Origin of the sequence: Streptococcus sp. FDAARGOS_522, assembly GCF_003812445.1 — a bacterium.
In the GTDB taxonomy this organism is placed as follows: Bacteria; Bacillota; Bacilli; order Lactobacillales; family Streptococcaceae; genus Streptococcus; species Streptococcus agalactiae.
On sequence record NZ_CP033808.1, the window covers coordinates 1,856,200 to 1,971,542 of the forward strand.

Annotated in this window: 116 protein-coding genes and 5 pseudogenes (2 of these 121 only partly in view); 94 read left to right on the forward strand and 27 right to left on the reverse strand. The window is 35.1% G+C overall.

Annotation, left to right across the window (positions count from 1 at the left end; genetic code table 11):
- The 37 genes and pseudogenes from EGX70_RS09690 to EGX70_RS09880 all read left to right on the forward strand — a co-directional run.
- Window positions 1–559 carry the 3' end of a phosphoketolase gene (locus EGX70_RS09690; RefSeq protein ID WP_001288414.1) on the forward strand. Its footprint begins 1,820 nt before the window's first position, so only the last 559 of its 2,379 coding nucleotides appear in the window; its start codon lies beyond the left edge, outside the window; the stop codon is at window positions 557–559.
- A gap of 375 nt (window positions 560–934) precedes the next feature.
- Window positions 935–2,158, forward strand: coding sequence for a glycine betaine/L-proline ABC transporter ATP-binding protein (locus EGX70_RS09700; protein WP_000181804.1), 1,224 nt, complete (start codon window positions 935–937; stop codon window positions 2,156–2,158).
- An 18-nt stretch (window positions 2,159–2,176) separates the two neighbouring features.
- Window positions 2,177–3,904, forward strand: coding sequence for an ABC transporter permease/substrate binding protein (locus EGX70_RS09705; RefSeq protein ID WP_000429358.1), 1,728 nt, complete (start codon window positions 2,177–2,179; stop codon window positions 3,902–3,904).
- A gap of 245 nt (window positions 3,905–4,149) precedes the next feature.
- Window positions 4,150–5,505 (forward strand): YjiH family protein, encoded by a 1,356-nt coding sequence (locus EGX70_RS09710; protein ID WP_000712231.1) that lies wholly within the window; start codon window positions 4,150–4,152, stop codon window positions 5,503–5,505.
- 183 nt (window positions 5,506–5,688) lie between these two features.
- Window positions 5,689–5,823 carry a 50S ribosomal protein L34 gene (gene rpmH, locus EGX70_RS09715; RefSeq protein ID WP_000831903.1) on the forward strand — a complete coding sequence of 45 codons (135 nt, stop codon included), beginning with the start codon at window positions 5,689–5,691 and terminating at the stop codon, window positions 5,821–5,823.
- A gap of 355 nt (window positions 5,824–6,178) precedes the next feature.
- Window positions 6,179–6,853, forward strand: coding sequence for a two-component system response regulator DltR (gene dltR / locus EGX70_RS09720; protein WP_001238600.1), 675 nt, complete (start codon window positions 6,179–6,181; stop codon window positions 6,851–6,853).
- A pseudogene (gene dltS, locus EGX70_RS09725) lies at window positions 6,853–8,039 on the forward strand (two-component system sensor histidine kinase DltS). Before dltR ends, dltS begins: the two are co-directional and overlap by 1 nt.
- A 10-nt stretch (window positions 8,040–8,049) precedes the next feature.
- Entirely contained in the window at window positions 8,050–8,172 is a 123-nt protein-coding gene (locus EGX70_RS09730; RefSeq protein WP_000806141.1) for a teichoic acid D-Ala incorporation-associated protein DltX, read from the forward strand.
- Between the two features lie 12 nt (window positions 8,173–8,184).
- Window positions 8,185–9,720: pseudogene (dltA, locus tag EGX70_RS09735) on the forward strand (D-alanine--poly(phosphoribitol) ligase subunit DltA).
- Window positions 9,717–10,982 carry a D-alanyl-lipoteichoic acid biosynthesis protein DltB gene (gene dltB / locus EGX70_RS09740; protein WP_000613595.1) on the forward strand — a complete coding sequence of 422 codons (1,266 nt, stop codon included), beginning with the start codon at window positions 9,717–9,719 and terminating at the stop codon, window positions 10,980–10,982. The pseudogene dltA and the gene dltB overlap by 4 nt, the downstream one beginning before the upstream one ends.
- Window positions 10,983–10,996: 14 nt before the next feature.
- Entirely contained in the window at window positions 10,997–11,236 is a 240-nt protein-coding gene (dltC, locus tag EGX70_RS09745; protein WP_000351975.1) for a D-alanine--poly(phosphoribitol) ligase subunit DltC, read from the forward strand.
- Window positions 11,229–12,491, forward strand: a pseudogene (dltD, locus tag EGX70_RS09750) (D-alanyl-lipoteichoic acid biosynthesis protein DltD). The gene dltC and the pseudogene dltD overlap by 8 nt, the downstream one beginning before the upstream one ends.
- A 174-nt stretch (window positions 12,492–12,665) precedes the next feature.
- Window positions 12,666–13,058: a DUF1310 domain-containing protein gene (locus EGX70_RS09755; protein WP_000835881.1), complete on the forward strand. Its 393-nt coding sequence runs from the start codon at window positions 12,666–12,668 to the stop codon at window positions 13,056–13,058.
- Complete coding sequence (locus EGX70_RS09760) at window positions 13,058–14,350, forward strand: Mbeg1-like protein (RefSeq protein ID WP_000416817.1); 1,293 nt, start codon at window positions 13,058–13,060, stop codon at window positions 14,348–14,350. The genes EGX70_RS09755 and EGX70_RS09760 overlap by 1 nt, the downstream gene beginning before the upstream one ends.
- Window positions 14,341–14,733 (forward strand): hypothetical protein, encoded by a 393-nt coding sequence (locus EGX70_RS09765; protein ID WP_001173857.1) that lies wholly within the window; start codon window positions 14,341–14,343, stop codon window positions 14,731–14,733. Before EGX70_RS09760 ends, EGX70_RS09765 begins: the two co-directional genes overlap by 10 nt.
- Before the next feature lie 9 nt (window positions 14,734–14,742).
- On the forward strand, window positions 14,743–15,024 hold the full coding sequence (locus tag EGX70_RS09770; RefSeq protein WP_000055646.1) for a hypothetical protein: 282 nt from the start codon (window positions 14,743–14,745) through the stop codon (window positions 15,022–15,024).
- Window positions 15,025–15,205: 181 nt separating this feature from the next.
- The gene (locus tag EGX70_RS09775) at window positions 15,206–15,988 is read left to right on the forward strand and encodes a TatD family hydrolase (RefSeq protein ID WP_000590333.1); all 783 of its coding nucleotides are present in this window, start codon (window positions 15,206–15,208) and stop codon (window positions 15,986–15,988) included.
- The gene (gene rnmV / locus EGX70_RS09780; protein WP_000717749.1) at window positions 15,975–16,541 is read left to right on the forward strand and encodes a ribonuclease M5; all 567 of its coding nucleotides are present in this window, start codon (window positions 15,975–15,977) and stop codon (window positions 16,539–16,541) included. Before EGX70_RS09775 ends, rnmV begins: the two co-directional genes overlap by 14 nt.
- Window positions 16,542–16,544: 3 nt before the next feature.
- Window positions 16,545–16,994 (forward strand): HIT family protein, encoded by a 450-nt coding sequence (locus EGX70_RS09785; protein ID WP_000280757.1) that lies wholly within the window; start codon window positions 16,545–16,547, stop codon window positions 16,992–16,994.
- Window positions 16,995–17,021: 27 nt separating this feature from the next.
- Window positions 17,022–17,894 (forward strand): 16S rRNA (adenine(1518)-N(6)/adenine(1519)-N(6))-dimethyltransferase RsmA, encoded by an 873-nt coding sequence (rsmA, locus tag EGX70_RS09790; protein ID WP_001216825.1) that lies wholly within the window; start codon window positions 17,022–17,024, stop codon window positions 17,892–17,894.
- Window positions 17,895–17,897: 3 nt separating this feature from the next.
- Window positions 17,898–18,749: a putative RNA methyltransferase gene (locus EGX70_RS09795; protein WP_123948105.1), complete on the forward strand. Its 852-nt coding sequence runs from the start codon at window positions 17,898–17,900 to the stop codon at window positions 18,747–18,749.
- A 155-nt stretch (window positions 18,750–18,904) separates the two neighbouring features.
- Window positions 18,905–19,777: a ribosome small subunit-dependent GTPase A gene (gene rsgA, locus EGX70_RS09800; protein WP_001162033.1), complete on the forward strand. Its 873-nt coding sequence runs from the start codon at window positions 18,905–18,907 to the stop codon at window positions 19,775–19,777.
- Between the two features lie 6 nt (window positions 19,778–19,783).
- Window positions 19,784–20,446: a ribulose-phosphate 3-epimerase gene (rpe, locus tag EGX70_RS09805; RefSeq protein ID WP_000106178.1), complete on the forward strand. Its 663-nt coding sequence runs from the start codon at window positions 19,784–19,786 to the stop codon at window positions 20,444–20,446.
- On the forward strand, window positions 20,439–21,071 hold the full coding sequence (locus EGX70_RS09810) for a thiamine diphosphokinase (RefSeq protein WP_000160925.1): 633 nt from the start codon (window positions 20,439–20,441) through the stop codon (window positions 21,069–21,071). The genes rpe and EGX70_RS09810 overlap by 8 nt, the downstream gene beginning before the upstream one ends.
- 1 nt (window position 21,072) lies before the next feature.
- Complete coding sequence (rmuC, locus tag EGX70_RS09815) at window positions 21,073–22,347, forward strand: DNA recombination protein RmuC (RefSeq protein WP_000960180.1); 1,275 nt, start codon at window positions 21,073–21,075, stop codon at window positions 22,345–22,347.
- Complete coding sequence (locus EGX70_RS09820; protein ID WP_000700691.1) at window positions 22,337–23,278, forward strand: 3'-5' exoribonuclease YhaM family protein; 942 nt, start codon at window positions 22,337–22,339, stop codon at window positions 23,276–23,278. The genes rmuC and EGX70_RS09820 overlap by 11 nt, the downstream gene beginning before the upstream one ends.
- 96 nt (window positions 23,279–23,374) lie before the next feature.
- The gene (purR, locus tag EGX70_RS09825; protein ID WP_000776878.1) at window positions 23,375–24,187 is read left to right on the forward strand and encodes a pur operon repressor; all 813 of its coding nucleotides are present in this window, start codon (window positions 23,375–23,377) and stop codon (window positions 24,185–24,187) included.
- Window positions 24,188–24,405: 218 nt separating this feature from the next.
- Complete coding sequence (rpsL, locus tag EGX70_RS09835; protein WP_001142328.1) at window positions 24,406–24,819, forward strand: 30S ribosomal protein S12; 414 nt, start codon at window positions 24,406–24,408, stop codon at window positions 24,817–24,819.
- 21 nt (window positions 24,820–24,840) lie between these two features.
- Complete coding sequence (rpsG, locus tag EGX70_RS09840; RefSeq protein WP_000087842.1) at window positions 24,841–25,311, forward strand: 30S ribosomal protein S7; 471 nt, start codon at window positions 24,841–24,843, stop codon at window positions 25,309–25,311.
- A 154-nt stretch (window positions 25,312–25,465) separates the two neighbouring features.
- Complete coding sequence (gene fusA, locus EGX70_RS09845; RefSeq protein ID WP_000090323.1) at window positions 25,466–27,544, forward strand: elongation factor G; 2,079 nt, start codon at window positions 25,466–25,468, stop codon at window positions 27,542–27,544.
- Window positions 27,545–27,748: 204 nt separating this feature from the next.
- Window positions 27,749–28,759 (forward strand): type I glyceraldehyde-3-phosphate dehydrogenase, encoded by a 1,011-nt coding sequence (gene gap, locus EGX70_RS09850; RefSeq protein WP_000260656.1) that lies wholly within the window; start codon window positions 27,749–27,751, stop codon window positions 28,757–28,759.
- 208 nt (window positions 28,760–28,967) lie between these two features.
- Window positions 28,968–29,837, forward strand: a pseudogene (locus tag EGX70_RS09855) (5'-nucleotidase, lipoprotein e(P4) family).
- A gap of 134 nt (window positions 29,838–29,971) precedes the next feature.
- Window positions 29,972–31,168, forward strand: coding sequence for a phosphoglycerate kinase (gene pgk / locus EGX70_RS09860; protein WP_001096753.1), 1,197 nt, complete (start codon window positions 29,972–29,974; stop codon window positions 31,166–31,168).
- 262 nt (window positions 31,169–31,430) lie between these two features.
- Complete coding sequence (locus tag EGX70_RS09865; RefSeq protein ID WP_000854121.1) at window positions 31,431–31,970, forward strand: aromatic acid exporter family protein; 540 nt, start codon at window positions 31,431–31,433, stop codon at window positions 31,968–31,970.
- Window positions 31,971–32,049: 79 nt separating this feature from the next.
- On the forward strand, window positions 32,050–32,421 hold the full coding sequence (locus EGX70_RS09870; protein WP_000664338.1) for a MerR family transcriptional regulator: 372 nt from the start codon (window positions 32,050–32,052) through the stop codon (window positions 32,419–32,421).
- A 33-nt stretch (window positions 32,422–32,454) separates the two neighbouring features.
- Window positions 32,455–33,801 carry a type I glutamate--ammonia ligase gene (gene glnA / locus EGX70_RS09875; protein WP_000156225.1) on the forward strand — a complete coding sequence of 449 codons (1,347 nt, stop codon included), beginning with the start codon at window positions 32,455–32,457 and terminating at the stop codon, window positions 33,799–33,801.
- 147 nt (window positions 33,802–33,948) lie between these two features.
- On the forward strand, window positions 33,949–34,458 hold the full coding sequence (locus tag EGX70_RS09880) for a CHAP domain-containing protein (RefSeq protein WP_000392202.1): 510 nt from the start codon (window positions 33,949–33,951) through the stop codon (window positions 34,456–34,458).
- A gap of 161 nt (window positions 34,459–34,619) precedes the next feature.
- On the opposite strand, the gene EGX70_RS09885 is transcribed toward EGX70_RS09880, so the two are convergent.
- Both EGX70_RS09885 and EGX70_RS09890 read right to left on the reverse strand, forming a co-directional pair.
- Window positions 34,620–36,299 (reverse strand): ribonuclease J, encoded by a 1,680-nt coding sequence (locus EGX70_RS09885; RefSeq protein WP_000065497.1) that lies wholly within the window; start codon window positions 36,297–36,299, stop codon window positions 34,620–34,622.
- A 53-nt stretch (window positions 36,300–36,352) separates the two neighbouring features.
- Window positions 36,353–36,583, reverse strand: coding sequence for a DNA-dependent RNA polymerase subunit epsilon (locus EGX70_RS09890; protein ID WP_000639569.1), 231 nt, complete (start codon window positions 36,581–36,583; stop codon window positions 36,353–36,355).
- Between the two features lie 178 nt (window positions 36,584–36,761).
- On the opposite strand from EGX70_RS09890, the gene tsaB reads away from it, so the two are divergent.
- The 4 genes from tsaB (at window position 36,762) to EGX70_RS09910 (ending at window position 40,093) form a co-directional block, all read left to right on the forward strand.
- Entirely contained in the window at window positions 36,762–37,454 is a 693-nt protein-coding gene (gene tsaB, locus EGX70_RS09895; protein WP_000978606.1) for a tRNA (adenosine(37)-N6)-threonylcarbamoyltransferase complex dimerization subunit type 1 TsaB, read from the forward strand.
- A gap of 1 nt (window position 37,455) precedes the next feature.
- On the forward strand, window positions 37,456–37,863 hold the full coding sequence (gene rimI, locus EGX70_RS09900; RefSeq protein WP_000445943.1) for a ribosomal protein S18-alanine N-acetyltransferase: 408 nt from the start codon (window positions 37,456–37,458) through the stop codon (window positions 37,861–37,863).
- A 75-nt stretch (window positions 37,864–37,938) separates the two neighbouring features.
- Window positions 37,939–38,949, forward strand: coding sequence for a tRNA (adenosine(37)-N6)-threonylcarbamoyltransferase complex transferase subunit TsaD (gene tsaD, locus EGX70_RS09905; protein ID WP_000655088.1), 1,011 nt, complete (start codon window positions 37,939–37,941; stop codon window positions 38,947–38,949).
- A gap of 118 nt (window positions 38,950–39,067) precedes the next feature.
- On the forward strand, window positions 39,068–40,093 hold the full coding sequence (locus EGX70_RS09910) for a low specificity L-threonine aldolase (RefSeq protein WP_000902192.1): 1,026 nt from the start codon (window positions 39,068–39,070) through the stop codon (window positions 40,091–40,093).
- Between the two features lie 360 nt (window positions 40,094–40,453).
- Here the strand turns inward: EGX70_RS09910 and rpsN are convergent, their stop codons facing one another.
- Entirely contained in the window at window positions 40,454–40,723 is a 270-nt protein-coding gene (rpsN, locus tag EGX70_RS09920) for a 30S ribosomal protein S14 (protein ID WP_001085659.1), read from the reverse strand.
- A 158-nt stretch (window positions 40,724–40,881) separates the two neighbouring features.
- Here rpsN and EGX70_RS09925 point away from each other — a divergent pair, with 158 nt between their 5' ends.
- Window positions 40,882–41,664 carry a DUF4931 domain-containing protein gene (locus EGX70_RS09925; RefSeq protein WP_000338252.1) on the forward strand — a complete coding sequence of 261 codons (783 nt, stop codon included), beginning with the start codon at window positions 40,882–40,884 and terminating at the stop codon, window positions 41,662–41,664.
- 42 nt (window positions 41,665–41,706) lie between these two features.
- Here EGX70_RS09925 and EGX70_RS09930 read toward each other — a convergent pair whose 3' ends face one another.
- A complete protein-coding gene (locus tag EGX70_RS09930; protein ID WP_000683566.1) occupies window positions 41,707–42,879 on the reverse strand; it encodes an NAD(P)/FAD-dependent oxidoreductase in 1,173 nt (390 codons plus the stop codon).
- Between the two features lie 134 nt (window positions 42,880–43,013).
- Between EGX70_RS09930 and EGX70_RS09935 the strand changes: the two genes are divergently transcribed.
- The 3 genes from EGX70_RS09935 (at window position 43,014) to EGX70_RS09945 (ending at window position 45,033) form a co-directional block, all read left to right on the forward strand.
- Complete coding sequence (locus EGX70_RS09935) at window positions 43,014–43,550, forward strand: DUF536 domain-containing protein (RefSeq protein WP_000215421.1); 537 nt, start codon at window positions 43,014–43,016, stop codon at window positions 43,548–43,550.
- 43 nt (window positions 43,551–43,593) lie between these two features.
- A complete protein-coding gene (locus EGX70_RS09940) occupies window positions 43,594–44,181 on the forward strand; it encodes a 3'-5' exonuclease (protein ID WP_123948107.1) in 588 nt (195 codons plus the stop codon).
- Between the two features lie 126 nt (window positions 44,182–44,307).
- Window positions 44,308–45,033: a MerR family transcriptional regulator gene (locus EGX70_RS09945; protein ID WP_001292011.1), complete on the forward strand. Its 726-nt coding sequence runs from the start codon at window positions 44,308–44,310 to the stop codon at window positions 45,031–45,033.
- Window positions 45,034–45,102: 69 nt separating this feature from the next.
- Here the strand turns inward: EGX70_RS09945 and EGX70_RS09950 are convergent, their stop codons facing one another.
- Both EGX70_RS09950 and EGX70_RS09955 read right to left on the reverse strand, forming a co-directional pair.
- Window positions 45,103–46,293, reverse strand: coding sequence for a cyclopropane-fatty-acyl-phospholipid synthase family protein (locus EGX70_RS09950; protein WP_000244914.1), 1,191 nt, complete (start codon window positions 46,291–46,293; stop codon window positions 45,103–45,105).
- 160 nt (window positions 46,294–46,453) lie between these two features.
- The gene (locus tag EGX70_RS09955; RefSeq protein ID WP_029140717.1) at window positions 46,454–46,753 is read right to left on the reverse strand and encodes a YbaB/EbfC family nucleoid-associated protein; all 300 of its coding nucleotides are present in this window, start codon (window positions 46,751–46,753) and stop codon (window positions 46,454–46,456) included.
- Between the two features lie 929 nt (window positions 46,754–47,682).
- On the opposite strand from EGX70_RS09955, the gene EGX70_RS09960 reads away from it, so the two are divergent.
- The 3 genes from EGX70_RS09960 to EGX70_RS09970 are packed head-to-tail and all read left to right on the forward strand — an operon-like array spanning window position 47,683 to window position 49,466.
- Window positions 47,683–48,093: a GNAT family N-acetyltransferase gene (locus tag EGX70_RS09960; protein ID WP_001868374.1), complete on the forward strand. Its 411-nt coding sequence runs from the start codon at window positions 47,683–47,685 to the stop codon at window positions 48,091–48,093.
- Between the two features lie 9 nt (window positions 48,094–48,102).
- Window positions 48,103–48,894 (forward strand): PhzF family phenazine biosynthesis protein, encoded by a 792-nt coding sequence (locus tag EGX70_RS09965; protein WP_123948109.1) that lies wholly within the window; start codon window positions 48,103–48,105, stop codon window positions 48,892–48,894.
- A gap of 41 nt (window positions 48,895–48,935) precedes the next feature.
- Entirely contained in the window at window positions 48,936–49,466 is a 531-nt protein-coding gene (locus tag EGX70_RS09970) for a GrpB family protein (RefSeq protein WP_001231482.1), read from the forward strand.
- Window positions 49,467–49,998: 532 nt separating this feature from the next.
- Here the strand turns inward: EGX70_RS09970 and EGX70_RS09980 are convergent.
- The 4 genes from EGX70_RS09980 to EGX70_RS09995 are packed head-to-tail and all read right to left on the reverse strand — an operon-like array spanning window position 49,999 to window position 51,560.
- A complete protein-coding gene (locus EGX70_RS09980; RefSeq protein ID WP_001868358.1) occupies window positions 49,999–50,736 on the reverse strand; it encodes an aldo/keto reductase in 738 nt (245 codons plus the stop codon).
- 5 nt (window positions 50,737–50,741) lie between these two features.
- Window positions 50,742–51,092, reverse strand: a complete 351-nt coding sequence (locus EGX70_RS09985) for a hypothetical protein (protein ID WP_000398765.1) — start codon at window positions 51,090–51,092, stop codon at window positions 50,742–50,744.
- A gap of 15 nt (window positions 51,093–51,107) precedes the next feature.
- Window positions 51,108–51,419 carry an SDR family NAD(P)-dependent oxidoreductase gene (locus tag EGX70_RS11325; RefSeq protein WP_079254340.1) on the reverse strand — a complete coding sequence of 104 codons (312 nt, stop codon included), beginning with the start codon at window positions 51,417–51,419 and terminating at the stop codon, window positions 51,108–51,110.
- Window positions 51,420–51,458: 39 nt separating this feature from the next.
- Window positions 51,459–51,560: a hypothetical protein gene (locus EGX70_RS09995; RefSeq protein ID WP_001873390.1), complete on the reverse strand. Its 102-nt coding sequence runs from the start codon at window positions 51,558–51,560 to the stop codon at window positions 51,459–51,461.
- A 119-nt stretch (window positions 51,561–51,679) separates the two neighbouring features.
- Between EGX70_RS09995 and EGX70_RS10000 the strand changes: the two genes are divergently transcribed.
- The 11 genes from EGX70_RS10000 (at window position 51,680) to EGX70_RS10050 (ending at window position 61,692) form a co-directional block, all read left to right on the forward strand.
- Window positions 51,680–51,853 (forward strand): LysR family transcriptional regulator, encoded by a 174-nt coding sequence (locus EGX70_RS10000; RefSeq protein ID WP_001873391.1) that lies wholly within the window; start codon window positions 51,680–51,682, stop codon window positions 51,851–51,853.
- Between the two features lie 10 nt (window positions 51,854–51,863).
- Entirely contained in the window at window positions 51,864–52,163 is a 300-nt protein-coding gene (locus EGX70_RS10005; RefSeq protein ID WP_000039812.1) for a hypothetical protein, read from the forward strand.
- Window positions 52,164–52,195: 32 nt separating this feature from the next.
- A complete protein-coding gene (locus tag EGX70_RS10010) occupies window positions 52,196–52,423 on the forward strand; it encodes a hypothetical protein (protein ID WP_001868369.1) in 228 nt (75 codons plus the stop codon).
- 210 nt (window positions 52,424–52,633) lie between these two features.
- Window positions 52,634–54,523: a transcription antiterminator gene (locus EGX70_RS10015; RefSeq protein WP_000958181.1), complete on the forward strand. Its 1,890-nt coding sequence runs from the start codon at window positions 52,634–52,636 to the stop codon at window positions 54,521–54,523.
- A gap of 13 nt (window positions 54,524–54,536) precedes the next feature.
- On the forward strand, window positions 54,537–54,848 hold the full coding sequence (locus EGX70_RS10020; protein ID WP_000706302.1) for a PTS fructose transporter subunit IIB: 312 nt from the start codon (window positions 54,537–54,539) through the stop codon (window positions 54,846–54,848).
- Window positions 54,849–54,861: 13 nt separating this feature from the next.
- Window positions 54,862–55,311: a PTS sugar transporter subunit IIA gene (locus EGX70_RS10025; RefSeq protein ID WP_000388079.1), complete on the forward strand. Its 450-nt coding sequence runs from the start codon at window positions 54,862–54,864 to the stop codon at window positions 55,309–55,311.
- A 12-nt stretch (window positions 55,312–55,323) separates the two neighbouring features.
- Entirely contained in the window at window positions 55,324–56,427 is a 1,104-nt protein-coding gene (locus EGX70_RS10030; protein ID WP_000654240.1) for a PTS fructose transporter subunit IIC, read from the forward strand.
- Between the two features lie 11 nt (window positions 56,428–56,438).
- Complete coding sequence (alsE, locus tag EGX70_RS10035; RefSeq protein WP_001174252.1) at window positions 56,439–57,128, forward strand: D-allulose 6-phosphate 3-epimerase; 690 nt, start codon at window positions 56,439–56,441, stop codon at window positions 57,126–57,128.
- Window positions 57,129–57,145: 17 nt separating this feature from the next.
- On the forward strand, window positions 57,146–57,790 hold the full coding sequence (gene fsa / locus EGX70_RS10040) for a fructose-6-phosphate aldolase (RefSeq protein ID WP_000667769.1): 645 nt from the start codon (window positions 57,146–57,148) through the stop codon (window positions 57,788–57,790).
- 48 nt (window positions 57,791–57,838) lie between these two features.
- Window positions 57,839–59,824 (forward strand): transketolase, encoded by a 1,986-nt coding sequence (gene tkt / locus EGX70_RS10045; RefSeq protein ID WP_000141743.1) that lies wholly within the window; start codon window positions 57,839–57,841, stop codon window positions 59,822–59,824.
- A gap of 95 nt (window positions 59,825–59,919) precedes the next feature.
- Window positions 59,920–61,692, forward strand: a complete 1,773-nt coding sequence (locus EGX70_RS10050; protein ID WP_000247895.1) for a DUF4365 domain-containing protein — start codon at window positions 59,920–59,922, stop codon at window positions 61,690–61,692.
- Between the two features lie 623 nt (window positions 61,693–62,315).
- On the opposite strand, the gene EGX70_RS10055 is transcribed toward EGX70_RS10050, so the two are convergent.
- Together EGX70_RS10055 and EGX70_RS10060 are read right to left on the reverse strand one after the other, a co-directional pair.
- A complete protein-coding gene (locus EGX70_RS10055) occupies window positions 62,316–63,896 on the reverse strand; it encodes a type I restriction-modification system subunit M (protein WP_000818330.1) in 1,581 nt (526 codons plus the stop codon).
- 12 nt (window positions 63,897–63,908) lie between these two features.
- Window positions 63,909–64,043, reverse strand: a pseudogene (locus EGX70_RS10060) (restriction endonuclease subunit S); the annotation flags it as partial.
- 240 nt (window positions 64,044–64,283) lie between these two features.
- Here EGX70_RS10060 and EGX70_RS10065 point away from each other — a divergent pair.
- The 7 genes from EGX70_RS10065 to cydC all read left to right on the forward strand — a co-directional run bounded on the left by EGX70_RS10065 (window position 64,284) and on the right by cydC (window position 73,457).
- Window positions 64,284–64,919, forward strand: coding sequence for a hypothetical protein (locus tag EGX70_RS10065; RefSeq protein WP_042357792.1), 636 nt, complete (start codon window positions 64,284–64,286; stop codon window positions 64,917–64,919).
- Window positions 64,920–65,327: 408 nt separating this feature from the next.
- A complete protein-coding gene (locus EGX70_RS10070; protein WP_000174552.1) occupies window positions 65,328–66,227 on the forward strand; it encodes a prenyltransferase in 900 nt (299 codons plus the stop codon).
- A 12-nt stretch (window positions 66,228–66,239) separates the two neighbouring features.
- Window positions 66,240–67,448: an NAD(P)/FAD-dependent oxidoreductase gene (locus EGX70_RS10075; RefSeq protein ID WP_123948113.1), complete on the forward strand. Its 1,209-nt coding sequence runs from the start codon at window positions 66,240–66,242 to the stop codon at window positions 67,446–67,448.
- 102 nt (window positions 67,449–67,550) lie between these two features.
- The gene (locus tag EGX70_RS10080) at window positions 67,551–68,978 is read left to right on the forward strand and encodes a cytochrome ubiquinol oxidase subunit I (protein WP_000151500.1); all 1,428 of its coding nucleotides are present in this window, start codon (window positions 67,551–67,553) and stop codon (window positions 68,976–68,978) included.
- Entirely contained in the window at window positions 68,979–69,998 is a 1,020-nt protein-coding gene (gene cydB / locus EGX70_RS10085; RefSeq protein WP_001275291.1) for a cytochrome d ubiquinol oxidase subunit II, read from the forward strand.
- A complete protein-coding gene (cydD, locus tag EGX70_RS10090) occupies window positions 69,998–71,716 on the forward strand; it encodes a thiol reductant ABC exporter subunit CydD (protein ID WP_000884534.1) in 1,719 nt (572 codons plus the stop codon). The genes cydB and cydD overlap by 1 nt, the downstream gene beginning before the upstream one ends.
- Window positions 71,709–73,457: a thiol reductant ABC exporter subunit CydC gene (gene cydC, locus EGX70_RS10095; RefSeq protein WP_123948115.1), complete on the forward strand. Its 1,749-nt coding sequence runs from the start codon at window positions 71,709–71,711 to the stop codon at window positions 73,455–73,457. Before cydD ends, cydC begins: the two co-directional genes overlap by 8 nt.
- A gap of 84 nt (window positions 73,458–73,541) precedes the next feature.
- Here the strand turns inward: cydC and EGX70_RS10100 are convergent, their stop codons facing one another.
- From EGX70_RS10100 to EGX70_RS10115, 4 genes are read right to left on the reverse strand one after another with little or no spacing between them, the layout of a single operon-like run.
- The gene (locus EGX70_RS10100) at window positions 73,542–74,522 is read right to left on the reverse strand and encodes a polyprenyl synthetase family protein (RefSeq protein ID WP_000100670.1); all 981 of its coding nucleotides are present in this window, start codon (window positions 74,520–74,522) and stop codon (window positions 73,542–73,544) included.
- A gap of 45 nt (window positions 74,523–74,567) precedes the next feature.
- Window positions 74,568–74,927 (reverse strand): hypothetical protein, encoded by a 360-nt coding sequence (locus EGX70_RS10105; protein WP_000771941.1) that lies wholly within the window; start codon window positions 74,925–74,927, stop codon window positions 74,568–74,570.
- Window positions 74,928–74,930: 3 nt separating this feature from the next.
- Window positions 74,931–77,216: a Xaa-Pro dipeptidyl-peptidase gene (locus tag EGX70_RS10110; RefSeq protein WP_001270180.1), complete on the reverse strand. Its 2,286-nt coding sequence runs from the start codon at window positions 77,214–77,216 to the stop codon at window positions 74,931–74,933.
- A 23-nt stretch (window positions 77,217–77,239) separates the two neighbouring features.
- Complete coding sequence (locus EGX70_RS10115) at window positions 77,240–77,899, reverse strand: Crp/Fnr family transcriptional regulator (RefSeq protein ID WP_001016380.1); 660 nt, start codon at window positions 77,897–77,899, stop codon at window positions 77,240–77,242.
- A 155-nt stretch (window positions 77,900–78,054) separates the two neighbouring features.
- On the opposite strand from EGX70_RS10115, the gene EGX70_RS10120 reads away from it, so the two are divergent.
- The 3 genes from EGX70_RS10120 to gla all read left to right on the forward strand — a co-directional run bounded on the left by EGX70_RS10120 (window position 78,055) and on the right by gla (window position 80,744).
- Window positions 78,055–79,257, forward strand: a complete 1,203-nt coding sequence (locus EGX70_RS10120; protein ID WP_000389617.1) for an MFS transporter — start codon at window positions 78,055–78,057, stop codon at window positions 79,255–79,257.
- Between the two features lie 17 nt (window positions 79,258–79,274).
- Window positions 79,275–79,727, forward strand: a complete 453-nt coding sequence (locus EGX70_RS10125; protein WP_000192462.1) for a universal stress protein — start codon at window positions 79,275–79,277, stop codon at window positions 79,725–79,727.
- A 168-nt stretch (window positions 79,728–79,895) separates the two neighbouring features.
- Window positions 79,896–80,744 carry an aquaglyceroporin Gla gene (gla, locus tag EGX70_RS10130; protein ID WP_000570241.1) on the forward strand — a complete coding sequence of 283 codons (849 nt, stop codon included), beginning with the start codon at window positions 79,896–79,898 and terminating at the stop codon, window positions 80,742–80,744.
- A gap of 77 nt (window positions 80,745–80,821) precedes the next feature.
- Here gla and EGX70_RS10135 read toward each other — a convergent pair whose 3' ends face one another.
- Window positions 80,822–81,718: a sulfite exporter TauE/SafE family protein gene (locus EGX70_RS10135; protein ID WP_001006192.1), complete on the reverse strand. Its 897-nt coding sequence runs from the start codon at window positions 81,716–81,718 to the stop codon at window positions 80,822–80,824.
- Between the two features lie 124 nt (window positions 81,719–81,842).
- Between EGX70_RS10135 and EGX70_RS10140 the strand changes: the two genes are divergently transcribed.
- Together EGX70_RS10140 and EGX70_RS10145 are read left to right on the forward strand one after the other, a co-directional pair.
- A complete protein-coding gene (locus EGX70_RS10140) occupies window positions 81,843–82,598 on the forward strand; it encodes a CppA family protein (protein ID WP_000171848.1) in 756 nt (251 codons plus the stop codon).
- Window positions 82,595–83,524 carry a serine hydrolase domain-containing protein gene (locus tag EGX70_RS10145; protein ID WP_000598170.1) on the forward strand — a complete coding sequence of 310 codons (930 nt, stop codon included), beginning with the start codon at window positions 82,595–82,597 and terminating at the stop codon, window positions 83,522–83,524. The genes EGX70_RS10140 and EGX70_RS10145 overlap by 4 nt, the downstream gene beginning before the upstream one ends.
- A 34-nt stretch (window positions 83,525–83,558) precedes the next feature.
- Here EGX70_RS10145 and EGX70_RS10150 read toward each other — a convergent pair whose 3' ends face one another.
- Window positions 83,559–83,933, reverse strand: a complete 375-nt coding sequence (locus EGX70_RS10150; protein ID WP_000931882.1) for a pyridoxamine 5'-phosphate oxidase family protein — start codon at window positions 83,931–83,933, stop codon at window positions 83,559–83,561.
- 99 nt (window positions 83,934–84,032) lie between these two features.
- Window positions 84,033–86,345 carry a formate C-acetyltransferase gene (gene pflB, locus EGX70_RS10155; protein WP_000246708.1) on the reverse strand — a complete coding sequence of 771 codons (2,313 nt, stop codon included), beginning with the start codon at window positions 86,343–86,345 and terminating at the stop codon, window positions 84,033–84,035.
- 184 nt (window positions 86,346–86,529) lie between these two features.
- Between pflB and dinB the strand changes: the two genes are divergently transcribed.
- Window positions 86,530–87,624, forward strand: coding sequence for a DNA polymerase IV (dinB, locus tag EGX70_RS10160; protein WP_000904556.1), 1,095 nt, complete (start codon window positions 86,530–86,532; stop codon window positions 87,622–87,624).
- Window positions 87,625–87,694: 70 nt separating this feature from the next.
- On the opposite strand, the gene EGX70_RS10165 is transcribed toward dinB, so the two are convergent.
- The 4 genes from EGX70_RS10165 to rnhC form a co-directional block, all read right to left on the reverse strand.
- The gene (locus EGX70_RS10165) at window positions 87,695–88,177 is read right to left on the reverse strand and encodes a hypothetical protein (protein ID WP_000255475.1); all 483 of its coding nucleotides are present in this window, start codon (window positions 88,175–88,177) and stop codon (window positions 87,695–87,697) included.
- Window positions 88,178–88,289: 112 nt separating this feature from the next.
- A complete protein-coding gene (locus tag EGX70_RS10170; RefSeq protein WP_000451603.1) occupies window positions 88,290–90,710 on the reverse strand; it encodes an ATP-dependent RecD-like DNA helicase in 2,421 nt (806 codons plus the stop codon).
- Between the two features lie 128 nt (window positions 90,711–90,838).
- On the reverse strand, window positions 90,839–91,432 hold the full coding sequence (gene lepB, locus EGX70_RS10175) for a signal peptidase I (RefSeq protein ID WP_123948117.1): 594 nt from the start codon (window positions 91,430–91,432) through the stop codon (window positions 90,839–90,841).
- Between the two features lie 15 nt (window positions 91,433–91,447).
- Window positions 91,448–92,341 (reverse strand): ribonuclease HIII, encoded by an 894-nt coding sequence (gene rnhC, locus EGX70_RS10180; RefSeq protein WP_001092532.1) that lies wholly within the window; start codon window positions 92,339–92,341, stop codon window positions 91,448–91,450.
- Between the two features lie 110 nt (window positions 92,342–92,451).
- Here rnhC and zapA point away from each other — a divergent pair, with 110 nt between their 5' ends.
- The 5 genes from zapA to trxA all read left to right on the forward strand — a co-directional run bounded on the left by zapA (window position 92,452) and on the right by trxA (window position 96,631).
- Window positions 92,452–92,763, forward strand: coding sequence for a cell division protein ZapA (zapA, locus tag EGX70_RS10185; protein WP_000448289.1), 312 nt, complete (start codon window positions 92,452–92,454; stop codon window positions 92,761–92,763).
- Window positions 92,764–92,765: 2 nt separating this feature from the next.
- Window positions 92,766–93,308, forward strand: a complete 543-nt coding sequence (locus EGX70_RS10190; protein ID WP_000949954.1) for a CvpA family protein — start codon at window positions 92,766–92,768, stop codon at window positions 93,306–93,308.
- 84 nt (window positions 93,309–93,392) lie between these two features.
- Window positions 93,393–95,732 carry an endonuclease MutS2 gene (locus tag EGX70_RS10195; protein WP_001060325.1) on the forward strand — a complete coding sequence of 780 codons (2,340 nt, stop codon included), beginning with the start codon at window positions 93,393–93,395 and terminating at the stop codon, window positions 95,730–95,732.
- Between the two features lie 3 nt (window positions 95,733–95,735).
- Entirely contained in the window at window positions 95,736–96,236 is a 501-nt protein-coding gene (locus EGX70_RS10200) for a phosphatase PAP2 family protein (protein ID WP_000446806.1), read from the forward strand.
- Window positions 96,237–96,316: 80 nt separating this feature from the next.
- Complete coding sequence (trxA, locus tag EGX70_RS10205) at window positions 96,317–96,631, forward strand: thioredoxin (RefSeq protein WP_001162959.1); 315 nt, start codon at window positions 96,317–96,319, stop codon at window positions 96,629–96,631.
- 45 nt (window positions 96,632–96,676) lie between these two features.
- Here the strand turns inward: trxA and EGX70_RS10210 are convergent, their stop codons facing one another.
- Complete coding sequence (locus EGX70_RS10210) at window positions 96,677–97,270, reverse strand: helix-turn-helix domain-containing protein (protein ID WP_000402392.1); 594 nt, start codon at window positions 97,268–97,270, stop codon at window positions 96,677–96,679.
- 176 nt (window positions 97,271–97,446) lie between these two features.
- On the reverse strand, window positions 97,447–98,601 hold the full coding sequence (gene mutY, locus EGX70_RS10215; protein ID WP_016480119.1) for an A/G-specific adenine glycosylase: 1,155 nt from the start codon (window positions 98,599–98,601) through the stop codon (window positions 97,447–97,449).
- A 1,062-nt stretch (window positions 98,602–99,663) separates the two neighbouring features.
- Between mutY and rpsF the strand changes: the two genes are divergently transcribed.
- The 17 genes from rpsF (at window position 99,664) to nusB (ending at window position 114,279) form a co-directional block, all read left to right on the forward strand.
- Window positions 99,664–99,951 (forward strand): 30S ribosomal protein S6, encoded by a 288-nt coding sequence (rpsF, locus tag EGX70_RS10220; RefSeq protein WP_001151773.1) that lies wholly within the window; start codon window positions 99,664–99,666, stop codon window positions 99,949–99,951.
- Between the two features lie 11 nt (window positions 99,952–99,962).
- Window positions 99,963–100,454 (forward strand): single-stranded DNA-binding protein, encoded by a 492-nt coding sequence (locus EGX70_RS10225; protein WP_000609586.1) that lies wholly within the window; start codon window positions 99,963–99,965, stop codon window positions 100,452–100,454.
- Between the two features lie 44 nt (window positions 100,455–100,498).
- Window positions 100,499–100,738, forward strand: coding sequence for a 30S ribosomal protein S18 (gene rpsR, locus EGX70_RS10230; protein WP_000068665.1), 240 nt, complete (start codon window positions 100,499–100,501; stop codon window positions 100,736–100,738).
- Between the two features lie 169 nt (window positions 100,739–100,907).
- The gene (locus tag EGX70_RS10235; RefSeq protein ID WP_000812124.1) at window positions 100,908–101,852 is read left to right on the forward strand and encodes a magnesium transporter CorA family protein; all 945 of its coding nucleotides are present in this window, start codon (window positions 100,908–100,910) and stop codon (window positions 101,850–101,852) included.
- 24 nt (window positions 101,853–101,876) lie between these two features.
- Window positions 101,877–102,548 (forward strand): DUF1129 domain-containing protein, encoded by a 672-nt coding sequence (locus tag EGX70_RS10240; RefSeq protein WP_000174844.1) that lies wholly within the window; start codon window positions 101,877–101,879, stop codon window positions 102,546–102,548.
- Between the two features lie 130 nt (window positions 102,549–102,678).
- Window positions 102,679–105,507, forward strand: coding sequence for an excinuclease ABC subunit UvrA (gene uvrA / locus EGX70_RS10245; RefSeq protein WP_001152955.1), 2,829 nt, complete (start codon window positions 102,679–102,681; stop codon window positions 105,505–105,507).
- A 335-nt stretch (window positions 105,508–105,842) separates the two neighbouring features.
- On the forward strand, window positions 105,843–107,342 hold the full coding sequence (locus tag EGX70_RS10255) for an MDR family MFS transporter (RefSeq protein WP_000208365.1): 1,500 nt from the start codon (window positions 105,843–105,845) through the stop codon (window positions 107,340–107,342).
- 1 nt (window position 107,343) lies between these two features.
- Window positions 107,344–108,060, forward strand: coding sequence for a DUF4811 domain-containing protein (locus tag EGX70_RS10260; RefSeq protein ID WP_000584715.1), 717 nt, complete (start codon window positions 107,344–107,346; stop codon window positions 108,058–108,060).
- Window positions 108,061–108,159: 99 nt separating this feature from the next.
- Window positions 108,160–109,227 (forward strand): Xaa-Pro peptidase family protein, encoded by a 1,068-nt coding sequence (locus tag EGX70_RS10265; RefSeq protein WP_000505341.1) that lies wholly within the window; start codon window positions 108,160–108,162, stop codon window positions 109,225–109,227.
- Window positions 109,228–109,238: 11 nt separating this feature from the next.
- Window positions 109,239–109,691 (forward strand): deaminase, encoded by a 453-nt coding sequence (locus EGX70_RS10270; protein ID WP_001081097.1) that lies wholly within the window; start codon window positions 109,239–109,241, stop codon window positions 109,689–109,691.
- Window positions 109,692–110,291: 600 nt separating this feature from the next.
- The gene (locus tag EGX70_RS10285; protein ID WP_000927730.1) at window positions 110,292–110,732 is read left to right on the forward strand and encodes a hypothetical protein; all 441 of its coding nucleotides are present in this window, start codon (window positions 110,292–110,294) and stop codon (window positions 110,730–110,732) included.
- A gap of 12 nt (window positions 110,733–110,744) precedes the next feature.
- Window positions 110,745–110,915 carry a hypothetical protein gene (locus EGX70_RS10290; RefSeq protein ID WP_001033640.1) on the forward strand — a complete coding sequence of 57 codons (171 nt, stop codon included), beginning with the start codon at window positions 110,745–110,747 and terminating at the stop codon, window positions 110,913–110,915.
- Between the two features lie 12 nt (window positions 110,916–110,927).
- The gene (locus EGX70_RS10295) at window positions 110,928–111,158 is read left to right on the forward strand and encodes a hypothetical protein (RefSeq protein WP_000511717.1); all 231 of its coding nucleotides are present in this window, start codon (window positions 110,928–110,930) and stop codon (window positions 111,156–111,158) included.
- Window positions 111,159–111,644: 486 nt separating this feature from the next.
- A complete protein-coding gene (locus tag EGX70_RS10305) occupies window positions 111,645–111,887 on the forward strand; it encodes a DUF4176 domain-containing protein (protein ID WP_223297784.1) in 243 nt (80 codons plus the stop codon).
- Between the two features lie 926 nt (window positions 111,888–112,813).
- Entirely contained in the window at window positions 112,814–113,374 is a 561-nt protein-coding gene (gene efp / locus EGX70_RS10320) for an elongation factor P (RefSeq protein ID WP_000568635.1), read from the forward strand.
- Window positions 113,375–113,462: 88 nt separating this feature from the next.
- The gene (locus EGX70_RS10325) at window positions 113,463–113,852 is read left to right on the forward strand and encodes an Asp23/Gls24 family envelope stress response protein (RefSeq protein ID WP_000206139.1); all 390 of its coding nucleotides are present in this window, start codon (window positions 113,463–113,465) and stop codon (window positions 113,850–113,852) included.
- Window positions 113,845–114,279: a transcription antitermination factor NusB gene (gene nusB, locus EGX70_RS10330; protein ID WP_000204940.1), complete on the forward strand. Its 435-nt coding sequence runs from the start codon at window positions 113,845–113,847 to the stop codon at window positions 114,277–114,279. Before EGX70_RS10325 ends, nusB begins: the two co-directional genes overlap by 8 nt.
- 83 nt (window positions 114,280–114,362) lie before the next feature.
- Here nusB and EGX70_RS10335 read toward each other — a convergent pair whose 3' ends face one another.
- Together EGX70_RS10335 and EGX70_RS10340 are read right to left on the reverse strand one after the other, a co-directional pair.
- Window positions 114,363–115,325, reverse strand: coding sequence for a LacI family DNA-binding transcriptional regulator (locus EGX70_RS10335; protein ID WP_000225972.1), 963 nt, complete (start codon window positions 115,323–115,325; stop codon window positions 114,363–114,365).
- Window position 115,326: 1 nt separating this feature from the next.
- Window positions 115,327–115,343: the 3' end of a sucrose-6-phosphate hydrolase gene (locus tag EGX70_RS10340; RefSeq protein ID WP_001053056.1), read on the reverse strand. It continues 1,423 nt past the right edge of the window; 17 of the gene's 1,440 nt are visible here — the last part of the coding sequence; the start codon falls outside the window, past its right edge; the stop codon is at window positions 115,327–115,329.

Genomic DNA, 115,343 nt, shown 5'->3' on the forward strand with positions numbered 1-115,343 from the left:
AGGATATAAGGTGATTGACTGGGCTTCAAATGTGTCGCTTAATCAAGAGCCAGATGTTGTCTTTGCTGCGGCGGGAACAGAACCTAACTTAGAAGCTTTGGCAGCAATTAGCATTCTTCATAAGGCTTTCCCAGAACTTAAGATTAGATTTGTTAATGTATTAGACATCCTAAAACTTCGTCATCCTTCACAAGATGCTCGCGGTTTATCAGATGAAGAGTTTAACAAAGTCTTTACCACAGATAAACCTGTTATTTTTGCTTTCCATGGTTATGAAGATATGATTCGAGATATTTTCTTTAGTCGTCACAATCATAATTTGCATACGCATGGTTACCGTGAAAATGGTGACATCACAACGCCATTTGATATGCGCGTGATGTCAGAATTGGACCGATTCCATCTGGCACAGGATGCAGCTCTTGCTTCTTTAGGACATGAAGCGCAAGCCTTCAGTGATGAAATGAATCAAATGGTTGCTTATCACAAAGACTATATTCGTGAACACGGAGACGATATCCCAGAAGTACAAAATTGGAAATGGGAAAATATCAAGTAGTCACTTTTTCAGGCCTATACTTACAAACAAAAACACTTTTAGATTTTTTCTAAGGGTGTTTTGTTATTTTATAGAAGAATGACCGCTTTTTCAAAAGCGTTGAGTGGTCACTTTTAAAGTTGTAATATTAATAGTAATAAGTCTTTAAATAATTCAATAATGTCATAACAATAATGGTGTGGGCTAATTAAAATATCTCTAAGCAAAGGTGTTGACATAAAGAGACCATACATGATATTATAGTTATGTTCTGTTTCGGCAGTTTATTTTTTTGAGTAAAAAAGTGACTACCCTTTTACGATAACTTAACGTCACTTTATAGATAAGACACATAACCTTAAAAATAAGATACGAAATTTTTAGTAGGAGATAAGAATGACAAATATTTTAGAAGTGAAGAATTTAACCAAAATTTTTGGGAAAAAGCAAAAAGCTGCTCTTGAAATGGTTAAGCAAGGAAAAAGTAAGACAGAAATTCTTGAAAAAACAGGAGCGACTGTAGGTGTCTATGATGCGAGTTTTGAAATAAAAGAAGGCGAAATTTTCGTTATCATGGGACTTTCTGGTTCAGGAAAATCAACTTTAGTTCGGATGTTAAACCGTTTGATTGACCCATCATCAGGAAATATCTATTTAGATGGTAAAGATATTGCAAAGATGAATGTAGAAGATTTACGTAACATTCGTCGTCACGATATCAACATGGTTTTCCAAAATTTTGGTCTTTTCCCACATCGTACAATTTTAGAAAATACAGAGTTTGGGTTAGAGATGCGTGGTGTTTCTAAGGAAGAACGTACAACGTTAGCTGAAAAAGCTTTGGACAATGCAGGTCTATTACCGTTTAAAGATCAATACCCCAGTCAATTATCAGGAGGAATGCAACAGCGTGTTGGTTTAGCACGTGCCCTTGCTAACAGCCCTAAAATCCTTCTGATGGATGAGGCCTTCTCAGCTTTAGACCCATTAATTCGTCGTGAAATGCAAGATGAGCTTCTTGATCTTCAAGACACGAATAAACAAACTATTATTTTTATCAGCCATGATTTGAATGAAGCGTTACGTATTGGTGATCGTATTGCTCTTATGAAAGATGGAGAAATTATGCAGATTGGTACAGGAGAAGAGATTTTGACTAATCCGGCTAATGATTTTGTTCGTGAGTTTGTTGAAGACGTTGATCGCTCAAAAGTGTTAACTGCTCAAAATATTATGATAAAACCTTTAACAACTGTTTTAGAAATTGATGGCCCACAAGTTGCTTTAACAAGAATGCATCGTGAGGAAGTCTCAATGTTAATGGCAACGAATCGTCGTCGCCAACTTCTGGGATCCCTAACCGCAGATGCTGCAATTGAAGCTCGTAAGAAAGGTTTGCCGCTTTCTGAAGTGATTGATAAAGATGTTGTAACGGTCTCAAAAGATACAGTTATTACAGACATCATGCCTTTAATTTATGATTCATCTGCTCCGATAGCCGTTACTGATGATAATGATAGACTCCTAGGGGTTATCATTAGAGGACGTGTGATCGAAGCACTTGCTAACGTTCAAGATGAAACAGTAGTAGAATCGCCAAAAGAAACGGTAGAAGCTTAATAGAGAGGACAAATCATTTTGGAAAATTTATTACAACATAAGTTACCGGTCGCACCATTTGTAGAGTCAGCGACCAATTGGATTACGAAAACTTTTTCTGGTTTATTTGACTTTATCCAGACAATCGGTAATGCATTGATGGATTGGATGACAAAAACATTACTATTCATTAATCCTTTACTTTTTATTGTACTAATTACAGCTGCTGTATTTTTCTTAGCTAAGAAAAAATGGCAATTACCGACATTTACTTTCATTGGTTTGCTATTTATCTATAACCAAGGGCTGTGGGAGCAGTTGATTAACACTTTTAACTTGGTTTTAGTAGCAAGTTTAATTTCTATTATTATTGGTGTACCACTAGGTATTTGGATGGCAAAAAGTGATAAAGTTAAACAAGTTGTTAATCCAATTCTTGACTTTATGCAAACTATGCCAGCATTCGTTTACCTTATTCCTGCAGTAGCCTTCTTTGGTATCGGTATGGTACCAGGTGTCTTTGCCTCTGTTGTATTTGCTTTGCCTCCAACAGTGCGCTTTACTAACTTGGCTATTCGTGAAATCCCACTTGAGTTAATAGAAGCATCTGATTCATTTGGTTCAACAGCTAAGCAAAAATTATTCAAAGTTGAACTACCACTTGCTAAGAACACTATTATGGCAGGAATCAATCAAACTATGATGTTGGCTCTTTCTATGGTGGTTACAGGATCTATGATCGGTGCACCTGGACTTGGTCGTGAAGTGTTATCGGCGCTTCAACATGCTGACATTGGTACAGGGTTTGTTAGTGGTCTATCGCTAGTTATTTTAGCAATCGTGTTAGACCGTGTTAGTCAATTCTTTAATTCTAAACCGGGTGAGAAGCAAGCTAAAACATCAAAAGTTAAAAAATGGGTAGGTTTAGGGGCCCTGGCTCTCTTCATTCTAGCAGCTCTTGGTCGCATTGTTGTCAATATGACTTCAGGAAATGAAGCCAAAGGTCAAAAAGTGAAAATAGCTTATGTCCAATGGGATTCAGAAGTTGCTTCAACCAACGTTATTGCTGAAGTTTTAAAATCTAAAGGATATGATGTTGAATTGACACCACTTGATAATGCAGTCATGTGGCAAACAGTTGCCAATGGGAATGCTGATTTTACAACAAGCGCTTGGTTACCAAAGACCCACGGGCAATATTTTAATAAATACAAAAATAGTTTAGATGACTTAGGTCCTCACGTTGAGAACGTCAAAATAGGTTTAGTTGTTCCTAAATACATGAACGTAAATAGTATTGAAGAATTATCAAATCAAGCAGATAAACAAATTACAGGTATCGAACCAGGTGCAGGTATTATGAAGTCTGCTAAACAATCCCTTAAAGATTATCCAAATCTTTCAAGTTGGAAGTTGTTATCAGCATCAACAGGAGCTATGACAACAACCTTAGGGAAGGCTATCAAAAACAAAGATCAAGTGGTCATTACAGGTTGGTCACCTCACTGGATGTTTGCTAAGTATGATTTAAAATACCTTAAAGATCCTAAGAAATCATTTGGTGGTGAAGAACATATCAATACAATAGCACGCAAGAATTTGAAAAAAGATATGCCAAAAGTATATAAAATTATCGATAAGTTCAAGTGGACTAAAGAAGATATGGAATCTATCATGTTAGATATGGATAAAGGTATGGAGCCTGCTAAAGCAGCTCAAAAATGGATTAAAAACCACAAAAAAGAAGTTTCAGAGTGGACTAAATAGTATAGAAAAGAAACACGTCTCTTTAGAGCGTGTTTTTTAATGTGACTTAAGTCGTTTCAGTTATTTAATATAAGTTTTATATTATTTTAATACATCAAAAGTGAGAGAATGAAAGAAATGGCAGGTTATAAAGTATTACTAAGTAAAATTTTCTTTAATTCAAGGTTGTTTTTTTTATTATAAAATTTTACAATGGAAGTTATGAGTATATTTAGAAACAATTCCATATTATCCAGGAGGATTGTATGAAAAAAGAAAGTATATCTATTAAAGATATCTTGTGGTTTATTATTCCGTCGTTATTTGGAGTATTATTATTAATGACTCCATTTAAATATAATGGTATGACAACAGTAGCTGTCTCTGTAATATCTAAGACAATTAATCAATGGATTAACGCTGTTTTTCCTATACATTATATTATTTTACTAATCATTTTTATTTCATGTGTGTTAGCACTTTGTTATCGTCTGTTTAGACCTAGCTTTATTGAAAAAAATGACTTGTTAAAAGAAATTTCTGACATTACCATTTTCTGGCTGATTATTCGTTTGATCGGTTTGGCACTTGGTCTGATGACGGTTTTACATATTGGTCCTGAAATGGTATGGGGGAAAGAGACAGGCGGCCTTATCCTTTTTGATTTGATTGGTGGTTTGTTTACCATTTTCCTTGCTGCGGGTTTTATTCTTCCATTTTTGACAGAATTTGGTCTACTGGAGTTTGTTGGTGTCTTCTTAACCCCCATTATGCGTCCATTCTTTCAGCTACCTGGTCGGTCAGCAGTTAATTGTGTAGCCTCATTTGTAGGTGATGGCACTATTGGAATTGCTTTGACCGATAAGCAGTATGTTGAGGGTTATTATACCAGTAGAGAAGCTGCAACGATTTCCACTACTTTTTCAGCAGTATCAATCACTTTTTGTCTTGTTGTTTTGCAGAATGTTGGCTTAACTGATTATTTTGGCCATTTTTATCTAACAGTCATCATTAGCAGTGTTGTCTGTGCATTCATTATCCCTTATATCCCTCCCTTATCTCGTCAATCAAATAGTTACTACACTAAACCAAAGAAAGAAACATCTGAGGTAATTCCGGATGGTTATAACAAGATAGAGTGGGGACTTAAGCTTGCCATCGATAAATCAAAAGCAAATGGAAACATGAAGACTTTTGTCAATAATGCCTCTAAGACAGTACTTAGTTTATGGTTTGGCGTTATGCCAACAATTATGACTGTCGGAACAATAGCTTTGATTATTTCAGTATCAACACCTATTTTTAAAATTTTAGGCACACCATTCCTTCCGTTCCTTGAACTTTTAGGGATTCCAGAAGCAGATATTGCGAGTCAAACCATGATTGTTGGTTTTTCAGATATGGTTGTTCCTTCGATAATGGCGGCTGAAATTCACAGTGAGATGACAAGGTTTATTGTCGCAACAGTTTCTATTGTGCAATTAATCTATATGTCTGAGACTGGTGCGGTGATATTAGGTTCCAAGATCCCTATCAACATTCTAGAATTATTTATCATTTTTATAGAGAGAACAATTATTTCATTACCTATTATTGTTTTGATGGCACATCTTTTCTTTTAGTTGGAGAAAATAGAGAAGCATTTCTTGCTAACAAATGGAACTATTTACTGAAAAAAGACAAATGAACTTGAAAGTATTTCTTGACAAGAGGCCTAAAATTGTTATAAAATAGTATGGTATGTTTAGTAACTGATCAAAATAGCCGGCTAAACGAATACGAAAATCTATCAGGAGGTATTCAACGTGAAACGTACTTATCAACCAAGTAAAATCCGTCGCCAACGTAAACACGGATTCCGTCACCGTATGTCAACTAAAAACGGACGTCGCGTGCTTGCTAGCCGCCGTCGTAAAGGACGTAAAGTGTTATCAGCTTAATATAGATAGCAAAATAATATCAAGCCAACAGGTACTCGAGTCTGGTGGCTTTTTTGGTACCTTCATAACGATAAAGGTTTTTGTGAGAGTAGTTTGAGTATATTATAGATAAAGTTAATGAAAAGTGAGTTTATAATGCGGAAATTCGTAGACAAATAGCTCCTATTTTTGTTAAAATATGAGGAGATTTCTTATTGAGAAATATCTTTATAGTGAGTGATATTTTATTTTTTAGACGCTTGTATTATTGAAGTAGTTTAGTGACTTAGGAAATACTTTTATTAATATCGTTTTTTCAAGGTTATTTCAATTTTGCTAGTTTATACTATAATATATAAGGTAAGGTGACTAGAAAATGAGACTTCTTGTAGTTGAGGATGAAAAAAGTATAGCAGAGGCTATTCAGGCTTTATTGGCAGATAAAGGTTATTCTGTTGATTTAGTATTTGATGGAGATGATGGGTTAGAATACATTTTGACAGGTCTCTATGATTTAGTCTTGTTGGATATTATGTTACCCAAACGCTCAGGATTATCTATTTTAAAAAGAGTGAGGGAAGCTGGTTTAGAAACCCCAATAATCTTTTTAACTGCAAAATCACAGACTTATGATAAAGTTAATGGTTTAGATTTAGGGGCAGATGATTATATCACAAAACCCTTTGAAGCAGATGAATTGCTAGCTAGAATTAGGTTGAGAACCAGACAATCTTCTCTGATCAGAGCAAATCAATTGCGGCTTGGAAATATAAGGCTTAACACAGATTCACATGAGCTAGAATCTAAAGAAAGTAGTGTAAAATTATCCAATAAAGAATTTCTCTTGATGGAAGTTTTTATGCGAAATGCAAAGCAGATTATTCCTAAAAACCAGTTGATTTCTAAGGTTTGGGGACCTTCAGACAATTCAGAATATAACCAGTTAGAAGTATTTATTTCTTTTTTGCGAAAAAAATTGCGCTTTTTAAAAGCAGACATTGAAATAATAACCACTAAGGGCTTTGGATATTCCTTGGAGGAGATGACATAATGTTTAGTGATTTACGCAAAAAATTTGTCTTTTTGACCATGTCAATCCTTATTGTCGTTGTTCTCTTTCTCTTTGCAGTGAGTAATCGCTACAATCAATATTGGGATGAATATGATGCATATAGGATTGTTAAATTAGTTGCTAAAAATGATTATTTAGGAATACCAGGCGATGAACCGATTGCTTTGGTGACTATAGATAACCAAAAGATGGTTAAGATTCAAAGCAATAATACTGATTTGACAAATGATGTTATCGAAAAATCTAGTTTAAAGCTCCTTGAGCAAGGAAAGAAGTCACGAAAATGGAAGTCTTTTATATATTCCATAAAAGAATATAAAGATAAAACTTACACCATAGCTATTATGGATTTGGCTAGTTATGAAGTCCCTTATGCAAGGCGTTTTCTCATTCTTGTTTTTACTATTTTTGGATTTTGTTTATTAGCAGCTGTAAGTCTTTATCTTTCTCGATTTATCGTAGGGCCTGTAGAGACAGAAATGACTCGCGAAAAACAGTCGTTTCAGATGCGAGTCATGAGCTGAAGACCCCTATTGCAGCTATACGAGCCAACGTTCAGGTTCTGGAACAGCAAATTCCAGGAAATCGTTATCTGGATCATGTTGTTTCGGAGACTAAGCGAATGGAGTTTTTAATTGAAGATTTGCTTAATTTGTCTAGACTTGATGAAAAACGCTCCAAGGTAAATTTCAAAAAGTTAAACTTATCTGTCTTATGTCAAGAAGTACTTCTAACATATGAAAGTTTGGCATATGAAGAAGAAAAATGTTTAAATGATACAATTGAAGATGATGTCTGGATTGTTGGAGAAGAGAGTCAAATTAAGCAAATTTTAATAATTCTTTTGGATAATGCTATTAGGCATTCTTTGTCAAAATCAGCAATCCAGTTTAGTCTTAAACAGGCTCGAAGAAAAGCTATTCTGACAATATCAAATCCAAGTGCTATCTATTCCAAAGAGGTTATGGATAATCTCTTTGAGCGTTTTTATCAAGCTAAAGATGATCATGCAGATTCTCTCAGTTTTGGTCTAGGCTTATCTATTGCTAAGGCAATCGTGGAACGCCATAAGGGGAGAATTAGAGCATATCAAGAAAAAGACCAATTACGTCTTGAAGTCCAGTTACCAATTGATGGATTTTGGACCAATACCATGATTAATTAAAGGAAGAATGATGAAACCATATTTATCTTTTATTGGTAGAACGTTATTATACTTCGGTATTTTATTGTTACTAATTTACTTTTTTGCATACCTTGGTCGCGGACAAGGCAGTTTTATTTATAATGAATTCTAGGAGATGGTACAAATGATACATGATATGATTAAAACAATTGAGCATTTTGCTGAGACACAAGCTGATTTTCCAGTGTATGATATTTTAGGGGAAGTCCATACTTATGGACAACTTAAAGTAGACTCTGACTCTCTAGCTGCTCATATTGATAGCCTAGGCCTTGTTGAAAAATCACCTGTCTTAGTATTCGGTGGTCAAGAATATGAAATGTTGGCGACATTTGTTGCTTTAACAAAGTCAGGGCATGCTTATATACCGGTTGACCAACACTCTGCTTTGGATAGAATACAGGCTATTATGACAGTTGCTCAACCAAGCCTTATCATTTCAATTGGTGAATTTCCTCTTGAAGTTGATAATGTCCCAATCCTAGACGTTTCTCAAGTTTCAGCTATTTTTGAAGAAAAGACTCCTTATGAGGTAACACATTCTGTTAAAGGTGATGATAATTACTATATTATTTTCACTTCAGGGACTACTGGTTTACCAAAAGGTGTGCAAATTTCACATGACAATTTATTGAGCTTTACAAATTGGATGATTTCTGATGATGAGTTTTCAGTTCCTGAAAGACCGCAAATGTTGGCTCAACCGCCATATTCATTTGACTTATCAGTTATGTATTGGGCACCAACACTAGCTATGGGAGGCACCCTGTTTGCCCTACCAAAAACAGTAGTTAATGATTTCAAAAAACTATTCGCTACCATTAATGAATTGCCAATACAGGTTTGGACTTCGACACCATCATTTGCTGATATGGCGCTACTATCTAACGATTTCAATTCAGAGACCTTGCCACAGTTAACACATTTTTAATTTGATGGGGAAGAGTTAACTGTCAAGACTGCACAAAAACTTCGTCAACGTTTTCCAAAAGCTCGTATCGTTAATGCATATGGGCCAACAGAAGCAACAGTTGCTCTATCCGCAGTAGCAATTACTGATGAAATGTTAGAAACATGCAAACGCCTTCCAATTGGTTACACTAAAGATGACTCACCAACGTATGTGATTGATGAAGAAGGTCATAAATTACCAAACGGAGAGCAAGGTGAAATCATTATTGCTGGACCAGCAGTATCAAAAGGCTATCTTAACAATCCAGAAAAGACAGCTGAGGCATTTTTCCAATTCGAAGGTCTACCTGCTTACCATACCGGTGACTTAGGAAGTATGACCGATGAAGGTCTTCTGCTTTACGGTGGGCGTATGGATTTCCAAATTAAATTTAACGGCTATCGTATTGAATTAGAAGATGTTTCTCAAAACTTAAACAAATCGCAGTATGTAAAATCAGCAGTAGCAGTGCCACGTTATAACAAGGATCATAAAGTTCAAAACTTATTAGCCTATATTGTCTTAAAAGAAGGTGTAAGAGATGATTTTGAACGTGATTTGGATTTGACAAAAGCAATTAAGGAAGACTTAAAGGACATTATGATGGATTACATGATGCCATCTAAATTTATCTATCGAGAAGATTTACCTTTGACACCAAATGGGAAAATTGATATCAAAGGTCTTATGAGCGAGGTAAACAAGTGATACAGGCATTTTTAGAAAAACTTCCTCACTTGGATGTTTATGGGAATCCACAATATTTCTTCTACCTTATCTTAGCTGTTCTACCAATTTACATCGGCTTATTCTTTAAGAAGCGTTTTGCCTTATATGAGATTATTTTTAGTCTAAGTTTTATTGTAATGATGTTGACTGGTAGTACTTTTAATCAATTGAAGTCACTATTGGCATACGTTGTCGGACAATCTCTGCTAGTTTTTATCTATAAAGCTTACCGGAAACGATTTAATCATACTTTGGTCTTTTATGTAACGGTTTGTTTATCTATTTTTCCGCTATTTTTGGTAAAATTAATTCCAGCTATATCTGAGGATGGGCATCAGTCACTTTTTGGGTTTCTAGGAATTTCTTACCTTACTTTTAGAGCTGTTGCTATGATTATTGAAATGAGAGACGGTGTTTTGAAAGAATTTACTTTATGGGAATTCTTAAGATTTTTACTCTTCTTTCCAACTTTCTCAAGTGGACCAATTGATCGTTTTAAACGATTCAATGAGGATTACATTAATATCCCAGATCGAAACGAACTCCTAGATATGTTAGGTCAAGCGATTCATTATTTGATGTTAGGTTTTCTCTATAAGTTTATTTTAGCCTATATTTTTGGAAGTCTGATTATGCCTCCTCTAAAAGAATTAGCGCTAGAACAGGGTGGTGTGTTTAATTGGCCAACACTTGGGGTTATGTATGCCTTTGGTTTTGATTTGTTCTTTGATTTTGCAGGTTACACAATGTTTGCGTTGGCTATTTCTAACCTAATGGGGATTAAGTCTCCGATTAACTTTGACAAACCTTTCAAATCACGCGACCTAAAAGAATTTTGGAATAGATGGCATATGAGCCTTTCTTTCTGGTTTAGAGACTTTGTTTTCATGAGGCTTGTTAAGCTTTTAGTTAAAAATAAAGTTTTTAAAAACCGTAATGTTACTTCAAGTGTAGCTTATATTATCAATATGCTTCTTATGGGATTCTGGCATGGGTTAACTTGGTACTATATAGCCTATGGTCTCTTTCATGGGATTGGCCTAGTTATTAATGACGCTTGGGTACGTAAGAAGAAAAATATTAATAAAGAAAGAAGATTGGCTAAAAAACCACTTTTACCAGAAAACAAATGGACTTATGCTTTGGGTGTCTTCATCACCTTTAATGTAGTTATGTTTTCTTTCTTGATTTTTTCAGGATTTTTAGATCTTTTGTGGTTCCCACAACCGCATAACAAATAATAAGGAGTATTATAATGGATATTAAATCAGAAGTATTAGCAATTATTGATGACCTATTTATGGAGGATGTTTCTTCTATGATGGATGAAGACTTATTTGACGCAGGAGTTCTAGACAGCATGGGTACTGTTGAACTAATTGTTGAGTTGGAAAGCCATTTTAATATTGATATTCCGATTGCGGAATTTGGTCGTAATGACTGGAACACAGCTAATAAAATTGTTGCTGGAGTAACGGAGCTCTGCAATGCTTAAACGTCTAGGTAAAGTATTTGGACCTCTAGTTTGTGCTTTACTATTGTTGGTAGGATTATATCTTGTTTTTCCTGTTTCTCAGCCTCATCATTTAGGTAAGGAAAAAAACAGTGCAGTAGCGTTGACGAAGGCAGGTTTTAAAAGCAGAGTTCAAAAAGTTAGAGCTTTCAGTGATCCTAAAGCCAATTTTGTCCCTTTCTTTGGTTCAAGTGAGTGGCTAAGATTTGATGCAATGCATCCATCAGTTTTAGCAGAGGCTTACAATAGACCTTATATCCCATATCTTTTAGGTCAAAAAGGGGCGGCTTCTCTGACACAATACTATGGCATTCAACAGATTAAAGGACAAATCAAAAATTAAAAAGCTATCTATGTTATTTCTCCGCAATGGTTTGTTCGCAAGGGAGCCAACAAAGGTGCTTTTCAAAACTATTTCAGCAACGATCAAACCATTCGATTTTTGCAAAATCAAACAGGGACAACCTACGATAGGTATGCTGCTCGTCGATTGTTAAAATTATATCCTGAAGCTTCTATGTCAGATTTGATAGAAAAAGTTGCAGATGGCCAAAAACTATCAAATAAAGACAAACAAAGACTAAAGTTTAATGATTGGGTATTTGAGAAGACAGATGCTATTTTTAGCTATCTACCACTAGGAAAAACTTATAATCAGGCAATAATGCCTCATGTTGGTAAATTACCGAAAGCATTCTCATATAATCATTTATCGCGTATTGCATCACAAGATGCTAAAGTAGCAACGAGATCAAATCAATTTGGTATTGATGATCGCTTTTACCAAACAAGAATTAAAAAGCACTTAAAAAAATTGAAAGGGTCACAACGACATTTCAATTATACTAAGTCACCAGAATTTAATGATTTACAGTTGGTTCTTAATGAATTCTCAAAACAAAATACAGATGTCCTTTTTGTCATACCACCAGTAAATAAAAAGTGGACAGACTACACAGGGCTTGATCAAAAAATGTATCAAAAATCTGTAGAAAAAATTAAACACCAACTTCAAAGTCAAGGTTTCAATCATATCGCTGACCTTTCTCGAGATGGAGGTAAGCCATACTTTATGCAAGATACAATCCATTTAGGTTGGAATGGTTGGTTAGAGCTAGATAAGCATATCAATCCATTTTTAACAGAGGAAAACAGCAAGCCGAATTATCACATTAATAATAAATTTTTGAAGAAATCTTGGGCAAAATATACAGGACGTCCAAGTGATTACAAGTAAATAGTAGAGTCAGATGATTTATAGCATTAGAGCTATTAATCATCTTTTTTAATATCTTTGTATTTGGTAATCCTAAGATAACTAATCCATGTTTTATAGTTTTTCGTTTATAATGAGAATAAATTTATGATAAACTAGATATCAAATGAGTGTTATATGATAAAAGGAGGAGAGATGAAGTCAATAAAATTACTTAGTTTTATTGTAATAATCCTTTTAGGGCTTGGTTTCACTGTAGGAGGTTTAAAAGTGACTGAAAACAATAAACAACAAGAATTATGGGAAATAGCTAATAGCAAGGACGCTAAAAATGCTTATCAAAAGTGGATTTATGCAGAAGATAAAGACGCTTTCAAAGAGAATGCTGTTATTAAGTCGTATGATATTGACAAAGAAAGTATCAAAAAAAATCCTATGGGAGGGATTTCGGTAAGGTTAATCATTAATAAAGATCCTAACTTATATATTACTTGTAATTTGGATAAGGATAATCAAGGGCATTTGGTCAGTCAAAGTAGCCATCAATCTCCCCAGTTAACTCATTTATTGGAAAGTAGAGGTCATTAATGGAAAAAGTCTTGACTGATTTAGATAGGGTAAATATAGCGAAGCAAGAGTATGAATTAGGTAGCCAACTTGATACACTAGTCAAAATAATGAGCCAAGATAAGGTACTCCCCATCGGTAAAGTTGCTCACGTTCAAGATGGAGGCAAAGAAACTGGGGAACAAATTTATACCATCACTCCAAATGGAACTTTAGACAAGCCAGAGGATGTTAAGGAAGTTACGGTTTTATTTAAGGGGTCAACAGCACCGTTTGGAGGAGATGATTGGAAAACAGACTGGTTTAAAAATGATATTCCAATAGCTAGTAAACTATTATTAAAGAAATTTGGTTCACAAAGTGTATCTCATAAACAAGGTACAAAGCAGTTAGAACAATCAGCTCATCTGCTAAAAGAAGTTATGAATAAATATCCTAATGCAAAAATTTCGGTCTACGGACACTCGTTAGGGTCAATGAATGCACAGTATGCTATTGCAGAATTGGATGATAATCAAATTTACCGAGTTCAAGGAGCTTGGATATATAACGGTCCAAACCTTTATAGTATTTTGACAGATAAACAAAAAGAACAGGTTGATAAAATAAAAGGGGTAGTCAATAATTACGTTGATTCCAAGGATAAAATTGGAATAGGTTATCCTAAAGAAGGAAGCGATAATGCTGTCGGAATTGTTAAAATAGTTGACAGTAAAGCTGTTTCAGGAGGTAGCTGGGTTGCTAATTTTACCAATCAACACATTTGGGGAGGCTACCAGTACAATCAAGATGGTTCTTTAAAATTAGCAGAAGATAAATTTGCTTACAAAGAAAACTATTCAGTAGTTCATACGAATGTGAATCAAAGAATGCATGCTATTAAAGCGAAACTTAGTAGCTTTAAAAGTACGGGAAAAGAAGTTAGTAAGAATCAAGCTATTTTCCTAGATAGTCAACAAGCAAAAGTGATTTCTAGTGGTTTGGTAACGATATCAAAAGAAGCAGTTGAAGAAGTAAAAAAAGTTGAGCAAAAAGCAGTTGCTAAAGCAGAAGAGCTTTATCAATCTTTAAAAGTAGCTCCTACAGGAGTTACTGAACTAAGTCCTCAAGAATTGGAAGAAGCGTATGCTCAGTCAGGTGTTAGCTATGCGAGCATTGTCGGAGAAGCTCAAACCTTTTTCTCAAATAAAATTCAAGCGGCAGAAAGCATTTCTCACGCTTACGTTGAATTAGAAAACCAAATTAATAAAGGGGTTGAAGCTATGTTGCAACAAGATAGTAACTTGTCAGGGGAGTTTAAACAATGGCACTGATTGATATCATTGAAAAACAATTAGCTGATACTCAGAGAAAAATATCAGATTTAGACGATGCCTATCACCATAGTTGTTGCCAGTTTGAAGAAAAATTAGACGATCTCTCAGTAAGAAAAAATAAGATTACTAATATGCTTCAAGAAACTTACGACGCTGTTGAATATGATTTGAGATATAGTAATGATAGCTCAGATATGATGACGCTCAATCGTATTTTAGATTCTTATCATGACGACTTAGAGCAAGCTTACCATAAAGAGTACTATGCCTTGTCCGCTCAAGAAGAAGAATATAGAGCTAACTATATTCGGCAACGTTCAGAACATGAACTAACCTTTGAAGAGTTGCAAAGGGAAAAGAAAAGAGAATTAATGAAGTAGGAGAAATTATTGAGTTTAATGTGGGATGTCCTGACTGGTAAGGAGTCAGTAAGGACTTTAAAAAAACAATTGGATAAAGAATTGATACATAGCGTGTACGCGCCACGCAAGAGATCTAAGTTTCACGATATTATTACGTCGCATCATAAAGAAATAGACGAAGTAGCCATCAACACAAAGACAGCTATTCATAAAGTTGCTAATCAATTGGACGAGGCAATAAAAGGAGAATTTCGTTCAAGGGTTGAGGAGGCTATTGAAAGCAATCAGCAAAAATATAATCATTTATAGTCTAGTTTCTCTACCATTAGCTAGACACTTGTAGAGGATTTTTACAGCAAGTATTCAAAAGTCAGAGCAAAAATGTTTTGACTTTTTTGATTTACTCTTTCTGATCAGAATGCTTCAGTCTTATGTTATAATAATAAAGATTAATGCTTGTAGCTACGATAAGCAAAGAAAGAACAGTGATATGATAAAAATATTTGATACCCATACCCACCTTAACGTGGAAAATTTTGAAGGAAAGATAGACGAGGAAATTAATTTAGCTAGCGAACTCGGTGTTATAAAAATGAATGTTGTCGGCTTTGACCAAGATACCATTTCAAAATCTTTGGAATTATCTTCCCAATATGCACAGGTATATAGCACAATAGGATGGCATCCAACTGAAGCTGGTTCTTATGATGATAATATTGAGTCAATGATTATCAGTCATTTAGAAAATCCCAAGGTTATTGCACTTGGTGAAATTGGTCTGGATTATTATTGGATGGAGGATCCCAAAGATATTCAGATCGAGGTGTTTAAGCGTCAAATTGAACTTTCAAAAGAGTATAACCTTCCTTTTGTCGTTCATACACGTGATGCGTTAGAAGACACTTATGAAGTCATTAAGGAATCTGGAGTTGGGCCTTTTGGTGGTATAATGCACTCTTTTTCTGGTTCTTTGGAAATGGCTCAGAAATTTATTGATTTAGGGATGATGATTTCCTTTTCTGGTGTTGTGACCTTTAAGAAGGCATTAGATGTACAAGAAGCTGCACGAGAGTTGCCATTAGATAAGATATTAGTGGAAACAGATGCTCCTTATTTGGCTCCTGTACCTAAAAGAGGTCGAGAAAACAAAACCGCTTATACGAGATATGTCGTTGAAAAAATAGCAGAGCTACGAGGCATAACTGTGGAAGAGGTAGCGGAGGCTACATACCAAAATGCAGTAAGGATATTTAGACTTGATGAAAAAAATTGATATTCAAGAAGTGATCGTTGTCGAAGGGAAAGATGATACTGCTAATCTGCGACGCTTTTATAATGTTGATACCTATGAAACTAGAGGTTCAGCAATTGATGAAGAGGATTTAGAGCGTATCGAACGTTTGCACAATTTGCGGGGAGTTATCGTCTTTACAGACCCAGATTATAATGGCGAGCGTATCCGTAAAATCATCATGAATGCCATTCCGACAGTCCGCCATGCCTTCCTCAATCGAGACGAGGCAAAGCCAGGCTCAAAGACCAAGGGACGATCTCTGGGTGTCGAGCATGCCAGCTTTGAGGATTTGCAGAAGGCACTCTCAAAAGTGACCCAGCATTTCGATGATGAGGATAACTTTGATATCACCCAAGCAGACCTCATTCGCTGGGGGTTCATTACCGCTAGTGATAGCCGTAAACGCCGTGAGTATCTTGGAAATCAACTCCGTATCGGCTACTCAAATGGTAAACAACTCCTCAAACGCCTCAGACTCTTCGGAGTGACCAAGGCGGAAGTTGAAGAGTGTATGGAGGGGTATGAGGGATAAAACATGTATCTTATTTGTCAACGTATTAATATGATTGAACAAAATGAGAATCCTTATTTTGTGAAGGAGTACGAAACGGGTTATCTTGTTTTGGGAGACTATCAATATTTTCAAGGTTATTGCCTTTTTCTTTCTAAAAAACACGTAACAGAGTTACATGAATTGCCTAGAGATTGGCGAAATCAGTATCTTTCCGAAATGGCAGATGCTTCTGAAATAGTTGCTAAGGCTTTTAGAGCAGATAAGATGAATATTGAGAGTTTGGGAAATGGAGACGCTCATCTACATTTTCATCTTTTTCCAAGAAAAACAGGTGATTTAAGGAACTATGGGCATAATGGAAAAGGTCCAGTTTGGTGGTATCCTTTTGAGAAGATGTATGCAGATAGTGTCAGAGCAACTGGTGCAGAAATAGAAAAATTAAAAGAGAAATTGTTAGATGTCTTAGGATAGACTTGAGACGATAAGGAAATAAAAAACATGAGAATCGCAGATAAAACCGTTACCCGCGCTATTTTGGAGCGTCATGGGTTTACATTTAAGAAATCATTCGGCCAGAACTTTTTGACCGATACGAATATTTTACAGAAGATTGTTGACACGGCAGAGATTGACAAGGGTGTCAACGTGATTGAGATTGGTCCTGGTATCGGGGCTTTGACAGAGTTTTTGGCTGAGAATGCAGCTGAGGTGATGGCTTTTGAGATAGATGATCGTCTCATTCCTATCCTTGCTGGTACGCTTGCGCGTTTTGACAATGTCCAAGTGGTCAATCAGGATATCCTCAAGGCTGATTTGCAGACGCAAATTCAAGCCTTCAAGAATCCTGATCTGCCTATCAAGGTGGTCGCAAACCTGCCTTACTACATCACAACACCAATCCTTATGCACTTGATTGAGAGCAAGATTCCTTTTGCGGAGTTTGTGGTCATGATGCAAAAAGAAGTGGCAGATCGTATTTCAGCTATGCCAAATACTAAAGCATACGGTTCTTTGTCAATCGCAGTGCAGTATTATATGACTGCCAAAGTATCATTTATCGTTCCGAGAACTGTTTTTGTTCCTGCTCCAAATGTAGATTCAGTTATTTTGAAAATGGTCCGTAGAGATCAACCAGTAGTGAGTGTTCAAGATGAGGATTTCTTTTTCAGAGTGTCAAAAGTAGCCTTCGTACATCGTCGTAAAACACTTTGGAATAATCTAACGAGTCATTTTGGGAAATCAGAAGATACTAAAGCAAAATTGGAAAAAGCATTAGAAATAGCAAAAATTAAGCCATCTATTCGCGGAGAAGCCTTATCTATCCCTGATTTTGCAAGTTTAGCAGATGCCTTGAAAGAGGTTGAGATATAAACTATGTTGGTTGACAAGAAGTGGCGTTTTGAAGATAGTGCAAGTTATTTCGCTTGTCCTAAATGTCAAAATCCCTTGATAAAAGAAAGTAACAGCCTCAAATGCTCTGGTAATCATTGTTTTGATTTATCCAAATTTGGATATGTTAATCTTCTTGGAGGAAAGAAGGTAGATGAACATTATGATAAAAAATCATTTGAAAATCGGCAGCTTGTCTTAGAAAACGGGTATTATAATCATATTTTAGAAGCTATTTCAAAGGTTTTGGGAAATAATTCTCAGTTTCATTCGGTTTTAGATATTGGTTGTGGAGAGGGCTTTTATTCTCGTCAATTAGTTAACAAGCATGAGAAGACTTTCTTGGCTTTTGATATTTCTAAAGATTCGATTCAATTAGCTGCTAAAAGTGATCAGTCTAGGCTTGTGAAATGGTTTGTTTCTGATTTAGCTAACCTTCCTATTCAAGACTCATCAATTGATATCATTTTAGACATTTTTTCTCCTGCAAATTATAAAGAATTTAGGCGGGTGCTGAGTGATGATGGTATCCTTGTAAAGGTTGTTCCTGTAGCTGAACATGTTCAAGAATTGCGAGAAAAAGCTAGTCAATACTTGAAACAGAAAGATTACTCTAATCAAAAAATTCTAGATCACTTTAGAGAAAATTTTGAAATTATTTCTGAGCAGAAAGTTGTTCAAAGCTATAACTGTTCTCAACAAGAACGTCAAGCTTTTATTGATATGACACCGTTGTTATTCAGCGTAGATAAAACGACTATTGATTGGGCGAGTATATCAGAAATTACAGTAGGTGCCTTAATAGTAATTGGAAAAAAGCGCAGTGTATCTAAATAAGATCACTGCTTTTATGTTGGGAATTCATAAAATTGAGGTTATTTGAGAGAAATCGAACACCTGCAAATAGTTTCTATTTAGCTTATCTCTGAGAGTAGAGCTTATTTCTCATTTTATGATATAATAGTGGTATTCTAAACAATTAAGGAGAACAATTGCAAGGTAGAATTGTCAAGTCGCTAGCAGGTTTTTATTATGTGGAATCTGACGGTGTTGTTTATCAGACACGTGCGCGTGGAAATTTTAGAAAAAAAGGTCAAATTCCCTACGTTGGGGATTGGGTTGAATTTTCTTCGCAAGATCAATCAGAAGGATATATTCTATCAATTGAAGAGCGTAAAAATAGCCTCGTACGACCACCTATTGTTAATATTGATCAAGCTGTCGTTATCATGTCTGCTAAAGAACCTGATTTTAACGCTAACTTATTAGACCGGTTCTTAGTACTTCTAGAATATAAGATGATTCAGCCTATCATTTATATTTCCAAGTTGGATTTGTTAGACGATTTGGTTGTTATTGATGATATTCGCGAACATTATCAGAATATAGGCTATGTTTTCTGTTATTCTCAAGAGGAACTCTTGCCTCTGTTAGCAGATAAAGTGACTGTTTTTATGGGGCAGACAGGTGTCGGAAAATCAACGCTTCTCAACAAAATTGCTCCTGAGTTGAAACTTGAAACTGGTGAAATTTCGGATAGTTTAGGCCGTGGCCGACACACCACAAGAGCAGTTAGTTTCTATAATGTTCATAAAGGAAAAATTGCAGACACTCCTGGTTTTTCTTCTTTGGACTATGAAGTGGACAATGCAGAGGACTTAAACGAATCCTTTCCAGAGCTTCGTAGACTTAGTCATTTTTGTAAATTCCGCTCGTGTACGCATACACATGAGCCTAAATGTGCTGTAAAAGAAGCCTTGACTCAAGGTCAGTTATGGCAAGTCCGCTATGATAACTACCTCCAATTTTTAAGTGAAATTGAGAACCGCCGTGAAACATATAAGAAAGTTATTAAAAGAAAGTAGGTTTCTATGTCAACCAATAAAATTGCTCCATCGATATTAGCAGCAGACTATGCTAATTTTGCTAACGAATTGAAACGTATTGAAGAGACAACAGCAGAATACGTTCATATTGATATCATGGATGGTCAATTTGTCCCTAATATTAGTTTTGGTGCGGATGTTGTATCCAGCATGCGTAAACACAGTAAACTTGTTTTTGATTGTCATCTGATGGTTGTTGATCCAGAACGTTATATTGAGGCTTTTGCTCAAGCTGGTACTGATATCATGACCATTCATGTTGAAGCAACGAAACATATACATGGTGCGCTTCAAAAGATAAAAGAGGCAGGAATGAAAGCAGGTGTGGTTATTAACCCAGGAACACCTGTAGAATCTCTTATTCCTATTTTAGATTTGGTTGACCAGATTTTAATTATGACTGTTAATCCTGGCTTTGGTGGACAAGCCTTTATTCCAGAAATGATGTCAAAAGTAAAGACAGTTGCAGCATGGCGCAAAGAGTACGGTCATCATTATGATATTGAAGTTGATGGCGGTATAGATAATACTACAATTAAGGCAGCAGCAGAGGCTGGTGCAAATGTCTTTGTTGCAGGTTCTTATCTCTTTAAAGCAAGTGATTTACCTGCACAAGTAGAAACCTTAAGGGTGGCGCTCGATGACTAAAATTGCTTTATTTGCTGGCGGTGACTTAACTTATTTTGAATATGATTTTGACTATTTTGTCGGAATTGACCGTGGAAGCCTATTTTTATTAAAAAATGGGCTTTCTTTGGACATGGCAGTGGGTGATTTTGATTCTATAACAGAAGATGAACTGCTTTATATCAAACACTATTGTAGCAATATCGTTTCTGCTAGTGTAGAAAAAAATGATACAGATACAGAATTAGCTTTAAAAACTATTTTCAAAGAATTTCCAGAAGCTCAAGTGACCGTATTTGGAGCATTTGGTGGCAGGATTGACCATATGATGTCTAATATCTTTTTACCAAGTGACACAGATTTAGAACCATTTATGTCACAAATCAGACTCAAAGATGAACAAAACATAGTGACTTATCTACCATCCGGGAAAAATCAAGTCTCAAGGATTGAAGGGATGTCCTATGTCTCGTTCATGCCTGAGAGTGAGTCTACTTTGCAGATTTCTGGGGCTAAATATGAATTGAACAAAAGTAATTATTTTAAGAAAAAAATGTATTCCAGTAATGAATTTATGACTTCGCCAATTGAAGTAGAGCTCAAAGATGGTTACTTAATCATTATTTATAGTAAGGATAGAGGTTAATATGCTTGTCATCATTTTGATCATTGCACTAGCTAGTCTGACAGTGACGATAATTTCTTACCAAAAAATGACGGAATTAACAAAGTCCGTTGAAAAACAACTTGAAGATAATGCTGATAATCTATCAGACCAACTGACATACCAGATAGAAGCGGCGCAAAAAGATCAAATTCTAACGTTGACTAATCAGCTAAACCGTATGCAACAGGAAATTTATCAGTTGCTTACCGATATGCGTACAGAATTAAATCAGCATTTAACGGAGAGTCGAGATCGATCAGACAAACGCTTGGAATTGATTAACTCCAATTTATCTCAGTCAGTTCAGAAAATGCAAGATTCCAATGAAAAACGCTTGGATCAAATGCGCCAAACTGTTGAGGAAAAGCTAGAAAAAACGCTACAAACGCGTTTGCAAACTTCTTTTGAAACTGTATCGCGTCAACTAGAGAGTGTCAATCAAGGTCTTGGGGAGATGAAAACTGTTGCCCAAGATGTTGGTACACTGAACAAAGTCTTGTCAAATACTAAGACAAGGGGAATATTAGGGGAGTTACAACTCGGCCAAATTATAGAAGATATTATGACAGTTAGTCAATATGAGAGAGAATTTCCTACTGTGTCTGGCTCTTCTGAGCGTGTTGAATATGCTATTAAATTACCTGGAAATGGTCAGGGAGATTATATCTATTTGCCTATTGACTCTAAGTTTCCTCTAGAAGATTATTACCGATTGGAAGATGCTTATGAATTGGGTGACAAGGTTCAAATAGAACTCTATCGTAAATCTTTACTGGCAAGTATTCGTAAATTTGCAAAAGATATAAACAATAAGTACTTAAATCCTCCTGAAACGACAAATTTTGGTATCATGTTCTTACCAACTGAAGGGCTCTATTCTGAAGTGGTAAGAAATGCAACATTCTTTGATAGTCTAAGACGTGACGAAAATATTGTAGTAGCTGGACCGTCAACCTTATCTGCTTTACTAAATTCATTATCTGTTGGCTTTAAAACCTTAAATATTCAAAAGAATGCTAATGATATTAGTAAAATTTTAGGGAATGTCAAGGTTGAATTTGGAAAATTTGGTGGCATGTTATCAAAAGCTCAAAAACAATTAAATACAGCAAGTAAAAGTATTGATAGTTTACTCACAACGCGGACAAACGCTATTATCAGAGCCTTAAATACAGTTGAAGAACATCAAGATCAAGCAACCACTAGCTTGTTAAACCTTCCTATAACAGAAGAAGAGGAAATTAATGAAAATTAACCAAATGAAAAAAGACGAGCTTTTTGAGGGGTTTTACCTTATAAAGAAAGCAGAAGTTCGTAAAACGCGTGCAGGTAAAGACTTTATTGCCTTTACCTTTCAAGATGATACTGGCGAAATTTCAGGAAATATGTGGGATGCACAAACCTATAATGTAGAAGAGTTTGTAGCCGGTAAAATTGTTCATATGAAAGGGCGTCGTGAAGTTTATAATGGAACTCCCCAAGTCAACCAAATTACATTAAGAAACATCAAAGATGGTGAACCTAATGATCCTAGAGATTTTAAAGAAAAACCTCCAATCAATGTTGACAACGTGAGAGAGTACATGGAACAAATGCTCTTTAAAATTGAAAATGCAACCTGGCAGCGTGTGGTAAGAGCACTTTATCGTAAATACAATAAGGAATTTTTTACCTATCCAGCCGCCAAAACAAACCACCACGCCTTTGAATCAGGATTGGCATATCACACGGCAACGATGGTTCGTTTGGCAGATAGTATCGGAGATATCTATCTAGAACTTAATAAAAGTTTGATGTTTGCTGGTATTATGCTACATGATTTAGCCAAGGTCATTGAGTTATCGGGTCCTGATAATACAGAATATACTATTCGAGGTAATCTTATCGGTCATATTTCACTTATTGATGAGGAATTAACAAAAATACTAGCAGAGCTTAATATTGATGATACAAAAGAAGAGGTTACAGTGTTACGCCATGTTATTCTGAGTCATCATGGACAATTAGAATATGGAAGCCCGGTTCGTCCTAGAATCATGGAGGCAGAAATTATCCATATGATCGATAACATTGATGCAAATATGATGATGATGACAACAGCTTTAAACCGTGTCAACGAAGGTGAAATGACAAATCGCATTTTTGCCATGGATAACCGTTCTTTTTATAAACCGAACATTAAATAATTTAGGTAGAATAATTAAGACCTAAAATAAAATGTTCGTTTTTAGCATTTGTTATGTTATACTATATGTAAAGAATGCTATGAATAAGGAGAAAATATGAAATTAAGACGTAGCGAACGCATGGTTGTTATTTCAAATTACCTAATAAATAATCCCTATACATTAACTAGTTTAAATACATTTGCTAGTAAATACGGTGCCGCGAAATCTTCGATTTCAGAAGATATTGCTATTATCAAAAAAGCTTTTGAACAAGCTCAAATCGGAGATATTAAAACTGTGACTGGTGCAAGTGGAGGTGTTATCTTTACACCAACTATTGCTGAAGCAGAAGCGAAAGAAATCGTTGAAGAATTAAGACAGCGTTTATCTGAAAACGATCGTATTCTTCCGGGAGGTTACATTTATCTTTCAGATCTACTCAGTACACCAAAAATGTTACAAAGTATTGGTCGCATTATAGCGAACGCTTACAGAGGTCAAAAAATTGATGCTGTCATGACGGTTGCAACAAAAGGTGTTCCTTTAGCAAACGCAGTAGCAAATGTTTTAGATGTTCCTTTTGTTATTGTGAGACGTGATTTGAAGATTACGGAAGGTTCTACTGTGTCAGTAAACTACGCTAGTGGTTCAAGTGGCCGTATTGAAAAAATGTTTCTTTCTAAGCGTAGCTTAAAACCTAACAGTCGAGTTTTAATAGTTGATGATTTCTTGAAAGGTGGAGGTACTGTTTCGGGGATGATTAGTTTACTCTCAGAATTCGATAGCACATTAGTAGGTGTCGCTGTATTTGCAGAAAATGCTCAGGAACAACGTGAGAAGATGGCCTATAAATCTCTTCTGAGAGTATCTGAAATTGATGTAAAAAATAATAGAGTCTCTGTAGAAGCGGGGAATATATTTGATTAAAGAGTCAAGGTGACATCCTTGATTCTTTTTGCTTGTAAAAGTAATAAAAGCTTGACACATCATGTGTAAAATGATACTATGATAAACGGTACTTTTACTTTTGGTCTCTCAAAAGTGTACAGAGACGTGCTGACAATTGTTGCAAAAGTACACGCAGGTATAGGCTGTCACCAAGTGCTATATCAACCAAAAATTAAAAACTTACAGGAGAAATGTAGATGCCTACAATTAACCAGTTGGTACGTAAACCACGTAAATCTAAAGTTGAAAAATCAGATTCACCTGCTTTGAATATTGGTTACAACAGTCACAGAAAAGTTCACACTAAATTATCTGCACCACAAAAACGTGGTGTTGCAACTCGTGTTGGAACTATGACACCTAAAAAACCTAACTCTGCCCTTCGTAAATTTGCTCGTGTACGTTTGAGCAACCTTATTGAAGTTACTGCTTACATTCCAGGTATCGGACACAACTTGCAAGAACACAGTGTTGTGCTTATCCGTGGTGGACGTGTAAAAGACCTTCCAGGGGTACGTTACCATATCGTTCGTGGTGCACTTGATACTGCAGGTGTAGCTGATCGTAAACAAGGCCGTTCTAAATACGGTGCTAAACGTCCTAAAGGGTAATTAGAAGGGGGATAAGAGAAAATGAGTCGTAAAAATCAAGCGCCTAAACGCGAAGTATTACCAGATCCATTGTATAACTCAAAAATCGTTACACGTCTTATCAACCGTGTAATGCTTGATGGTAAACGTGGTACTGCTGCAACTATCGTATATGATGCTTTTGAAGCAATTAAAGAAGCTACTGGAACAGATGCTCTTGAAGTATTCGAAACAGCTATGGAAAACATCATGCCTGTACTTGAGGTACGCGCACGCCGTGTTGGTGGATCAAACTACCAAGTTCCTGTCGAAGTTCGTCCAGAACGTCGTACAACTTTAGGACTTCGTTGGTTGGTTAACGCATCACGTGCTCGTGGTGAACACACTATGAAAGATCGTCTTGCAAAAGAAATCATGGATGCTGCAAACAACACAGGAGCATCAGTTAAGAAACGTGAAGATACTCACAAAATGGCTGAAGCTAACCGTGCCTTTGCACACTTCCGTTGGTAAGATTACTCTCTTTTTGAGACTTATCATAGCTACTAAACAAATTGTTTGGTAGATAGCAATGTTAGCAATTAGAACGGGTAGGTCCTGCCTATCCGTTTTTTATAAATAGTGTTATAATAAAGAAGTAAATAATTTAAAATATAGGAGAAACCAAATGGCTCGCGAATTTTCACTTGAAAAAACTCGTAATATCGGTATCATGGCTCACGTTGATGCTGGTAAAACAACAACAACTGAGCGTATTCTTTACTATACTGGTAAAATCCACAAAATCGGTGAAACACACGAAGGTGCTTCACAAATGGACTGGATGGAACAAGAACAAGAACGTGGTATCACAATTACATCAGCTGCAACAACAGCACAATGGGATGGTCACCGTGTTAACATCATCGATACACCAGGACACGTGGACTTCACAATTGAAGTTCAACGTTCACTTCGTGTACTTGATGGTGCGGTAACAGTTCTTGATGCTCAATCAGGTGTAGAACCTCAAACTGAAACAGTTTGGCGTCAAGCAACAGAATACGGAGTTCCACGTATCGTTTTTGCTAATAAAATGGATAAAATCGGTGCTGACTTCCTCTATTCAGTACAATCACTTCATGACCGTCTTCAAGCGAATGCACACCCAATTCAATTGCCAATTGGTTCAGAAGACGATTTCCGTGGTATCATTGACTTAATCAAAATGAAAGCTGAAATCTATACTAATGATCTTGGTACAGATATCCTTGAAGAAGACATTCCAGCAGAGTATGTTGATCAAGCAAATGAATACCGTGAAAAATTAGTAGAAGCAGTTGCTGATACTGATGAAGATTTGATGATGAAATACCTTGAAGGTGAAGAAATCACTAACGAAGAGTTGATGGCTGCTATTCGTAAAGCAACTATCAACGTTGAATTCTATCCTGTATTGTGTGGTTCAGCCTTCAAGAATAAAGGTGTTCAATTGATGCTTGATGCTGTTATTGATTACCTTCCAAGCCCACTTGATATTCCTGCAATCAAAGGTATTAACCCTGATACTGACGAAGAAGAAACACGCCCTGCTTCAGATGAAGAGCCATTTGCAGCGCTTGCCTTCAAGATCATGACAGATCCTTTCGTGGGTCGCTTAACATTCTTCCGTGTGTACTCAGGTGTTCTTAATTCAGGTTCATACGTGTTGAATACATCTAAAGGTAAACGTGAACGTATCGGACGTATCTTACAAATGCACGCAAATAGTCGTCAAGAAATTGAAACTGTTTATGCTGGTGATATCGCAGCGGCTGTTGGTTTGAAAGATACAACTACAGGTGATTCATTGACTGATGAAAAATCAAAAGTTATTCTTGAATCAATTGAAGTTCCAGAACCAGTTATCCAATTGATGGTTGAGCCAAAATCTAAAGCTGACCAAGATAAAATGGGTATCGCCCTTCAAAAACTTGCTGAAGAAGACCCAACGTTCCGCGTTGAAACTAACGTTGAAACTGGTGAAACAGTTATCTCAGGAATGGGTGAACTTCACCTTGATGTCCTTGTTGACCGTATGAAACGTGAATTCAAAGTTGAAGCAAACGTTGGGGCACCCCAAGTATCATACCGCGAAACATTCCGCGCTTCTACACAAGCACGTGGATTCTTCAAACGCCAATCTGGTGGTAAAGGTCAATTTGGTGATGTTTGGATTGAATTTACACCAAACGAAGAAGGTAAAGGATTCGAATTCGAAAATGCTATCGTCGGTGGTGTGGTTCCTCGTGAATTTATTCCAGCCGTTGAAAAAGGACTTGTAGAATCTATGGCAAACGGTGTTCTTGCTGGATATCCAATGGTTGACGTAAAAGCTAAACTTTACGATGGTTCATACCATGATGTTGACTCATCTGAGACAGCCTTCAAGATTGCTGCATCACTTGCACTTAAAGAAGCTGCTAAATCAGCGCAACCAGCTATCCTTGAGCCAATGATGCTTGTTACAATTACAGCTCCAGAAGACAATCTTGGTGACGTTATGGGTCACGTGACTGCACGTCGCGGTCGTGTTGATGGTATGGAAGCACGTGGTAACACACAAGTTGTTCGTGCCTTTGTTCCACTTGCTGAAATGTTTGGTTATGCAACAGTTCTTCGTTCTGCAACACAAGGACGTGGTACATTCATGATGGTATTTGACCACTACGAAGATGTTCCTAAGTCAGTTCAAGAAGAAATCATCAAGAAAAACTCTGGTGAATAATTTCTGAAAACTTATGAAAAGGTACTCGAAAGAGTATCTTTTTTTCCTTTTGAAAGTGGTAAATTCATTGCAATTTTTCTCGAAAAAAGATATAATAATTGTGTTGAAAGATTTTTGCACATATGTACAAGTTAATCTTTTCACATTGGTTAGGGGGATCCCTAAAATAAAATATTTGAGATTTTCATAAGGAGGAAATCACTAATGGTAGTTAAAGTTGGTATTAACGGTTTCGGTCGTATCGGTCGTCTTGCATTCCGTCGCATCCAAAACGTAGAAGGTGTTGAAGTTACTCGTATCAACGACCTTACAGATCCAAACATGCTTGCACACTTGTTGAAATATGACACAACTCAAGGTCGTTTCGACGGTACTGTTGAAGTTAAAGAAGGTGGATTCGAAGTTAACGGTCAATTTGTTAAAGTTTCTGCTGAACGCGAACCAGCAAACATTGACTGGGCTACTGATGGCGTAGAAATCGTTCTTGAAGCAACTGGTTTCTTTGCATCAAAAGAAAAAGCTGAACAACACATCCATGAAAATGGTGCTAAAAAAGTTGTTATCACAGCTCCTGGTGGAAACGACGTTAAAACAGTTGTTTTCAACACTAACCACGATATCCTTGATGGAACTGAAACAGTTATCTCAGGTGCTTCATGTACTACAAACTGTCTTGCTCCAATGGCTAAAGCTTTACAAGACAACTTTGGTGTTAAACAAGGTTTGATGACTACTATCCACGCATACACTGGTGACCAAATGATCCTTGACGGACCACACCGTGGTGGTGACCTTCGTCGTGCTCGTGCAGGTGCTGCAAACATCGTTCCTAACTCAACTGGTGCTGCAAAAGCTATCGGTCTTGTTATCCCAGAATTGAACGGTAAACTTGATGGTGCTGCACAACGTGTTCCTGTTCCAACTGGATCAGTAACTGAATTGGTTGCAACTCTTGAAAAAGACGTAACTGTTGAAGAAGTAAATGCAGCTATGAAAGCAGCAGCTAACGATTCATACGGTTATACTGAAGATCCAATCGTATCATCTGATATCGTTGGTATTTCATACGGTTCATTGTTTGATGCTACTCAAACTAAAGTTCAAACTGTTGACGGTAACCAATTGGTTAAAGTTGTTTCATGGTACGATAACGAAATGTCATACACTTCACAACTTGTTCGTACACTTGAATACTTTGCAAAAATTGCAAAATAATTTTTAATTAATATGATGTAAAAGAGGGATTTATCCCTCTTTTATTTTTATAAATTAAAAATAATACGAATGTTTTTTCATTTTGTTGTAGAAAATTATCAGAAAAGAAATGAAAACTGAATTATATTGGCTATAAGTTAAAATAAGGTTTGATTTTGAAAGTAAGCAGTGGTATGATTTAATTGAAAAAATATAGAGGAGAAGTTTTATGAAGACTACAAAAGGTTTTTCAGTTTTATCGTTATCTGTTGCTGTATTTATGATGACAGCATGTCAGTCAAACCACAGCACTAAAAAAGCTGATATGTCTCCAGATAAGGTGGAGCAAAAGACGAAATTTTAAAATATTTCTCTAAGTTCTAATAAACTGTTGGCTAAGGAAAACACTATGTCTGTCCTTTGGTATCAAAATTCTGCAGAAGCCAAGGCTTTATATTTACAAGGTTATAATGTTGCTAAAATGAAGTTAGATGATTGGTTACAAAAGCCCAGTGAAAAACCATATTCAATTATCTTAGATTTAGATGAAACAGTTTTAGATAATAGCCCATATCAAGCAAAGAATATTAAAGATGGCTCTAGTTTCACGCCAGAGAGTTGGGATAAATGGGTGCAAAAGAAATCAGCTAAGGCTGTTGCGGGTGCCAAAGAATTTTTGAAGTATGCTAATGAAAAGGGAATAAAAATTTATTATGTCTCAGATCGTACAGATGCCCAAGTTGATGCGACTAAAGAAAATTTAGAGAAAGAAGGTATACCTGTTCAAGGGAAAGACCACTTGCTTTTCCTTAAAAAAGGAATGAAATCTAAAGAGAGTCGCCGTCAGGCAGTTCAAAAAGATACCAATTTAATTATGCTTTTTGGAGATAATTTAGTTGATTTTGCTGATTTTTCTAAATCATCTAGTACAGATAGAGAACAACTACTAACTAAACTTCAAAGTGAGTTTGGTAGTAAATTTATTGTTTTCCCAAATCCTATGTACGGTTCTTGGGAAAGTGCTATTTATCAAGGAAAACATCTGGATGTTCAAAAACAATTGAAAGAACGACAAAAAATGTTGCATTCGTATGATTAATAAGTATACGAATTCTCTTGAAAACAACTAGGAAAATCTATGAAATCTATTTGTGAAAAAGTAATCAATAATTACAACTGTTCACAAAAATATGTTATAATAAATAATATCAAATTATATAAGGAGTTTTACTAATGGCTAAATTGACTGTTAAAGACGTTGATTTGAAAGGTAAAAAAGTCCTCGTTCGTGTTGACTTTAATGTGCCTTTGAAAGACGGCGTTATCACTAACGACAACCGTATCACTGCGGCTCTTCCAACAATCAAGTATATCATCGAACAAGGTGGTCGTGCTATCCTCTTCTCTCACCTTGGACGTGTTAAAGAAGAAGCTGACAAAGAAGGAAAATCACTTGCACCGGTAGCTGCTGATTTAGCTGCTAAACTTGGTCAAGATGTTGTATTCCCAGGTGTTACTCGTGGTGCAAAATTAGAAGAAGCAATCAATGCTTTGGAAGATGGACAAGTTCTTTTGGTTGAAAACACTCGTTTTGAAGATGTTGACGGTAAGAAAGAATCTAAGAATGACGAAGAACTTGGTAAATACTGGGCTTCACTTGGAGATGGAATCTTCGTTAACGATGCATTTGGTACAGCACACCGTGCTCACGCATCAAACGTAGGTATCTCAGCAAACGTTGAAAAAGCTGTAGCTGGTTTCCTTCTTGAAAACGAAATTGCTTACATCCAAGAAGCAGTTGAAACTCCAGAACGTCCATTCGTAGCTATCCTTGGTGGTTCAAAAGTTTCTGATAAGATTGGTGTTATCGAAAACCTTCTTGAAAAAGCTGATAAAGTTCTTATCGGTGGTGGTATGACTTACACATTCTACAAAGCTCAAGGTATCGAAATCGGTAACTCACTTGTAGAAGAAGACAAATTGGATGTTGCTAAAGACCTCCTTGAAAAATCAAACGGTAAATTGATCTTGCCAGTTGACTCAAAAGAAGCAAACGCATTTGCTGGTTACACTGAAGTTCGCGACACTGAAGGTGAAGCAGTTTCCGAAGGGTTCCTTGGTCTTGACATCGGTCCTAAATCAATCGCTAAATTTGATGAAGCACTTACTGGTGCTAAAACAGTTGTATGGAATGGACCTATGGGTGTCTTTGAAAACCCTGACTTCCAAGCTGGTACAATCGGTGTAATGGACGCTATCGTTAAACAACCAGGCGTTAAATCAATCATCGGTGGTGGTGATTCAGCAGCAGCTGCTATCAACCTTGGCCGTGCTGACAAATTCTCATGGATCTCTACTGGTGGTGGAGCAAGCATGGAATTGCTCGAAGGTAAAGTATTACCAGGTTTGGCAGCATTGACTGAAAAATAATAGTCATTATAATTTATATTAAAGGACATGCTGATGCATGTCTTTTTTTAGTTGATAATGTAGAGTTATTGAATTTTCCTTGACTTCACTTATCATTTACTAGTTTTTAGATATAGTGGTATTTGGTTGACACTGCAATTTTCAAAAGTTTATGACGATTTCATATAAATTGGTTTATAAAAGATATACTAGTAATAAATAAAACGTTTACAAAAAGGGTTTTATGGATTGATATGTTAGAATATATAGTGAAGGGATAGGTATGAAAACGTTAAAAAAATTATTATCTAATTACAAATTTGATATTAAAAAGTTTAAATTGGGAATGAGAACATTTAAAACAGGCTTATCGGTCTTTTTAGTTTTATTGGTTTTTCATTTATTTGGTTGGAAAGGGCTTCAAATTGGTGCTCTAACTGCTGTATTTAGTTTAAGAGAAGACTTTGATAAAAGCGTGCACTTTGGTTTTTCTAGAATTATTGGTAATAGTATAGGTGGCTTACTCTCCTTAGTATTTTTTGCATTCAATGAGATATTTCATCAAGCTTTTTGGGTTACTTTATTAATTGTTCCTATTTGTACCATGTTATGTATCATGATTAATGTTGCTTGTAATAATAAATCAGGTATTATTGGGGGGACAGCCGCATTACTTATTATAACTTTATCAATCCCAAGCGGAGAGACAATTCTATACGTTTTTGCACGTATTTTTGAAACTTTTTGTGGTGTTTTTATTGCAATGATGGTTAATACAGATATTGAAATACTTCGGAAAAAACTAAAAAATAACAAATTATAGTTTGATGTCATAAAATCTCACATGAGAGTTGACATCAAACTTTTTAAAGTTTATAATGGTTTAATGAAAGGAGGCCATCATGAAAGAAAGAGAACTTAGGCGTACAATGGCTGTATTCCCAATTGGAGCTGTTATGAAGTTGACAGATTTGACTGCCAGACAAATTCGCTATTATGAGGATCAAGGGTTAATCACACCTGAACGTACTGAAGGTAACCGCCGCATGTTTTCACTGAATGATATGGACCGCTTACTGGAAATAAAAGACTTCATTAGCGATGGTTTGCATATTTCTGATATTAAAAATGAATACATGCAAAGACAACATAAGTCCAAAGAGAAACAAAAGTCATTATCAGATGCCGAGGTTCGTCGACTTTTACAAGATGAGCTCCGTAATCAAGGGCGTTTTTCAAGTCCTTCACAGCACATTGGAAATATGCATTTGTAAACATGCAGTCAAGCTAGATATTAAGGAGACTATATGACTATCACAGCAGAAGATATTCGTCGCGAAGTTAAGGAAAAAAATGTTACCTTCCTCCGTTTGATGTTCACAGATATTTTAGGAGTAATGAAAAATGTCGAAATTCCGGCTACAGATGAACAATTAGACAAAGTTTTATCAAATAAAGCAATGTTTGATGGATCTTCTATTGAGGGCTTTGTTCGTATCAATGAATCTGATATGTATTTATATCCTGATTTAGATACTTGGATTGTCTTTCCTTGGGGAGATGAAAATGGAGCTGTTGCAGGTCTAATCTGTGATATCTATACAGCAGAAGGAGAACCTTTTGCCGGAGATCCACGTGGAAATCTTAAGCGTAATATGAAACGTATGCAAGAGATGGGCTATAAGTCATTTAACTTAGGACCAGAACCTGAATTTTTCCTATTTAAAATGGATGAAAATGGTAACCCAACACTTGATGTTAATGACAAAGGAGGCTACTTTGACTTAGCTCCAACAGACTTAGCAGATAATACACGTCGTGAAATTGTTAATGTCTTAACACAAATGGGCTTTGAAGTTGAAGCTAGTCATCATGAAGTAGCAGTTGGACAGCATGAAATTGACTTTAAATATGATGATGTTTTAAAAGCCTGTGACAATATTCAATTATTTAAATTGGTTGTTAAAACAATTGCTCGTAAGCATGGTTTATATGCTACTTTTATGGCAAAACCTAAGTTTGGTATCAATGGTTCAGGTATGCATTGTAATATGTCTCTTTTTGATAATGAAGGGAACAATGCTTTCTTTGATCCAGAAGATCCACGTGGAATGCAATTATCAGAGGATGCCTACTACTTTTTAGGTGGGTTAATGAAACACGCTTACAATTACACAGCTATCATTAATCCAACTGTTAATTCTTATAAACGTTTGGTACCAGGATACGAAGCACCAGTTTACATTGCTTGGGCAGGTCGCAATCGTTCGCCACTTATTCGTGTACCTGCATCTCGAGGTATGGGAACACGTCTAGAATTGCGCTCGGTTGACCCAACAGCAAATCCTTATCTTGCTTTATCAGTACTTTTGGGATCAGGACTTGAGGGAATCGAGAATAAAATTGAAGCACCAGAACCAATTGAGACAAATATCTATGCTATGACTGTAGAAGAACGTCGTCAAGCAGGTATTGTTGATTTACCATCTACTCTTCATAATGCTCTTAAAGCACTTGAAGAAGATGAAGTGGTAAAAGCGGCCCTAGGAACTCATATCTATACTAATTTCTTAGATGCTAAGCGTATTGAATGGGCAAGTTATGCGACTTATGTTTCACAATGGGAAATTGATAATTACCTAGATTTATATTAATCATAAGAATGTTTATAACTAGTTTTAGGCTTTATTTTGTAAAGTCTAAAACTAGTTTTTTTGTAAATTATTGTAAAAAATTGCCTAAAACTTGTTACAGGTTTTCATTTGTCTGTTATATGGATTTGATAAACTAGGAGTCATCAGATGGAGGAAAACATGAACATAAAACAATTAAAGTCTAAAACAATGCTTGGAACAGTGGCTTTGGTGTCCGCTTTTTCATTTGCTTCAACAAATGCAGATGCGAATACATATAACTATGCAGTAGATGTAGACTACCTAGCAAGTGCGGAGGAAATTGCTCAAGCACATCCAGCTAGTAATACGTTTCCACTAGGTCAATGCACATGGGGTGTAAAGGAGATGGCAACATGGGCAGGTAACTGGTGGGGAAACGGTGGTGATTGGGCTGCGAGCGCCGCATCAGCTGGTTATACAGTAGGAACACAACCTCGCGTGGGTTCTATCGTATGTTGGACTGATGGTAGTTATGGACATGTGGCTTATGTTACAGCTGTAGATCCTGTCACTAATAAAATTCAGGTTTTAGAATCTAATTATGCAGGTCATCAATGGATTGATAATTATCGTGGTTGGTTTGATCCACAAAATACAGTAACACCAGGGGTAGTTAGCTACATTTATCCGAATTAATCTATAAAGAACTCCTCACATAGACGGTATAAAAGTACGATACTGTTTGGATGGGGTTCTTTTATATTCTATAGTTATCCCAGAAGTAATTTGATATACTAACTTATTTTGCTAATATAGGCAATTAAAAAGAACGGAAAAGGTATTTTCCGTTCTTTTGTTTATTTATCAGGGGTAAGGACCATAGGAATAATGATAGGCTCACGCTCAGTTTTTTCATATAAGAATGGTCGTAAGGCATTAACAATAGCTCCATTTACTGATTGGATACTTGCATCTTTATTTTTCAGTGCAATACGAATAGCATTGAATAAGATATGTTGGCTTTCGCGAATAAGGTCCCCAGATTCTCTCATATAGATAAAGCCTCGGCTAAGGATGTCTGGTCCAGCTAAAATCATTTTTGAATCGAAATCAACGGTAGCAACGGCAAGGACAACACCATCTTCAGATAAGTCGTGGCGGTCACGTAGAACTGCCGCACCAATATCGCCAATACCATTCCCATCAACGTAGATATCTTGAGCATTGAAATGTCCAGCAATGCGAGCAGAGTCGCTCGTTAAAGCTAAAACATCACCGTTTTCCATAATGAAGATATTCTCTTTAGGAATACCTGTGTCAACTGCTAAACCAGCATGGACTTTTTGCATGCGATACTCACCGTGTACGGGCATGAAATACTTTGGTTTAATCAAGCGTAACATTAATTTTTGTTCTTGTTGACCACCATGGCCGGAGGTATGGATATTGTTAATTTTACCATGAATAACATCGACACCAGCTTCTTGAATGGTATTGATTAATTTATTGACACTTGTTGTATTACCAGGGATTGGGCTTGATGAGAAAATCACAGTATCACCAGGTTGCAAAGTAACTTGACGATGAGTACCGTTAGCGATACGAGCAAGTGCTGCCATAGACTCACCTTGACTACCTGTACACATAATTAAAACTTCACTAGCATGAAGATGTTTAAGTTCGCTTGGCTCAATGAAGGTACCTTTTGGAACTTTAATATAGCCAAGTTCAATACCGTTAACAATTGCCTTTTCCATTGACCGTCCAAAAACAGCAATTTTACGACCAGTTTTAACAGCAGCTTCAGCAGCCTGTTGGAGTCGGAAGATGTTTGAAGCAAAAGAGGCGAAAATAATACGTCCCTCGATACCTTCGATAATCTTCATAATAGATTGCCCAACAATTTTTTCGGAATTAGTGAAGGTTGGAACTTCAGCATTTGTTGAGTCTGATAAAAGGCAGAGGACACCGTCTTCACCTAGAGCAGCCATACGATGTAAGTCAGCGGGCTCCCCAACAGGTGTAAAGTCAAATTTGAAGTCACCTGTACAAATAACCTTACCTTGAGGGGTATGAATAACAATACCTAATGGTTCAGGAATGGAGTGAGTAGTGCGGAAAAATGTAACGCTTAAGTTTTTAAAAGTCAGCTCTGTATTAGCGTGGATTTCGTATAATGTAGCGTCACGAAGTAAACCATGTTCTTCTAACTTACCTTTGATTAGAGCAAGAGCGAGAGGGCCTGCATAAATCGGTAAATTAGCTTGTTTTAATAGAAAAGGAATACCACCGATGTGGTCCTCGTGCCCATGAGTTATAACAAGGGCCTTGATACGGTCAATGTTTTCAACGATATATGAATAGTCTGGGATAACATAATCTATTCCCAAAAGATCATCTTCAGGGAATTTAATACCAGCGTCTACAATAATAATTTCGTCTTGATATTCGATACCGTAAGTATTTTTTCCGATTTCACCGAGACCACCAATCGCATAAACCCCAACTTCTTCGGGTTTTAAGTTGATATTTGACATAATAAGTTTATCATAATGGGTAGATTACTCTAGCTATTATGTTTAACTCCTTTCTAGAACTCAGTGAGCTCGAAAACACCAGTTTCTTTTTCATATTCAAGGTGTTTGTCTGAAAGTAACTCGATGAATTCGATATTGTAAGCTGTATTTTCTTCAACTAGTTTACGTGCAGCAATGCGACCTTCTAATTCATTAGCTGCATCAATAGTAATGTAAAGTGTTTTGGTTTGCTCACGACGTGGGTTGCGTTCTTTTGTTTCTTGATAGAAAACTTTATAAATCATAATAATCCTTTCTTATCTCTCGGTTTTTCTAACTATAAAAAAATGGGTCAATGCCGTTAAGTGAGACAATGACAAACCATTATTAAGTTTTTATAGAGTAATAGAATTAACCTTGATTCGTTGCAATTATCATGATTATATCATAAAATAAGAGGTAGAATCAAGTAAGGGAAGTTAAATGATGAAAGTTTTAGCCTTTGATACTTCAAGCAAAGCACTATCAGTGGCTGTACTAAACAATATGGAATGTTTAGCGACTGTCACTATCAATATCAAAAAGAATCATAGCATTAATTTGATGCCAGCCATTGATTTTTTAATGCAATCAATTGATTTAGAACCTCAAGATTTGGACCGTATCGTAGTAGCAGAGGGTCCAGGATCTTATACGGGCTTACGTGTAGCTGTTGCTACAGCAAAAATGCTAGCTTATACGCTTAAGATTGACTTAGTTGGAGTATCTAGCCTGTACGCTTTAACAAATGGATTTTCAGAAAATGATTTATTGGTACCACTTATAGATGCACGACGTAACAATGTTTATGTTGGTTTCTATCAAAATGGAGATACTGTTAAACCAGACTGTCACACTTCTCTTGAAGAAGTCTTACAAGAGGTGGGGAATAAAGCCAATGTTCATTTTGTCGGAGAGGTTGCAGCATTTGTTGACCAGATTAAGAAAGTTTTACCACATGCTAAAATTACAGAAACTTTACCTTGTGCAGTGGCAATTGGGCGCAAAGGACAAAAAATGAAAAGCGTTAATGTAGATGCGTTTGTTCCACGATACTTAAAACGTGTTGAAGCTGAGGAAAATTGGTTAAGAAACCACTGTGAAACGAATACAGAAGAATATATTAAGAGAGTTTGAGATGGAATCATCAGAACAAGCACTGGCTATATGGAGCGTACTATCTGATGTCTATGACAAATCTCCGTGGAGTTTATCGCAGATTTCAGAAGATTTAAAAAAAGATTCAACAGATTATTTTTTTGTTTATAATGACGGTGAAGTCATTGGTTTTTTGGCTCTTCAACAATTGGTAGGTGAAGTAGAAATTACTAATATTGCTGTTAAAAAAAATTATCAAGGTAAAGGTTATGCTTACCAGTTAATGTCAATGATCGCTGATATAGAGGTGCCAGTTTTTCTTGAGGTTCGTTATTCAAATATCGTAGCACAAAAACTTTATGAGAGGTGTGGTTTTGTAGTTTTAGGAAAGCGCAAAAATTATTACCATGATCCAATTGAAGATGCTATAGTGATGCGCAAGGGATAAATAGTTGATGATAGAAAGGATATGAATAGTCCTCAATACTAATGGAAAAGACGATATTGATGGATTAATATCATTATGAAAGATAGATATATTTTAGCAGTGGAAAGTTCATGTGATGAAACTAGTGTTGCTATTTTAAAAAATGATAAAGAATTACTAGCTAATATTATTGCAAGTCAAGTTGAAAGTCACAAACGTTTTGGTGGTGTTGTTCCTGAAGTGGCAAGCCGTCATCACGTTGAAGTAGTAACAACCTGTTTTGAGGATGCTCTTCAAGAAGCAGGTATTGTTGCTAGCGATTTGGATGCTGTTGCTGTAACATATGGTCCGGGATTAGTAGGAGCCTTATTGGTAGGTATGGCTGCAGCAAAAGCTTTCGCTTGGGCAAATAAACTACCTCTAATTCCTGTAAACCACATGGCGGGTCATTTAATGGCAGCACGTGACGTTAAGGAACTTCAATACCCATTGTTAGCTTTGCTTGTCAGTGGAGGACATACAGAATTAGTATATGTTTCTGAACCGGGAGATTACAAAATAGTAGGAGAAACTCGGGATGATGCTGTTGGAGAAGCTTATGATAAAGTAGGCCGTGTTATGGGCTTAACTTATCCAGCAGGTCGCGAGATTGATCAGTTAGCTCATAAGGGTCAAGATACTTACCATTTTCCTAGAGCGATGATCAAAGAAGATCATCTTGAATTTTCTTTTTCTGGATTAAAATCTGCATTTATCAATTTACATCATAATGCAGAACAAAAGGGTGAAGCATTGGTTCTTGAAGATTTATGTGCTTCCTTTCAGGCGGCTGTTTTGGATATTTTATTGGCTAAAACTCAAAAAGCTTTGTTAAAGCATCCAGTGAAAACTTTAGTCGTTGCTGGTGGAGTTGCAGCTAATCAAGGACTTCGGGAACGCTTGGCTACTGATATTTCTCCTGATATTGATGTGGTTATTCCTCCTCTTAGATTATGTGGGGATAATGCAGGAATGATTGCATTAGCAGCAGCGATAGAGTTTGAAAAAGAGAATTTTGCTTCTTTAAAATTGAATGCCAAACCTAGCTTAGCTTTTGAGAGTTTATAGTGTTCATAATATCAAAACGCTTGTTTTGATATTTTTTATTTGTTATAATGATTGAATATTCAAAAATATTAGCAAATGATATTGTCGCTATTTTTTTAACTAATAAAGGAGTTAAGGAATGTTACATTTTGAAAATGATTATAATAAAGGAGCTCATCCAGAGCTTTTGAATGCCCTTATTGAAACTAATGATCAAGGTCTATCGGGATATAGGACAGATAGTTACTGTCAACAAGCGGCAGATAAAATTCGAGAAGTCTGTTCCTGTCCACAAGCTGAAGTTGAGTTTTTAGTGGGTGGTACTCAAACAAATCAAGTAGTTATCAGTAGTATGCTTGCTTCTTATGAAGGAGTTATTGCTGCAGAAACAGGTCATGTGAGTAGTCATGAAGCAGGAGCCATAGAATTTTCAGGTCATAAGGTATTGACTTTACCTTCTCATAATGGGAAATTACTCGCAAGCGAAGTTGCAACTTATATTGAGACTTTTTATGCTGATGGTAATTACCAACACATGGTTTTTCCAGGAATGGTTTATATATCACATCCAACAGAATATGGAACACTTTATAGTAAAGCAGAACTAGAAGAGTTGTCGAAGATTTGTAAACATTATCAAATCCCCTTATTTATTGACGGTGCTCGTCTGGGGTATGGTTTGGCTGCGAAAGATACAGATGTTGATTTCCCAACGATTGCAGCCTTATCAGATGTTTTTTATATTGGCGGAACTAAAATGGGGGCTCTTGCTGGGGAAGCAGTTGTTTTCACAAAGAAAAATCGTCCAAAACAGTTTACTACAATTGTAAAGCAGCATGGTGCGTTATTAGCCAAGGGAAGATTGCTGGGACTTGCTTTTGATCGTTTCTTTACGGATGACCTTTACTTAAAAATTGGAAAGCATGCGATCGACTTAGCAGAGGAATTAAAAATCATTTTAGAAGAAAAAGGTTACTCATTCTATTTAAAATCACCAACTAATCAACAATTTATTATTGTAGAAAATACAAAACTAGCAGATTTAGCAAAGAATGTAGCTTATAGTTTTTGGGAAAAATATGATGACCATCATACTGTAATACGTCTAGCAACTAGTTGGTCAACTAGTCGCGAAGATGTAACTGCTTTAAGAAATGTCTTGTGAGTTTTTAATAAAAGAAATATTATTCAGTAGTGACTATTACAAATAATAGTCTTGTTTTTGGGAATTAACTAAAAGAATTTTATCAGTATTTATAATAATAAAAAGCTCGGTATCTTGGCATACCGGGCTTTTTGGAAATAAATAAATTGGCATCTATGATTTGAGATAAGAAAAATTTTTTCATCTTTTATTATTAGTCATTTAAGGATTGATGAGATCCTACATTCCTATGATAATAAAATTTTGAAGAAGTTTGTAATAGCTGAGTAAATACTCAACAGGTTAAATAATTACAATGTATTAACTACTCGTCCACACTCAATAGAATAGTCATAAAAAGTAACTATTTGTCTTCACGAATTACCAGCTTGCTTTTTTAATGCCAGGAATTTGGCCTTTGTAAGCTAGGTTACGGAAGTTAATACGACTCATACCGAATTTACGCATGTAAGCGTGAGGACGGCCATCGATTAAATCACGATTTTTAAGTCGGTTAGGGTTAGAATCTTTAGGAAGTTTACGAAGTGCTTCGTAATCACCCTTTTCTTTTAACTCACGACGTAGTTCAGCATATTGTTCTACGAGTTTTTGCTGTTTTTGAAATTTAGCAATTTTTGATTTCTTAGCCATGATTTCTCCTTTCCCAAAAAGATTTTTCTATCCCAAAACAGGGTGCCTAGTTAACTGGTAATTAACCAGTAAACAAGACATGATTCTATTATACTCTTTTCAGCTAAGAATGCAAGGAAAATGTTAACTGGATAAGTATTATATTGTAATGGTGATGAATGTGTTACAATAACAGTATGAATGAAAGATATATCCGATTTAACCCTAATATCGCGAAACAAAAACCCAGTAATAAAGACAAATGTCCATTTTGTGATAAAAGCCAATTAGGAAAAATCCTAGACGTGAAAGACGATATGATCTGGGTAGAAAATAAATACCCAACTTTAGAAGAAACCTATCAAACATTGGTGATTGAATCAAATGATCACAATGGGGATATTTCAGTTTATAGTGAGTCAAAGATGCGCCAATTGTTAGATTATCTTTTGTCAAAATGGCAATTAATGGAAGAAAGTGGTCATTACCGTTCGGTCGTTCTTTATCGAAATTTTGGGCCCTTATCTGGCGGAAGTTTACGACATCCTCATAGCCAAATTGTTGGCTTAAAAAACGTAGATGCTTATGAAACGTTGAACTTAGATTGGTTTGATGGTATCGAGGTTTGTTCGGAAACGAGTCAACAAGCAGAGATTAGTATTGCCAATCGTCCTATGCTTGATTTCACAGAGTTCACAATTAAAGTATCCAAATTGGAAAACGCTATTTTGATTGCAGATAGTTTACCAATTTTGTGTCATTATATTTTAAATGAATTCTTGGGAGGGCGCTGTAAATCTTATAATCTCTTTTTCTATAAGCATGATGGGGGTCTTATTTGTAAAATTGTTCCTCGTTTTATAGTATCCCCTTATCAGATTGGGTATGCTATTCATCAGGTAAATTTACCAGATGAATTGGAAAAAATCAAAGAAGCCTTAAGAGCCAAATATTATCTTTAAATTCTATATAAAAAGCTGACGGAATTGTTCAGCTTTCATGTATTAATAGTGTAAGCTACCAGCTACCCAGCCTGTACATAAGGCAGAAGTAATGTTAAACCCTCCCGTATGAGCATTGATGTCTAGGACTTCACCAGCAAAATGTAAACCAGCTACCTTTTTACTTTCAAGTGTTTTGGGGTTTATTTCTTTAAGATCAACTCCACCTTTTGTTACAAAGGATTTTGCTAGAGACATCTTGCCAGTTACTAAAATAGGAAGTTTTTTAAGTTTTTGAATTAACGTTTCTAAGTCTTTTACAGATACTTGTTTTACTTTTTCGGGTAAGTCTTCAGCGTAAAATTCAGCTAAACGCTCAGGAAGAAGTATTTTAAGAGCGTTTTTCAAAGATTTTTCTCTTTCATTTTGGAAGTGTGTTTCCAATTCTTTAACAGAGATATTGGGCAAAACATCTAGGTATATAGTTTCTCCGCCTTTGACAAAGCTGGAAATTCGCAAGGCTGCTGGTCCTGATAATCCAAAATGAGTAAAGAGAAGATCGTGTGTAATAATATGCTTTTCAAATGACAAAGTGACATCATCTAAGGAGATACCTTGTAGTTTTTTATGGGGAAAATCAGTTAAAAGAGGGCTTTCGGCGGCTTCCATATCTGTGACTTCTAATTTAAAGTGACGAGCAATGTCATGACCGAAACCAGTAGAACCTGTAGACGGATAGGATTTACCACCAGTTGTTACGACAAGTTTATCGGATGCGAACTGTGTATCTTTAGTTTTGATATAGAATGAATCTCCTATCTTTTTGACAGAGACAACTTCTGTGTCAGTCATAATTTGACCACCAAGTTCTTTTATTTTATTTTCAAGGGCGTTAATGATAGTACGAGATTTATCAGTAGTAGGGAACATACGCCCATGATCTTCTTCTTTAAGTGTGACGCCGTTGTCTTGAAAGAAGTTAATAATATCATGGTTATCAAATTGTGAGAAGACGCTATATAGGAAACGGCCATTTCCAGGTATACCAGCTAAGAGCTCATCAAGGTTTCCATTATTGGTAACATTACAGCGGCCACCACCTGTTCCAGCTAGTTTTTTGCCTAAACGTTTATTTTTCTCAATAAGAAGTGTTTTGTTGCCGTAAAAATTTGAGGAAATAGCTGCCATCATTCCAGCAGGTCCACCACCTATAATTATTGTGTCATAATGCTTCATAATCTTATTCTAGCATATAAATAGAGAAATAGACGTCAAAATGTCTTGTTTGACACTTTAAGTTGACAGTAAATTGACACTAGATTAGGATTGTGATATTCTTTTATAAGAAAATCAGTACAAAAGAGGAAGTTATGACAGTTGAAAAGACGGTTAGTGAATTAGCTGAAATTTTAGGGGTTAGTCGTCAAGCGATGAATAACAGAGTTAAAACACTCCCTGAAGAATGTGTGGAAAAGAATAGTAAAGGCGTTACAGTTGTTAATCGTGATGGCTTGATTAAATTGGAAGAAATCTATAAAAAAACTATTTTGGAAGAGGAACCAATTGATGAAGAAGCATCAAGACGAGAACTTTTAGAAATTCTCGTTGATGAGAAGAATACTGAAATCACACGTTTATATGAACAGTTAAAAGCAAAAGATATTCAGATTGCTTCAAAAGACGAGCAGTTACATGTAAAAGATATTCAAATAGCAGAGAAAGATAAGCAATTAGATCAACAACAGCAATTGACTTTAACTGCTATGGAAGATACGCAACGTCTGCAACTTGAGTTAAATGAAGCTAAAGCAGAGGTTGAAGAGATTCAAGAAGCCAAAGAAGAAAAAATTCAAGAATTAGAAGCTGTTAAAAAAAGTTTCTTTGGACGTTTCTTCAATAAAAAATAGAATAAAAGCGTAAGGAGTTTCCTTGCGCTTTTTAGGAGAAATAATGAAACAATTACAAGAATATATAGCTTTTGGTTTAGAGTTTAACACGGTTGGTGAGCATAGCCATATTATTCAAGTGTCGTCCGTTAAATATTCTAATCATCAAGAGATTGCTTTATTTGATACTTATGTTCACACAAAAGTTCCATTACAAAGCTTTATTAATGGTTTAACAGGTATTACAGCTAGAGATATTATAGGGGCTCCTAAAATTGAGACAGTTTTGACAGACTTTCAGAGTTTTGTTGGAGACACACCGCTGATTGGTTATAATGGGCATAAATCGGATTTACCTCTTTTAGTTGAAAATGGTTTGGATCTAACTAGTCAATATCAGGTGGACTTATATGATGAAGCTTTTGTGAGACGTAGTACAGATTTAAATGGTATTGTCAACCTTAAATTGACTACTGTTGCTGACTTTTTAGGAATAAAGGGTAAGGCACATAATAGCTTAGAGGATGCCCGCATGACTGCGCGTGTTTATGAAAAATTTCTGGACTTGGATGAAAATAAAATCTATTTAAAACAGCAAAAAGAGGTAGCAGTTGATAGCCCATTTGCGACTTTAGGAAATTTGTTTGATTAATTGTTGTAGTTTTATTTAAAGTTAAAAATACTTAGCGTTATTACTTGCTTATTACCTTAGGTCATTTGATATAGTAAAGGTGTTTCTGATAAAGAAGTGTTTACTATATTAAAGGAGGTGTGAAACATGTCAGAAAAATATTCCACTGGTGACTTAGCTAAAGAAGCAGGAGTTACTGTTCGTACTGTTCAGTACTATGACAAAAGAGGAATTTTATCCCCATCAGAACTATCTGAAGGAGGTAGGAGGGTTTATAGTATTGCTGATTTAGAAAAGCTTAGACAAATTATTTATTTACGAGATTTAGATTTTTCAATTGATAATATCAAAAATCTATTTACTGAAGACAATGCTAGTCAGATTTTAGAGCTTTTTTTACAAGTGCAGATAAGAGAATTAAGGCTATCTATTGATAGTAAAAAAGACAAACTTGACAAAGCTGTCAACCTACTAAAAACCGTAGAAAAACAAGACAGTAAAACATTAGGCTATCTTTCTGACATTGTGCTTATGGAAGAAAACAAAAGAAAATGGGGTAAACTACAAAAAAGCATAGTGCTACAAGTCATTATGATTATTATGGTCTATATTACGTTAATAATGGCAGCAGTTTCTCTAAATCAAAGATGGCTTATGTGGATAGCAGTAACAGTATTCTTAATAGCTATGAATGGTATGGTTTGGTATTTTAAACAACAGGTTGTTTATCTTTGTCCAAATTGTCATCAAACCTTTACACCGACATATCAAGCATTTAATCTAGCGAAACATACCCCTAAGACGCGAAAAGTATTCTGTCCACATTGTCACCAAAAGTCACATTGTATAGAGTTAGCCAGAGAAGAACGTTAAAGAACTCCCTTGAATTCAAGAGAGTTCTTTTTATTTAGAATAAGTTGGAATACTATAATATTAACTATATCAATTAGCAGAATACATATAATCGCGTGTCATAGGCATAGTGTCTTTTGAAACACCTTTTGAAAGCAAGTATTGAAAAATATCAATATTGCCAGATTCAAAAGAGGCCGCACAAGATTGAAGATAGAGGTCCCACATATTGATAAAACGCTTATCATGAGTTTTCTGAACTTCAGGAAGGGCATTATGGAAATTTTTTGTCCATAATTCGAGAGTCTTTTGATAGTGACGACGAAGCGGTTCTAAGTCAGCAATTTGAAGTCCAGCACTAGCTATATGATTTAAATTTTCAGTTAAACGAGGGATATATCCTCCTGGGAAGATATACTTATTAATCCAAGAATTAGTTCCACTACCATGATTACCACCCACTTGTCCAGTAATACCATGAATAAGAGCTAGACCATTAATGTTGAGTCTTTTAGAAATAGTTTGGAAGTATTGAGATAAATTTTCTTTTCCTACATGTTCAAACATACCAACACTAGTGATATAATCGTATGTTTCATGAATGTCACGATAATCTTTAATGAGGACTGTTACTTTATTTTCCAATCCTTCTTCCTTGATACGCTTAGTAATGAAGGAAGCCTGCTCTTCACTTAAGGTGATACCTGTCGCATTTAAGCCATATTCTTTAGCAGCAGTAATGATAAGTGTCCCCCAGCCACAACCGATATCTAGTAATTTCCCTCCCGGATGAGCATTTAATTTATTAAGAATATGGTGTACTTTGTTTAGTTGAGCTTGCTCTAGACTGTCATTTTCATGTTTAAAATAGGCGCATGAATAAGTCATGGTATCATCAAGCCAAAGTTTATAGAAATCATTTCCGATGTCATAATGCTTTTGAATGTCGGATTTACTGTGTTTTTTATCATGAAATTGTTTAGGAATCAATTTGCTAAATTTACTATTACGTAGAAAGCTGTCTCCACAGCGGTAAGCTGATAAAATTAATTCTTGTATAGAACCATCAATTTCAATGTCTCCATCCATAACGGCTTCACCCAATACTATAGAAGGGTCTTTTGATAGCTCCGAGACGGAGAAATTTTTGTTTAGTTTAAGTTTGACGTGGGGATTGTTACCATTATAAGTTTCAATATTCCCATTTGGATAAGTGACTTGTAAGGGTATATCAAATGTACTCTTAATCAACTGTTTTATGATCAGACTATCCATAACCATGGTTAGTCACCTTCTCTCTAATATTTTCAATGTTATTATACCTCTCTGCTGGTTTTTTGCAAATATTTTTTTGGAAATAAAACTTGTTTTCGTGAAAAAATGAAAGAAGTTTGAAATAAAAATCACATTTACAGGTGATTCAGTAAATGTGATTTATTTTTTAGAATGGCATTTTCCCCGCAAATGCTCCCATAATTTTTTTTGTAGCATCGTCAACTTGGCTTAAAGCGTCATTGATAGCTTGAGTTGTCATGTCTTGTAGTGTTTCAATATCTTCAGGGTCTACCACAGTTTCTTTGTAATCAATTGAAATTAGCTTTTTATCGCCTGTAAATGTCACAGTAACGAGCTCTTGAGCAGATTTTCCAGTAAACTGGCTAGCTGCTAAATCAGCTTGCTTTTGTTCCATTTGTTTTTGAAGCTTTTGTGCTTGACGCATCATATTTTGCATATTCATCATAAGATTTTATTCTCCTTAGTAAAAGTGATTACTGTAACATTATAGCATAGGAAAGGGGGTGTGTCATAGGGATTAGATAATATTGGATTTTTGAAGGTCTATACTAGTTCATTTGGCTAAATTACCAAGAGAAAGAATGTTTCCAAGATTGTAGTAAGATTCTTAATTGTTTCAAAAATTAATTATTCTATAATAAGATAATTAACGATAAAAAAATATTTACAAGATTTTTTATATAGAAGGAGATTTGAATAGTTTAACTGTTCAAATGATGGAAAGATGAAGGTTCAGTAATTGTTTAGTCAGATATGACTCTTAACTAGATATTTTAAAAAAGTGTAAATATATGTTTAAACACTCCTAAAAAGTAACATCGCTCATCTAGGAGCAAGTGAATTATTTAGTTTTTGAGGATTACTTCTTTTGGCTTTTATTTTACCATTAATGGGTAATGTTATTGATGCATTAAGTTTTTCAACCGCATTTAAGTGTCTAGGTATTTTTCATTCCTTTTTTAGTTAGTATTGGGATATTAAAATGACCAGAAATATCATGAGATAATAACTAATCAGACAGCTTTTATTTGCTAGTTATTTTTTAGATTTATTGATTTTTCTGTTTAGAAAAGATATTTTGCACTTTGTGCTGTTATAATTTATATTAATTCCGACTTAAAAGTCTCACAATGACGCTTTTTTAGTAGTTATTTGAGATAAAAATTATATAATATAATTAAAATATTTTTAAACAGCTAGTTTACGGCTGTAGTTAGTTTGGATAATAATTGAGAATGTAAAGAAATTTGTAATATTTAATCTATAAGGATGAATTATGAAGAATATAATTTTAGAAACTAGTCGATTTATTTTATTAGAATGGGATAGCGGAGATTTATCTGAGTTAAAGTCATTTTGCAAGATGAAGAAGTGATGTGGGCTTATGATAAGAGTTTTACTGATCAAGATTGTCAGTACTGGTTAGATTGGAATATGAATTCTTACAGGTCTGATGGATTTGGTCTGTGGAAAATCATTCATAAAGAAACTTCAGAGGTCGTAGGTGAATGTGGCATTACAATGCAAACTGTTGAAGGAGAAAATTACCCTGAAATAGGTTACCATCTTAAAAAAGAGCATTGGAATAAAGGAATTGCGACAGAAGTTGCTAGGGCAGTACGAGATTATGCTTTCGAAGAGTTAAACCTTGAGGAACTCATTATCATAAGTCGAGATATTAATTTACAGTCAATGAATATTGCCATAAAATCAGGATTTACTATTAAAAAAAGATTTTTGAAGAATGATAGGTTTCCTCATTTTATGTTTTACTTGAAAAGATAGGAATGTGATATGTTACCTTATTATGTTGTGAATGCTTTTACCAATAAGGCGTTTAGTGGCAACCCTGCGGGGGTTGTGGTTTTAAATGAACCGATTAAAGAGGATTTAATGCAGAAAATAGCTAAAGAAAATAAACTATCTGAGACTGCATTTATTTTAAAAGGAAAAGATCTATATAAGATTAGATGGTTCACACCAGAAAAAGAAGTGGATTTATGTGGGCATGCGACTCTAGCAAGTACCTATGTTATTTCACGTTATCTTGAAGATGATTTAAGTCATATCACTTTCTCTTCAAAGTCAGGACTTCTAGAAGTAACTATTAGTGGTGAAGATATAACCTTATTTTTTACAATGGTTGACGTTAAGCAAGTTCCAATAACAGCGATGATGAGAGAATCGATTGAACCTACTATCCTGGAAGCTTATCGAACAGCAGATGAAGAGCATCTTGTTTTATATCTGGAAAATCAAGAATCTATAGAGAATTTCAAAATTGATTTAGAGAAAATTAGTCAATTAGCACCACATGGAGTGACACTTACAGCCCAAAGTTCAGAAAAAAATATTGATTATGTTCTTCGTTACTTTGCACCAAATTATGGTATCAATGAAGATCCTGTCACTGGCTCAGCACAGACACGTTTAGCACCAATTTGGACGAAAAAGCTTGGAAAGGAACAATTAGTATCCAAGCAATTATCTGAAAGACAAGGGTTGATGATGATTGAGTTGGAAGAGAATCTTGTTAAAATATCAGGACAAGCTAATTTATATCTTAAAGGCAATATTGATATTTAGTACTTGAAAGTTAACAATTTTAGTGAAGTAGGAGTATATTAATGAGAAAACGAGAAATGAAACTCGAACTATATAATAATAAATGGCCAGAGAAGTATCAAGAAATTAAAGAAGAACTTACTAAACTATTAAGTGGACTAGAAATTGAATGCCATCATTTTGGGTCAACTTCAATCAAAGGTATGGCCTCTAAACCGATAATTGATGTACTCATATTCGTTAACAATATTAATATGGTAGATACGTATAATAATTCCATGTTGAATTCTGGATATGTTGCTAAAGGTGAAAATGGAATTCTAGGAAGAAGATATTTTGTTAAATATGCAAAAGACAAAATAAATCACTTAGTACACCTACATTTTTATGAAAAGGAAGATCCGAAAGGTTTACAAGAGTTACAATTTAGAGATTACTTAATAGAAAATAAGACTGCTTTTGATCGTTATTTGGCTGTAAAAGTCGAAGCGAGTAAGAAATATAAAGATATGCCAGAAGCCTATCAAAATCATAAGTCTACGGTTATTGATGCCATTAATAAAGAGATAGTAAAGACAAAAGTCTCTAAATAAATTTTGATAGTAAATTAATTAACTGTTCGACTTAAGAGAAAATTTATAGGTAATAAAAAATCGTTTTACATTTTTCTGTAAACCGATTTTTATTGTGTAGAAGATACTGTCATTGACTAATTACATCATATTGATGTAGGTTTAAATGATTTTACATTAATTTATAAAATTATGTAAGGCCTTAAATAAATATCTCTGACTATTACATAGCATAAAGAAACGTAGAACGAGCCTTGCATAGTCATCATAAGATCTCATTCTCCTTATTAAAAGCAATTAAAATAATTTGCTCTAATAGATTAGAGCAAGGAGGGGGCAAGGCTAAAAAGAGATTCAGATAGTGTTATTCAATGTTTATATTCTACAAATGTACAAGATAATTCTTATTTTAGCGATGAAGAAGAATTTCTATATATCAAAAACATTATTTGATAAGTATTCAATTAGCTCCAGTGATTCTACATCACCAAATAGATATTCTGATTTTTCAAGGCTTGCTATTTTAGTCATATCATCATCGGTTAATAATATGTCAAAAAAGTCCATATTTCCCATAATACGAGCTTTGTGCACAGTTTTTGAAATGACTGTTACTTTGTTTTTCACTTCCCAAGCTAGGATTATTTGAGACACAGTTTTTATTATAGCGTTCCGCAATCTCTACCAAAGTAGGATGCTGAAAGATTCCGTATTTCGCTTCTGCAAATGGTCCCCAAGCCATAGTATGGATGCCCTTTTTGCTTAACCACTCTACTTGATCTTTTGCAGGATGAAAAGGGTTCATTTGTATCTGATTGACCGCAGGGATAATCTTGTTATGTAAGATTAAATCTTGAACTCGTCCATTTGAAAAATTAGAAACACCAATTGCTAGAGCTTTTCTCTCCTCGTAGGCTTTTTCTAATGCACGACATGCCCCATAATAATCCCCCATTGGTTGATGGATTAAATAAAGGTTAATATAGTCTAGTTGTAACCTTTTTAATGCTCTATCAATAGCAGGTCCAGCCTTTTCCTCAGATGCATCTTGGATCCAAAGTTTAGTCACGACAAAAATTTCTTTTCTGGGGATTCCTGATTTCTTAATAGCACGACCAACTGCCTCCTCATTAAGGTATCCAGAAGCTGTGTCAATGAGGCGATAACCAACTTGAAGTGCATCTAAGACGGATTGTTCGCACTCTAGAGGGTCATCTATTTGGAAAACGCCAAAGCCAAGACTTGGTATTTTTACTCCATTATTTAATATAAAAAATTGATTTAATGGCATTATGGTTAATCCTTTCCTAAATAATTTTTCATCATTGATGCTATCCATTCTTGATCAGTCATAGACTTACGGTAGTTGATAAATTCTTCTGACGCAACAAGATAACGCCATTGTTTAATGTTATCAGTAGCAGCGATGTAAATAGTTTCTGCTACCAAATCAGGACTTGAACGATTAGAAGAGACTGGTTCAGTCATATCCTCCAGGTATTTTTCTGCATATGTTGAATATGGGCTTTCTTTTACACCATCTGTTATTTCTAAAGAACGGTTCCAAAAATCTGTTTGTATCCCGCCAGGTTCAATCAACTTACAATAAATATTAAAGGGATAAAGTTCATAGCTGAGGCCCTCCATTAATCCTTCCACTGCCTATTTTGCTGCGTGGTAGGTTGCTGTTAATGGTAGTGTGAGGACACCTCCTACCGAAGAAATTGTAATAATACTACCGCCTCCATTTTCGCGTAAAAGTGGAATAAATTGTTTTGTAACAAAAGTTACACCTAACGATAAAGTATCGTATGCCCGACGTATTTGTTCTTCAGATGATAATTCTAAAGGGCCAAAGAGTGCATAACCAGCGTTATTTAGTAAACAATCAATAGTTTTGTATTCTTCTTTGATTTCTAAAAATGCTTTTTGAATTGAAAAAGAGTCAGTTACATCTAACTTAAAAACTTTGATATTTGCTAATTGAGATAGATCTGTTTCCTTTTCGGGTCTTCACATTGTTGCGGCTACTTGCCATCCTTTTTTTGCAAAAAATTTGGCTGTTGCTTCTCCAATGCCAGAAGAAGCTTCTGTAATTACAATTGTTTTTGTCATAATATTTCTCCTTATCTTATTGTCATTTTAACAAGTGCTCTCTTGCTTGGGAATTTGTAAAATGTTATGATAGCGTTAAGTCAAAACTTTATATTTGATGATATCTAGGAGACTATGACATGTATATTCAACAATTAGAAACGTTTGTAAAAGTTGCAGAAGAAGGTTCATTTAGCAAGGCTGCAAAAAAGCTTTATATTTCAACTTCTGCTGTTGCACAGCAAATCAATTTATTGGAAAACCGGTATCAGTTTAACACCTGCAGGTCAGTCTTTATACACGGATGGTCTTAATATTATCAAGATGTCTAAACTAGCGATTGAGAAAGGTCGATCTATTGCTAGTCAAAAAGAAATTATTAAAATTGGAACAGCAGATATTTTTAAACCTCGTTTGTTAATGAAATTTGTCAATTATTTTAAAGAGCACATTTTTCCCTATGACTTTGCCTTTCCGCACACTTCGGAAGCTGAGTGTGATGTAGTTGAAGCGATATATTGTGATATTGCTTGGAAGGGACATTGCCAATTCTACGAACTCTTTCAAACTCCTTTAGCAGTTGCGGTTAATAGTAATCATCCATTAGCTCTCAAAAAAAGGTAACACTTTCTGATATTGTAGAATTTAGTATATTAATGCCTCAAAAAAATGCCTTAACGGGAATGGATCAGTTTAGAAATGCATTGTTAAGTGAATTTTCCCAGGCAAAAATTATTGATGTACACCCAAACTTGATAACTATTCCCTTGGAGAGTGAATTCTCCTTACCTTATGATTTGATTTATAGTAATAATCCAAGTTCATCAACATTAGGATTTATTAAAACAATTGCAGATTCTAAGTTGACATTTTCGATCGATTAATTGTAACTTTATGACCAATTTTTCAAAATATTTTCTGTGCTATAATGAAATGAAAGTGTCATACACTTTCATTTTTTTGTATTTTAATTTAAACAACATAAAGTTGCAAACTTATTTGCAATTTTATGTTGTTTACTAAATGATATATAGCGCTTACAATTGTAAATGTAAATGAAATAGCTATTGATTTTATAAGAGGAGTATCCAAAGATGCTGACTAGTAGACAAGTTAAACTTCTAAAAATTTTAGAAAGTGAGCAAAGCTATCAACCGATCGGTAAGTTTGCAAAAGAATTAGGTATTTCAGATAGAACAATTTATTCAGAAATAAAGTTGTTAATTGAAGAAGGGTATCAAATTAATTCTAAAAGAGGTAAAGGAATAAAATTAGTCAATCAAAGAGGGTTTGATGATAGACCAATTCTAAATATTTCAACTGATCCTGCTGAAACAAGGAGAATCGAGATTATGAAAAGTCTCCTCTTTGATCATGCAACTGTTACTTTAAAAGGACTTTCTGATCACTATTTTGTTAGTCAAACCTCTATTAAAAATGATTTAAAATTTATAGAAGGTACTTTATTTCAAAATAATTTAAGTTTCTTAAATAGTAATAAGAGTGGAACTAAAATTGAAAAAATGCCTCTAGACCAAAAAATACTTGTCTTGTTTAATTTCAATCAATACATTATGACATTTAAAGCAAATTTAGGGAATGATATTTTTGAAGATCGTATAGATTCATTAACTGAATATTACTCAAGTGAAGTTATTAGTGTTTGTAAAAATGTTCTTTACACTTTTATCAGATCAAATGTGATGACAATATTAGATACTTATATTGAGAGTCTCTTAAATATATATATCATATTTGTTAGTCAATTACTTACGGGGAATCATTTTGAAAAGACTATAAACCCTTTGGATAAAAAGCATCATGCCTTTTATGTGAGTACAGCTGTAACATTATTACATAAAGCTTCCTTACGATTAGGTTTTGAATATACAAATAGTGATATTGAGTACCTTTCTCAAATGTTATTGAATTATAGGTTTGAACCGATACCAGTTCAGCAAAATGATGATAAATTTGTCACTGCCCTATTGGAGGATGTTTCAAAGGCTATGTCCATCAATTTTTTGGAAGATCAATATCTTTTTGATCAACTTAGTCAACATATACCAGCCATGTTGTACCGATTGAAATACCATACGCATATACAAAATCCATTTACAGATAAAATAAAATTGGAGTTTGCCATAACGTATAATGTACTTTGGTTGGTGTTACAGGACTTAGGTCAAGAGTTAGATGTTGTTTTTAATGAAGATGAAGTAGCCTACTTAACCATTTATTTTCAACTTTCCATTGAAAAAATTGGGAAAAGTAGAAAAATCTTAATAGTATGTCAAACTGGGATTGTGACTTCTGAATTACTAATTAATAGAATAAAAAAAGTTGTGCCTTCACTAGATCAAGTTGAAATTGCATCCTTAAGTGAGATGTATGAGAAAGATTTGACTTGTTATGACTTTGTCCTTACAACTATTGAAACCAATTTAGATTTGCCTAATCTTTACTATGTCTCACCATTTATCAAAAATGAAGAAATTACCCAATTATTAACAGGAAACCCTTATAGTAATAACGTGACTATTGGGAAAAAAGATCAAATTGAAGCTAACTATTACATTCCGATGCTTAATCAAGATTTCAAAACGAAAGAAGAATTATTAAATTCTGTGGGACAAAATCTAGTAGAAATGGGATATGTCCAAAAAGAATTTGTTGCTAGTTTACTTGATAGGGAAAAAATGGGAAGTACAGAGTTTCCATTGGGAGTCGCTTTACCGCATGGAAGGCCAGAATTTGTCTTAAAAACAGTGGTTGTTTTTATTCAAAATACTCATAAAATTAAATGGAAAGAGTCATTGGTCGATACAGTATTTCTCATTGCGCTGTCAAGAGATGATATTAAAAACGTAAAAGACATTATTTTGAAAATTAATAAAACAATAAGTAATGAAGAAGTATTAAGACAATTAAAAAGTGAAACACGGGAATTAGAAGTTTATAAATTATTAAACCAAGCCGATTAATGGAGGAAATATTATGAAAATTGTTGGAGTAGCAGCATGTACAGTAGGAATTGCTCACACTTATATTGCTCAAGAAAAATTGGAAAATGCTTCGAAAGCAGCTGGTCATGATGTCAAGATTGAAACACAAGGGACAATTGGTATTGAAAATCAACTAACATCAGAAGAAATAGCAGCAGCTGATATTGTTTTGTTAGCTGTTGATGTAAAAATTGCTGGTGAAGAAAGATTTGAAGGGAAAAAAGTAGTAAAAGTTCCAACAGAAGTTGCGATTAAGTCACCTAACAAATTAATCGCAAAACTTGTGGAAGTTGCGTCAAATTAGAAAGGGTTGCCCAATGGAAGCAAGAGATGCTATTAAACGTAAATTAATTAAAACTAATATGAATGTCACCACAAAAGATGAAGCATTTTCAGAATTAGTGTCGCTTTTAAAAAATGAAGGGTTTGTTTCTGATGAAGGAGGATTTATAAAAGACATCTATCTTAGAGAGTCTGAAGGACAAACTGGCATTGGAAATTATATTGCCATTCCGCATGGTAAAAGCTCACATGTAACAGAGCCTGCAGTCGTAATTGGGATTAATTCTTCAGAAATCCCATGGGAAACTTTAGATGATAATGGTGTAAAAGTTATTGTTTTATTTGCAGTAGGAAATGATTCAATCGCTGCACAAGAACATTTAAAAATATTATCACTATTTGCTAGAAAACTAGGAAATGATCAAATTGTAGAAAAATTAATTAATGCTAAAAATGAAGATGATGTTATAGAAGCATTTTCGTAAAAGGAGATAATAATGAAAGATATGATTAAAAAGGCTAATTTTAAAGGTCACTTGCTAACAGCAATTTCTTATTTAATTCCAATTGTTTGTGGAGCAGGTTTCTTAGTCGCTATTGGTATGGCTATGGGCGGTAGAGCACAAGATGCACTAGTTATTGGCAATTTTTCTTTTTGGGATACGATGGCCACAATGGGTGGTAAAGCTCTCGGTTTGTTACCTGTTATTATTGCGACTGGTATTGCTTTTTCAATCGCTGGTAAACCAGGGATTGCCCCAGGGTTTGTTGTCGGATTGATTGCAAACGCTATCAGTGCAGGGTTTATTGGTGGTATTTTAGGTGGCTATATTGCAGGATTTATCGCCTTAGGTATTTTAAAAAATGTAAAAGTACCAAATTGGGCAAAAGGACTGATGCCAACACTTATTGTTCCATTTTTTGCAGCTTTATTGAGTAGTCTTATCATGATTTATCTGATTGGTGGTCCCATTTCAGCCTTTACTGGTTGGTTAACTGATTTTCTAAAAAGCTTAGGAAATACCTCAAATCTTGTTATGGGTGCTGTTATTGGTGTCCTTTCAGGGGTAGACCTTGGAGGACCATTGAATAAAACTGTTTATGCATTTGTATTGACCTTACAAGCTGAAGGAGTAAAAGAACCACTTACTGCTTTACAATTAGTTAATACAGCGACACCAGTAGGATTTGGTTTAGCCTATTTTATTGCTAAATTATTCAAGAAAAACATTTATACTAACGATGAGATTGAAACCTTAAAATCTGCAGTGCCAATGGGGATTGTGAATATTGTTGAAGGGGTAATCCCTATTGTAATGAACAACTTAATGCCTGCAATTTTAGCAATTGGTGTCGGTGGAGCTGTAGGAGGAGCTGTTTCAATGACAATGGGAGCTGATTCTGCAGTGCCATTCGGTGGAATTTTAATGATTCCTACAATGACTAGGCCAATTGCCGGAATTTGTGGCTTGTTATCTAATATCTTGGTAACAGGATTAGTATATTCATTGGCTAAAAAGCCAGTTGATCGTAATGAAGTTACAATTGTTTCTGCTGAAGACGAAGAAGATATCGCACTTGATGATATCGAGATCATGTAAGGAGAACTATGATGCAAAAAGTAGAAATATCTCCCTCGTTGATGTGTATGAATCTTGACAAATTCCAAGAAGAAATCTGTTTTTTAGATTCACATGTTGATTCCTACCATATTGATATAATGGATGGACATTTTGTACCTAATATTACACTGTCTCCTTGGTTTGTGGAAGAAGTTAGAAAGCTATCCTCCTTACCAATGTCAGCTCATTTGATGGTAAAAGATCAACCGTTTTGGGTGCAACAAATGATTGATATAAAATGTGAATGGATTTGTATGCATGCTGAAGTGATAAATGGTCTGGCGTTTAGGTTAATTGATCAAATTCATAATGAAGGTTTAAAAGCAGGGGTAGTTTTAAATCCCGAAACCCCTATTGAAGTAATAATGCCCTATATTGAACTGTTAGATAAAGTTACTATTATGACAGTGGATCCTGGTTTTGCTGGACAAAGGTTTTTAGATTCAACTTTAGATAAAATTGTAGATCTAAGAAGATTGAGAGAAGAAAATAATTATAATTACTTAATTGAGATGGATGGTTCATCTAGCCGTAAAACATTTAAAAAAATTGATGAGGCTGGCCCTGATATATACATTGTTGGACGAAGTGGTTTATTCGCATTAACAGATAATATTTCAGAATCATGGGACATTATGACCAATGACTACTTTGAAATGACTGGAAAAAAATTAAACTAGATAAATAGAGGATAGAAATGAAATTTTTTTTAGACACAGCTAATGTTGAAGCTATTAAAACTATCAATGAACTTGGTTTGGTGGATGGTGTAACGACAAATCCAACGATTATCTCTCGCGAAGGTCGTGATTTTGAAACGGTTATTAAAGAAATTTGTGACATCATTGATGGTCCAGTTTCAGCAGAAGTAACGGGATTAACAGCTAATGAAATGGTGGACGAAGCGCGTGCACTATCTAAATGGCATGACAATGTTATTGTTAAAATTCCAATGACTGCAGAAGGATTGAAAGCAACCAGTATTTTGTCAAAAGAAGGCATTAAAATCAATGTCACCCTTATCTTTACGGTTTCACAAGGTCTTATGGCCATGAAAGCTGGCGCATCATATATCAGTCCATTTATTGGGCGTTTAGAAGATATCGGTACAGACCCTTATCAATTAATTGAGGCTCTTCGCGACATTATTGACATATATGGTTTTGGCACAGAAATTATTTCTGCTAGCATCCGCAGTGCAGCTCATGTTGAAGCAGTTGCTAAATTGGGATCACATATCGCAACAATTCCGGAAACCATTTTTGACAAGATGGTACAACACCCCTTAACAAAAAGTGGTATTGATCAATTTATGAATGATTGGGCTTCATTTAAAAAATAAAAAGGGGAATCCCCTTTTTATATTACTAAAAACAGAAAGGTTTTACTTATGACATTCGATGCAGTTGACCAGTTGGCAGTAAACACTGTCCGTACGCTTTCAATGGATGCTATCCAAGCAGCTAATTCAGGCCACCCCGGTTTACCAATGGGGGCAGCTCCAATGGCTTATGTTCTATGGAATAAATACATGAACATTAATCCTAAAACAAGCCGTAACTGGACAAACAGAGACCGTTTTATTCTTTCTGCAGGACATGGATCTGCAATGCTATACAGCTTATTACATTTAGCTGGTTACGACCTTTCAATCGATGATTTGAAAAATTTCCGTCAATGGGGTTCAAAAACGCCAGGACATCCTGAAGTCAATCATACAGATGGTGTAGAAGCAACAACAGGACCGCTAGGACAAGGTATCGCAAACGCTGTAGGTATGGCAATGGCAGAAGCTCACCTTGCTGCAAAATACAACAAACCAGGTTTCAATATCGTTGACCATTATACTTTTGCTTTAAATGGTGATGGTGACTTAATGGAAGGTGTCAGTCAAGAAGTCGCAAGTTTAGCAGGTCACTTAAAACTTGGAAAATTAATCACTTTATATGATTCAAATGACATTTCTCTAGATGGCCCTACATCTATGGCCTTCACTGAGGATGTTAAAGGACGTTTTGAAGCTTATGGATGGCAACATATCCTCGTTAAAGACGGCAATGACTTAGATGCTATTGCCAAAGCTATCGAAGAGGCAAAAGCTGAAACTGAAAAACCAACTATTATTGAAGTTAAAACAATTATTGTTTTTGGATCTGAAAAACAAGGAACTTCAGCAGTTCATGGTGCCCCACTTGGAGCAGAAGGCATTGTCTTTACTAAAAATGCTTACAAATGGACCTATGAAGATTTCATCGTTCCTGACGAAGTGAAAGCTCGTTTCCAAGAAGGATTACAAGCACGTGGTGAACAAGCTGAAAATGCTTGGAATGAACTCTTTGCAAAATATGAAGCGGAATATCCAGAACTTGCTAAAGGCTATAAAGAAGTCTTTTCAAATGAACCAGTTTCAGTAGAATTAGCTGCGCATGAACTTGGGTCATCAAAAGCTAGCCGTGTTTCAAGTCAAGAGGCTATCCAACAAATCTCTGAACAAGTCGCATCATTCTGGGGTGGTTCGGCAGACCTTTCAGCCTCAAACAACACAATGGTTAAAGTTGAAAAAGACTTCCAACCAGGTCAATATGAAGGCTGCAATATCTGGTTTGGTGTACGTGAATTTGCCATGGCAGCTGCGATGAACGGTATTGCTCTTCATGGTGGTACTCGCGTTTATGGTGGTACATTCTTCGTCTTCTCAAACTATCTATTACCTGCAGTACGTATGGCAGCACTGCAAAGCTTACCAACCATGTATGTCATGACACATGACTCCATTGCCGTTGGTGAAGACGGTCCAACTCATGAACCAATTGAACAGTTAGCAAGTGTCCGTTCAATGCCAAACTTGAACGTCATTCGTCCAGCGGATGGTAATGAAACCAATGCCGCATGGAAACATGCCTTAGCAGAAATAGATAAACCAACAATGCTAGTGTTAACACGACAAAACTTGCCAGTTCTTGAAGGAACAAAAGAATTAGCAGAAGAAGGTTTAAATAAGGGTGCTTATATCTTGTCAGAAGCCAAAGGCGAAATGGATGGTATCATCATTGCGACGGGATCTGAAGTAAAATTAGCCATGGATACACAGGCTGCGCTAGCAGAAGAAGGGATCCATGTTCGTGTTGTATCAATGCCATCACAAAATATCTTTGATGCGCAAAGCGACGCTTATAAAGAAGAGATTTTACCAGCCACAATCACAAAACGCTTGGCAATTGAAGCAGCATCAAGCTTTGGTTGGGCAAAATATGTAGGCTTAGCTGGCAAAACCTTAACCATTGACACATGGGGAGCTTCGGCACCAGGAAATCGTATCTTTGAAGAATATGGTTTCACAACAGAAAATGCTACAGTCCTATATAAAGCATTATAAAAATAATCAAAAAGTTATGAAATAAGAATCTGAGAAATTCTATATATTATTTAGATACATGATATAATGTAGTCAGAAGCTTATCGAGGTGTGATTTGGTAAACAATAGAAAAATAGAAACGTTAGGATTGTCTTATTTACGTACTGTTCTTGATAAGAACAACTACTTACAAACTTACTTTGATGAGAATGATAAAACACCACTTTGGGATGGAGAGATTCACCTTCTAAGAGCACCTAGCGAGAAAAAGTCTGATATTATAGGAAAAGTTCCTGTTCAAATTAAAGCAACTCAACAAAAGAAAAAGAATAATAGATTTTTGATAAGTCTGAGTGATTTAGAATTGTATCAAAAAAATGGTGGATTTGTACTGTTTGTAGTATGGATTGATGAAGAGAATAATATAAAAGAGATATTATACAAATCTCTTCCACCTCTTTCAATAAAAAATCTTATAAAGAGAAGTAAAAGAAAATTGACTACAGGGGCACCTAAAAAAGTGTCAATTGAAATCCATTCCTTATCAGAAAATAAGGTTTACCCAATGCTGATGGATTTTATCAATTCAAGTCGCAAGCAGTATAGTTTTGCTACTAGTCGCGGATTGACTATGGACAAACTGCCGAAAGAGCCAAAATTGAAATTTTATCATTACGGAAAAAGTCCAATTGATGTTTTTGATTATCAAGAAGAACATGAACTTTTTGCTTATATGGTAGATGATGATACAGGTATTGAAATCCCAATTGAGAATCCAATAAAAATTGTTGAAACTGCTGAAAAGACAGATCTTACCTTTACTATTGGAAATTATACTATAAAAAATGTGGTTCGATGTCGTTTTCCAAACGGTAATGTAGAATTACAGATTGGTTCAGGTTTTAAATTGCAAGCCGATGAAAAAGCAGGAAAATTTAGATTAAATTATTCGAGACCAGATTTATTAAATCAATCAATAGAATGCACTAAAGCCCTTCAAGAATTACAAAATGTGGGTTATGTTAAATTAAATGAAGCAAAAATTGAATTTGATCCACAATCACTAGATAAAATTAAAGATATGAATCTAAGTGAGCAGTTAGATGAACTTCTTCAGGTTTCAACTTTTATGGAAAAAATGGGAGTGAAAAAGGAAATAGATTTGTCACTTTTTGATAACCAGTCACAGAGAAATTTATATTTTCTTAATAAAGGTCTTGTTTTAGGAGAAAAAGTTTCTTCAAATTATGACGAATCAAAATTATTACATCTAAGAGTTGCTAATGCAAATTTTCTCACTTTCTATCAATTTGAAAAAACTAACTCAGGTAGACTAATTAATATATTTTTGGAAACACCTTGGTGTAAAAAAGGGGATAGTATAGTTGATGAGAATGCAGAAGATGTTTCGATTTTTGAGGTTTTTGAGCCAAATGATTGGTTAAAGATAGATAATTGTGATTTTGATGCAGTAATTGCCTCATATCAGAGATTAGTTGACACAGGAAACTTTGTTTCAAGTGCCGATGAAACCCTTATTAGAATTATTTCTGCTTCAGATTTATCAGAAGATGTGGGAAGAAAGAATTTACTTCTTGATTGGGCTCAGCAGCTTTCAAATTGGAATACGACACATTCCAAAGGCTATGAAAGAGCATTGATAAATGATTTACAAATTAAAATCAGAAGACGTCCTCTGAATGATAAAGAAAAAGAGAAATTAAATGAAATATTGACTAGCAATATTGAAGATTCTGAAGTTTGTTTTGGTGTGACGGTCCTACTGAAATCAAAATCTCAAGCAGATTATTATTGGAACAAATTAGAGGAAGAATTACAGAAAAGATATCAGGAATTCCCTATTTATAAGTTGTATCGAGAACTTTAATTGTTAGATATACTATTTTAAAATAATGGGAATAGTCCAAAATAGGAATGCTATAACAAAAGCTTTAAGTATGATATTTTCAAATATATTTAAAAATCATTGAACCGATCGACTTAATAAGAAAATTTATAAACAATAAAAAGAATCGTATTACTTTATTTTGTAATACGATTTTTTGTGTATAGAAGATACTGTCTTTGTCTATTTTTTGTCTTATTGTAATAAATTTAAGTGATTTTAGTTCAATTTAGCAAAATTTAAAAGGCTTAAAATCAACATTTCTGATGATTACAAGACATAAAAAATCATGGAACAAGTCTTGCATATTCATCATAATAATTAATAAATTCCTTTCATATCAAGGGATTAGTCCTTGTTGTTAATTTATAATTGCCTTACACTGCCCTATTCTTAAAAATGATCAAAAGCAGATGCAATCTTTTTTTGTACGACATTCATTATATCATTTTCACCTAATAACTCAATTCTAGGTTGCTTTTTAAAAATATATAAAGGTGTTTGTTTTATTCACTTTTTGAAACATATCTGAGAAATAAGGGGTTATATCTTTTTTGATTCAACTTCAAAATTGACTGTTGGGAAGTTTGACACATGCCTGATTATTATTTTCTAAAAGCATCCAATTCATCTTGAGCTTCCTTAGTTGTTCCGACTAGTCGTTTCATGAGTTGATCTAGTTTGGCATTTGTTTTGGCAATTTCTTGATCAATATCATTGAGTTGTTTCGCTAATTCTGGAAGTGGTTTAACAGGGACTTCCTCAAAAGTATCGACATAGCGTGGGATATTTAAGTTATAGTCATTTTCAATGATTTCATCAAATGAAGCTAAATATGAAAACTTATCAGAATTATCACGACTCTTATAAGCATCAAGAATCTTCTTGATATGAGCATCTGTCATTGTGTTTTGATTTTTGCCCTTATCAAACTCTTTTGAAGCATCTATAAAGAAGACATCTTTGTTGGTTCTGTTCTTCTTTAATATGATAATAGTCGTAGGGATGCTTGTATTATAAAAGATATTTGATGGAAGTCCGATAATAGTATCGATAGCCCCTTGTTCGAGTAGTTTTTGGCGAATTTTACCTTCTGCAGCTCCACGGAAAAGAACTCCATGTGGTAAGACAATTGCCATAGTTCCTGTATTTTTTAAATGATAGAAACCATGAAGTAAAAAGGCAAAGTCAGCTTTTGATTTTGGTGCTAATACACCGTAACTTGAAAAACGTGGATCCGTTAAGAAACCAGCAGTCGCTGACCATTTTAAAGAATAAGGTGGGTTCATCAACACCCCATCAAAATTGGTTGGCTCATCTGTTGGCCAGTCCGCATCCAAGGTATCAGCATTACTTAAGTGTTGGTTTTCGATGGCAACGCCATGAAGCATCATGTTCATGCGAGCCAGGTTATAAGTAGAAGTATTGATTTCTTGACCATAGTAAGAAACGGTATCTGATTGATGACTATATTTTTTAGCATTTAGAAGGAGTGTTCCAGATTCCATAGCAGGGTCATAGAGAGTCATTCCTTTTTGATCTTCACGACCTGAAAAGACAATCTGAGTCATTAAGTGAGAGACAGCTTGTGGGGTATAGAACTCACCTGCTTTTTTCCCTGATTCACTGGCAAATTCACCAATCAAGTACTCATAAGCATCGCCTAAAGTATCCCCATCAACTGACTCAAAGTCAATCTCATTTAATGTTTTCATGACATTGGCAATGGTTTGGTTTTGTTTTTGAGGAGTAGAACCTAGTTTTTTAGAGTAAAGATCAATATCTTTAAATAAGTTTTCAAAATCTTCACCACTTTGTTCAATATCGCGAAAACCTTGAGCTAATGATTCTAATTGGAAAGTATTGTGATAAACATCTTGGATGAGTTTTTCAAAGGTCAGTGTCGGTTCAATAAAGTAACCTAAATCACCAGTAACAACAGAAATGAGGTCATCTTTTAGGTCTTCATCTTGATAGGCATCTTCAAAGATTTTTTGAGTATCTGTAAAGGTATTAAAGTGTTCTTCTAAATTATCACAAACAGCCAAGAGTAATTTATCAGATAAGTGTTTATAAAAGATGAGTCCAAGAAGATAGTTTTTATAGTCATTGGCATCCATTTGACCACGTAATTGATCGGCCGAATTCCATAGTGCTTGCCGTAGTGAAGTTATTTTCTCTGCCATGTGCGTCCTTTCTTATACGAATAAACGATTGAGTAATGTTTGTTTGAGTGCTTTAAGTTCTGTTAGTTTTTCTTCCGTTTGAGTAATTTGTTGGTCTAAGGTTTGGAAGAAGTCACCAATGGCTTCTTGTTCGTTAAAATTTGGTATTAGAAATGTAAAATTTTCTACACTTTTTTTGATATATTTAATTGTGATGATCCTGCTCCCTGAAGTTTAAAGTACTTTTGATTGCTGTTTATACAATAGAATAAATATCTAATACATACAGTATTATCACCTCATTTTTTGTTAGTGTATGATTTTATGGTTTCCTAAGAATGACTTAAGAATTATTTTATATTTAGTTTAACCTTACTTTATTTCTTGTTGTTATACTTAGTTCATAAAATAAATAACCCAAAAGAAAGAGGTAATTCTTATGAAAAAACTTATTACAGAAAAAAAGTCAACAACGTCTCAACTGCTAACTATTTGAAACTCGGTCTTGTCTCAGCAATGTTTGCTGGAGGAGCATTCGTAGCTCTTGGTTCTACACAAGGTGTTTCAGCTTCAACTTTCACAGCACCGCAAGCAACACCTCCAAAAGCAGAACGTCAGTTAACAGATGCAGAACTTTATGAACGTGCCCAAAAACAAGTATTGCCAAAATATATCCAAGGTTCTCTTTCAGGTATTCTCAACCAACATTCAACACTTTACAAACAACAAAACGCAGCAGCGACACCGCAAGTATCAAGCCCCAAAGCAGAACGTCAGTTAACAGATTCAGAACTTTATGAAAGTGCCCAAAAACAAGTATTACCAAAATATATCCAAGGTTCTCTTTCAGGTATTCTCAACCAACATTCAACACTTTACCAACAACAAAACGCAGCAGTGACACCGCAAGTATCAAGCCCCAAAGCAGAACGTCAGTTAACAGATTCAGAAATCTATGAACGTGCCCAAAAACAAGTGTTGCCAAAATATATTCAAGGTTCTCTCTCAGGTATCCTTAACCAGCATTCAACTTTAAATGTTTAAATAGATAAAGTAGATTAATGATTAAATAGTTAAGCTATTTAAAACAAATTGGAGCTAGTGTTACACTTTTCAAAGTGTAACACTAGTTTTTTTAGTATGCTGATGGCTCTTAGAGACCATACAGCTGATGAAAATACTAACTAAGCAGTGCAATCAGAGGACTTTCAAAGGCTGGTGCCAACATAAGGAGTAATTGAAGGTTGCAATACTATTTTTCCGAATATTACATGGCATAGTGTGATGAATAGGACTCCTCAAAATAGTATTTAGTGTTCTAAGTGTGATTAACTCATTTTAAGAAAAATTTTTTGTATTTTTAATCAAAAATCAAGCCCTATTGTTTTAAAAATGGTAGAAATTGCATTATAATAGTATTGTTGAAGATTATGTATAGAGAGGACTTTAATAATGACATTACCAATCTTTCTAGAGTTGGTAGAAATGAAAGCCAAAACAGCTAGTGTTTTACCATTTTTGATTGGTTTGTGTTTTAGTGCTTATTACTACAATTCAGTACACCCTGTATATGTCGGTTTATTCTTCGTTGCTATGTTTTTATTCAATATGTTCGTTGACATTTGGAATAATTACAATGATTATCGGAATGCTGTGGATTTGGATTATAAGAATGACACTAACATTATTGGTCGTGAGAACCTATCCCTACGCCAAATAGAAGTTATTATGGCAAGTTTAGTCATTACTTCTAGTATGATTGGTTTAGTTTTAGTTTCCCAAGTCGGTCTGCCTCTTTTATGGATGGGACTTTTTTGTTTTGGAATTGGTGTTTTATATTCCTTTGGTCCAAGACCTTTATCTAGTCTGCCCTTAGGAGAAGTATTTTCTGGCTTGACAATGGGATTTATGATTAGTTTAATTTGTGTATATCTAAACACTTATCAAAACTTTTCGTGGGATATCCTCAACTTAAGCAAAATTTTCTTGATTTCCTTGCCGAACACCTTATGGATTGCCAACCTAATGTTGGCGAATAATCTGTGCGACAAAGAAGAAGATGAAAAAAATCATCGCTATACCCTTGTACATTATACAGGGATAAGAGGTGGACTCTTGCTGTTTGCTATTTCTAATAGTATAGCTTTATTGGCAATTGTTTTTGAATTTCTTTTTGGACTTGCGCCTGTTACAGTACTCTTGAGTTTGTTATTAATACCATTTATTTATAAGCAGACAAAACTATTGTGGCAAAAACAGGTTAAGAGAGAAACATTTGTTTGTGCGGTACGTATTCTAGCACTGGGATCTGCAACCCAAGTCTTAACGTATCTAATTGGAATCATTTTTTAGAGGAGTTTTATCATGAAAGAAATCCTAGTTTTAGGTGCTGGTTATGCCGGTTTGAAAGCAGTTCGTAATTTACAAAAACAATCAGGTGATTTTCATATTACCCTTGTTGACATGAATGATTATCACTACGAAGCTACAGAATTACATGAAGTAGCTGCAGGATCTCAGCCAAAAGGAAAAATTACATTCCCAATTAGGGATGTTATCAACACTAATAAGGTTAACTTCATGCAAGATGAGGTGCTTAGAGTCGATGCTGAAAATAAAACAGTAACAGTTAAAAATAACGGTGAACTCCATTATGATTATGTCGTAGTTGCCTTAGGCTTTGTATCTGAAACTTTTGGCATCAAGGGTGCTATGGAGAATGCTTTGCAGATGACCAATATTTCGCAAGCAGAAAACATCCATAATCACATTGTTAATACAATGAAGTTGTATCGTGAGACAAAAGATGAAAATCTTCTCAAACTCTTAGTATGTGGTGCTGGTTTTACAGGTATTGAGTTAGCCGGAGCTATGGTTGATGAGCGACCAAAATATGCTGCTTTAGCGGGTGTAAAACCTGAACAAATTGAAATTATTTGTGTAGAGGCAGCAACTCGCATCCTACCAATGTTTGATGATGAATTAGCGCAATATGGTGTCAACTTAATTAAGGATTTAGGTATTAATTTGATGCTTGGAAGTATGATTAAGGAAATCAAACCGGGTGAAGTTGTTTATGGTACTAGTAAAGAGGATGAAGAACTCAAATCTATTACCGCAGGTACTATCATTTGGACAACAGGTGTTAGTGGAAGTCCGGTTATGGGAGAATCAGGATTTGATCAACGTCGTGGACGTGTAATGGTCAACAGTGATTTGCGTGATCCAAAATATGATAATGTTTATGTTATCGGTGATGTGTCTGCATTTATGGACACTGAGTCTGGTCGCCCATTCCCAACAACAGCTCAAATTGCAACTCGTATGGGAGCTCATGTTGCTAAAAACCTTTTACATCAAATCAAAGGTGAAGCCACAGAAGACTTTTCGTATAGTCCGCAAGGCACAGTTGCTTCAGTAGGAAATACGCATGGACTTGGTGTTGTTGGAAAAACTAAAATTAAAAAATACCCTGCATCGGTTATGAAGAAGATTATCATGAACAAATCACTTGTTGATATGGGTGGACTTAAAGAACTTCTAGCTAAGGGACGTTTTGATTTATATCATTAAGATATTAAAGTAAGTTATTTACCAATTGTTACGAAGCTAGGAAACTAGCTCTTGCAGATATTTCTATAAAAGAAATGATTAAAACAAAATAAGAGGTTTTGTATGACAATTGAAACTTTAGCTCGTTTTCAATTTGCGATGACTACAGTTTTCCACTTTTTCTTTGTACCATTTACAATTGGTACATGCCTAGTGGTTGCTATTATGGAGACAATGTATGTTATCACAAAAAATGAAGAGTATAAAAAATTGACAAAATTTTGGGGTAATATCATGCTCCTTAGTTTTGCAGTTGGTGTTGTGACAGGTATCATTCAAGAGTTCCAATTTGGAATGAACTGGTCAGACTATTCACGTTTCGTAGGTGATATTTTTGGAGCTCCATTGGCTATTGAAGCTTTATTAGCTTTCTTTATGGAATCTACTTTCCTTGGTTTATGGATGTTTACATGGGATAACAAGAAAATTAGTAAAAAATTACATGTGACATTCATTTGGCTAGTGGTTTTTGGCTCATTAATGTCAGCGATGTGGATTCTTACTGCTAATAGCTTCATGCAACATCCTGTTGGTTATGAAGTTGTAAACGGTAGAGCGCAAATGACTGATTTTCTTGCACTTGTAAAAAATCCACAGTTCTTCTATGAATTTACCCATGTTATTTTTGGTGCCATTACGATGGGCGGTACAGTGGTTGCTGGTATGTCAGCCTTCCGCCTCTTAAAATCAGAACAGCTGAAAGATACAACGGTTGAACTTTATAAGAAATCAGTTCGTATTGGTTTAGTAGTAGCACTTCTTGGTTCAATTTCAGTTATGGGAGTTGGGGATTTACAAATGAAAGCCTTGATTCACGATCAACCAATGAAATTTGCTGCTATGGAAGGTGATTATGAAGATTCGGGTGATCCTGCAGCTTGGAGTGTAGTTGCTTGGGCAAATGAAGCAGAACACAAACAAGTTTTTGGGATCAAGATTCCCTATATGTTGAGTATTTTATCTTACGGAAAACCATCTGGTTCTGTGAAAGGTATGGATACAGCTAATAAAGAATTGGTTGCTAAGTATGGTAAAGATAACTACTACCCAATGGTTAACCTACTTTTCTATGGTTTCCGTACAATGGCGGCGATGGGAACAGCTATTATGGGTGTTTCTGTTTTAGGCCTCTTTTTAACTCGTAAGAAAAAACCAATTCTTTATAAACACAAATGGATGCTTTGGATTGTTGCTTTAACAACCTTTGCACCATTCTTAGCCAATACATTTGGTTGGATTGTGACAGAACAAGGACGATACCCTTGGACTGTCTATGGTCTTTTCAAGATTAAGGACTCTGTCTCTCCAAACGTTTCAGTTGCATCATTATTTGTTTCCAATACTGTGTACTTCTTGTTGTTTGGTGGTTTAGCGGTGATGATGATAAGCCTAACAATAAGAGAATTGAAGAAAGGGCCAGAGTATGAAGATGAACATGGACATCATGGTGCATATACTTCAATTGATCCCTTTGAGAAAGGAGCATACTAAATGAGTGCTTTACAATTCTTTTGGTTTTTCCTAATCGGCCTCCTATTTTCAGGATTCTTCTTCCTTGAAGGATTCGACTTTGGGGTTGGGATGGCTGTTCAAACTTTAACACATAATGAGCATGAAAAAGATCAAGTAGTAGAAACCATTGGCCCAGTTTGGGATGGTAATGAAGTTTGGCTTCTTACCGGTGGTGGAGCAATGTTTGCTTCTTTTCCATACTGGTATGCTTCACTATTTAGTGGTTACTATTTGATTCTCCTTACGATTCTCTTTGGATTAATTATTCGTGGTGTTTCCTTCGAATTTAGACATAAAGTTCCTGCAGAGAAAAAGCAGTTTTGGAACTGGACCTTAACAATTGGTTCCGCTATTGTTCCATTCTTCTTTGGGATTATGTTTATAAGTTTGATTCAAGGTATGCCACTTGATGCCAGTGGTAACTTATCAGCTCAATTCAGTGATTACTTTAATATATTCTCGTTGGTTGGTGGAGTTGCAATGGTATTGCTAGCCTATCTTCATGGTTTAAACTACATTGCATTGAAGACAGAAGGGCCGATTAGAGAGCGTGCCCGTAATTATGCTCAGTTGCTTTATTGGGTACTCTATCTTGGTTTAGCCTTGTTTGCAGTTCTCTTGTATTTCAAGACAGATTTCTTTAGCAATCATCCGATAGTTACGACAATTATGGTCTTGGTTATTGTTGTATTAGCTGTATTAGCGCATGCTTCAACTTTTAAAGGAGCAGAGATGACAGCATTTTTAGCGAGTGGTCTCAGTCTTGTTTCAGTGGTTGTTCTGTTGTTCCAAGGTCTATTCCCACGAGTTATGATTTCATCAATTAGCCCTAAATATGATTTGCTGATTCAAAATGCATCCTCAACGCCATATACTTTAAAAGTAATGTCGATTGTCGCAATTACTCTAGTTCCCTTTGTTCTAGCTTATACAGCATGGGCATATTATATCTTTAGAAAACGTATTACCTTGCCAGTGATTGTGACAGGAGAAAAATAATGCTAGATAAAGCGGTTATGCGCTTGTCAGGTATTCATAAGTTGTTAGGATTGCTTGCGGGACTTGATGTTCTTCAAGCAATCTTTATTATCGGACAAGCTTATTATTTGAGTCTTTCTATAACTGGTTTGTGGGAAGGGCAAAAACTTTCTTCTCAAACGGTTTATATTTTGTTATTTATGGTCTCATATTTAGGCCGTCATGTTATTGATTACATCAAAAATAGAAAACTTGATGACTTTTCAACAGCACAATCTAGTCTTTTGAGACGTCAATTATTAGATAAGTTATTTGATCTAGGTCCTAAAGTCGTTCAAGAACAAGGAACTGGTAATGTTGTTACAATGGCATTAGATGGCGTTTCTTTAGTTGAAAATTATTTACGTTTAGTCTTGAATAAGATGATTAACATGTCTATTATCCCATGGATTATTCTAGCTTATATTTTCTATTTAGATATTGAATCAGGTGCAATTTTACTTATCGTTTTTCCTTTAATTATCATCTTTATGATTATTTTAGGCTATGCGGCTCAAGCTAAAGCAGATAAACAATATGAATCCTATCAAGTACTTTCTAATCATTTTTTAGATTCATTACGAGGCATTGATACTCTCAAATATTTTGGTCTTAGTAAACGTTATGGTAAAAGCATTTATCAAACTAGTGAATCTTTTCGTAAAGCAACAATGAGTACTTTGAAAATTGGTATTTTATCAACGTTTGCTTTAGACTTTTTTACAACTTTATCCATTGCTATCGTTGCTGTTTTTCTAGGTTTACGATTATTAAATGAGCAGATTTACCTTTTACCGGCTTTAACAATTTTGATTTTATCCCCTGAATACTTTTTACCCGTAAGAGATTTTTCTAGTGATTATCATGCAACGTTAGACGGGAAAAATGCATTTCAAGCGATTCAAAAAGTTCTAAACAAAACTGGTATTAAAGGTGAGCAATTAGTCATAGATGATTGGTCTAAAGAGAGTCATTTGGATTTAGAAAACATTGCTATTGCGTACGACCAAAAACGTGTTGTTGAGGATGTAACCTTACGATTTAGAGGACATCAAAAGGTTGCTTTAGTAGGAGTTAGTGGTTCAGGTAAGTCTAGCTTAATTAACCTTCTGAGTGGTTTTTTAGGGCCTGATAAAGGTTCTTTAAAAGTGGATGGTAGAGAAGTGGTTAACCTTGATCAAGAAGATTGGCATAAACAGATGATCTATATTCCTCAAACTCCTTATGTTTTTGAAATGTCATTACGTGATAATATTACCTTCTATACTCCCAATGCTAGTGACGAAGAGGTGATAAGAGCGATTCATATGGTAGGTTTAGATAGCTTACTAAGCGAGTTACCCGATGGTTTAGAAACGCGTATTGGTAATGGAGCGCGTCCACTTAGTGGAGGACAAGCCCAGCGTATAGCTCTGGCTCGTGCTTTTCTTGATCAAAATCGTCGTATTATGGTTTTTGATGAACCAACTGCTCATTTAGATATTGAAACAGAGTTAGAATTAAAAGAGAAAATGTTGCCACTGATGTCAGATCGTTTAGTTATCTTTGCAACTCATCGTCTTCACTGGTTGAACCAAATGGATGTTATAGTCGTTATGGAGAAGGGGAGAGTTGCAGAAGTAGGCTCTTATCAGGAATTATTAGCTAAAAAAGGATATCTCTATCAACTGAAGCATGCTATGGGAGGAAATAATGTTTAAAATCCCTTTGTTTAAAGAATTAAAGACAGATCAATGGGTAAAACCATTTTTCAAACAATATAAAGTTTCCTTAGTAATTGCTCTTTTCCTTGGTTTTATGACTTTCTTTTCTGCCAGTGCTCTTATGTTTAATTCGGGCTATCTGATTAGTAAGTCAGCTTCACTACCGAGTAATATTCTTCTAGTGTATGTTCCAATTGTACTAACACGTGCTTTTGGTATTGGACGTCCTGTTTTTCGTTATATAGAACGCCTAACGAGTCACAATTGGGTATTACGAATGACTTCACAACTGCGCTTGAAGCTTTACCATTCCTTAGAAAGCAATGCTATCTTTATGAAGCGTGATTTTCGTTTAGGAGATGTTATGGGGCTTTTAGCGGAGGATATTAATTATTTGCAAAATTTGTATCTTAGGACAATATTTCCAACGATTATAGGGGGGGTATTATATAGCTTTATTATTATTGCAACAGGCTTCTTTTCTCTATGGTTCGCTTTAATGATGTTGCTTTATTTAGCTATTATGATTTTTGTTTTTCCACTTTGGTCGATTTTAGCTAATGGTGCTCGTCAGACTCGTGAAAAAGAATTAAAAAATCATCTTTATACTGATTTGACGGATAATGTCTTAGGTATTTCAGACTGGATTTTTAGTCAACGTGGTCAAGAGTACGTCGCCTTGCATGAGCGTTCGGAAAGTGAACTCATGGCTGTTCAGAAAAAAATTCGTTCCTTTGATAATCGTAGAGCTCTTATTGTGGAATTAGTTTTTGGCTTTCTAGCTATTTTGGTTATTATTTGGGCTAGTAATCAGTTTATTGGTCACAGAGGTGGCGAAGCTAACTGGATTGCAGCATTTGTTCTAACAGTATTTCCCTTGTCAGAGGCATTTGCTGGTTTGTCTGCTGCTGCTCAAGAAACAAATAAATATTCTGATTCAATTCATCGTCTTAATGAATTATCAGAAACGTATTTTGAAACAACTCAAAATCAATTGCCTAATAAGCCATATGATTTTTCCGTCAAGAATTTAAGTTTCCAGTATAAGCCACAAGAGAAATGGGTTTTGCATCATTTAGATTTGGATATTAAAGAAGGAGAAAAAATTGCTATTTTAGGGCGTAGTGGTTCTGGCAAGAGTACCTTAGCTAGTCTACTTCGTGGCGACTTGAAAGCAAGTCAAGGGGAGATTAGCCTAGGCGGTGCTGATGTTTCAATAGTTGGTGATTGCATTTCTAACTATATTGGAGTGATACAACAAGCGCCCTACCTTTTTAATACAACCCTGCTAAATAACATTCGCATTGGAAACCAAGATGCTAGTGAAGAAGATGTATGGAAAGTTCTTGAACGAGTTGGATTGAAAGAGATGGTCACTGATTTATCAGATGGTCTCTATACAATGGTTGATGAAGCTGGACTTAGGTTTTCAGGTGGCGAAAGGCATAGAATTGCTTTGGCTAGAATCTTACTAAAAGATGTCCCAATTGTTATCTTAGATGAGCCAACTGTTGGACTTGATCCTATTACTGAACAAGCCTTACTAAGGGTATTTATGAAAGAATTGGAAGGTAATACCTTAGTTTGGATTACACATCACTTAAAAGGTATTGAACATGCTGATCGTATCTTATTTATAGAAAATGGGCAATTAGAGTTGGAAGGTTCTCCTCAAGAATTGTCTCAAAGTAGCCAACGTTACCGTCAGCTGAAAGCCGCTGATGATGGTGATCTATGATAATTGATAGGTGCGATAAATAAATGATAGTAAAAAAACATTCCCTAACTGCTTTTCTAGCATTGTGGAATGTTTTTTTATTATTTAAATTTTGCGTTTTAAAAGGTAATTAGTTAATTGTAGCAACTGTTTTTTTGCAGAGCTCTGGGGTAGCTTATTTATGTCACTAATAGCTTTTTCAGTAAATTTACGAGCTAGATGGCGAGCTTTGTCAACACCTCTATGGGAAACGACGAGATAAGCAATTTTTTCCATGTCTTCAGTAGCCATATCTGTTTTTTTATCTAAAATAGGTTTGAAAATATCAGGATTTTCTTCAATGGCAAGAAGTAGAGGAAGGCTGTAAACGCCTTGTGCTAAATCTTCTAAGACAGGCTTGTTAAATGTTTTTTTATCTGCAGTATAATCCAGAATATCATCCAAAATTTGGAATGTCATACCAATATTAAAGCCGATATGGCCTGCTAGACGAACAACCTCCTTCTCTGCACCACCAAAGTAAGCTCCTTCTTTGCTAGCTAATTTAAAGAGTTCGGCTGTCTTACCTGAAATCGCACGTAAATAGTGATGGATACCTTGTTGTTGATTGTAACGAAGGTGCATCTGGTCCAATTCTCCCATGAGAATTTTACGCATAGATTTTGCATTAATCGTCATAAATGGTGTATCAGCCATAGATTCTAAAATAAGATCGAAAAAGACTGTGAAAAGTAAATCCCCAGTATAAACTGCGATGTCTTTGCCAAACTTGCTTTGAATGGTCATATTTCCACGTCTTAGTGGTGAGTCATCAATGACATCATCATGGATTAATGTAGCAACGTGAAGGATTTCTAAAGAAGCAGCGATTTTCTTTAGTTGCTGAGTATCTTGATTCTCCTTATTACCAAGTTGAGAAAAAAGGTAAAAGAATGCTGGTCTGAGCTGTTTTCCTCCCGCAGCTGTGAGTTGGCTTAGCGCCGCTTCAATATCTTTATTTCTGACCTGTATTCTTTCTTGAATTAGTTGATTGGTTTCATCAATATTTTTTTTAAGTTCAGGATAGTTATTCCAATAAGATGACATTAATCAGTCTCCCTCGCGTTGCTTTGTCACTCCATTCTACCTTATTTATTGAAATATTGCTAGGGTATCGTTTAGAGCTTCGAGTTGAGTTTGGAGGAGACTCTTCCAATTATTTATAGTTATTAAATTGAGTGCAAAGTCAAAGTCCTTTAAATTAACCTGAATATAGAATTTTCGATTTAAATGAGCAATCATAAGGATGGAAGTATCAGTAGTATTGCCAAAATACCAGAAATGATTCGAACTTCCGGAACCTTGTAAATCATCAACAATAGTTGCAACAACCTGTGGAATGTTTTTATTATCATGGTCAAAAACTGCTCCGAAGTTACTCTCTTGTGATAAATTGATCTGGTACCAAAAGTGTTGAGAATCATCAAACAGTTCTTTAGTGAGAAGTTTCATAAGTTAATTTCCTTGATTAGTTGGGATAGTTAAATAAGATTGACTCAAATCTACTGTTATAGAGTAACTAGCATTATCTCGAATGGTATGTTCAAAATCAGTTGTATAAAGGATAATCCTTAGATTATCACCTTTACTCAATTGATATATACTTGGTTGGAGGCTAAACTCGATATCAAACCATTGTTCTGGATCGATAGCCTCAATTGTAAGTAAGTCTGTACGATTTTGAAGGTTCAAGACACCTTTACTGATGACACGATAATGATCTTTAGTAAACGGGAGTTCACGTAAAGCTTCTCTGGCAAAATTTTTACCATTATCAAGGCTGTTTAAGAATTTGATGGTTGGTGTATCTTTGAATCGTTTTTTAGGACCATAGTCTAAGATTTGGGCTGATAAAATGGCCTTTTTGTCACTAGTTTTAACACGTAGATGGAGTTTGCACTGTCCATTCAGGAGATAATTTTTCTTTAGAGGAAGATTAATAGTGATTTGATTGGTTTTATTATTTCCCTTGAAAAGATCATTTTTGAACACATTGAAGTCTTTACAATAAGTATCAAAGGCTTCTTTGTCATAATGGTTATCAATAAGTTTTTTACTATCACCTAAGCCAATTTGCTCTTGATGGTTTCCTCCGAAAGCATCTAAAACTTGCCAAGTTTGCTCAGTAGTATTATCTTGCCAAATGACCTCTTCTAATTGGAAATGATTGTCAATGCCAAGTAGTTCTTGGCTTAGTAAGGCATTCATGCTTTCACGAAAATCAATCGACTGCCAATTATGCATATACACATGTTGACCTTGATGTAAAAAAAGGTGTTTTTTGATGGTTTGAGGCAATGCATTGAAAATTTTGTAGACATGTCTTGGCTTAACATTCCAATCCTGTAGTCCATGAGTGTAAACTACTCGACTTTTGACATTATTGACGTGAGTTAGGTAATTACGGTCATGCCAGTATTGGTTGTAATCCCCACTTTGACGGTCAATTGCTTTTGATTGTTCATTTAACAATGCTTGATAGCAATCGTTGTTTTTGATGTAATCACCAGCTAAGAGGTTTCGTGAGTATGTTAATTCTGTTAAAACGTCTAAATCTTCACCGGGGTAGCCGCCTGGACTACACACAAGCCCATTTTCTCGATAATAATCATACCATGTGGAGATTGCGGCTTCAGCGATAATGACTTTCAGCCCCTCAACGCCAGTTGTTGCTAAACCAGTTGACATGGTACCGAGATAAGATTTACCTGTGGTTGCTACAAGGCCATTTGACCAATCAGCCTTGACTTGTTTATCTCGTTTATGACTTGTGAATGCAGTAACCTTACCATTTAACCAATCAATGACTGCTTTAAAGCTTTGTATTTGTTGGTAATCCCCACTGGTCATGAAACCCGTAGAGCCAGCAGTACCCACACCTGAAACGTATATATTAGCAAAACCACGAGAAAGAAAATAGTCATTGAGACTATAACTGTCAATGTGTGTGAAGCTTTCAGTTGCAGGGCTGATGGGTAATTTTGAAGGATGTTTTACTTCTTCTTTAAATGGTTTTGTGTCAACTTGTATGTGTTTAGGCTGTTTAACTGCTAGCGCACCCTCCATTTGGTATGTTTTTTGGTCTGCGGCAGGATCATTGATACCTTGATGATAGGGGCTAGCTGTCATCATCGTGGGGATAGTATGCTCGGTAGTGGGTCTGATAATGTTAACTTTTACTAAATCATGTTCACCACTAGACATAGTATCTAAGGATGTTTCAACATAGACAACTTCGCGAATCAATTGGTTAGTATTGAAAGTGGCCAGAGACTTCCCATTGAAAAAATGGTAGTGATTATCTGCATGAAGTAAACCATCAGCAACTAATTGGTCGATTAATGTATTGCCAGATTTTCCACGACAGGCGAGTAAGTGATGTAGACTTTGAAAAATATTGTCATATGAGACTGGGAAGTTAATATCTTGTAAGAAAGCTTTAGGGTCTTTAAAGTCTACAAAGGGGACAAAGCCTAATAACTGTAAATAAATCCATTGTAAATTTTCTAGTGTTAAGTCACTATTTGATTTAAAAAAGGTTAGAGCATCGGTTTTTGCATCAACGATAAGGAGACTAAGAGCGTAATCAGTATCAGTTTGATTTAAAAAAGAATGTCTGAGAAAAGCTTCCAAATTAGCTTTATCAGAATTCTTTTTGTTTAATGGAAAACCTAGTCCTTTTAGCTCTTCAAAAGCTTCGTTAGGTTTAGTTGGAATGTAGCTGAATTGATTATAACGCATAATATATCCTTTCTATTGTTATATTAAAATACAATATGATCTTTTAATTTCTCAACATTTGTAATAATGATATGTTGTTTTTCAATACGAATAATATGATCGTCTTTTAGTTGTTTCAAAATGCGGCTCACGCTACTTCCTGTGGATATACCGCAAAATTTACCAAGTTCTTCGTTCGTGATAACAAAATTAATATAGATATCACCGTTATCTCGTTCTTCACCAAACATCTTACTGAGGTCATATAATTGTGTGGAGATAGCACCAATTCGACCATTAGTGAGCATACATTGCATTTTTTTCATAGATTTTTCAAGGCGGTTATGATAGAAATCTTTCACATATCCTTGCAGTTCAATATCATTATTGATATCTTTTAGGAAGGTAGAGCGACGTACTTTGTAAAAGTGGGCAGTTTCGGATTCGATTCGAACGTTGTAAGGTTCTCCCATGTGTTGGGAGTAGTCTGTATTTAGGATAGAAGTGATTTCTAAGCCTGTCACATAACGCAGATTGAACTCAGTACCATATTTAGAGAGAACACTTTGTTTAACAATACCATCTTTTAGGATATAAGTATAGTCTTCTTCTAAACTTTCAAATGTAAGGTATTTATGGTAGTCTTTTTCGATAATTGGAAGATTATGACTATTAATGTAATTTTGTAAAATTTGATGATTCATGACTTCCTCCAAATGTTTTAGGTTTGATAGACCACCTTAACATTTGTTAATGCAGTCTGATACTAGCACTTATATTATACCATTGAAATATCGTATCTTCTAATATTTTTGTAAAATGTTTATGAAAATGAAATTGAAAAAAGGAGCCATTTGCATTGGAAGACAAATTATTCAACAAACATTTTATAGGCATTACTATCTTAAACTTTATTGTTTATATGGTCTATTATTTGTTTACCGTTATCATAGCTTTTATTGCGACTAAAGAGTTAGGTGTTAGCACTAGCCAAGCAGGATTAGCGACGGGGATTTATATTGTAGGGACTTTGATTGCTCGTCTTATATTTGGCAAGCAATTAGAAGTTCTAGGACGTAAGTTAGTTTTACGTGGAGGGGCTATTTTTTACTTACTAACAACTTTAGCTTATTTTTATATGCCAAGTATCGGAGTAATGTATTTAGTTCGTTTCCTAAATGGTTTTGGTTATGGCGTCGTGTCAACAGCAACTAATACTATTGTAACAGCTTATATACCAGCTGATAAAAGAGGTGAGGGGATTAACTTTTACGGTCTATCAACAAGTTTAGCCGCAGCTATTGGTCCTTTTGTAGGAACATTTATGCTAGACAACCTTCATATTAACTTTAAAATGGTTATTGTATTATGTAGTATTTTAATTGCGATTGTAGTGTTGGGAGCATTTGTTTTCCCAGTCAAAAATATTACTTTAAATCCAGAACAGTTAGCTAAATCAAAATCATGGACTATTGATAGTTTCATTGAGAAAAAAGCAATTTTTATCACAATTATTGCATTTTTGATGGGTATCTCCTATGCTTCCGTGTTAGGTTTCCAAAAATTATATACAACAGAAATTAATTTGATGACAGTAGGAGCTTATTTCTTTATTGTTTATGCACTTGTCATCACTTTAACCAGACCATCTATGGGAAGATTAATGGACGCTAAGGGAGATAAGTGGGTGCTTTATCCAAGTTATCTGTTCTTAACTTTGGGACTTGCTTTATTAGGGAGTGCTATGGGAAGTGTTACCTACCTTCTATCAGGTGCTTTGATTGGTTTTGGTTATGGTACCTTTATGTCTTGTGGCCAAGCAGCATCAATCAAAGGTGTTGAGGAACATCGTTTCAATACAGCCATGTCAACTTACATGATAGGTCTTGATTTAGGGTTAGGTGCTGGACCTTACATTTTGGGACTTGTTAAAGATGGTTTTCTTGGAGCTGGTGTGCAATCCTTTAGAGAATTATTCTGGATAGCAGCGATTATTCCTGTTGTTTGTGGTATTCTATATTTCTTAAAATCATCTAGACAAGTTGAAACTAAAACTATATAAAAGGGAGGAATTAAGCTATGACACAAAAATATGAGCGTATTCTTATTGCTATCGATGGGTCTTACGAGTCAGAATTGGCGGTAGAAAAAGGGATAAATGTTGCTCTTCGTAATGATGCTGAATTACTGCTAACGCATGTTATAGATGCTCACGCTTACCAAAGTGAGGGAGTCTTTAGTGACTATGTTTTTGATAGGCAAGAACAAGAGTCAGCAGATGTGCTAGCCTATTTTGAGAAATTAGCACATTCAAAAGGCCTTACAAAGATCAAAAAAATTACTGAAATCGGAAATCCTAAGACTCTTTTGGCAAAGGATATCCCCATAAGGGAAAAAGCAGATTTAATTATGGTAGGCGCAACAGGATTAAACACTTTTGAAAGACTATTGATCGGCTCAACTTCAGAATACATTTTACGTCATTCGAAAGTTGATATGCTAGTCGTTCGTGATAGTAAGAAAACCTTATAAACTAAATAAAATAGAGTACTAGGTAGTCCGAACCTAGTACTCTATTTTTTTATCAAATATATTTGGTTAAAAATTTTATTAATTTTATTTTGTGATAAGCTTTACAATATTAAGCTTACTTGGTAGAATGGTTAATGTTGTAAATATTTTTTTGGGAGGAAACAAGGATTGATCGAAATCACTTGGACTGTGAAGTATATCACAGAATTTATCGCAACCGCTTTTCTTATCATCTTAGGAAATGGGGCTGTAGCTAACGTTGACTTAAAAGGCACAAAAGGAAATAATTCAGGTTGGATTATTATTGCAATTGGTTATGGTTTAGGTGTTATGATGCCAGCGCTTATGTTTGGTAATGTCTCTGGAAACCATATTAACCCAGCTTTCACACTTGGATTGGCATTTTCAGGTCTTTTCCCTTGGGCACACGTTGGACAATACATTCTTGCACAAATTTTGGGAGCAATGTTTGGACAGTTAGTTGTCGTTATGGTTTATCAACCTTACTTTGTTAAGACAGAAAATCCAAATCATGTTCTTGGATCATTTTCAACTATTTCTGCATTAGATGATGGACAGAAATCAAGTCGTAAAGCGGCTTACATTAATGGTTTCTTAAATGAATTCGTTGGTTCTTTTGTTCTTTTCTTTGGAGCTTTGGCTTTAACGAAGAACTATTTTGGTGTAGAACTTGTTGGTAAACTTGTTCAAGCTGGTTATGACCAAACGACAGCAGCAACAAGGATTTCACCATACGTAACTGGTTCACTTGCTGTAGCTCACTTAGGTATTGGTTTCTTGGTAATGACTCTAGTTGCTTCTTTAGGTGGACCGACTGGACCTGCATTGAACCCTGCGCGTGACCTTGGTCCACGTATTGTTCACCGCTTATTACCAAAACAAATTCTTGGACAAGCTAAAGAAGATTCAAAATGGTGGTATGCATGGGTGCCAGTTTTAGCACCAATCGTAGCAAGTATACTCGCTGTAGCCTTGTTCAAACTATTATATCTTTAATAGTTAAAGAAAGATCGGTTTACCGGTCTTTTTTGTTTTAAATATAAAAATCAGCCAGTCTTGCTAGCTGATTTTGTTTAATGATGACTTTTGGGCATAGTTTTTTTAAAGGAAGAACGTATTAACATTGCTCCAGTAAATAAAACAATACCTACAACCAGTGTCTTCAAACTATTAAGGTCAAGGTTAGTTAAGAAGAGAACAGCGACAATAACGCCTAATATTCCCCCAGTAACCAGACCGGCAAAGCCGTTCCAATTAACACGACCACTCTTGATAAATTGTGTACTAGAAGCTGTCATTATCATAGCTGCATCTAGCATCATGACAGGCATAGCAACTGCAGGACTCAGTCCCATTAGGGAGAAGAAGATAAGTTCAGGAGCATAATTACCTAGTCCCATAGTCATTAATACACCAATAATAAAATTGAAGACGATACCAACAAATAACCAAATGCCGTGTAGACCATGCACTGAATCTGAAATACCAGCTCCAGGGTTAGTGATCATACGATAGAGCATAATAATAGCAGCTGTGATGAGCAGTGTTCCTAGAATACGTTGAACAGTAGGAGCGTGCCAATTTTTAGTCATTTTAGCTCCAACAAAAGCCCCAATAAAAGCTGCACCAGCCATTGTTATTAGTGTTAAAGCCTCTACTTTTACAACAAAAATAAAACAGAGTGACTGCAACAAAACTGGAAGTACGTGTGCAGCTGTCATTGTTGCGGGTATCTTACGATCGTCTTCAACAAGCTTAGTTAGTTTAAAAAATGTGGTCGTTGTTGCAAAAGAGCCGATACCAAGAGTATCGAGAGCATCAGTTACAAAACCGATCCACAAACCAGTGAAAAATCGTTTGAAAGGATTTATTTTTTGAGACCTAATATGTCTAACAATCTGATAAAAAGTGATAATCATGGCGATAATCAGAATAAGCTGAATCCCATGTAATAGTAGTGTTTCATTCATAATATCCAGTCTACAAAAAAATAGTGAAACTGTCAATTTGACTTTATGGTATTGAGAGCACAAAGATTCTTGCTAAATTATCTAAAATTATCTAAAATAGACTAGACTGAACAAGGAGGAATTTATGACGTTATTTCATTCATTGACATTTAAACACCCAGTATTACGTGTTAATAATAGAGACTTGAATATTACATTTTATCAGGAGTCTCTTGGATTTAAATTGATAAGTGAAGAAAATGCAATCGCAGTTTTCTCAGCATGGCAGAACAAAGAGGCTAGCTTTATTATTGAGGAATCCCCAACTTATCGTACTCGTGCGGTGAATGGTACTAAGAAGTTAGCAAAGATTATTGTTAAGTCTCAAGATGCAAAAGATATTGAAAAGCTTTTGGCAAATGGTGCGCAAGCCATTCAAGTATATCAAGGTCAAAATGGTTATGCCTATGAAACAGTTTCGCCCGAGGGAGATCTTTTCTTACTTCATGCTGAAGATGATTTGTCACAATTAGTAGCAATTGAGCGCCCAGAGTTAGAAAAAAATGATGACACTACAGGTCTATCAAACTTTGTTTTCCAATCTATTAGTTTGAATGTACCTGATGCCGTGAAAGCTGAAGCTTTTTACGATAAAGTATTTGCTGGGAAGTTCCCAATTAATTTATCTTTCAAAGAAGCACAAGGACAAGATTTGCAAATTGCTCCAAATGAAACTTGGGATATTGAGATACTAGAATGCTGTGTTAATGAAGATACTAATTTAAATGACTTGAAATCAACTTTTGAATCATTGGGACTTGATGTTTACCTTGATTCTAAAGAAAAGATTTTAGTCATCTCTGACACTAGTAATATTGAGATTTGGATTTCAAAAGAATGATTAAAACTAATACCGTTTTAGAACTCATTAAAGAGCAAATCAAAGATAATCTTTATCATGGTGCAAGCTTAGCTATTTATGAAAATGGAGAGTGGCACGAACATTACTTGGGGACAATTGATGGCAATGAGAAAGTTAAAGCGGGATTAGTCTATGATCTAGCCAGTGTATCAAAAGTTGTCGGCGTGGGAACTTTACTAGCAAAGTTAGTTTATCACGGGACTATTGATATTGATAAGCCATTAAGGTATTATTACCCTAGGTTTCATCATCAGACGTTAACTGTAAGGCAACTAGCTACACATAGCAGTGGGATTGATCCTTTTATTCCAAATCGTGATCAGTTGAATGCTACTCAGTTGAAAGATGCCATTAATCATATCAAGGTTTTGGAAGATAAATCGTTTAAATACACTGATATTAATTTTCTTTTACTTGGTTTTATGTTAGAAGAGGTATTAGGGGATGGTTTGGATAAACTTTTCAAACGTTATATTTTCACTCCTTTTCAGATGAAAGAAACCTCTTTTGGTCCTAGAGTAGAAGCTGTTCCAACTGTAGCCGGTATTAACGATGGTATTGTACACGATCCTAAAGCTAAGGTATTAGGAAAGCATACTGGTTCTGCAGGTTTATTTTCAACTATTGATGATTTACAAAGATTTTCTATTCATTATTTAAAAGATGATTTTGCGAAACCTTTGTGGAATAATTATAGTTTGAGTAAATCAAGATCATTAGCTTGGGATATAGATAAGGATTGGATAAACCATACTGGTTATACTGGTCCTTTTATTGCACTAAATTATCAAAAGCAGGCAGCAGCTATTTTTTTGACAAACAGAACATTTTCCTATGATGACCGTCCACTTTGGATTGAGAAACGACGACATATACAAGAGGCGATAACATCGTGCTTTGAATAAAAAACTTCTCCTAGAATTTTCTAGGAGAAGTTTTTTATAAAAGTTGTATAACATTTATGGGAGTTACTTCCAATACTTTACGCAGAAAAGGATATTTTTCTTTAACAATTTCAAAATCGCTTCCTGCTTCTAATAGCTTAGCAGTTCCTTCAATTCTAAAGCCTGTACCTTGATAACCATCACGACCCTCAACTTCACGGCTGCCCAGAGTCATAATAATGTTAGAATTATTATTGAGATCATTTTCAAGATGAGTCATTCCTGCTGCAGGAGCTAATATACGCTGGTCATCTGTAATAGTCAGGTAACTATTCCAAGTGTTTGTAACGTGAGGAGCTAATTCGGTCCAGCTTGTTATCGAAACGACACCCTCATATTTTAGAACTTGAAGAAATTTGTGATTTAACATTAGGCCCTCCTTGAGGTTATATAAAGAAGTAATTAGTACTATTGATAATATAGATAAAAGTAGGTTTGATTATATCAAACCTACTTCATCGAATACAAACTAGTTAGTTAATGCATCGTCCATTGAAAGTACTTCATGGAAGACACGTTGTGTTAACTCAGTTTTTTGCTCAGGAGTTAGATATTTAGTATTGACACAGTAACCTGAGATACGAACGATAACGTCTTCACCATTCATGATCTTGTCATAGACATCTTTAAGGTCCATGACATTCAAGTTAACGTGTTGACCACCGTTTTCAAAGTAACCATCAAGGACTGTTACCAAGTTATCAACTTGTTCATCAAATGTTTTACCAAGAGCGCGTGGAGAAACTTGAGTTGTCAATGAAATACCATCATTTGCATGAGCGAAATCAAGTTTAGAAAGTGAATTCAAGTTTTGTAACCAGCCACCTTTAGCTTTGTTAGAAGGGTTAGCACCTGGTGAGAAGAATTCTACTTTAGAAAGGTTTACACTACCATCTTCATTGAGATATACTCCTTTATGTACCGGTGAGTTACCAGTTTGTTTAGAGTAAGCAACGTTTGATGTGATTGTAAGAAGAGAAACAGTTGCTTCAGCATCTTTATAAAGTTTGTGTTTAGCAAGGCGTCCATGGAAGGCTTCAAGTAACCATTCAGCGATTGAGTCAACACGATCATCATCTTCACCATAACGTGGGAAGTCACCAACTGTTTCGTAGTCGTAGATGTAACCATCTTCGTCACGGATTGGTTTAACAGTAGCGTATTTAATCGCAGATAATGAATCGACAGTATTTGCAAAACCACAGATACCAAATCCCATATTAGCACGTACATGTGAAGGTAAGAATGCCATTTGTACAGCTTCATAGTTGTATTTATCAGTCATGTAGTGGATGATATTCATCGCATCAACATAAGTATCAGTCAACCAGTCAAGAGATTTTTCAAAGTTAGCTTTTACAGTGTCAAAGTTGAGTACTTCGTCACGAATTGGGTCAATGTCAAATACTTTGTAATCTTTATGAACATCATCATAACCACCGTTAAGACCAGTAAGAAGTGCTTTCATAACGTTAACACGAGCACCAAAATATTGAAGGTTGTGACGTTTGTCTTCGTTTTCTGGATCAAGTGGTGATACACAACATGAAATACATGACATTTCACCGTAGCCTTCTTTAGCCATTGTTGATACACCTTCATATTGGATTGAAGAGTGTTTATGACTCATTGACATACAGTAGCGACGGAAAGCATATGGTAATTGGTCTGACCAAAGAACAGTTAAGTTTGGTTCTGGTGAGTTACCGATATTGTCAAGTGTATTTAAGAAACGATAGTCCATTTTGGTAACACGATGACGTCCATCAGCTCCCATACCTGCCATTGAAGTTGTGATAAAGGTTGGGTCACCTGAGTAAAGGGCATCATAAGCTTTAGTACGAGCAAATTTTACAGTACGGAGTTTAAGGACAAAATCATCAACAAATTCTTGGATTTCTGATTCTGTGAATGTACCGCGAGCGAGGTCACGTTCTGCAAAGATATCAAGGACAATAGGAACACGTCCAAGTGATGTTGCAGCACCATTGATAACACGACATACAGCCATGAAAGCAATATTCACCCATTGAATGGCTTCTTTAGTGTTCATGGCTGGTTTACGAACATCTACGCCGTAAAGGTCACCAAGTTTTACAACTTCACCAAGAGCTTGGTATTGAAGGTTGATTTCTTCACGAAGACGAATTGACTCTTCATCAATATCATTCAATGCATTCCAGTCATTAACTTTTTCTTGCATCAAGTAGTCAGCACCGTAAACAGCTAGACGAGCATATACACCAATGATACGTCCGCGTGAATAAGCGTCTGGAAGACCAGTAACAGTGTGTGCATGGCGAGCACGACGAATGTTAGAAGTATAAGCGCGGAAGATACCATCATTTACTGTTGTAGCGTACTTAGTGAAGATTTCGTGAACAGCTGGATCAGGTTCATAACCATTTTCTTTAAGTGTAGTTTCCGCCATACGGATACCACCTTTAGGCATGAAGTTCAATTTGAAAAGCTCGTCGTTTTGAATACCAAAGATAAGTTCGTTATCTTTGTCGATAAAACCAGCTGGTAATTCAGAAATTGAAGCAACACGAGTATCCATTGGGAAGCGAGTTTCTTCATAGTGAGCTTTTGTTTCTTCAATCACTTTTTTGATGTGAAGTGAACGTTCAGTTGCTCCAGCTAAGAAGCTTTCATCTCCATCGTAAGGTGCATAGTTTGCTTGAACGAAGCGAGCAATACTTGCTTTTTCTTTCCAATCAACACCTTTAAAGCCTTCCCAAGCTTGTTCAAAGATATCTGTGTTTGTTTTAACTGTTGCCATAGTTTTCTCCTTAAACATTGTGACAGATTTAATTTTGTTTACATATCCATTTTAGAAAAAAGTAAACGTTTTCGCAAGCATATTTCTTGACAAAATTTTGATTCTTTTATAATACAGTTTTTTTAATCTGTATCATTAAGTTGTAATCTGTTATAATGGAGTAGAGAGAATGGGGGAGAGAACAATGTTAATTTTTCCTTTAATAAATGATACGTCGCGTAAAATTATCCACATTGATATGGATGCTTTTTTTGCATCTGTGGAAGAGCGTGACAATCCCTCTCTTAAAGGAAAGCCTGTTATTATTGGTTCTGATCCCAGAAAAACCGGCGGCAGAGGGGTTGTTTCTACTTGTAATTATGAGGCTCGAAAGTTTGGAGTTCATTCAGCTATGTCTTCAAAAGAAGCGTATGAACGATGTCCTCAAGCTATCTTTATTTCGGGAAATTACCAAAAATATCGCCAAGTAGGAATGGAAGTACGAGATATATTTAAAAAGTATACGGATTTGGTTGAACCGATGAGTATAGACGAAGCTTATTTAGATGTAACTGAAAATAAAATGGGAATAAAATCTGCTGTTAAACTTGCTAAAATGATACAATACGATATTTGGAATGATGTCCATTTGACCTGTTCAGCGGGTATTTCCTACAATAAATTTTTGGCAAAATTGGCTTCTGACTTTGAGAAACCAAAAGGACTTACCCTCATCCTACCAGATCAAGCTCAAGATTTCTTGAAGCCCTTACCAATAGAGAAATTTCATGGTGTTGGTAAACGCTCCGTCGAAAAATTACATGCTTTAGGGATTTATACTGGTGAGGACCTCCTTTCCTTATCTGAAATCTCTTTAATTGATATGTTTGGTCGTTTCGGGTATGACCTTTATCGTAAGGCAAGAGGGATTAATGCTTCCCCGGTAAAACCTGATAGAGTTCGTAAATCAATAGGAAGTGAGAAAACCTATGGGAAATTACTATATAACGAAGCAGATATCAAAGCTGAGATTTCAAAGAACGTTCAGAGAGTTGTTGCTTCTCTGGAGAAAAATAAGAAAGTTGGTAAGACAATCGTTTTAAAAGTTAGATATGCGGATTTTGAAACATTGACGAAACGTATGACATTAGAAGAGTATACTCAAGATTTTCAAATCATTGATCAAGTTGCTAAAGCGATATTTGATACCTTAGAAGAGTCAGTTTTTGGCATACGACTCTTAGGTGTTACAGTAACGACCCTGGAAAATGAACATGAAGCTATCTATTTAGATTTTTAAAAGTTGGGACGATGACTATATTTAACTCTCTTTGAAAAGAAAAAAGCACTAGATTCTAGTGCTTTTACTTTTAGTTAGTCTCTTCAAGATCACGTTCGTTGAGTTTTTGTGCTTTTTGATAAGCATGGAAATAAAGAAGACCGAAAATAGCTTGGAAGACGATATTTATAGCTATTGCCCATGGTGCTTTAGTAGTTAGAAAACCCAAAATAACAAGTCCTACAGTAATGGCGAAGCCAAGGTAATAAGGAAGGTAATTAACCATTTGATTTCTTTTAATTGCTCTTAAATTTTTAATACAGAAAATAACAATGGCAATGTTGACTAATACTATTAAAGCAGTGACAAATAGCATAAATGGTGTTGTGGCGCTCAAGACTGCTTCGATATGTTCTTTAGGAAGATTACCTGTGTTCCCTTTATTAATTTCAGTTTTGGCTAGCTGCACTGAAATTCCTGTAAACAATCTGAATACTAAAGACAAACTATTTAATACAATGATAGTGATTGTAGCTGTGCGCAGAGAGCGGCGGACTTTTTCATATGAAACCATAATATCTCCTTTTTCTAAATAAACCTTAATAAAAGTATTAAATTTGAACTACGTTCTTAATACAATGATATTATAACATATTTGGAAGAGTTTTCAAGATTTTATGAAAAAATTATTTACTATCAAAAATTGCACTTATATCTTGTTGATTAATACCAATCATTGGATCGATTGTTAAATAATTTTCTTCAGTTAGGCGATAAGTTATTTTTGAAAGATTAGTCTGCTCAATTGGCGTTGCTGTTTTTGGAATGGACGTATTAATTATTGTGCTGTCAATCTTTTGATCTATTGAGCTATCTTCAATTTTTTGAGAATTAGCTATTTCTTGCTTGTTTTCAAATCTTTCTATCAGATAAGTATTGCGCTTTGCCCCCTCGTTTTTAACAGCGAAATCAAATGCACCAATTTCTCCTAAAAGTATTAGTTTACTTTTAGATCTCGTAATGGCTGTATAAATAAGGTTTCGCTGTAACATTCGACCACTCTGTCTCGTTATTGGCAGAATAACAACTTGAAATTCAGAACCCTGTGATTTATGAATACTCATAGCATAGGCTAGTGTTATTTTAAGCCATTCTTTGCGTTGGTAGATAACTTCTTGACCATCAAAAGTCATATAAATCTCATCTTGCTTGCTCTCAGTATATTTGGCTGGTATAAGATCCGTTATGTAACCAATATCCCCATTAAAAACATTAAGCTCTGTATCGTTGACTAAATGTAACACTTTATCTCCTATTCGGAAATTTATATCATTAAAAGTAAATTGGTTATTATCTTTTAATGGATTGAGGAGATTTTGCATGATAAGGTTAAGATTATTAATACCTGCTTGGCCGCGATACATAGGAGCTAAAATTTGAATTTCATGAGCTTCAATACCGCTCTTAAGTGCAGATTGAACAATTTTAGAAATCATATTTGGGATGATATTAGCAGATGCTTCAAAGTATGAGCGATCGGCTTTTTTAGCTGTAAAGTCCTCTGGCAAAAAGCCCTGTCTCATTTGATTAGCTAAAGTCACAATAGTTGATTCTTCTGATTGTCTAAAAATCTTTTCAAGTTTAACGTGTGGAAGTGCATTTATATTTAAAAGATCTGCTAGAACTTGTCCTGGACCTACAGACGGTAATTGATCACTATCTCCGACAATAATAACTTGTGTGTGCGAGTCCAAAGCGTCAAATAATTGATTAGCAAGCCAAGTGTCAACCATTGAAAATTCATCAATGATAATTAAGGAACAATCTAGATAGTCATCTAGACTTTGATAGTCACTATCTCCGTTTAATCCCAAATGCCTATGAATAGTAGCACTCGGTAAACCGGTAAGTTCATTCATGCGTCTAGCAGCACGACCTGTAGGAGCAGCAAGTACAATAGGAATATCATTTTTGTTTAAATCAATATGATGTAACTCGGAATAGGCTTCAATAATACCATTTATAACTGTTGTTTTACCTGTTCCTGGGCCACCAGTCAAGATAAATACCTTACTTAGTAAAGCTTCTCTAATAGCTTTTTCTTGGATATTATCGTAGTGGATATTTAAAGATTTTTGAATATCTCTGATTTCACGGTCAATATCTTTGTGACTTAGTTGTTTATCAAAGGGTTGATTTAGTATTCGTTGTAAGTTTTTTTTGATGCCTTCTTCGGCAAAAAATAGAGTATTACTAAAAATTTTAGTTCCAATATGTTGCACTTTATCTTCTGCAATTAAATTTGTCAATTCCTTAGCAACAATTGAAGGATCTAGTTCGATTTGACGAGCTTCTTCAAGGAGAGTAATGGTTTTTTCCAAGAGAGTACGAGCCTCAATATAGGTATCTCCTTGCTCCATAGAAGACTCAACTAAAGTATGAATAATAGCAGCACGAAAGCGTTTAGGAGAATCACTTTCAATACCGACTTGTTCAGCAAGTTGATCAGCTATTTTAAAACCGATACCTTGGATATCCTCAACAAGTTGATAAGGATTTTCGTTTATCACTTCAAGCGATTCTTCTTTATAGTGATCAAATATTTGAATAGCAGCACGATTGCTTAACCCATATTCAGCGAGTTTAGCTAAAACTTGCTCTGTTCCATAATTGAGTTTCAGTTTAGCGATGAATGCTTCTCTATTAATTTTTGATAGTCCTGAGATTGTGCTTAACTGTTCAGGGGATTCAAGGATTTTATCAATGGTATTATCTCCATAGAGTTCTACGATGCGTTGGGCAGTCTTTTTACCAATTCCTTTAAATTGTTCGCTAGAAAAGTATTTCACAAGGCCACCTGAAGTAGGCTTGGCTCTTTCATAGCGTACACTTTGTAGTTGCTCGCCGTATTTTGGATGTTGGGTTAGTGTTCCCCAAAAAGTATATTCTTCTCCCTCTATAACGTCGGCCATAGTACCAGTAATAATTACTTCTACATCATCAAAATCGCTATCCGTATCTTCGATTTCCAGAAGTAATATTTTAAAAAAATTGCTGGCATTTTCAAATATAATGCGTTCAATGGTTCCTGTAAAAAATACTTCCATTGTACCTTCCTTTTTAATAAACAGTTAAAGGGAGTGATTGTAAATCCCTATTTTAAATGGATTTGTCACTCCCTATTTTCAATATAATATGCTATTTCAACTTTTGTCAGGTGAATTTTTAATTTCCTTTAGTTGATAGTTCCAAAACGACGAATTGGCCAGAAGCGGAATTTAACCTCTCCCACAATCGTTGATTTTTTGAAGGGACCGACGGCACGACTATCTTTAGAGACAATTCGGTCATCACCAACAAGATAGTAGTGGCCTTTAGGCACGACAGTAGTAAATTCGCTGCTGCCATTGCTGTCAGTAGTGAAAGCGGTAGAGCTTTGTGCTAGGTCTTGGAAAAGTGGGTTATACGAATATTTTTCCTGTAATTTATCCTTTTTAAATAATTTAGTATATTCCTTGAGGTAAGGTTCTTCTGTTTTTTTATTGTTAATAGTTAAGGTGTCATTTTTATATTTGATGACATCACCCGGCATACCAATGACACGTTTAACAATTTTTTTCCTTTGGCCGCCTTCTTCTTCGTTAGCCACTACAATATCGAATCGATTGATTTTTGTTTGTTTGAGAACTACTAGCTGTTCCTTGTCAGCTAAAGTTGGATCCATGGAGTGTCCGTCAACTTTAACGAATTGCCATAAAAAGATACGCGATAGTAAAAAAAGTGAGAGGATGAGGATAAAGATACCCCATTCTTTAATAAATTCTTTCATAATTTTCCCTGCTATTTATTTTAATAATGCTTGTGCTTTTTTGGTGTTGGCAAAATGAAGTTTTGCGCAGTGTTCAAGCGAAGAGATACCATAAGCTTTGAGCAATTGGCTAGCGACCTTATCAGATTGGTGACCAGCTCCACTTGGAAGTTTATATCCTACGTCGTCGCTTAATTTGTTAAGATTTTCTAAGAATAGATTACGTGCAATAATAGAACTGACCGCTACAGCTAGATATTTATTTTCAGCTTTTTCTTCCAGAGTAATCGTTTGTTTAAATTGATTCTTTTCATTTTTCAAATAGTTTTGATAGTTTTTGGAGCTAGTAAAAGCATCAATAACGATTTTTTCTGGTTCAAAACCATCTTGAAGAAGAAGGAAGATAGCTTGGTTGTGTAAAGCAACTTTTACGGAGACAGCATTATGTTTGTTATTTGGACCAACCACTTGATTATATTTTTGAGGCGATAACAATAATGCTTTGTGTGGAATTGCTTTTTCCAAAAGAGGCGCGGTTTGCTTAATTTTTTGATCAGTAAGTGTTTTTGAATCACCAACACCTAATTTTTTGAGGTAAGCATGGTCCTTAGGAGTTACAAAACTAGCTACCACTGCCAGTCCACCAAAGTAAGAGCCATTTCCCACTTCATCAGTACCAATTATGGGAATATCTTGACTCTCAGAGGAACAACTTTCTTTTTGCTCAATATAACCATACTTTTGGGCGATATGTGAAGCGTTAGAACCCTGGAAGACAAGTTTTCCAGAAGTATATAAAAGAACAGTAGTTCCTGATATTTTAGCTGAAAATACCACATAAGGATTATTATTACTTATATGATGTTGAGCTAAATCGGTTCTTATCTTTTCTTGCAATTTTTTATCTGCTTGCATGACGATTGTGTTCATAGACAATATTCTATCATAAAAAAGAGGAATAAGGGAATAGACAAGTAATGATAAGGGGTAGAATTTTACGAAAGCCCTATTTTACGGTATAATGCTAGCAGAGGTATAGTATGGAAACAAAAATAAATAATAGTCAGAAAAATCGTTATAAATTTGTCTTTGGAGATAAGCCTCTCACATTGACGACAGATAAAGACAACCTTTTTATGGAAGAGATTGAGCGTGTAGCTACAGAAAAGTATGAAGCTATTAAAGAAAAATTACCTAATGCTGATAATGAAACGATTGCTATTCTCATGGCAATTAATGCTTTATCAGTGCAACTAAGTCGAGAAATTGACATTGAAAAAATGGAAGATGAGCTCAATAAGTTACGCTCCAAAACGATTTCGGACATTAAAGAAAAAGTGAGTGAGGATTAATCATGCTATCATTGCTTTTGCTGATTATTGTTATTTGGCATTTTTATATTGGCTACAGTAGAGGTATTTTTTTACAAGTCTTTTACGTGTTAATGTCAATGGTATCTTTGATGATTGCTAGTCAATTTTACCAAGAATTAGCTAGTCAGATTACGTTATGGGTACCGTATTCTAATCCTGTACAAGGAGTAGAAGTTTACTTTTTTAAAGATATTAGCAAATTTCAATTGAGTCATGTTTATTATGCAGGTGTTGCCTTTGTTTTTATCTACAGTTTATCCTACTTAGTAGGTCGCTTGCTAGGTGTTTTACTACATTTAGCACCAGTTGAACATTTTGATAGCTTGCAAAATAATATTATTAGTGGTTTTTTAGCCGTTCTGGTTTGTCTCTTATTTATGAGTATGTGTTTGACTATTCTGGCAACAGTCCCTATGTCATTTGTTCAAGAAAAGTTATGGAATAGTCTGTTTGTTAGATTTTTAATTAACGACTTACCATTCTTCTCTCAGTTTTTGGTAAGGACTTGGGCGGTAGGTCTTTGAATATAATGTTTAGTAAGGTTGGAGTAAGAGTTCCAACCTTTTTAACGTTGTCATTTTGTGATAAATTTAGGTATAATGAAGAGTATGAATAACAAGATTTTAGAACAGTTAGAATTTAACAAAGTTAAGGAATTGATATTACCTTATCTCAAGACAGAACAATCACAAGAAGAATTATCAGAGCTGGAGCCGATGACGGAGGCTCCTAAAATAGAAAAAAGTTTTAATGAAATTTCTGACATGGAACAGATTTTTGTTGAACATCACTCATTTGGCATAGTCAGCCTAAGTTCAATCTCTGAGAGTTTAAAACGCTTAGAGCTTTCAGCTGATCTTAATATCCAAGAACTTTTGGCTATCAAAAAAGTTTTACAGAGTTCTTCGGATATGATTCACTTTTATTCTGATTTGGATAATGTTTCTTTCCAATCTTTGGATCGTTTGTTTGAAAATTTGGAACAATTCCCTAATCTGCAAGGGTCTTTTCAAGCTATCAATGATGGTGGTTTTTTAGAACATTTTGCGAGTCCAGAATTAGAGCGTATCCGTCGTCAATTAACAAACAGTGAACGACGGGTTCGTCAGATTTTACAGGATATGCTTAAGGAAAAAGCAGAGCTTTTATCAGAGAATCTAATCGCTAGTCGTAGTGGACGAAGTGTCCTACCAGTAAAAAATACTTATCGGAATCGTATTTCTGGTGTGGTTCATGACATCTCTTCTTCAGGAAGTACTGTTTATATTGAGCCTCGTGCTGTAGTTACACTAAACGAAGAGATAACGCAGCTTAGAGCTGACGAACGTCATGAAGAAAGTCGTATTTTACACGCATTTTCAGACTTGTTAAGACCCCATGTCGCCACTATTAGAAATAATGCATGGATTCTTGGGCATCTTGATTTTGTAAGGGCTAAATATCTTTTTATGACTGATAATAAGGCGACGATACCTGAGATTTCTAATGACAGCACGTTAGCATTAATCAATGTTCGTCATCCTCTGTTAAGTAACCCTGTGGCTAATGACTTACATTTTGATCAAGATTTAACTGCAATTGTCATCACTGGTCCCAATACTGGTGGTAAGACGATTATGCTAAAAACACTCGGTTTAGCACAATTAATGGGACAGTCTGGTTTGCCAGTATTAGCGGATAAAGGTAGTAAAATTGCAGTATTTAACAATATCTTTGCAGATATTGGCGATGAGCAATCTATTGAACAAAGTCTATCAACTTTTTCTAGTCATATGACGCATATAGTCAGTATTTTAAACGAGGCTGACCACAATAGTTTAGTTCTCTTCGATGAACTGGGAGCAGGAACGGATCCTCAAGAAGGTGCTAGTTTGGCTATGGCTATTTTAGAACACCTTAGGTTAAGTAATATCAAAACGATGGCGACCACGCACTATCCAGAATTAAAAGCTTATGGGATTGAGACAAATTTTGTAGAGAATGCGAGCATGGAATTTGATGCCGAAACGCTTAGCCCTACGTATCGCTTTATGCAAGGAGTTCCTGGACGATCAAATGCATTTGAAATTGCTTCTCGCCTTGGTTTAGCTCCATTTATTGTTAAACAAGCTAAGCAGATGACAGATTCTGACTCAGATGTTAACCGTATTATTGAACAGTTAGAGGCACAGACACTTGAGACACGTAGAAGACTGGATCATATTAAAGAAGTTGAACAAGAAAACCTCAAATTCAATCGTGCGGTTAAGAAACTCTATAATGAATTTTCACATGAGCGCGATAAAGAGTTAGAAAAAATCTATCAAGAAGCTCAAGAAATTGTAGATATGGCTTTGAATGAGAGTGATACTATCTTAAAAAAACTCAATGATAAGAGTCAATTAAAACCTCACGAAATTATAGATGCTAAGGCACAAATAAAAAAATTAGCACCTCAAGTTGATTTATCAAAAAATAAAGTCTTAAATAAGGCTAAAAAAATCAAAGCAGCTCGTGCTCCTAGAATTGGTGATGATATTATAGTGACTAGCTATGGACAGCGAGGTACTTTAACTAGTCAATTAAAAGATGGTCGTTGGGAAGCACAAGTGGGAATTATCAAAATGACATTAACACAAGATGAATTTACCCTTGTTAGAGTCCAAGAAGAACAGAAAGTCAAAAGTAAACAGATTAATGTGGTTAGAAAGGCTGATAGTTCTGGACCAAGAGCTCGACTTGATCTTAGAGGTAAAAGATACGAAGAAGCTATGCAAGAGTTAGATAATTTTATTGATCAAGCATTGCTTAACAATATGGGACAAGTTGATATCATTCATGGTATTGGTACAGGCGTTATCCGTGAGGGAGTGACAAAATATCTTCGTCGTAATAAGCACGTTAAGCATTTTGCTTATGCCCCACAAAATGCAGGGGGATCTGGCGCCACAATTGTAACGTTAGGGTAAATTATGGAATCATATGAACAATTTTATGCCAAACTATCTCAACCTTTTAGAAAAAAACCACAGTTAATAATTCTTTTAAATTTTTTACTAAAAATAGTCACAGGAATGATGTACATACTCTACCCATCTTTTCTGATATTTACTCTTTGGCAAGGGATGACATTTCAATTATGGTTAAGGATATTAATTATCCCTGCTGTTGGCTTTATAGCTTTGTCTTACATTAGGAAACGCCTTGATTTTCCACGACCATATGAAAAATGGAATATTAAACCTTTAATTTATAAGGATACTGAGGGAAGGTCGATGCCTAGCAGACATGTTTTTTCAGCTACGATGATTAGTATGTGTTTGTTACGATATTATGTTTACTTTGGAATAGTTTGTTTAATATTATCGGTTCTATTGGCAATTTGCCGTGTGATAGCAGGTGTTCACTATCCTAAGGATGTTATTGTAGGTTACCTTATTGGCTTGATTTTAGGGCTTTGTTTATTTATTTAGCGAGTTCGTAGCAAATAGTTTCAAAAACAACTAAATTCTTGTACAATAGGCTTATCATTAAGATGAAATGGAGAAAAAAGATGGCATTAGAAGTAACAGATGCTACATTTGTAGAAGAAACTAAAGAAGGTTTAGTACTCATTGATTTTTGGGCAACTTGGTGTGGTCCATGTCGTATGCAAGCACCAATTTTAGAACAGTTATCTCAAGAAATCGATGAAGATGAACTCAAAATTTTGAAAATGGATGTTGATGAAAATCCGGAAACTGCTCGTCAGTTTGGTATTATGTCAATTCCAACATTGATGTTTAAAAAAGACGGAGAAGTGGTTAAACAAGTTGCAGGTGTTCATACTAAAGACCAACTGAAAGCTATTATTGCTGAATTGAGTTAAATAAAATAAAGCCCAGCGTCACGCTGAGCTTTATTTTATTATCTACTAACTTAAATGGAACAACCATGTAAAAATAAAACGACTTGCAAAAAAGGTGGCAATAGTAATGAGGAAAAATACAGTGACAATAAGGGGTTTCTGATAAGGAAGTTTTGCTCTTTCTTCCCGTTTTTCGATTTCGTCTAATAATTTTCCATTTGAAACAGCTAGGATTTCCTTATAAGTTTGCACATCATATTTTTTCTTAAAACGTTCCACACGATTAGCATAAGTCATAGTAATTATCGATAATAAAACAAAAATGCCAAGTCCTAGCCACTCTAAGAAATAGACTAATGGATAACTTGAAATCATTAATAGTATCATCAATGTTACCATTACTTTGGTATCTCGTTCAAAATTCTTTTTATCAACCTGAGTGATGGTATATTTCATTTTCTCAATGTCTCCTTTAATTAGTTGGTCTAAGCTCACTTGAAAAATTTGACTTAGGAGTAAGAGGCTATGGATGTCTGGGTAAGTTTTGTCATTTTCCCAGTTAGATATGCTCTGACGGCTTACATAGACTTTCTCGGCTAATTCTTCTTGCGAGAGCGCTTGTTGTTTACGGTAGCGAATAATTTGCTGACCAATTTCCATAAATATCTCCTTTCATAATATTAGTATAAGGATGATAAGCTAACGGGTCTATCAAATGTATTTGACATTAGGGATAGACCACTATTTATAGGGTATTAAAAGATAATCTGAGGAAAACTTTACAGCGACGTAAAGGAATTGTAAACAAAAAGTGAACCGTCATAGTTCACTTGTGATTAAGCATTTTTCTGTTTTAAGTAGTTCTCTAGCATTTTCTTTTGTGGTGTTGCAAAGGGATACAGAGAAAAGTCCTCAATTGCTACCCACTTTAGGTGAGGAGCATTAGGTAAATCTGTTGCTTTGACCACCCCCTCTATGAGTTCTATTGTCCACTTCTGGTGACTAAAAGTGTGCTTAATATTTGGAAAGTGATTATCAGTCCATTGGGGCTTTAATTGATATTCTCTTTGGAAAGTTTCATTTTGGGTTTGCCAGATTATGGGGTTGGATCGATTGTCATCAAATAAATCTAATTGTTGAGAAAGAGGTGACGTTTCGATAATAGGAAATGACCAAAATCCTCCTAGAAGTCTCCCTTTAGTATTTTTCTCCAGTAGATACTGGCCATTTTGGTTACGAATGACAAAAGCCTGAATTCGCATTGGTTTAGGCTTTTTCTTAGGATTTTTTATGGGGTATTTACCATAAGTACCATTCAAATAAGCAGCATTAAAGAAACGAATAGGGCTTTCATCAGGTCTAGGTGTCTTAGCGGATTCGATGTCTGTACCCAGATCCATAAGTGCTTGGTTAAAATCACCGGGTCTGTCAGGGTCAATTAGTATTTCCATAATAGCTTGAAAAATTTTACGATTTTTAGGGTCACCGATGTCATAATTAACTTCAAACAAACGAGCCATGACACGCATCACATTACCATCAACAGCAGGCTCTGGTAAGTTGAATGAGATGCTGGCGATAGCACCTGCAGTATAAGGACCAATCCCTTTTAATGAAGCAATATCATCATAAGTGTGAGGAAATATGCCACCAAAATCAACCATCACTTGCTGTGCAGCCTTTTGCATATTACGCACCCGAGAATAATAGCCTAGTCCCTCCCATGCCTTTAGTAATTGTTCTTCAGGAGCGTCTGCCAAATCTTTTATTTGAGGAAACCACTCTAGAAAACGTTTATAATAAGGGATTACCGTATTAACTTGTGTTTGTTGCAACATGATTTCAGAAACCCAAATATAGTATGGATTAGTAGTTCTTCGCCAAGGGAGATCACGTTTTTCTTGATCATACCACCCTAAAAGTGTGCGACGAAAAGAAGCGATCCTATCTTCAGGCCACATCTCAATTCCATAGTCTTTTAAATCTATCATAGATTAATTGTATCAAAGAAAGAGGATTTGACAAAGAGGTATGTTGACTAGATTGTAATTAATAATGAAGAAAAATGTTGCATCAATATTTTTTTCTTGACTTAGGGAAGCGTTTACACTATAATTAAATTATAAAGATAAAGTTTAAATCAAGGAGGTTATCCATGATCTATTACAATATCTCTAGGTATAAGAATGGAGACTAGTCTCCAAAAGAAAGATTGGTAGGCAAGCTAACTTTAGTTAATGGAGGTAGCGCTTATGTTAATTTTTAATATGGGTCGCTATAAGAATGGCGATACACTAAAATTGTTATCAATGCATTGATGTTGCAAACAGTCACAAGGATTTGAAGTTTTCTTCATTTCCTAGAAATAGTTGGAGGGGCACTTATGTTAGGTCTAGATGTAGGTCGCTACAGTAACGGTGACACATAAGTCCTTATATAATTTAAGGAAGACAGACAATGTGGTAATAGTTCATTACCATTAGCGAATGCTCGCTTGAGGTAATCATGAACAAATATAAACTAGGGTATACCCCTAGATGTGTTAGTAATTTTTGTTAGTCAAGGAGGTATTGCTAATCAAATATCTCAATATGAAAGATGTAAAATGGTAACACATATGAATAAAAGTTCGTGTATGTTTTGGTGTTACCAAAGGTAATAAAAATAAAGAGGGACTCCCTAAATAGTATTTTAATATTTAAAAATATAAAATCGGAGACACTGAATTTTTCTCCAACGAAAACTTAAACCAATAAAGAATTCTTTAAATAATATGTTGAAGGTGAGGTGTAAACCTCGCCTTTTTATTTTTTAATTGAATTATAGAATGGGGATTGAACATAAGTCAGTAAAAGAAAATGGCTACATAGGTTTGATATAAGGCATATTTCAATAAAGAAAAATTAAAAATGTCTTTAAATGATATCAGGGAAATAAAAACATAAAAACCTTGCATTATTAACTTATTTCTACTATAATAATATCTTGTGAGCATAACCTCACTTACTCATGAAAAATTCATGAGTCATTAGACCAAAAGGAGGAACATATCAATGGCTAAATACGAAATTCTTTATATTATTCGTCCAAACATTGAAGAAGAAGCTAAAAACGCTTTGGTAGCACGTTTTGATTCTATCTTATCTGACAACGGTGCAACTGTTGTTGAATCAAAAGATTGGGAAAAACGTCGTCTTGCATACGAAATCCAAGATTTCACTGAAGGACTTTACCATATCGTTAACGTTGAAGCTGAAGATGCAGTAGCTCTTAATGAGTTTGACCGTCTTTCAAAAATCAACGGTGACATTCTTCGTCACATGATCGTTAAAGTAGACTAAGAAGGTAGTTTATGATTAATAATGTAGTACTTGTAGGTCGCATGACCCGTGATGCAGAACTTCGTTATACACCAAGTAATCAAGCGGTAGCCACTTTTTCACTTGCAGTTAATCGTAATTTTAAAAATCAATCTGGCGAACGTGAGGCTGATTTTATTAACTGTGTTATTTGGCGCCAACAAGCTGAAAACTTGGCTAACTGGGCAAAAAAAGGTGCTTTGGTTGGAATTACAGGTCGTATCCAAACACGTAATTATGAAAACCAACAAGGTCAACGTGTCTATGTAACAGAAGTTGTTGCGGAAAGTTTCCAATTATTGGAAAGTCGTGCTACACGAGAAGGTGGTTCATCTAACTCTTATAATAACGGTGGCTATAACAATGCTCCGTCAAATAATAGTTATTCAGCTTCTTCTCAACAAACGCCTAATTTTAGTCGTGATGAGAGTCCGTTTGGTAACTCAAATCCAATGGATATTTCAGATGATGATCTACCATTCTAATATAATAGATGGACAGAATTTAAAACTATAAAGGAGAAATAAACATGGCTCAACAACGTCGTGGCGGATTCAAACGCCGTAAAAAAGTTGATTATATCGCAGCTAACAAGATTGAATATGTTGATTACAAAGATACAGAGCTTCTTAGCCGTTTCGTTTCAGAACGTGGAAAAATTTTACCACGTCGTGTAACAGGAACTTCAGCTAAAAACCAACGTAAAGTAACAACAGCAATCAAACGTGCTCGTGTTATGGCTCTTATGCCTTACGTAAATGAAGATTAATATAAAATAGCCCTAGCGGCTATTTTTTTATTCTTTTTACCATTATTATTGGTATTTACGAGTCAAATAATAGAAAAATTTAGGATACCACCGTATTAACCGTGCAAAACAAATGGTTTTCTTGTATAATACTAAGGTATGGATTTTTTATAACAAAGGAGGAATCGCCATGAAGCAAATGTTTCTTTCAACGGCAATTGAATTTAAAGAAATTGAAACATTCGAGCCAGGTGCTTGGATAAATCTGGTTAATCCCTCCCAGGAAGAATCCGAACAAGTAGCTAATCAATTTGGTATTGATATTGATGATTTACGTGCTCCCCTCGATGTGGAAGAAACTTCCCGTATCTCGGTTGAAGATGATTATACTTTAGTTATTGTTGACGTTCCTACCTATGAAGAACGCAATAACAAAAGTTATTATATGACTATTCCTATGGGCATTATCGTTACTGACAACGCTGTTATTACTACTTGCCTAGAACATTTGACGCTGTTTGATCACTTTTATAGACGACGTGTCAAAAATTTTTATACCTTTATGAAGACACGTTTTGTTTTCCAATTGCTTTATCGCAATGCCGAATTATACTTACAGGCTTTGCGTACTATCGATAGGCAGAGCGATAAAATTGAAGCACAACTAGAGAGTGCAACTCGAAATGAGCAATTGATCGACATGATGGAATTGGAAAAATCTATTGTCTATCTAAAGGCCTCTTTAAAATTTAATGAGCGAATCGTCAAAAAATTGACCAGTAGTACCAGTAGTTTAAAAAAATACATTGAAGATGAAGATCTGCTTGAAGATACATTGATCGAAACTCAGCAGGCTATTGAAATGGCAAATATCTATGAAAATGTCTTAAATGCCATGACAGAAACGACTGCTTCAATCATCGGTAATAATCAGAATACCATTATGAAAACCTTAGCCCTAGTAACCATGACATTGGATATTCCAACGGTTATTTTTTCGGCGTATGGGATGAACTTTCAAAATAATTGGATGCCTTTGAATGGTCTCGCACATGGATTTATCTATGTTGTTCTTTTGGCCTTTTTGATGAGTTCATTTGTTGTATTTTATTTTATTCGTAAAAAATGGTTTTAATAGTATATTAATCAAGGAGTTCACATGACTTTACAAGACTTAACTAAAAAGAATCAAGAGTTTGTTCATATTGCAACTAATCAACTTTTAGCTGATGGAAAATCAGATGCAGAAATCAAAGCTATTTTAGAAGAACATCTCCCAGAGATTATAGATAATCAGAAAAAAGGAATTACCGCACGCTCACTCTTAGGAGCACCAACTACTTGGGCAGCCTCATTCACTGAGCGACCTGAGGATAAAGCTAGAGTATCTGTACAAAAAAATACCAATCCTTGGTTGATGTGGTTAGATACTTCCTTACTATTTCTTGGCTTAGTAACTGCTTTGAATGGATTAATGTTGTTATTTGGTCAATCTAATGTCAATACAGGGCTTATTTCAATTTTAACTCTTGGTTTTGGTGGTGGTGCGGCCATGTACGTTACTTATTACTATATTTATCGCCATATGGGTAAACCAAAATCTGAAAGACCAGGCTGGCTTAAATCTTTCGCAGTACTGGCACTAGTTATGTTAGTTTGGTTTGCCTTATTTGCAGTAGTACCTCTTCTACCTGCCACTATTAATCCTAAACTTCCTGAGGCTGTTTTGTTTATTATTGCTTTAGCATCGTTTAGTTTGCGCTTTTATTTACAACGTAAATATAATATTCAAAGCTCAATGGCACCAGTGGCACCACAACAAAGAAGATAATAACAAAGAGTATGAACGTATTAGTTCATCTCTTTTTTCTATGAAATTTAAAACTAAAAAATACTGACTTTATTAAAATTTGATATAATAAGTCAACACTATTCAAAAAGGAGTGCTGAGGCACAACATTATGCAAGATAAATTAATGATAAGAGGAGCAAGAGCTCACAATTTAAAAAATATAAGTGTCGACATTCCACGAGACAAGTTAGTTGTCGTTACGGGACTATCAGGATCAGGTAAGTCTAGTTTGGCCTTTGACACTATCTATGCAGAAGGACAACGTCGTTACGTTGAAAGTCTTTCTGCTTACGCGCGCCAATTTTTGGGAAATATGGAAAAGCCTGATGTAGATTCTATTGATGGCCTTAGTCCAGCTATTTCTATTGATCAGAAAACAACAAGTAAGAATCCTCGCTCTACTGTTGGGACTGTAACAGAAATTAACGATTATTTACGTTTGCTTTATGCTCGTGTTGGAACTCCATATTGTATCAATGGTCACGGAGCCATCACAGCATCTTCTGTAGAGCAAATTGTGGATAAGGTACTATCGCTTCCAGAGCGAACAAAGATGCAAATTTTAGCCCCAATTATACGTCGAAAAAAAGGACAACACAAATCAACATTTGAGAAAATACAAAAAGATGGTTACGTTCGTGTTCGTATTGATGGTGATATTCACGATGTTACTGAGGTGCCTGAATTATTAAAAAGTAAGATGCACAATATTGATATTGTAGTAGATCGATTAATTAATAAAGAGGGCATTCGTTCCCGCTTATTTGATTCCGTTGAAGCGGCTCTACGTTTGTCGGATGGTTATGTCGTTATTGATACAATGGATGGCAATGAGTTATTGTTTTCAGAGCATTATTCTTGTCCTGAATGTGGTTTTACTGTTCCTGAATTAGAGCCACGCCTTTTTTCTTTTAATGCACCCTTTGGTTCTTGTCCGACCTGTGATGGCTTAGGAATTAAGTTAGAAGTAGATATAGATTTGGTTATTCCAGATAAAAGCAAGACCCTTAGAGAAGGGGCCTTAGTTCCTTGGAATCCAATTTCATCAAATTATTATCCAACGATGCTAGAGCAAGCTATGACTCAATTTGGTGTTGATATGGATACGCCATTTGAAAAATTAAGCAAGGCGGAGCAGGACCTAGCCCTATATGGTTCAGGCGAACGAGAGTTCCATTTCCATTATATTAACGATTTTGGAGGCGAGAGAAATATTGATTTGCCTTTTGAAGGGGTTGTCAATAATATTAATCGTCGTTACCATGAAACTAATAGCGATTATACACGCAATGTTATGCGAGAATATATGAACGAGCTAAAATGTAACACTTGTCATGGCTATCGTCTCAATGATCAAGCACTTTGCGTAAGAGTTGGGGGAGAAGAAGGTCTTAATATTGGGCAAGTCTCAGATTTATCGATAGCAGACCATTTAGAACTTTTAGAAACGTTGCGTTTATCTTCAAATGAACAATTAATTGCTCGACCAATTATCAAAGAAATCCATGACCGCCTAAGTTTCTTAAATAATGTTGGGCTTAATTATTTAAATCTGTCACGTTCTGCAGGAACACTTTCCGGGGGCGAGAGTCAACGTATTCGTTTGGCTACTCAAATTGGGTCTAATTTATCAGGTGTCCTTTATGTACTTGATGAGCCGTCCATTGGACTTCATCAGCGAGACAATGACCGTTTGATTGATAGTCTTAAGAAAATGCGTGATTTGGGTAATACGCTTATTGTTGTTGAACATGATGAAGATACAATGATGGCAGCTGATTGGTTAATCGATGTGGGACCTGGTGCTGGTGCGTTTGGTGGTGAGATTGTGGCCTCTGGCACACCGAAGCAAGTAGCTAAAAATACTAAATCCATTACAGGACAATATTTGTCAGGTAAGAAAGTGATTCCTGTGCCATCTGAACGAAGAGTAGGCAATGGTCGCTTTTTAGAAATCAAAGGTGCGGCAGAAAACAACCTACAAAATTTAGATGTCAAGTTCCCTCTCGGTAAATTTATTGCCGTAACTGGTGTCTCAGGTTCTGGAAAATCAACCTTAATTAATAGTATTTTGAAAAAAGCTGTTGCGCAGAAGCTTAACCGTAACTCAGATAAACCAGGTAAATATGTTTCTTTAGAAGGCATTGAATATGTTGATCGATTGATTGATATTGACCAAAGTCCAATTGGTCGGACTCCACGTTCTAATCCCGCAACCTATACAGGTGTTTTTGATGATATTCGTGATCTTTTTGCTCAAACTAATGAGGCAAAAATTCGAGGTTATAAAAAAGGACGCTTCTCATTTAACGTCAAAGGTGGACGTTGTGAGTCTTGTTCTGGCGATGGTATCATCAAAATTGAGATGCATTTTTTACCAGATGTCTACGTTCCTTGTGAGGTATGCCATGGCACGCGCTATAATAGTGAGACTCTGGAAGTACATTATAAAGAAAAAAATATTGCACAAATTCTTGATATGACAGTGAATGATGCAGTTACATTTTTTGCAGCTATTCCTAAAATTGCTCGTAAGTTACAGACTATTAAGGATGTTGGTTTGGGATATGTCACTTTGGGGCAACCAGCTACAACCTTATCAGGAGGAGAAGCTCAGCGAATGAAGCTGGCAAGTGAATTACATAAGCGTTCGACAGGTAAGAGTCTTTACATATTAGATGAACCAACAACGGGGCTTCATGCAGATGATATTGCTCGTTTACTTAAGGTTTTGGATCGTTTTGTAGATGATGGTAATACAGTGCTTGTTATTGAGCATAACCTTGATGTTATTAAAACTGCTGACCACATTATTGATCTCGGCCCTGAAGGAGGTATTGGTGGCGGACAAATTGTAGCTATCGGAACACCAGAAGAGGTTGCTGAAAATTCTAAATCCTATACAGGATATTATTTAAAAGAGAAGTTAGCAAGATAGTTTATTGGGAGCTGAGTAATATTACTCAGTTCCTTTTTGTAAGCTAACATTATGTAGAAGTCATTAAATGGAGAACGCTTTATTAGGAAAAATAGTGGGGAGATATTTTAGAAAAAGGAAATAATGATGTTTTGGAAAAAATAGTTTCTATGAGAATCTTTTTCTTGACAATAAAATTTAGCTATTATAAAATAGTTCTCACGATAACTAAAATAATGATTTTTTCAGAAAATAATATTTTTTCTTGATTAAAAAATCAAAAAATAACCTTATAAGACCTATTTGTTATTCTTAAAAGATATTAGTTAAAATCAGAAATAGAGATTGGAGATAAAATGACTACAAAAGCAAAACATGATATTCATGGCAAACCATATAACCGTACAGCCATGATCACCTTATTGTTGATTGCTACATTTGCAGGGGTGTTAAATCAGACAAGTTTGGGAACGGCTATCCCAACTTTGATGAATAGCTTTAACATTTCGTTGTCAACGGCTCAACAAGCAACAACATGGTTTTTATTAGCGAATGGGATTATGATTCCTGTTTCAGCTTATTTAGCGACACGTTTTTCAACAAAATGGTTGTATGTGACATCCTACGTTGTTTTACTTATTGGACTGTTAATGACGACGTTAGCACCTACATCTAACTGGAACCTTTTTTTAGTAGGACGTATTATTCAAGCGATTTCTGTAGGAATTTCTATGCCTTTGATGCAGGTTGTTATGGTGAATGTTTTTCCTCCAGAGCAGCGTGGTGCCGCTATGGGACTTAATGGTTTGGTGGTTGGTCTTGCCCCAGCTATTGGGCCTACATTAGCAGGGTGGATTTTAAAACAAGAATTTCATTTTGCAGGGCATGATTTGACATGGCGTGCAATTTTCCTTCTTCCTTTACTAATTTTAACGGTCACTACAATTTTATCCCCCTTTGTTCTAAAAGATGTGGTTGATAATAAGTCAGTTAAATTGGAAGTGCCTTCCCTTATCCTTTCAATAATTGGTTTTGGTAGCTTTTTGTGGGGCTTCACAAATGTGGCAACTTATGGATGGGGAGATATTGGATATGTTATTTCTCCTATTATGGTTGGTATTATTTTTATCGCCTTATTCATTCATCGTCAATTAAAACTAGAAACACCGTTCTTAGATATCCGTGTTTTCAAAAATAAACAATTCTCAGTAACAACAGCAGCTATTGCACTTTCAATGATGGCGATGATGGGTGTTGAAATGATGCTACCGCTTTACTTGCAAAACGTTCATGGTCTCTCTGCACTTGATTCTGGTTTAGCTTTATTACCAGGTGCCTTGATGATGGGGATAGTTAGTCCAATTTCTGGAGCTGTATATGATAAAGTTGGTGCAAGACGTATGGCTATGATTGGTTTTACCATACTAGGTGTAGCGACGTTACCTTTTGTTTTCTTAACGACTACAACACCAGATCATTTTATTACCCTCTTATATGCAGTACGTATGTTTGGTATTGCTATGGTTATGATGCCATTGACAGCAAGTGCGATGAGCGCACTTCCACCACATGAGGCCGCACATGGAACAGCAGCTAATAATACTGCTCGTCAAATTGCTTCAGCAGTTGTAGTTGCATTGCTTTCAAGTGTTGCTCAAAATATTATCACCAACAATAAACCATCAAAAGATTTGCTAACAATGAATCCTTTAAAATATGCAAATCAGATGTTGAATGCTAGTCTTGATGGCTTCCATGTTTCTTTTGCCATTGGTTTTGTATTCGCGGTTCTTGGTTTACTGGTATCTCTTTTCCTGAGAAAAGGGAAAATTATTGAGACGGAAAAGGAGGTATAGCATGATTATTTTGATTATTGCACTGGCAACTATTTTGACATTTGTCACATGGATGTTGATTCATCCAAAAGCTCTACGGTATATTCTAGGTCTTCTCTCATTAGCTTTGTTATTTGCCTCAGTTTGGATGTTAACGGATCACTTTGTTAATCATACAGGTATGACTATTGAAACTAAGACAAAGACACGTGAGATTTATAGTGCGGGTGATAGTAAGGCTCCATTTGGTCTCATGATTTATAAAGAGATTGGTACTCATTCGAGTAATAATGTTTTAGTTTATCGAACAGATTTAAATCAAAAAGAAGCAAAAGCTCACTTTGTTCCAAATACAAAAGAAGTGATAAGTGCTGTGAAAAAATCTGCTAGCTACCAATTAGCTGATGTGAAAAAAGCCACAGTAACAACAAAGACTAAACGTTATGTGTGGAAAGATAGTCTTTCGAAACTACTTTATGGCTTTGCAGGTGAAAATGGAGAATTGATTTCTCAGAAATCAGTTGCTAAAATACCACGAAAAACTTGGCTAGTTTTGACTAAAGAGCAGTCTGAACACTTAGAATCGGCTGCGGCTAAACTAAAAGAACAGATGACTTTGCAAGCAAAAGTAAACCCAGTGAAAGCTATGGAGATAAAGACATTAGCTAAGACAAATCCAGAAGCGTATGCTGAGATGCAAGTTAAAGCATTAAAAGAAGCTCTTAATATAAAAGAATAGTGAAGTAAAAGCAACTGAAATGAGTTGCTTTTCTTATAGCTAAATGTCTTAAAAGATGATAAAATTAACCTAATTAAGGTTAGAATAGTGAGGTTTCTTATGGGTTTTGAACAACGTCTAACTAGATGTCAAACAGCAATTTCACAATTATCATGTGACGCACTCTTAATAACGAATTTAACAAATATTTTTTATTTGACTGGTTTTTCAGGAACTAATGCAACGGTACTCATTAGTCCAAAACACCGGATTTTTGTTACAGATTCACGATACGCCTTGATAGCAAAGAATACTGTAAGAGAGTTTGATATTATCATTAGCAGAGAACCACTTGCGGCTATTTTGAAAATTATTCGAGATGACGCCTTGATGGCGATTGGTTTTGAAACTGATATCTCTTATCATATGTACAAACATATGGTGGAAGTTTTTGAAGATTATAGCTTGATAGAAGCTCCATCTGTTGTTGAAAAGTTACGTATGATTAAAGATGCAACAGAACTTGCGATCATCCGTCAAGCCTGTCGTATTTCGGACCAAGCTTTTTTAGATGTGTTGGATTTTATAAAACCTGATCGAACAACTGAATTGCAAGTTGCTAATTTTTTAGACTTTCGCATGAGAGAATTAGGAGCAACTAGTCCTTCATTTGATTTTATTGTAGCATCTGGACATCGATCAGCGATGCCACATGGGGTTGCGAGTCAGAAGACTATTCAATCGGGAGAAACTCTGACTTTAGATTTTGGTTGTTACTATCAGCACTATGTTAGTGATATGACACGTACGATTCATATCGGTCATGTCACTGATGAGGAACGCGGGATTTACGATATCGTTTTGAAAAGTAATCAAGCTATTATTGATAATGTAAAATCAGGAATGAAGCGTTGTGATTATGATTACTTGGCGCGACAAGTAATTGAAAATTCTGGATACGGTAATCATTTTACCCACGGTATAGGGCATGGTATGGGGCTTGATGTTCATGAAATTCCTTATTTTGGTAAGTCAGAGGGAGTGATTGCATCTGGGATGGTAGTGACTGACGAGCCAGGAATATATCTCGATAATAAATACGGTGTTCGTATTGAAGATGATTTATTAATAACGGAAACAGGTTGCGAAGTATTGACATCTGCACCTAAAGAATTAATTGTACTTTAAAGGAAAATAGAATGAATAGACTTTCTTGGGAAGATTATTTTATGGCAAATGCAGAGTTGATTTCTAAACGTTCTACCTGTGACCGTGCTTTTGTTGGAGCTGTTTTAGTCAAAAATAATCGCATCATTGCTACAGGTTATAACGGAGGAGTCTCTGAGACAGATAACTGTAACGAAGTAGGACATTATATGGAAGATGGTCACTGTATTAGGACTGTTCATGCTGAGATGAATGCCCTTATTCAGTGTGCTAAAGAAGGTATTTCTACTAATAATACAGAAATTTATGTGACGCATTTTCCTTGTATCAATTGCACCAAGGCGCTCTTGCAAGCCGGGGTTAAGAAAATTACTTATAAAGCTAATTATCGCCCACACCCATTTGCTATTGAACTTATGGAAGCAAAAGGAGTTGCTTATGTTCAACATGATGTTCCAGAGGTAACACTAGGGATGGAAGAGTAAAGAGGAAGATAGAGCATATGCCTATCTTCCTTGAAGGTTTTATCGTTTAAGCTAAGGGCCAGTTATGTTAAATATATTGAACGAGATAATTCTCAAAATTGGTCAATTGTTAGTCGTGGGATTACTGAAAATGGCCTAAAAAAGGTGATCACCAGTTAATAGTCATTATTCCTAATGATTTTTCACAGAAAGTTTTAGATGTTGATAATAGAATAGCTGATCCATCTATTATCAACATCTAAAATTAGTACTGCTGGGAATCTCGAATTGCAAAAATAATTTACAAAAAAGAGAAAAGATATTGTTGCTGACCTCAATAGATGTAAATCCAGTTTATGCTAATATGGCATTTGATTGGGTGTATGATAACTATAAAGATGATATCATCAATATGGACAAGGAACTATCAAAAATATTGGTAAGTCCATTTCAGCTAATAATAGTTTAGGTACTTTATATAATTAAGGAGCAAGATTTGAAAACGGAAATAGAAACAAATAATCTTATTAATTTAGGATGGTTTCATGATAATGCTGTTTATTATGATATGAAAACGAAAAAATTATATAAATCTAATCTAAAAAAAATAGCACAGGTATAATGCTACTAACTCCTATTATTTCAACTATTATTGGAAAAATAATTCAAAGTATAAGTGAAAATCTAGAAATTTCAAATTTTTCAATTTTATTTTCTATTGTATATTTATCTTTATTGATACTAGTTTCAGGATTTACAGTAAAATTGATGAGAAGAAAAAATGATTATGAAGAGCTAGAAATTTTCCCTGGACAGTTAAAAAAATTTATTAAAGATGCTAAAGTACATAATATATTAATAATTTCAATCTCTTTCATATTAAGTTTTAGTATCCTACTTTTATTTAAATTATTTCTACAAGTTTTAGATTTCAATTTATTCATTATTTTGGGAATACTTTTTGTGTCTGTACTAATATTAATATTGGAATATAGACCTTATAAAAGAAAAAAGGTATTGATCGAATTAGAAAAAAATAGTAATAGTGGAACCAATATATAAAAGGAGTAGTGATTGAATAAGATATTAGCAATTGGTACTGAAATTGCACCTGTGATAGGAGCAGTTGCTTCGATTGGTGTAAAAGCATTATATAATAATTCTAAATCATTTAGAAATGTTATAAGTAGTACAGGAAATGTAATTAACAATATTGGTAAACATTTTACAAAAATAAATAGTTAGGTACGTGAACTAATGGGAATAAAAAGTTATAGACGGGTTGAGCTTGTAGCAAAACTTAATTTTAGATATTATCTAGTTAGTATTAGTGGACGTTATTACATTATTGATTATGCCAATCCTAGTGATATAAAAGATTATTTTATAGGTATTTTTCCAGAAAGAGTAGAAAAATATCAAATTTATGATGTGAATGCGGATTATAAGACTTTTTTAGTAAACAAAAAAAGTCGCCTTTATCTTTAAAAACTTTTACAATTTTATTTTTAATTTATTTAGTTCATATCTCAATTTTTCCCCAAAATATAAATATTGCATACTTAACAAGATCGCATTTAATATTAGAACATTTTTATCTTTTTAATTTATTGAGCATATTTAGTCTTGTTTTAGCTATATGTATATTAAATCGGAGAAATAAAGCATTAGATCTTTCCAAATATAAATCTAGTTTTTTGAAATATAATAATCAAAAACGGAAGAGCCCATTTATAGTAATATTATCAATCATAATTTCTTATATCATTCTATGGGGAATGGCATTGTGGGACGAAAACTTTTCAAACTTATTTTTATTTGGATTTATTTTTTCAAACAGTTTATTTTTTATAAAGTTCATTGAGTTTCAACCATCGTTAAATGGAAAAAAATTATTATATCGGGGAGAACTGAAGTATGTTATTACCAGTAGGGAGTGTTGTCTATCTTATTGATGGCAATCAAAAATGAGTTATTGTAAATAGAGGTGCAATTGTTGAGCAAGAAGGACAAGAAGTTTATTTTGATTACCTAGGTGGAATTTTTCCTGAGGGTTTAAACCTTGAACAAGTTTACTATTTTAATCAAGAAGATATTGATGAAGTTGTTTTTGAAGGTTACCATGATGAGGAGGAAGAAAGAGTTTCTCGTCTCATTGAAAAATGGAAAAATAAAGAGGGAAAGAATCTTCCAAAGGGAAAGACTAGTGTAGAATAGAAATAATCTAAAAAGTAAATTCTACTCAAAAACAAATCAATATGCTACTAGTGTGAAGATGCTATTGATAGATGTCATGATACACTTATCAGAAGAAAACGAAAAAGGCTTTACTAAATTACAATTCTTTACTCGACAAATTGTGGTTGGTGTAAACTGGTATGTACTTCCCAAAATTGATAACTATTTCAACCCCTAAAAGATAAGAAAAAATACTTTTGGAAATAGACTGTACTTTAGGAAAATCCCGTATAAAAGAATAGCTAATAAAGCCAGCGCAGGTATCTGTACGATTAGAAAACGACATAGTTGTAACTTTCTATAATGAGACATATTAAAATTCATCATTCCACCTCCTAAATTAGTAATTCAATGATCAGTGGGCTAGAGCTCCTTCAATACCAATGACAGCTCTTATTCCAATTGCATATGGCACTAAAACAGAGAGCTACCTGATGTAGTAAGCAAGATTGGTATCACCAAAATCAGTACCAATGCTTAGCGCACGTCCACCAACACCCCCCTGATTTCCTTTACAGCTTCAATAGAGCAAATTAAGTTCGTATCTAAAACTTATATCGAGAATAGCTACATTTTCATACGAATAGCTCCGTAGGTGATTTATTTTATCTGTTTCAATAAGACAACTATAGTTTACTACCTTTATCAAAATTTACTAAAAAGTCACCAAAAACACCTAAACAGTCTTTCAATTTTAGTCAAGATATCGGTATAATATTAAAACTGTTATCAAAACTGAAGTAAGAGGAAAGTGTCAAGTGCTTCAGTCTTATTTACGCCCTCTTGGTGATTTTATTTATTTATCAAGAAATCAGACACATACCAAATCAATAAACTATTTGAGAAAGCAGGTTATTTGTGATAAAATGAGTTGATAAATAATTTTTACAAAGAGGTATTAATAAATGATTGAAGCAAGTAAGCTTAAAGCAGGCATGACTTTTGAAACGGCTGATGGGAAATTAATCCGTGTTCTTGAAGCTAGCCACCACAAACCAGGTAAAGGTAACACAATCATGCGTATGAAATTGCGTGATGTTCGTACTGGTTCAACTTTTGATACAAGTTACCGTCCTGAAGAAAAATTTGAGCAAGCTATTATTGAAACTGTACCTGCTCAATACCTTTATAAGATGGATGATACAGCTTACTTCATGAATAATGAAACTTACGATCAATATGAAATTCCAACTGTTAACATTGAAAATGAATTACTCTACATTCTTGAAAACTCAGAAGTAAAAATTCAATTCTATGGAACAGAAGTTATTGGTGTTCAAATTCCAATAACTGTTGAATTGACAGTTGCTGAAACTCAACCATCAATCAAAGGTGCTACTGTAACTGGTTCAGGAAAACCTGCAACTATGGAAACAGGACTTGTTGTTAACGTTCCAGACTTTATTGAAGCTGGACAAAAGTTAGTAATCAATACAGCAGAAGGAACTTACGTTTCACGCGCCTAATGACTCTCAAAAAAGTGTTAAGTAGATTCATGATGAATTTACTCTACTAAGGAAAAACCTTAGTAAACACTAAAAGAAAGGATAAGCTATGACAACTGAAAATCTTGGAGAAATTGTCATTTCACCACGTGTACTTGAGGTAATTACAGGTATTGCTGCAACTAAAGTTGATGGTGTTCATTCGTTACGTAACAAAGCGGTAACGGATAGCCTTAGTAAGAAATCTCTAGGTAGAGGTGTCTACCTTAAAAATGAAGAAGATGATACAGTAGCTGCAGATATTTATGTTTACTTGCAGTATGGTGTAAATGTACCAGCAGTTTCAATTGCTATTCAACAAGCTGTCAAAACAGCTGTATATGACATGGCAGAAGTAAAAATTTCTTCGGTCAATATCCATGTTGAAGGTATTGTTCCAGAGAAAACACCAAAACCAGACTTGAAGTCATTGTTTGATGAGGATTTCTTAGATGACTAGTGTATTTAAAGATTCAAGACGTGATTTACGTGAACGTGCTTTTCAAACACTATTTAGCTTAGAAACTGGTGGAGAGTTTATTGATGCGGCTCACTTTGCTTATGGTTATGATAAAACAGTATCTGAAGACAAAGTTTTAGAGGTTCCAATCTTTTTACTTAATCTTGTTAATGGTGTTGTAGATCACAAGGATGAATTAGATACTTTGATTTCTAGTCACTTAAAATCAGGATGGAGCTTAGAACGTCTAACATTGGTTGATAAATCTCTCTTACGCTTAGGCCTCTATGAAATTAAATATTTTGATGAAACGCCTGATCGTGTAGCTCTAAATGAGATTATCGAGATTGCTAAAAAATATTCAGATGAGACGTCAGCAAAATTTGTCAATGGTTTATTAAGCCAATTTATAACAAATGAAAATTAAAAATGTGGAAGAAGATTCTTCCACATTTTTAATTTGCTTTGAAAAATAACTATTACTAAAAATTATTTTATAAATATGATTTCCTAAACACTACTACCAGGGATGAGACTGACTGGTAAAATATAATCCTTATTTGTCTTTTGCCCCTCAATTTTAGCTAGGAGTATTTCAACCATCAATTGCGCAATTTCTCGAATAGGTTGTTTAATAGTGGTTAGATGTGGGACGTAATCTTGAATGAAACTTGTACCATCATATCCAATCACTTTGATATCTTCTGGAATGGACAACCCTAGTTGGCTGATAAGTTTGATTACTAATAAAGCAGTTAAGTCGTCTGATGTAAAAATACCATCTGGTTTGTGAGTTGAGATAATTGATTTTAATTCCATCTCACGTCTCATGTTAGATAGCCCATTTGTGACTGTGATAACTTTGGATTCCTTTGATTCATAGGAAAAACCTAGCCGCCTAAGTCCAGTAGGAGAATCTGAATTATCATTCCCTGTAATCATAATCATCTTTTGACAGCCATGTTTTTTAAGGGTTTGAGCAGCCATTTTTCCTCCAAAGAAATTATCAGATGAGACGATAGGGATGTGTGGAGCTAAATTTCTATCGAATGCTACTATGGGAGCCTCAACTTTCTCGTAATCATCAATTCCTAGGTTGTGACTACTTGAAATGATACCGTCTACTTGATTTGCTCCTAGCATTTCGAGGTATTCTTTTTCTTTGATAGGATCCTTTTCACTATTACATAAGATAGTTTTATAACCATGCTTAAACAACTCAATTTCAAGGTGTTCAATTAATTCAGCGTAAAAAATGTTACGGATGTTGGGGAAAATGAGTCCAATTAATTTAGCGGACTTTCCCTGTAAGCTACGTGCTAAATTATTAGGTTTATAACCAAGGGTTCTCATGGCTTCATTGACTTTGGTGACTGTTTTTTGAGATAAATAGCCTTTTTTGTTAATAACGCGTGATACAGTCGTTGGGCTAACACCGGCAAGTGCAGCAACATCTGTTAATTTTGCAACCATATTAATATTTTAATTCAA

Excerpts from the sequence above, each read along its gene's own strand:
- EGX70_RS09700 (WP_000181804.1), top strand. The coding sequence starts at position 935 with ATGACAAATATTTTAGAAGTGAAGAATTTAACCAAAATTTTTGGGAAA.
- EGX70_RS09710 (WP_000712231.1), top strand. The coding sequence starts at position 4,150 with ATGAAAAAAGAAAGTATATCTATTAAAGATATCTTGTGGTTTATTATT.
- dltR (WP_001238600.1), top strand. The coding sequence starts at position 6,179 with ATGAGACTTCTTGTAGTTGAGGATGAAAAAAGTATAGCAGAGGCTATT.
- EGX70_RS09730 (WP_000806141.1), top strand. The coding sequence starts at position 8,050 with ATGAAACCATATTTATCTTTTATTGGTAGAACGTTATTATACTTCGGT.
- dltC (WP_000351975.1), top strand. The coding sequence starts at position 10,997 with ATGGATATTAAATCAGAAGTATTAGCAATTATTGATGACCTATTTATG.
- EGX70_RS09755 (WP_000835881.1), top strand. The coding sequence starts at position 12,666 with ATGAAGTCAATAAAATTACTTAGTTTTATTGTAATAATCCTTTTAGGG.
- EGX70_RS09760 (WP_000416817.1), top strand. The coding sequence starts at position 13,058 with ATGGAAAAAGTCTTGACTGATTTAGATAGGGTAAATATAGCGAAGCAA.
- EGX70_RS09765 (WP_001173857.1), top strand. The coding sequence starts at position 14,341 with ATGGCACTGATTGATATCATTGAAAAACAATTAGCTGATACTCAGAGA.
- EGX70_RS09775 (WP_000590333.1), top strand. The coding sequence starts at position 15,206 with ATGATAAAAATATTTGATACCCATACCCACCTTAACGTGGAAAATTTT.
- rnmV (WP_000717749.1), top strand. The coding sequence starts at position 15,975 with ATGAAAAAAATTGATATTCAAGAAGTGATCGTTGTCGAAGGGAAAGAT.
- EGX70_RS09785 (WP_000280757.1), top strand. The coding sequence starts at position 16,545 with ATGTATCTTATTTGTCAACGTATTAATATGATTGAACAAAATGAGAAT.
- rsmA (WP_001216825.1), top strand. The coding sequence starts at position 17,022 with ATGAGAATCGCAGATAAAACCGTTACCCGCGCTATTTTGGAGCGTCAT.
- EGX70_RS09795 (WP_123948105.1), top strand. The coding sequence starts at position 17,898 with ATGTTGGTTGACAAGAAGTGGCGTTTTGAAGATAGTGCAAGTTATTTC.
- rpe (WP_000106178.1), top strand. The coding sequence starts at position 19,784 with ATGTCAACCAATAAAATTGCTCCATCGATATTAGCAGCAGACTATGCT.
- EGX70_RS09810 (WP_000160925.1), top strand. The coding sequence starts at position 20,439 with ATGACTAAAATTGCTTTATTTGCTGGCGGTGACTTAACTTATTTTGAA.
- rmuC (WP_000960180.1), top strand. The coding sequence starts at position 21,073 with ATGCTTGTCATCATTTTGATCATTGCACTAGCTAGTCTGACAGTGACG.
- EGX70_RS09820 (WP_000700691.1), top strand. The coding sequence starts at position 22,337 with ATGAAAATTAACCAAATGAAAAAAGACGAGCTTTTTGAGGGGTTTTAC.
- purR (WP_000776878.1), top strand. The coding sequence starts at position 23,375 with ATGAAATTAAGACGTAGCGAACGCATGGTTGTTATTTCAAATTACCTA.
- rpsL (WP_001142328.1), top strand. The coding sequence starts at position 24,406 with ATGCCTACAATTAACCAGTTGGTACGTAAACCACGTAAATCTAAAGTT.
- rpsG (WP_000087842.1), top strand. The coding sequence starts at position 24,841 with ATGAGTCGTAAAAATCAAGCGCCTAAACGCGAAGTATTACCAGATCCA.
- fusA (WP_000090323.1), top strand. The coding sequence starts at position 25,466 with ATGGCTCGCGAATTTTCACTTGAAAAAACTCGTAATATCGGTATCATG.
- gap (WP_000260656.1), top strand. The coding sequence starts at position 27,749 with ATGGTAGTTAAAGTTGGTATTAACGGTTTCGGTCGTATCGGTCGTCTT.
- pgk (WP_001096753.1), top strand. The coding sequence starts at position 29,972 with ATGGCTAAATTGACTGTTAAAGACGTTGATTTGAAAGGTAAAAAAGTC.
- EGX70_RS09865 (WP_000854121.1), top strand. The coding sequence starts at position 31,431 with ATGAAAACGTTAAAAAAATTATTATCTAATTACAAATTTGATATTAAA.
- EGX70_RS09870 (WP_000664338.1), top strand. The coding sequence starts at position 32,050 with ATGAAAGAAAGAGAACTTAGGCGTACAATGGCTGTATTCCCAATTGGA.
- glnA (WP_000156225.1), top strand. The coding sequence starts at position 32,455 with ATGACTATCACAGCAGAAGATATTCGTCGCGAAGTTAAGGAAAAAAAT.
- EGX70_RS09880 (WP_000392202.1), top strand. The coding sequence starts at position 33,949 with ATGGAGGAAAACATGAACATAAAACAATTAAAGTCTAAAACAATGCTT.
- EGX70_RS09885 (WP_000065497.1), bottom strand. The coding sequence starts at position 36,299 with ATGTCAAATATCAACTTAAAACCCGAAGAAGTTGGGGTTTATGCGATT.
- EGX70_RS09890 (WP_000639569.1), bottom strand. The coding sequence starts at position 36,583 with ATGATTTATAAAGTTTTCTATCAAGAAACAAAAGAACGCAACCCACGT.
- tsaB (WP_000978606.1), top strand. The coding sequence starts at position 36,762 with ATGATGAAAGTTTTAGCCTTTGATACTTCAAGCAAAGCACTATCAGTG.
- rimI (WP_000445943.1), top strand. The coding sequence starts at position 37,456 with ATGGAATCATCAGAACAAGCACTGGCTATATGGAGCGTACTATCTGAT.
- tsaD (WP_000655088.1), top strand. The coding sequence starts at position 37,939 with ATGAAAGATAGATATATTTTAGCAGTGGAAAGTTCATGTGATGAAACT.
- EGX70_RS09910 (WP_000902192.1), top strand. The coding sequence starts at position 39,068 with ATGTTACATTTTGAAAATGATTATAATAAAGGAGCTCATCCAGAGCTT.
- rpsN (WP_001085659.1), bottom strand. The coding sequence starts at position 40,723 with ATGGCTAAGAAATCAAAAATTGCTAAATTTCAAAAACAGCAAAAACTC.
- EGX70_RS09925 (WP_000338252.1), top strand. The coding sequence starts at position 40,882 with ATGTGTTACAATAACAGTATGAATGAAAGATATATCCGATTTAACCCT.
- EGX70_RS09930 (WP_000683566.1), bottom strand. The coding sequence starts at position 42,879 with ATGAAGCATTATGACACAATAATTATAGGTGGTGGACCTGCTGGAATG.
- EGX70_RS09935 (WP_000215421.1), top strand. The coding sequence starts at position 43,014 with ATGACAGTTGAAAAGACGGTTAGTGAATTAGCTGAAATTTTAGGGGTT.
- EGX70_RS09940 (WP_123948107.1), top strand. The coding sequence starts at position 43,594 with ATGAAACAATTACAAGAATATATAGCTTTTGGTTTAGAGTTTAACACG.
- EGX70_RS09945 (WP_001292011.1), top strand. The coding sequence starts at position 44,308 with ATGTCAGAAAAATATTCCACTGGTGACTTAGCTAAAGAAGCAGGAGTT.
- EGX70_RS09950 (WP_000244914.1), bottom strand. The coding sequence starts at position 46,293 with ATGGTTATGGATAGTCTGATCATAAAACAGTTGATTAAGAGTACATTT.
- EGX70_RS09955 (WP_029140717.1), bottom strand. The coding sequence starts at position 46,753 with ATGATGAATATGCAAAATATGATGCGTCAAGCACAAAAGCTTCAAAAA.
- EGX70_RS09960 (WP_001868374.1), top strand. The coding sequence starts at position 47,683 with ATGTGGGCTTATGATAAGAGTTTTACTGATCAAGATTGTCAGTACTGG.
- EGX70_RS09965 (WP_123948109.1), top strand. The coding sequence starts at position 48,103 with ATGTTACCTTATTATGTTGTGAATGCTTTTACCAATAAGGCGTTTAGT.
- EGX70_RS09970 (WP_001231482.1), top strand. The coding sequence starts at position 48,936 with ATGAGAAAACGAGAAATGAAACTCGAACTATATAATAATAAATGGCCA.
- EGX70_RS09980 (WP_001868358.1), bottom strand. The coding sequence starts at position 50,736 with ATGCCATTAAATCAATTTTTTATATTAAATAATGGAGTAAAAATACCA.
- EGX70_RS09985 (WP_000398765.1), bottom strand. The coding sequence starts at position 51,092 with ATGGAGGGCCTCAGCTATGAACTTTATCCCTTTAATATTTATTGTAAG.
- EGX70_RS09995 (WP_001873390.1), bottom strand. The coding sequence starts at position 51,560 with ATGACAAAAACAATTGTAATTACAGAAGCTTCTTCTGGCATTGGAGAA.
- EGX70_RS10000 (WP_001873391.1), top strand. The coding sequence starts at position 51,680 with ATGTATATTCAACAATTAGAAACGTTTGTAAAAGTTGCAGAAGAAGGT.
- EGX70_RS10005 (WP_000039812.1), top strand. The coding sequence starts at position 51,864 with ATGTCTAAACTAGCGATTGAGAAAGGTCGATCTATTGCTAGTCAAAAA.
- EGX70_RS10010 (WP_001868369.1), top strand. The coding sequence starts at position 52,196 with ATGCCTCAAAAAAATGCCTTAACGGGAATGGATCAGTTTAGAAATGCA.
- EGX70_RS10015 (WP_000958181.1), top strand. The coding sequence starts at position 52,634 with ATGCTGACTAGTAGACAAGTTAAACTTCTAAAAATTTTAGAAAGTGAG.
- EGX70_RS10020 (WP_000706302.1), top strand. The coding sequence starts at position 54,537 with ATGAAAATTGTTGGAGTAGCAGCATGTACAGTAGGAATTGCTCACACT.
- EGX70_RS10025 (WP_000388079.1), top strand. The coding sequence starts at position 54,862 with ATGGAAGCAAGAGATGCTATTAAACGTAAATTAATTAAAACTAATATG.
- EGX70_RS10030 (WP_000654240.1), top strand. The coding sequence starts at position 55,324 with ATGAAAGATATGATTAAAAAGGCTAATTTTAAAGGTCACTTGCTAACA.
- alsE (WP_001174252.1), top strand. The coding sequence starts at position 56,439 with ATGCAAAAAGTAGAAATATCTCCCTCGTTGATGTGTATGAATCTTGAC.
- fsa (WP_000667769.1), top strand. The coding sequence starts at position 57,146 with ATGAAATTTTTTTTAGACACAGCTAATGTTGAAGCTATTAAAACTATC.
- tkt (WP_000141743.1), top strand. The coding sequence starts at position 57,839 with ATGACATTCGATGCAGTTGACCAGTTGGCAGTAAACACTGTCCGTACG.
- EGX70_RS10055 (WP_000818330.1), bottom strand. The coding sequence starts at position 63,896 with ATGGCAGAGAAAATAACTTCACTACGGCAAGCACTATGGAATTCGGCC.
- EGX70_RS10070 (WP_000174552.1), top strand. The coding sequence starts at position 65,328 with ATGACATTACCAATCTTTCTAGAGTTGGTAGAAATGAAAGCCAAAACA.
- EGX70_RS10075 (WP_123948113.1), top strand. The coding sequence starts at position 66,240 with ATGAAAGAAATCCTAGTTTTAGGTGCTGGTTATGCCGGTTTGAAAGCA.
- EGX70_RS10080 (WP_000151500.1), top strand. The coding sequence starts at position 67,551 with ATGACAATTGAAACTTTAGCTCGTTTTCAATTTGCGATGACTACAGTT.
- cydB (WP_001275291.1), top strand. The coding sequence starts at position 68,979 with ATGAGTGCTTTACAATTCTTTTGGTTTTTCCTAATCGGCCTCCTATTT.
- cydD (WP_000884534.1), top strand. The coding sequence starts at position 69,998 with ATGCTAGATAAAGCGGTTATGCGCTTGTCAGGTATTCATAAGTTGTTA.
- cydC (WP_123948115.1), top strand. The coding sequence starts at position 71,709 with ATGTTTAAAATCCCTTTGTTTAAAGAATTAAAGACAGATCAATGGGTA.
- EGX70_RS10100 (WP_000100670.1), bottom strand. The coding sequence starts at position 74,522 with ATGTCATCTTATTGGAATAACTATCCTGAACTTAAAAAAAATATTGAT.
- EGX70_RS10105 (WP_000771941.1), bottom strand. The coding sequence starts at position 74,927 with ATGAAACTTCTCACTAAAGAACTGTTTGATGATTCTCAACACTTTTGG.
- EGX70_RS10110 (WP_001270180.1), bottom strand. The coding sequence starts at position 77,216 with ATGCGTTATAATCAATTCAGCTACATTCCAACTAAACCTAACGAAGCT.
- EGX70_RS10115 (WP_001016380.1), bottom strand. The coding sequence starts at position 77,899 with ATGAATCATCAAATTTTACAAAATTACATTAATAGTCATAATCTTCCA.
- EGX70_RS10125 (WP_000192462.1), top strand. The coding sequence starts at position 79,275 with ATGACACAAAAATATGAGCGTATTCTTATTGCTATCGATGGGTCTTAC.
- EGX70_RS10135 (WP_001006192.1), bottom strand. The coding sequence starts at position 81,718 with ATGAATGAAACACTACTATTACATGGGATTCAGCTTATTCTGATTATC.
- EGX70_RS10140 (WP_000171848.1), top strand. The coding sequence starts at position 81,843 with ATGACGTTATTTCATTCATTGACATTTAAACACCCAGTATTACGTGTT.
- EGX70_RS10145 (WP_000598170.1), top strand. The coding sequence starts at position 82,595 with ATGATTAAAACTAATACCGTTTTAGAACTCATTAAAGAGCAAATCAAA.
- EGX70_RS10150 (WP_000931882.1), bottom strand. The coding sequence starts at position 83,933 with ATGTTAAATCACAAATTTCTTCAAGTTCTAAAATATGAGGGTGTCGTT.
- pflB (WP_000246708.1), bottom strand. The coding sequence starts at position 86,345 with ATGGCAACAGTTAAAACAAACACAGATATCTTTGAACAAGCTTGGGAA.
- dinB (WP_000904556.1), top strand. The coding sequence starts at position 86,530 with ATGTTAATTTTTCCTTTAATAAATGATACGTCGCGTAAAATTATCCAC.
- EGX70_RS10165 (WP_000255475.1), bottom strand. The coding sequence starts at position 88,177 with ATGGTTTCATATGAAAAAGTCCGCCGCTCTCTGCGCACAGCTACAATC.
- EGX70_RS10170 (WP_000451603.1), bottom strand. The coding sequence starts at position 90,710 with ATGGAAGTATTTTTTACAGGAACCATTGAACGCATTATATTTGAAAAT.
- lepB (WP_123948117.1), bottom strand. The coding sequence starts at position 91,432 with ATGAAAGAATTTATTAAAGAATGGGGTATCTTTATCCTCATCCTCTCA.
- rnhC (WP_001092532.1), bottom strand. The coding sequence starts at position 92,341 with ATGAACACAATCGTCATGCAAGCAGATAAAAAATTGCAAGAAAAGATA.
- zapA (WP_000448289.1), top strand. The coding sequence starts at position 92,452 with ATGGAAACAAAAATAAATAATAGTCAGAAAAATCGTTATAAATTTGTC.
- EGX70_RS10190 (WP_000949954.1), top strand. The coding sequence starts at position 92,766 with ATGCTATCATTGCTTTTGCTGATTATTGTTATTTGGCATTTTTATATT.
- EGX70_RS10195 (WP_001060325.1), top strand. The coding sequence starts at position 93,393 with ATGAATAACAAGATTTTAGAACAGTTAGAATTTAACAAAGTTAAGGAA.
- EGX70_RS10200 (WP_000446806.1), top strand. The coding sequence starts at position 95,736 with ATGGAATCATATGAACAATTTTATGCCAAACTATCTCAACCTTTTAGA.
- trxA (WP_001162959.1), top strand. The coding sequence starts at position 96,317 with ATGGCATTAGAAGTAACAGATGCTACATTTGTAGAAGAAACTAAAGAA.
- EGX70_RS10210 (WP_000402392.1), bottom strand. The coding sequence starts at position 97,270 with ATGGAAATTGGTCAGCAAATTATTCGCTACCGTAAACAACAAGCGCTC.
- mutY (WP_016480119.1), bottom strand. The coding sequence starts at position 98,601 with ATGATAGATTTAAAAGACTATGGAATTGAGATGTGGCCTGAAGATAGG.
- rpsF (WP_001151773.1), top strand. The coding sequence starts at position 99,664 with ATGGCTAAATACGAAATTCTTTATATTATTCGTCCAAACATTGAAGAA.
- EGX70_RS10225 (WP_000609586.1), top strand. The coding sequence starts at position 99,963 with ATGATTAATAATGTAGTACTTGTAGGTCGCATGACCCGTGATGCAGAA.
- rpsR (WP_000068665.1), top strand. The coding sequence starts at position 100,499 with ATGGCTCAACAACGTCGTGGCGGATTCAAACGCCGTAAAAAAGTTGAT.
- EGX70_RS10235 (WP_000812124.1), top strand. The coding sequence starts at position 100,908 with ATGAAGCAAATGTTTCTTTCAACGGCAATTGAATTTAAAGAAATTGAA.
- EGX70_RS10240 (WP_000174844.1), top strand. The coding sequence starts at position 101,877 with ATGACTTTACAAGACTTAACTAAAAAGAATCAAGAGTTTGTTCATATT.
- uvrA (WP_001152955.1), top strand. The coding sequence starts at position 102,679 with ATGCAAGATAAATTAATGATAAGAGGAGCAAGAGCTCACAATTTAAAA.
- EGX70_RS10255 (WP_000208365.1), top strand. The coding sequence starts at position 105,843 with ATGACTACAAAAGCAAAACATGATATTCATGGCAAACCATATAACCGT.
- EGX70_RS10260 (WP_000584715.1), top strand. The coding sequence starts at position 107,344 with ATGATTATTTTGATTATTGCACTGGCAACTATTTTGACATTTGTCACA.
- EGX70_RS10265 (WP_000505341.1), top strand. The coding sequence starts at position 108,160 with ATGGGTTTTGAACAACGTCTAACTAGATGTCAAACAGCAATTTCACAA.
- EGX70_RS10270 (WP_001081097.1), top strand. The coding sequence starts at position 109,239 with ATGAATAGACTTTCTTGGGAAGATTATTTTATGGCAAATGCAGAGTTG.
- EGX70_RS10285 (WP_000927730.1), top strand. The coding sequence starts at position 110,292 with ATGCTACTAACTCCTATTATTTCAACTATTATTGGAAAAATAATTCAA.
- EGX70_RS10295 (WP_000511717.1), top strand. The coding sequence starts at position 110,928 with ATGGGAATAAAAAGTTATAGACGGGTTGAGCTTGTAGCAAAACTTAAT.
- efp (WP_000568635.1), top strand. The coding sequence starts at position 112,814 with ATGATTGAAGCAAGTAAGCTTAAAGCAGGCATGACTTTTGAAACGGCT.
- EGX70_RS10325 (WP_000206139.1), top strand. The coding sequence starts at position 113,463 with ATGACAACTGAAAATCTTGGAGAAATTGTCATTTCACCACGTGTACTT.
- nusB (WP_000204940.1), top strand. The coding sequence starts at position 113,845 with ATGACTAGTGTATTTAAAGATTCAAGACGTGATTTACGTGAACGTGCT.
- EGX70_RS10335 (WP_000225972.1), bottom strand. The coding sequence starts at position 115,325 with ATGGTTGCAAAATTAACAGATGTTGCTGCACTTGCCGGTGTTAGCCCA.